Genomic DNA, 96858 nt, shown 5'->3' with positions numbered 1-96858 from the left:
GTGATGTCAGTTACTTCCTGATGAATTATTACAACTGGGAGCGACCGCATCAATTTAATGATGGTCTACCACCGGCAAAAGCCGAGAAATTAGCTAAAAAGGTGTCCGGGTTTTGTTGACCACTACAGCAGGGATATAAAATCAAAGGTTATTGAATGGATAAAAGACAAAAAACAATTGATGTCGTAAATAAACTTCACAGATATCAAGATGGAGAAATTGATTCTCCAGAGATGATACAGTCTGTATGTAGTTACTTTGATCTGATTAAAAGTAGTGATCTTAGTGGCTCAGACTTAAAGTTTCTGAAGAAAATATCCAATGTTGTCGGAATTCCTCATTATTTTGACCATTTAAGTAATTTTCAGAAAGGTAATTTATCTATTGAGGACTACACTCTTTCTGATTTATCTTCACAAATATATGAAAGCACCCTTCATACTTCCGATGAAAGCAAACTACATAGATATCAAAAGGAAATTCTCTCCTTGTTTAATAAGGAGAAGATGAATAGATATTTTGTTTCTGCAAGCACCTCGTTTGGGAAGACATTTCTTGTTTACGAGGTGATAAAAAAAATGAACTATAGAAATATAGTTCTCATTTTTCCAACAATAGCACTACTCTCTGAAAACTTGGAGAGACTAAACTCAAACGACTTCTTCTCAGCATACAAAATCCATACTCTTAGTGATGTAGAATCAGAAGAATTAGGCTCTGATAATATTTTTATATACACGCCAGAAAGATTTCTTTCTTTCCTAGAGAAACATGAAAATAAGCCAGAGTTTGACTTCATATTTATTGATGAGGTTTATAAGATTGATAATGAATACATTATTGATGAAGACGAAAAACGTGAAAATGAGCGGGATGTGTCATATAGAATAGCAGCTTACTATTCCGTCATGGATAGTGCGGACATCTTTTTGGCAGGTCCATACATAGAGAGATATAGCCCATCTTTTGAACGCTTTCTTCAAGACAACAGAATTATTAAATGTGACTTCAACGAATATGAAATTGTAGGAAAGTCATATCACGAAATTAAGTCAGCAAAAAGGATTGCTATTGAAGATGACATGGTCGTTGAGTTTTCTGATGAAGAAAGTGGGAAAGGTGATCGTTTAAAAAAGTTAGTTTATATTTTATCCTCAACAGGTAGGCGTGATGGTTGTATCGTATACTGCTCCACACCTCCATATGCAGAAGACTACGCAAAAAATCTACCTTCATTATTAACTTTTGAAAACAGCACTGAGGACTACAAGATATTTGTTGAGCATGTAGCCAAGGAGTATGGTGAAGACTGGGTTGTAACCCAATGCTTAAAGAAAGGGGTTGGCGTCCATCATGGCTTAATTCCTAAATATATTCAGAAAGAAATTATTTCATTTTTTAACGCTGGAACAATAAGAGCACTCACATCGACAACAACTATTACAGAGGGGGTAAATACCTCAGCCAAGAGCTTAATCATTACAAACAACAAAAAAGGCAATAAGCCCCTTAAAAGATTTGATGCCAAAAATATTGCTGGTAGAGCTGGCCGGTTCGAAAAGCATTATAAAGGCTTCGTGATTGTTCTAAAAAACAAATTTATGGATGATATTAACGCAGAGAAGGAGTCGATACATCATAAGAACTATGACTTGAACTCTCGGAAGGATGAGATAGATCTCTTCTATTCTGATGATGAGTTTCTTTCCACCGAAGACAAATCTAAACGTGAAAACATTAAGTTAAAACAAAAAGAACGGGGTATCCCTGATTCTGTTTTATCTATGTTTAAAGTTGTTAGCAGGTCGGATAAGATTGAAGTCTATGATCGAATTTCTGTGCTTAGTCAATCGGAGCATACTCAGCTTAGAGCCTTAGTCCAAAAGGTTAACAATCCCTCTCATATGGGTATAGACTGGGATGGTTTACAAATTGTTTTAGATTGCATTTCCCCTGTTAAAAATTATCAGCTGAATAGTGCTATAGTGCAAAAAACAAACAGGGGGGACGGAGACCACTCGATACTAGTCCCAATTATCCATAATTATCTTGAACAAGGCTTCAAAGGTTTGGTTGATTTCAGAAAAAACAATAAAAATGAGAACACAGATCAAGCTACTAGAAATACTGCAAGGTTCGTCTACAACACAGCCAAGTATCAACTTGTAAAATATTTTGGAGTTTTTAATGTGATGTATAAATTTTATCGCTCACAGTTTCAAAACTTAGAGATTGATGAAGTCTCAGGCATAGACAGGCTGCTAACAAAGCTTGAATATAATGCGTTAACAGACGTAGGTAGGAAAGTGAGTGATTATGGTGTTCCTTCAAAAGTTCTTCTATATTATGAAAATCAGCAAAGTAAAACTGTGAGAAGCTCTTTCGATGACTTTGAGATGAGGTCCTTTAATAGCGTTGATAGCATATTTAACAAATGAGCTAGCGTAGCCTCGAAAGAACGTATGTGATTTCGAGGTTTTTATGGCCCCCTCGAATACGCTAAAGCTATTCGAGACTACGTAACTCAACATACTTGCACCATATACCCCGTAATATTTAGCCTTCCGGTGCCTAAGGCGTAGCAATTCAAATCGGTGACCAACGGAAATCCCTTTAGGGGGATGATTTGAATAGTGAAATACAGGCAAGTGACTGTAAGGAATCCTTTGAGGAAGATGGGCTGTATTTCACAGTGCTTATAATGGCTTAGGAGCCAGAAGGGGAGCCAAGCTTGCTTGGCCTAAATATTGGGGCAACTTTCTTTGGTTCGTTTCTCTCTTTAGAGGGAAATGAACATCAAACTAGCTAGCGCAGGGTACCCAATAGGCCAGACCCTACGCTATAACTTACTACTAACGACTGTGATTATTCGGAATCAAAATGCCCCATAAATTCCACAGACTCTATCGCGTTCATATAAGGCAAGAACTCTGGAGCGCCTTGTTCAAACGCTTTTGCTGCGGCTTTTGCAGCCTCTAGGTTATCCCACTTAACAATATCGGCGAACATATTATCGGAAACGGGTAAATAACCACAAAACTCCTGTAGCCCCGGATAATTTTCCAGCCCTTTCTTAAGCTGGTTTCTAAGCTCGTTGATATCTTTAACAAACTCGTCTTTAACTTTAAATACCGCAACTTCTAACACATGTTTCTTAGACATAAACACTCTCCTATTAATGATTTTTTAAAAGAGTGCTAAGTTTAATTGGTTCCTCCTGACAACGTGTTGTCAGTATTATCCGGTGCCTGGTGCTGTATATAATTATTTAAATTAATGGAGTCATCCGTCGCTGGCTGTTCCTCAGTGACCGATGCTTTACTGATTCTATCGAGCCGGAAGTCACGATAATCCTGCCGTAATAAACACCAGGAACCTAACGTCCATTTTCCGCCCCAGTAAAATAACCCCAGGGGTAGAACGTCTCTCACTGACTCTGCATCGTCTAAGCTCAAATATTGTATATTGATGACGGTTCGTTGCTTTATGCCCCGCCTAAGCACACTCCAAAAATTTTTCTGCTGTGCGTCCAATAGCTCAACCATGGAAAAAACGGACTTATCATCGGTCTGAAAGCTTATGCCTTCTAATCCAGCTTCGATCTTAGACAGTAGTGACCGTCCTGCCGATCCTTCTGTAAAACCCGTCGTTCTGGCAAGCATATCCATCGCTATATGCAAAGCTTCAACTTCTTCCAGCGTTAGGTTTAGTGGGGGCAGTTCAAACCCTTGCTGCAGTGAATAGCCTTTTCCGGCTTCCCCATAAATCGGGATCCCGCTTAACGAAAGATCATCAATATAACGGTAAATCGAACGCTCAGAGACCTCTAGCCGCTGCGCTAATTCAGCAGCGGTAATCGGCTGCCGCTTTCGTATAATATTGACCAGTTGAAATAATCGATCAGCCTTACGCATCCTCTTTATCCTTTAGTTCGCCTGCAAACATCTGCTCTAGCTCCTGCGCCATTTCCAATTCATTTAATAATCGCTCTCGCTCAAGTTTGGCTACATCCGCCCAATGCCTGTCCTCCAAGGCGCCGACTAATGCATATAATAAGTTCATGCTCGGCTTATACCCTGCTTTTTGTATACGAAGATAGGCTTTTACTGCCCCTACACTCTCTAGTGTCTGCAGGTTATCAATGCCCACGGTTTCCAGCCATGAGACTGATTTAGGTCCCAATCCCTTTAAATCCAATAAGCGCATGCTGTTACCTTTTATTTTATAAGTTATTTAATTTACACCAAAAGCGCTTATCCCCCAACGTTATTGGTCTCAATCGGCCTTTGAGACTTCCCCTCAAATACGCGATAATGGCGCCACGATTGATTCAATCCAAAGATTTAATGTTATGAATAACGCAAGTCTGAAAGAGCGCGATCTGGCCGTTTTATGGCATCCCTGTAGTCAGATGAAGGACTACGAAAAGTACCCGATGACGCCGATTAAGAAAGGCGATGGGGTTTATCTCGAGGACTTTGACGGTAACCGCTATATTGATGCGGTCAGCTCCTGGTGGGTAAATATTTTTGGTCACGCCAACCCAACCATTGCTCAGGCGATGAAAGATCAGGTCGATCAGCTGGAGCACGTTATTTTCTCTGGCTTTACCCATGAACCAGCCATCGAACTGGCGGAAAACCTGGTTAAAATCACACCGGAAGGTTTAGACCGCGTATTCTACGGGGAGAACGGCTCTTCTGCAGTCGAAATTGCTCTTAAGATGAGCATTCATTATTGGCAGCTCAAGGGTAAGCCGCAGAAAACTCAATTTGTAGCCTTGGAAAACGGTTATCATGGCGAAACAACCGGAGCGTTGGCAGTTTCCGATGTCGGTTTGTATAAAGAGCCGTATAAAAACATGATGTTTGATGTCATGACAGTCCCGTCTCCTGACTGCTACTACCGTGAAGAAGGCGAAAGCTGGGAAGCTTACTCGCTGCGTCAATTCCAGCATATGCGTAAGCTGATTGAAGATAAGCATGAAACGGTTGCGGCAGTTATTCTGGAACCATTGGTTCAATGTGCAACCGGTATGCGCATGTATCATCCGGTTTATCTAACTGAGCTGCGCAAACTTTGTGACCAATACGATGTGCACCTGATAGCCGATGAGATTGCTGTTGGGTTTGGTCGTACAGGAACTTTATTTGCCTGTGAGCAAGCCGATATCAGCCCTGACTTTATGTGTATGTCCAAAGGCTTAACCGCAGGCTTCTTACCACTGTCGGTAATGATGACTCGAGAAGAGATCTTCGAAGCTTTCTATGACGATTATGAAACGCTAAAAGCCTTCTTACATTCGCACAGTTACACTGGCTACGCCACTGGTTGCGCCGTTGCTAACGCGACATTAAAGATCTTCCGCGAGCAGCCCATTATCGAGAATAACAAAGTTCTTGCTGATCATATGGCGCAAGCAACCGCTCACTTCGCCGATCATCCAAATGTCGCCGAAGTACGCCAGACTGGCATGATCCTGGCAGCCGAAATGGTTAAAGATAAAAAGACACGAGAAGGTTACGACTGGAAAGAGCGCCGCGGTATGCGCGTCTATGAATATGCTTTATCTCGTGGCGCTCTACTACGCCCACTGGGTAACGTAGTCTACTTTATGCCACCGTACGTCATTACGCCGGAAGAGATCGATAAACTGGCCGATATTGCCTGGAAAGGTATCCAGTTGGCGGTGAAGGACTAACCAATGCGCATTCCTCGTATTTACACGGCCGAGACACAGCTCAATGCCGGGCAGGCAGTTGAGCTTGATAAAGAGCCAAGCAATCACCTCAGCCGTGTATTGCGCTTAAAAACAGGTAATGATGTCATCCTCTTTAATGGGGATGGCAATAACTATCATGCTGAAATCATTGAGATTGAGCGAAATACCGTTAGCGTACACGTTAAACAGGTTGAGATATCCAATCTCGAGTCCCCGCTTCATATTCATCTTTATCAGGGCGTTTCTCGCGGCGATAAGATGGATCTGACGCTGCAGAAAGGAGTCGAGCTCGGGATCAAGGAGTTTACCCCCCTGCTCACAGAGCGCTGCGGCGTTAAGCTCGATGCAAAGCGCTGGCAGAAAAAACTACAGCATTGGCACAAAGTTATCCAGAGTGCCTGCGAGCAATGTGGGCGAACCACGCTGCCGCAACTGAATCCAGTGATGAACTTCCAGGAAGCATTACCGCACTTATCCCAACAGAGCTTTTTTCTACACCCGGAAGCAAAGGCTCATTTTAAAACTGTTCAAACGATAGATACTTCAATGCCCATATCATTATGGGTTGGCCCGGAAGGTGGTTTTAGTGAGGCCGAAATTGAACAGGTCATGGCTAACAACTGTCAGCCGGTGCAGCTGGGGCCACGTATTTTGCGTACCGAAACAGCTGCTCTGGCAGCTGTCTCAGCAATGAATACACTGTGGGGAGATTTCTGATAAAAAAGAGCTGCGTCTGCAACTCTTTTAGTTTGCAATGTAACTTCTAACCTACGTTAGTTTCAATATAGTCCAAATCAGGAACGACAGCTCTTTGACCTTCTATCGACACCCAGGCCTTAATACCATCTTTCATCGCCCGTTCCTCTTCAGAAATAAACTGACTGTTATCTTCATCCACTGGCACCAGACGTGGAATGCCTCGTACCATGAAGGCAACAAATGGGAGCTCATTGTTTCCATTCAGGGTATAAGTAATGGCAATTCGAGAACGCTTTACATCGCCCAAATCCTGTCGGCCCTGTAAGCGTTCCATGGAGACTACAGGTATATCCATGTTGCGCCAGACCACATTGCCAACCTTCCATTCCGTGTTCTCCTCTGCACCTTCATCCAAAGCTACATTCATAAAAGGAACAATTTCGGCAACAACCGTATTGGGTAGTAACAAGCTATCCTCAAGCATTGGAATTAAGAAGCTATATACATCTTTTGCTGTTTCAGTCATGCACACTCTCACGCAAATTGGTCAATGGAGCTACGATTTTCTAAGAAATCGGCCAGCTGCCTGGCGAGCCCCGTTGGGTTATCTTTATAAATGACTTTCCCTGTCCGCATCATACTTAGCGGCATCGACGCCTGAACGCAACTTTCTAAAGTCTGACACCAGATTTCAACTCCTGCGGTATCAAGCAGTTCGGCGCTAGCAGCACCATCATCATCCATTCCGCTGAATATAATCGCCAACTTTTCTAACTTTTCAATATCTAACGCAGACTCAAACATCTGATTAATGTTCGGTGAATAAGGCGTTCGCCAAGCTTCATCTGCCAGGTAGATACGCCCCTCCGGGTTAAAGTTGATTTTTTGCTCTATCGGCGCAATATACAGCTTGCCGGGCATTATCATCTTATTACCATCGATCACTTCCGCATGAATAAACGGGTGCTCATCCAGCATTGTCTGTAGATTCGGTAAAAACTCCTGACTAATATGGTTCGCGAGTACAAAACAGGCTGGCAGTGGTTTTTTCGGCAGAGCATCTATAAACTCCTTAACCGCTGCAGGCCCACCTGTCGATCCTCCGAGAAGAACTAACACTGTACTCATGAGTGGTTTTACCTAGTCCTCAAGGTCCAGCATATCTTTAATGGTAGCCAATAACTTGTCTTCGTTATATGGTTTACCAAGATACTGATTAACCCCGATCTCTTCAGCACGCTCACGGTGTTTTTCTCCAGTGCGTGATGTAATCATAATGATTGGAATATGCTTCAGACGTTCATCATGGCGAATAATCGTTGCCAATTCGAAACCGTCCATACGAGGCATCTCGATATCCAACAACATCACATCCGGCACATCGTCGTGCAGCTGAGTAATCGCATCGACACCATCTTTTGCCGTCATAACCTGATACTGATGACGCTGCAGTAAGCGTGCCGTTACCTTACGTACCGTAATTGAGTCATCCACCACCATAACTGTCGGTATGCGATCTTCTTGCGAAATCTCTTCGACCAATCCAGCTTCATGAGCGAAATCCCACTCGTGGAAACGGTCAACCAGAGTTTGCATATCAAGAATCAGCACCACGGTACCGTCACCAGTAATCGAAGCACCTGAAATTCCCGGCACCGTCGAAATCTGACGACCAACGTTCTTCACAATAATCTCGCGCGAGCCAAGTAACTCATCAACATGTACTGCAATAGGTTTACCTTCGCCGTGAATAATCAGCACCGGCACATAGTCATCAGCTGGCGGTACAATTTCAGAGTTACGTTCCAGAATTTGACCCAGATAACGAAGCTCAAACTCCTCACCCAGATGTTCAAATGTATCCTTCTTACTCTGGTAGATTTCCAGCAACTCATCGGCCTTTACCCGTGCTACCGTCGTAATATTCGACAATGGGATCGCATAAGGCTCGCCCTTAACTTTAACCATCAGTGCCTGGTTAGACGATAAGGTGAACGGTAGACGTACTGTCATCGTCGTACCTTTTCCGTCTTCTGAATTGACATTCAGCGAACCACCGAGCTGTAGGATCTCGCTATGAACCACGTCCATACCGACACCACGACCAGAAATCTGAGTTACTTTATCGGCCGTTGAAAAACCTGGCTGTAAAATTAAACGGAAAAGTTCCCGATCCGATGGCCGGTATGATTCATCGATCATACCTTGCGCTACGGCACGGGCTTTAACTTTATCTTTGCGGATACCAGCACCATCATCTGCAATCTCAATATAAACCTCGTTACCACGACGTGTTAGGCTTAACTGGATCTGACCTTTAACTGGCTTACCGGAACGCTTACGCTCTTCCTTACTTTCAATACCATGGTCAATCGCGTTTCGTAGCATATGATCTAAAGGAGCAACCATACGCTCGATAACAGTACGGTCCATTTCACCTTCAGAAGTTAATATCAAGTCAACGTCTTTATTCAGTTCGCTACAGATTTGTCGGACCATGCGACGTAAACGGCTTTCAATACTATTAAATGGAACCATTCGTGTGCGGATTAAGCGATCCTGAAGTTCAGTATTAACTCGACCCTGGGCAAGAAGCGTCGCTTCTGCATCACCGACCTTGGTATCCAAAGTTTCCTGAATCGACAATAAGTCACTCGCAGCCTCGAGCAGGCTTCGAGTCAACTCCTGTTGACGGGTATATCGGTCCATCTCCAATGGATCAAAGTCGTCAAATTCACCAGAAACCTCTCGGCGATATAAAACCTGTGCTTCGGTTTCGATCTCCAGATTACGTAACTGATCCCGTAGACGATCAACCGTCGATGCCATTTCACCCAGGTTAAAGTTTAAGTCAGCAATTTGCTGCTCCAGGCGTGAGCGGAAGATGGAGCTCTCACCCGACAGATTCACTAAGTTATCCAGAACTTCTGAGCGGACCCGGATAACATCTCGGTTAGCCGCATCTTTGGCTGCTTGCTCTTTTTCTTTCTGACGCTCAGTCAGCGATACAATCTTAACCTCGGCCTGTTCATCCGATTCAGCCAGATCGCGTTTATCCAATTGATCAAGCTGCGCGAGAATAGAGTCATTATCATTGGCTAAACGACGTTCAAACTCATGTGCAACAACCGGCATTTTGCCTGATTTAACCGTGTCAACCATGCCGTTGAGTTGCTCAAGTCCTGCATTCAACAACTCGACCCAGCGCTGCTGACCCGCACGCGCATCTCGAGTCAATAATTTGATGGTTTCTTCCAACGAGTCTGCCAGGTTAGCAATCGGCTTAATCAAAGCCAACTTGGCGCCACCCTTCAAGGTATGCAGGCTTCTTATCGCCTCATCCAGAGGCTCAATTTTAGAGAAATCGTTCGACCATTCCGACACGGCCGACGAATAACTGTTCAACAACTCTGGCGCTTCACCCAAGAACAGATCGACCAGTTCCTGCTCCCAGATATCATCTTTTTCTTCGCTAGCCTCGGTTGTCGCTTCAGGTTCTGGCTCAACCTTCTCTACTGCCTCAGCTGTTTCTTCTGGCTCAACATGTTCAGTTGGTGCCTTGCTGCTTTCTTCGGTTACGGCCTCTTCTGACGGTTCAGCTGGCTTGACGCTTGCTTTGCCACCCGACTTTTCTATTTCGATGAATGACTGAATTTCTTCCAACATGGCCTGTGGCGATGGGATTTTTTCCGGGGTCATTCTAGCGCCGAAAATCGCAATCAGCTTATCTTCTGCCTTAGTCGCCAGTTGAATAGCTTCAGATGATGGCTTAATACGCTTTTCGATGATCGCTGTATATAAATCTTCAAGGCAGTGTGCCAGATCGCCGATCGGAGTAAAGCCTGCCATACGGGCACTACCTTTTAAGGTATGCAAGTTTCGCTGCAACTCACCAATAGGCGACAGATCCGAAGGTTGGGTGCTCCACTGCGCCAGTAGCTGGGCATCGCTATCGAACAGTTCTTCGGCTTCTTCAGTAAAAATTTCCAGCAGCTCGTCGTCCATTTCTAGATCCAGACTGACAGTGTCAGCAGCTACGGGCTCTTCTTTCGCTGCGACTGTTTCTTCCTCAGCTGGCTCTTCTTCGATAACCTCTTTCTCGGCTGTCTCTTCTTGCGCTGGTTCTTCTGCTACCGGCGCTTCTTCAACTAGCTCTGTTTCTGGCTCCTCGAGTTCTTCAACTTCAGGTTCTTCCGTTGTATCGATTTCAGTATCAAATGAAGCGGCATCATCGACAGCGCCATTATCTGATACTTCCTGAGCCTCATCGAGCCGCTCCCTGTCATCCGCACCATCACTGTCACTTTCTGCAACGTCACTATCATCGGACAAATCAATGCCAGCAAGGTCTTCCACTTCCAGCTCATCGTTAAAGGCAGCGATTTCAGCGTCGAGTTCTTCTGAAACATCTTCCTCGACCAGCGCCTCTTCAGAAAGCGTCTCCTCTTGTGGTTGTTCGGTTGGCTGAGCACTAACAGTCTCGCCATCGAATAGCCCCTCAAGATCCAGATCCCATTCCAGTTCACTATCGCTACTCTGCGATTTGTCAGCTTTTGTTTCGTCACCGTCGTCACTGTCACTGGACCAGTCAACTAACTCGAGGCCACCTAATTCTTTTCCCAGTTCGCTGATGTCATCTTCAGGAGAGTCCACCGCTTCTTGCGAATCTGCCGCTTCAGTCTCTTCCGAAGTATCTTCTGTAAACAGAGAGTCGTCCAATAAATCAAACTCATCTTCTGTTTCATCTGACGCCTGTTCTTCGCTGGCGGCTTCAGCAGTTTCCGCAACTTCGTCTGCAGTTTCCATAATCTCGTCAGAAGTTTCTTCCGAATCCGCAGATGCTAAGTCTTCTAGCTCCAGATCGAGGAAATCAAACTCTTCCTCAGCATCACTGACCTCAGGTGTCCAGGTATCTAAGGCCTGAATCAAATCTTTAGCACTTGGAATTGACAAGTTTGCTGCCAGACAATCAAACTGGTTCTCCAATTGAGTATAAGACTCTGTCAATAAGACCCCTAATGAGGTATCAATGTCCTTGGCGGCCAGATTACGTTGTAAGGCGCCATTTAAGCTGTCCACTACCGACTTTATTTCTTCGACATCCAGCTCCGCCAAAATTGACGATAACCGGTCTGCAGATGCCATCATATGAGAAACGGCTTCGGCACGTTTCTCCTTTGGCGTTTCCTGTAAGTTTGTCGCGTCAATATCCGCAAGCACATCGGCAGCAATATTGAATACGTCTTCCAATAACTCAGGATCACGGCCCTGCCCATCACCTTTGTCGTGCAGTTCTTTAGCCTTTTCCAGCTGCTCGACCAGCGCTTTTTCGTGCGCCGCTATCACATCTTCATCGTCTGGCGTATCAATAATGTATTTCAGCAAGTCTTTGGTATGCGCTACCAGCGACATATCTTCTGACTCTGCCATTAAGCCTCGAGCATTTAATTCCTGGAAGTAACTTTCTACGGGGCCGATAACGTTAGCCAATGTTTTCAAATCGGCAATATGTGCGACACCTTTTAAGGTATGCAGTGAACGTAATAAATTATCGCTGATATGACTTTGCGTAATACCTTGATCAGCCTGATTGCTGAATGCTTCCAGATTAGCAATGTGGTCATCAGCCTCTTGCTTGAAGACTTCAAACAATTCTTGCTCAGGACTAATCTCTTCTTCTTTTGCCGGTGTTTCCACTTCACCAGCAGCTGGCTCAACCTCAGGAGCAGCTTTATCGTCCGTGGCAGTATCATAATCCGCCAGCTCACCTTTGCTTATCTTATCCGCCTTTTCAGCAATAGCGTCCGGGAACTCAGTACCTTTCCCAGCAGCAAATTCTTTAACCATCTGCGGCAAGACTTCTGCGGCTGACTCGACCGTTTCCATCAGGGCCGGGCTGAAATCGATGCTGTTATCAATCAAACGATTCAACATATTCTCGATAGCCCAGCTGAGCTCACCAACGTCAGTAGCACCAACCATGCGGCCACTACCCTTCAGGGTATGGAAGTTTCGACGAATGGTGGTTAAGGCATCTGTGTTGGTTTGATCTTGTTTCCAGGCAGGCAGCAAGCTGTGCATTTCTTCAAGCACTTCATCGGCTTCTTCAATAAAGATCTCACGCACTTCGTCATCGATAAGATCATCATCGTCATCAGCCATCTCATCCACAGCTTCAGTAACCGTTTCTTTCTCTTCGTCAACGCTATCGTAATCGTCATGAATGAGCTCTTCTTCCGGTTCCTTCTGGCCAACCATTTCCATATCCGGCATATCCAAAGAATCTTCCAGTACCGGTAATGACTCTTTTTTCAGACTGCCGTAATGAGATTCTAGTTCGTGGATACTGTCGACCGCCCGCTGCAACACGATTGGTAGACCATGCAACCCGGACGACATTAAGCCCTCAAGATAATAATCCACCGAACTTAAGGCATCGGCTAGAGTCGCCACCTCACTTTCACTTAAAACAACCTTCTCGCTGATCAAATATTTGCTGATGAAGCGGTTTGTTTTTTCAACCACATCAAGCAAATTATCCAATTGAGCAAAGTTCAAAGCACCTTCGACTTCTGACAGTAATTCGGGGACTTTCTGTAAACGCTGGATGTTATGACTTTCATCCAGATAATCCGTAATAGCGTCTTTAACCTTATACAAGTTACCGCGACTTTCTTGCACCAGCTGGTAACGTGCATTCACCACCTGTATCGAATCGGCTACGTCTGCACCTTTTGTTTCTCGAACCAATTGGTTGCTGTCCATCGACATCGCCATTTGTATATAATCTTCGAGCTTAAGCACGGTTTCAGCTATTGATACCAGGCCTTGCTGCCGATCTGGCTGGGTTCCATCGATGAGCTCAGATACTGCCTTCATCTTCTGCTCGACAATATCTCGAGACTCCGCTAATCCTAACATGGAAAGCGTATCTGAAATTTTCTGCATCACTGGCAACATTTCTTCCAGCGGCTCATCATCCTGAGACTTAGTGCGTATATACAGATCCAGCGATTCTTTAATATCAGCCAAATCCTGACTAATAACGCCAAGAGCGATACGTAAACTTTCGGTCCCAGGCCCTTCTAGCTGCTCACTTTCCGCTTCTAGATCACCAATCGATTCAAGCAATTGATTCAACTTGAACTTATCCTGGATATCCTTGATCGCACGATCTTCTTTATCCATCTGAGCGATATAGAACAGGAGGTTAGCTAATATTTTTTGCTCTCCTTCCGAGTTCACATTCTGTTCTATCAGCTCTCTTAAACGACGATCCAGTTGACTAAATAAACCTTTTATCGAATCTTTCTGCTCATTGAGCAACGATTCCGCATGGCTTAAAAATACCGTTGCCACCCACCATAGCGTTGTGTAGGGAACCCTTTCGCCAAGCCCCCACAAACTTTGCGTGATGGCTTCCATCTGCTTAAGATTTTTTTCTGGCTCAATTTCACGCATGACACCCAACAAAGACTGTTGGAATTTCATACGCAATTTTTTAACTTCAGCAACGATATCGCCTTGTAACTGAGTTTCTTCAGGTGCTGCTGGAGCCGTGACACCCTCAACATCAATATTAATTAAATCGCCCGCACCTAACGGTTCAACTTTACGGCAAACCCGGATCGAATTAATAGTTGGTAATAATAAAACTGGTAGATCAGCTTTGCCCTCGCTGTAACGCGCGAGGTAGCTACGTAACTTTAATGCGGCTGATAAAAACTCTTCATAAGCAACTTCGTTTGACTCAACGCCACCGTCACCTATAGCTTCAGCAAGTTTTTCCATTTCCTGAGCCAGTAGCGAAGCTCCGGAAAATTCGAGAATTTGCATGGTTCCACTAATCTGGTGCATGCAATTTGCACAGAAGTGGATTTGGGTTTTATCAGACTCATCGTCAGCGTATGCACTGATCGCTTGTTGCGCCTGTTCCAAAGTCGTTTCGACTTCTTCTTTTACCCAGTTAAAAGCTACTTTTGTTTGATTTTCTTTCATGCCTACACCGTTTTTTGTAGCTATAATTGTCGCTGAAATGCCAAACAATTCTTTTCATCAATTCGAACCAACTCAGGGTGTTGCCAGTTGATAATTTCACCGACTCCCAGTATTAGCACACCACCCGGTATCAACCTGTCGACCAACTCGTTTAATATCTCTACACGATCTTCTGGTCGAAAATAGATCAATACATTTTGGCAATAAATCACGTCATAATTGCGCTTCGGTGCCTTTGCTAACTGACTTAAGTTACTCTGCAAAAACAATACACGATTACGGATCTTTTCTTTTATTCGCCAAAGGTTCGAATCATGCCGGTTAAAGTATCGTTCACGTATTTCCGGCGCAATCATATGTATCTTGCGTTCATCATATATGGCTTTTCTTGCCGCAGTTAACGCTGGATAACTAATATCGATCCCCGTAATGCCATAGAAAAAACGTAAACCTTTTTCGTTTAAACTGCTAAGGGCTAACTCTTCCAAAGCAATGGCCAGGCTATACGGCTCTTCTCCTGTCGAACAACCAACACTCCAAATCTGAATATTGCAATCGCTATTCGCATTAGCCGATTGTATTATTTTTTGTTGGCAAACATGTTGAACCAGGTCGAAAGACTCTTTATGCCTGAAAAAACTGGTTTCATGGACGGTTAGCGTATCAATCAGCTGAAACCATTCCAATGACGCCCAGTTTTTGTCCTGTAATTTTTGGTAGTACTCCTCATAATCCGACAAGTCCAAGGCTCTTATTCTGCGTAGCAAACTCGTCTTTAAGAATAGAGCTCGGTTTGTCGGAATCCAGATCCCTGAATACTGCCTGATCAAAGCCTGCCAGCGCTTAAAGCTGCCAGACTTCATGTCAGGGACGTGAGTAAGAGAATTATGCCTCAAGAGCTTATACCTTATTCAGAGCGAGTTTTTTCACTTTCCTTGGTGACATCGTCCTCGTCTAGGTCTTCTAATGTTTCGTCAATTTCTTTTAAGAAATCTTCTTCATCATTGAAATCTTTTAGCTCTTCATCATCCGAACCGGGTGTGTCCAATGAGTCTAATTCACTCTCTGAATCATCAGTTTGTTCTAGAAATTCTTCAAGCGTTGTATCGTCATCCGACTCGGCTAAAGATTCATCAACTTCTGAATACTCAGTCTCAGTGCTGTCCGAATCATCCACAATCGCATCAAACTCACCGAAGTCTGAACTATCACCGCTAAAGATGTCCTCATTGGTTGAGTCCAACTTGAAGCCAGCTACAGAACGACGCAGCTCATCCGACAAGACGGTTAACTGACCAATCGACTTGGCCGTTTCTTGTGTACCTTCCGATGTCTGAGTCGTAATTTCCTGAATAACGGTCATCGTATTCGATACGTGACCTGCCGATGCTGCCTGCTGGCGTGCAGCATTCGAAATCGACTGAATCAAGTCCGCGAGGTTGGTCGATACCGACTCAATCTCTTCCAGTGCAACACCCGCGTCTTGCGCCAGGCGAGCACCACGAACAACTTCAGAAGTGGTATCCTCCATCGAGATTACCGCTTCGTTAGTATCCGTCTGAATCGTTTTAACCAGTGCTTCAATCTGCTTCGTTGCGTTACCGGAACGTTCCGCCAGTCGCTGAACCTCATCCGCTACGACCGCGAAACCACGACCGGCTTCACCCGCTGCCGATGCCTGAATCGCCGCGTTCAATGCCAGAATGTTCGTTTGGTCAGCAATATCGTTAATCAGGGATACGATGTTACCAATCTCCTGTGACGATTCACCCAGACGCTTAATCCGTTTCGATGTTTCCTGAATCTGTTCACGAATCGTGTCCATGCCTCGAATGGTATTACGTACAACCGCACCACCTTTCTTTGCAATTTCCACCGACTTCTCCGCAACCTGAGAGGACTCAGAAGCGTTAGCCGATACCTGCTCAATAGAAACCGCCATTTCGTTAATCGCCGCTGAAGCCCCAGTAATCTCTTGTGCCTGTTGACGAGATGCCTCGGCCAACGCAGTCGATGTTTGCTGGGTTTCTTCGGCCGATTTCGATACCTGATCTACCGCCTCGTTAATGGCGCCAACTACACCACGCAGTTGGTCAATGGTTAAGTTAAAGGAGTCAGCAATCGCACCCGTGAAGTCCTCGGTTACCGTTGCTTTAACCGTCAAGTCACCATCTGCCAGACTGTCAATCTCATCCAGCAGTCGAATAATCGCTTCCTGGTTCTGCGCGTTTTCTTCTTTTTCACGCTCTGCCGAGATTTCAGAATCTTGCAGACGTTGCTTCTCAGCTTTACGCTGCGACAGGTACATCGCAATCAGGATGAGGATAATTAAAATAAACAGAGCAGCCGAGATATACTGGCTGCCTAAGTCAGTGAAGCTGGTAGATACGCCAGCAAATGCCTCTTCTACCGCACTGGTGCTCGTTAGCAATGTTTGTGCATTGGCGTAAACATTGTCCGATGCACCCTGCACACTAAATAATTTATTTGAGCTGAATACGATGTAATCTACTTTTTCCTGTACGGTCTGGAAGTCATCAACGATGGACTCAAGAGCAGCACGAGCTTCCGGGTTGTTAACGCGACGAATCTCTAGCAGCTCATCACCGTTTAACTGGCCTTCCAAATAAACACCAAAAGTATCCACATCCTGCCCGAAGTCCTGAGCTGCAATTTTAGCTTCGCCACCACCTCGCAACACTTTCTGCATGCCTGATGAGATACGCTCGGCCAACCACTTTTGTCGTGTCGCCTGGTGCAGCTCTTCGGCATTGGCTCGGTTATCTAACAGGATATCGATCACGCTATCGTACTTGGACTGCATCTCGGGAATTAATACGGCCAGCTCATCCGCTGCCGTAAACATGCGTTTAACCACTTCTTGGTTCGAGAGAATAACCTTGGTCTGCGGCTCAACTTTATTCCAATTATCCTCGAGCGTTTTTAATTCATTATTTCGGATATCCGCTGGTGCTGGAGGCAAGTTACTGACGGTTTCACCATCAATCAGGCCCCGTAAATTGCCTGCAAACTGCCTTGAAGCGGTTTCCAAATCACCAAAAGCACTTTGTGTACCCTGGGCTGATTCCGAGGCGTTCGTTGCAATCTGTTGCGACAATACCTTCATATCCGACGCCAGCTCAATACGTTTACTTTGGTCCTGACTTTGTAAGAAGCCATAACCAGCGTTAAACGCCAGCGCAATCAAAATTACGACCAATAGAAACGCATAGATACCGATTCCTGAACGGCCTGCTTTTTTCCTGTTATTAGTGGTCTCACTCATAGGTTGCTCCCGAGACTTTTAGACTTCATATTTGTTGTAAAAATAAACTAAATGGCAACTTGGTGGAATTCAGGGCTTTCAAACAGCTCCTTAATCCCAAAAATTCGCCACAATTCCCCATCACGTTCAAATGCCCCAATAATATAGGGCGCAAGTACAGCATCGGCAGTCAATTCTGACTCAACCTGTTCATCCTCATCAAAATGATGCAGGCCACGAATCTCATCGACTACCAAGCCCAGGTAGGATCCTTCTTGGTCAATAACCAAAACCCTTTGCTTTAAAATGCTACGCGAGCTTGAACGCCCGAGATATTCCTGCAAATCAACCAGCGATAATAAAACCCCCCGAAGATTTGCTACCCCTTTGTGCCAGCTTTTAGTTCCAGGCACTTTCGTTGTATGCGGGACCGGTATCAACTCCACGACCTCATCAATCGGAACGATGTAATTAACACCGCTTAGACTGAAGCCAATCCCGCTCCAATAAGCTTCGCCTCGAACATCACGCTGAGGCAATGAGTCCTTGTGTTCCTGTCCGCGTTGACGAATGTCGTCGAGAAGCTGGACAACACTGCTCGTGTGTGTTTCAGGCATAGCTCATTATGATCCTAGTACGTTGTTAATTGATTCGACGAGCGCCGATTCATCTACAGGTTTTGTAATGTAATCGTTGGCACCTTGTCGCATTCCCCAAACACGGTCTGTAGCTTGCGACTTGGTGGATACAATAATAATCGGTATGGCTGAAGTGCTCGAATCTTTCTTCAGCTGGCGAGTAGCCTGGAAGCCGTTTAAACCCGGCATCACAACGTCCATCAAGATCAAGTCTGGTGTGTTCGCCTTGGCAGAAGCGATACCTGACTCACCATCCGGAGCTGTAATCACTTGATGACCATTTTTTTCTAACATCTTGGTTAGGCTATGTGCTTCTGCTGGAGAATCATCGACTATCAGTACACGCGCCATTTTTTCTACCTCTCTAATAATTAAACATCACGCTGGATTTAGACAGCTGTTGCGGTTTTACCATCTAATTGCGTGGAAATAGCATTTAATAGTTCATCTCGGCTGAAAGGTTTTGTTAAATAATTATCCGAGCCTACGACCCGGCCTTTCGCCTTATCAAAAACTCCATCTTTGCTGGATAACATTATTATAGGAGTTTTCTTGAAAGCTGCATTACTTTTAACCAGGGCGCAGGTTTGGTACCCGTCTAACCTTGGCATCATTATATCAATAAATATGATATCAGGTTTGTAGTCTGCAATTTTGGAGAGCGCGTCATAGCCGTCGACCCCCGTAACAACATCACAACCCTGCTTCTTTAAAAGTGTTTCGGCGGTGCGTCGAATGGTTTTACTATCATCCACCACCATCACTTTTAATCCTTTAAATAAATCACTCATCTACTGGTTACCTATGAATAGTGAAAATCCACTATTTAATAATAAGTTAGCGACTTTTCTTCAACTGTTTTTTAAGTTTAAAGATACCTTTTACCACAAAAGTCCTAAAGTCGCAAAGTAGATCACAATTCCAGACTAAAGGGCTTGAGTTTTGCTTGCAAGCTTTTTCTTACCAATATTATGTATTTAGCTTATTACAATAACATGGTACTTTATTAACAAACGACAATATCTAATCGACTATGTCACATTCCGTGCTTATTGTGATGGATCCTATTGAGTCCATCAAAACCCAGAAAGACACTACTTTTGGTCTGATGTTAGAAGCTCAGCAACGAGGCTGGGAACTGCATTACTGCCAACCTCAGGATTTGTTTCTGGAAGAAGGCAAAGTGCATGCAGCCCACCAGCGAGTATCGGTCGAAGATAACCCTGATGACTGGTTCCAGTTCCTTGATACAAAGCAGCTTTTAACTGACTGTGGCCAATTCTCGGCAATCCTGATGCGTAAGGATCCGCCGTTCGATATGAACTATATTTACAGTACCTACCTGCTGGAATTAGCGCAGCAGCAAGGTGCTTTAGTGGTTAATGACCCAGCCAGCTTGCGTGACTGTAATGAAAAGTTGTTTACCGCCTGGTTCCCTGAGTACACACCGAAGACCCTGGTCAGTGCCAATGCATCGAGGCTCAAAGCTTTTGCCCAGCAATATCAGGATATTATCCTCAAGCCGCTCGATGGTATGGGAGGAGCTTCTATCTTCCGCGCCAGGCAAGGTGATCCCAATTTATCAGTCATCATCGAAACCTTGACCGATCACGGCAAAAATCTGGCCATGGCGCAACAGTTTATTCCCGAGATCACCGCTGGGGATAAACGTATTCTGGTGGTTAACGGTGAAGTAATTCCTTACACACTGGCACGGATCCCACAACAGGGAGAGACCCGCGGCAACCTGGCTGCTGGCGGCAGTGGCGTGCCCATGCTAATCACTGAGGATGAAAAACAAATTGCAGAAGCCATTGCTCCTGAACTGCTTAAACGCGGATTACTGTTCGTCGGTTTAGATGTAATTGGCCACTATGTGACGGAAATTAACGTTACCAGTCCAACTTGTATGCGAGAATTGGAAAACGAGTATCATATTAACATTGCTGGAAAATTATTTTCTGCCCTAGAGCAGCAGCTAGGTAACATTTAAAACAACCAAACCAGCAACAAAACTTGTAGTATAATTTTAATAATGAGTAGCCAAGCGATACCCAGTCAGCCTAATTCAGGACCTAACGATAAGTCCAAACTAACACGATCTCAGGTCAAAGCCAGAGATCGCTTAAAGTTCACCATTTTTATGGCGGTCTGTCTGCACCTGATTGTTTTACTCGGGATCCGCTTCACGCTGCCCGATACGGAACCAAGCCAGATTCCATTATCACTGGACGTCACGCTTGCTCACCGTGAAAGTTTGAAGGCGCCAGAAAAGGCTGACTTCATCGGTCAGAAAAACCAGCAAGGGGCAGGAAATGCCGCAGAAGCCAATCGCCCAACCACCAAATTGGAACACTTTAAAAACACCGAAGGTGAAACTACCACACCATCGATGGAAGTGTTACCCAAACCCAACCAAAACCGGCAGGAGCAGGAGCTTATCACCAGCCGTGACGCCGATCGCATCGCGCAGATCAGTACTGACCCTAATGAGTCAAAAACAGAGCAGGAAACACAGACCATTATCAGCCCGGATCCACAGCAGCTGAAAAAGCGCAATCTCGAACAGGATGCAAAAGATCAGCTACAAACACGGGGCTTGCGCAAGCGACAGATTTCGGCTGCGGTAAAACAATCACCAACGGACGCTGCTTATCTTGAATCCTGGCGTCGCAAAGTCGAAGAAGTCGGTAACCTGCACTACCCCGAACAAGCCAGCCGTCTCGGTATTTATGGCAACCTCAAGCTGATGGTTTCCATTGATAAGGGTGGACAGCTGGTTGAAGTGAAAATCTTAGAGTCTTCGGGTCAGGAAATGCTGGATCAGGCAGCGCTGCAGATCGTGCGCCTCGCAGCCCCCTTTGAGCCATTACCCCAATCCATTCGAGAAACTACCGATATTCTCGAAATTGTCCGTAGCTGGAAGTTCGAAAAGTCCCGCTAGTCATTACAACAACCTCGGACAGCTGATATAATTCAAATATGAAACCGATGAATTCATTAGCCAATCATTTATTGATTGCTATGCCCACATTACAGGATACCTTCTTCTCACGCAGCGTTACCTATATCTGCGAACATACAGAAGAAGGTGCGCTTGGTATTATGTTGAACCAACCCCTGGAAGCTACCTATCACGAATTGTTTGATCACCTTAAAATCTCCAGCACAAACCAGGAAGTCCTCGACAATGCACTTCTGGCAGGCGGACCGGTTGATAAAGAGCGAGGCTTTATTCTCCACAGTCCTCTCGGTAACTGGGATTCATCGATGACCATTAGCGACGACATTGCACTGTCCACATCGGAAGACATTTTAGCGGCCATTGCCAACCAGCAAGGCCCGGACGAAACGCTGATTGCTCTAGGCTACTCTGGCTGGGACAAAGGCCAGCTGGAACATGAAATTCAGGAAAACTCCTGGCTCATAGTACCAGCCAATAAAGACATTATTTTTCACACTAAGCCACAGCAACGCTGGCAAAAAGCAACTCAGCTGTTAGGCATCGACTGGACACAACTTTCCGAGCAGAGCGGTCATGCCTGATATCAAGCAGCCATTACGCTTTCTCGGCTTTGACTTTGGTGAAAAACGTATCGGCGTTGCCACAGGACAGAAAACCTTGGGCACAACCCAGGCCCTGTGCGTTCTCAAAGCAGAAAACAACCAACCTGACTGGCAACAGGTCGAAGCGCTTATCAAGGAGTGGCAGGTCGAAGCTTTTGTCGTCGGCCTGCCGTTGAATATGGATGGCACCGAACAGCCAGTGACACAGATGGCCAAGAAATTCGCCAAGCGCCTCCATGGACGCTTTGGCCTCCCCTCTTTCACACATGATGAGCGACTCAGTACCGCCGAAGTCCGCGAGTACCTGTTCGAACTCGGCGGCTATAAGAAAATAAAGGATTCTGATTTCGATGCATATGCTGCCGAATTAATCCTTAAGAGCTATTTTGAATCCTCAACAGATTGAGATGTAATCAAAAAAGCCCAGCAAATGCCGGGCTTTAATAACTCAACCTCTAAACCTTAAAACATATTACTCGGTCTATCGTCGTCCATTTCAACCTCTAAACCCTCAGTGCTATCGGTCAACGAGTCAGCATCTTTTTCATGCAGTTTAATCTTAAGTCTCAGGTCATTCGCCGAGTCAGCATGCAATAGCGCATCGTCGTAGCTAATTTCGCCATTAACGTACAACTCAAACAGGGCCTGATCGAAGGTCTGCATCCCCAGTTCGGTCGAGCGTGCCATCAGTTCCTTGAGCAGGTGCACCTCACCTTTACGGATATGATCGGAAATCAGCGGTGAGTTGATCATAATTTCAATCGCGGCACGACGCCCTTTACCGTCGATAGTTGGTACTAACTGCTGTGCCACAATCGCTCGCAAGTTCATGGATAAATCCATCAGAACCCGGGTATGTTCTTCCTTCGGGAAGAAGTGCAAGATACGATCCAGTGCCTGGTTGGCGTTGTTGGCGTGCAACGTACATAAACACAGGTGGCCGGTTTCGGCGAATGTAATCGCCTGCGACATAGTTTCCTGCGAACGAACCTCACCGATCAGAATAACGTCGGGGGCCTGACGCAGCGTATTTTTCAAAGCGACCTCGAAAGATTCGGTGTCGATCCCGACTTCACGCTGCGTGATAATACATTTATCATGACGGTGCACATATTCGATCGGATCCTCGATACTGATAATGTGACCTTGCGAATTTCGGTTTCGATAACCGATCATCGCTGCCAAGGAAGTTGACTTACCGGTACCGGTTGCACCAACGAAAATGATAATACCACGTTTTTTCATCGCCAGATCGTTCAAAATACTTGGGATCTTAAGGTCATCTGTGGTCGGGATCTTGGTTTCGATACGACGCACGACCAAACCTGGCTGGTTACGCTGATAGAAGGCACTGGCACGGAAACGACCCACATTTTCAACACTGATCGCGTACTGGCATTCTTTCTTTTCTTCGAACTCTTTCTTTTGCTTGTCCGACATTGACGAGTGTATTAACTCTTCCACCTGGGCGGGCGTTAACATACTCTTAGTGACGGGATGAATTTTACCGTGCATTTTAATACATGGGGGCCGATGGACTGTCAGGAATAAGTCAGAACCTTTATTTTCCATCAGTGCTTTTAATAGTGGCGTAATGTCCATACGCTAACCTCTAAAACTCTTCTTTATTAACTGCTTTCAATCGTGCATCCGTACGCGAAACCACTCCTTTACTGACCAGCTGCTTCAAGCTGTGATCGAGAGTTTGCATACCTAGTGACATACCAGTTTGCATCGCTGAGTACATTTGTGCAACTTTCGCTTCACGGATCAGGTTACGAATCGCCGGCGTTCCAATCAGGATCTCATGCGCTGCCACACGACCACCACCATTACGCTTCAACAGCGTTTGCGCGATAACCGCCTGCAGCGACTCTGATAACATCGAACGTACCATGTCTTTTTCACCTTCAGGGAAAACGTCGATCACACGGTCAATGGTTTTCGCTGCGGAGGTCGTATGCAGGGTACCAAATACCAGGTGACCCGTTTCCGCCGCCGTTAGTGCCAGACGAATCGTCTCAAGGTCACGCATCTCACCCACCAGAATAATATCCGGGTCTTCACGAAGTGCAGAACGCAGTGCGTTGGAGAAACTATGAGTATCACGGTGTACCTCACGCTGGTTAACCAGACACTTTTTACTCTCGTGTACGAACTCGATCGGATCCTCAATGGTCAGGATGTGATCGTGCTTGTTGTCGTTAACATAATCGACCATACCAGCCAAGGTTGTCGATTTACCAGAGCCCGTAGGACCTGTCACCAGAACCAGACCACGCGGCTGCATTGAAATGTCCTGGAACACTTTAGGAGCTTTCAGATCGTCCAAGGTTAAGACGCGAGAAGGAATGGTACGAAATACTGCCGCGCGCCCTCGGTTTTGTACAAATGCATTAACACGGAAACGTGCCAGATCCTGTAGCTCAAAAGAAAAATCCGCTTCAAGAAACTCTTCGTAGTCTTTTCGCTGCTTATCGTTCATAATGTCGTAAATCAGCGAGTGGACTTCTTTGTCTTCTAGCGGTGGAACGTTAATTCGGCGAATTTCGCCGTCCACACGAATAAGTGGTGGCATCCCAGCGGAAATGTGTAAATCCGATGCGTTATTCTTTACACTGAACGCTAAAAGTTCTGTAATATCCATAGGTTAGACCCCAATATTGATATTTATTCTTACTAATGACAACTAGCATAGCCTCTCAACTAGAACTTCTGCAACAAGAAATCGCAAAAAGCCGCGAGAAACACCTGAATTTTAAGGATAATGTGCGCCTGGTCGCTGTTAGTAAGCGCCAACCCATTGAAAAAATTGAAGAAGCTTACCTAAATGGTCAGCGTGATTTCGGCGAAAACTTCGTGCAGGAAGGCGTCGAAAAGATCCACAAACTGGATAAAAGTGACCTTCAGTGGCATATGCTGGGCGCTATCCAGAGCCGCAAATGTAAGGATATTGCAGAGCACTTCGACTGGGTGCAAAGTGTCGATCGGGTTAAAGTTATCAATAAGTTAAATCAGGCTCGTCAGGGCAGGTCACCGCTTAACGTCTGTATTCAGGTCAACTTATTTGGTGAAGAGCAAAAAGCAGGCGTCGATGCTGATACCTGTTTTGAATTAGCAGAGCAGATTGAAAACGCTGAGAACTTGACTTTACGCGGCATCATGGCCTTACCGCCGAAACAGACGGAGTACAACAAACAGCTGTCACAGTTTGAGACAATTGCCGAACTTTACCGTCAATTAGCCACCAGATACCCACAGGTTGACACGCTATCCATGGGCATGTCGGGCGATTACGAGGCCGCTATAGCCGCTGGCAGCAACATGATACGTATCGGTACCGCTATTTTTGGTCAACGCGACTGATTCGGCACGGCGACTGAACATTAAGGCATTGAATTTATAACTTTTACCCTCATCATTAGAGAGCTAAGTAAAAGATTCACATTCACCTCGCTTGCCAGATGCAAGTGACGACAATCAAAACAGGCATTTATGACTGATTCAATTGAATTACTAAAAAACGCAAAAGTAGGTTTTATTGGCGCTGGCAATATGGCTGCGAGCATTCTGGGGGGACTGATCCAGTCAGGACTTCCAGCTGAATGCATCTATGTCAGTAACCCGAGTGCAGGTAAGCTGGATGCGTTAAAAGCAAAATATCCAACCTTAAATATCACACACGATAACGCCGAAGTGGCGAACCATGTTGACTATCTCCTGCTGGCGGTTAAGCCACAGAAAATGTCATTAGCGTGTGACGACTTCAAAGATATGGATCTTAGCACCAAATGTGCGATCTCCGTTGCCGCCGGCGTGACTTGCGAGACTCTTACCAACTTATTGGGCGACGATACGCCAGTGGTTCGCAGCATGCCAAATACGCCAAGCCTGATTGGCTACGGCGCTACAGGATTATTTGCTAACGATAAGGTCAGCCAGAAACAAAAAGAAGCGACCAGCGCCATTTTCGAGGCCGTAGGCAAAAGCATCTGGGTCGATGATGAAAACTTGATGGATGTGGTTACCGCCGTTTCTGGTAGCGGTCCAGCACACTATTTCCTATATATGGAGTCAGTGGTTCAAGGCGGTATGGAATTAGGCCTGCCGGAAGAAACGGCAAGAGAGCTGGCAGCCCAAACAGCCCTTGGCGCAGCAGCGATGGTTCAACAAAACGGTGATATGGAAATTGGACAGTTACGCCGCAACGTCACCTCACCGGGTGGTACCACGGCAGCAGCTCTGGACACCTTAAACGATAACGATCTACCGGAAATCGTAAAGAAGGCACTGCAAGCTTCCGTTAAACGTGGCAAGGAATTAGCTGAAATTGCCAATCAATAGGCTGGCTTCACTTTATTAAATGACGAAACGGTTAACCACACATGAATAATGTAACTTTTCTTTTGCTGGAGCACATTTCCAACCTGCTGGCGATGATGTTCTTGATCCGCCTTATGCTGCAACTGGGGCAAGCGGACTTCCATAATCCAATTTCCCAGTTTGTGCATAAATTTACCGCGCCTGTGGTTAATCCGTTACGTCGTCTTCTACCCGACATGGGGCGCTTCAGTACGGCCAGTTTTGCCGTTGCAATCACAATTATTATCATTAAGTTCGTGATTATCTCGACAGTATTTATCACACTTCCCGGAGAGGCCTTAGCGCTTGGCATTATTATCGGGCTGATGATGAAAATCGCACCAGCCATGGGCGGGCTTATCATGATTTTTACCAATATGATGCTATTGCTATTCCTCGGCTTAATGATTGCCAGCTTTATGAGCGGTGGCCGCTACCACCCGGGGGTGGCGTTTCTGTATCAGGTAACGCGCCCAATCCTGAAGCCAGTCCAAAAAATCATTCCGCCGATTGCCGGTAGTATCGACCTTTCACCGATGATCGTACTGTTTGGTCTCTGGTTCCTGCAGGATGCTTTATACAGTCTGGGTGTGAAGTTAATCACTGGCTAGTTGTTCCAAAGAATATCGCTGAAACAATTGCCGCTTTTTGCTATCTTATTAGTAAGGCCTTATAACCAGGCGAAGGGAATAGGAGAACGTCATGAAAAGCATGAAACCACTAATAACGGGCATCATCGGGGCTGCCTTATTGATTACTGGCACAAGCAGTAATGCCGGTGAAAAGCGGGTCGATGACTATATTATCCACTACAATGCCTTTAACAGTTCATTTATTCAGCCCGAAACGGCGGTAGCTTATAAGCTGCCTCGTAGCGCTTACACAGGATTACTCAACGTTTCTGTACATAAAGTGGTAGAAGATGGGCCGGATAAGAACCTGAAAGTTGCTATCCGCGGCAAAGCGACCAACAATCTGTCGCAGTTTAGCGAACTGGCTTTTAAGGAAATCATCGAAGATAACGCGGTCTACTATATGGCCGACTTTCAGTTCCGCAATGAAGAAAGTATGGATTTAGAATTCACCATCAACATTCCTGGGCGTGAACAACCGATCAGCATCCAGTTCGATCAAAAATTCTATGCCGACTAGTTACGCTACAATCACAGCCACCACGTTCGATATCCTTTCGCATGAACTATTATCGAATTAGTGGCTGTTTCCGTTATAATGGCTTATCTGATCGACCTTAAACTACTCCCCCAATGAAGAAAATCGTTCTCGCTTCTGGTAACCGCAAGAAGGTTGCTGAATTAACACAATTATTAGCCCAATTCCAATATCAGGTGATCCCGCAGACCGATCTGAATGTCAGCGACGTGCCGGAAACCGGCACCACCTTTGTCGAAAATGCTATCATTAAAGCACGCCATGCTGCCGAAGTAACCGGTCTACCGGCTATTGCCGATGACTCAGGTATCGAGGTCGACTACCTCGACGGCCAACCGGGTATTTATTCGGCGCGCTTTTGCGGCGAGCACGGTAACGATCAAGGCAATAACGACCTGTTACTGGAGAAATTATCCGGCGTTGCTGCGGAAGAACGAACGGCCCGCTACCAGTGTGTGCTGGTCTTTATGCAGCATGCCAAAGATCCGACACCTTTAATCTGTCAGGGGACTTGGGAAGGCAGAATTATGACTGAAGAAATGGGTGATGGTGGCTTCGGGTACGATCCGCTGTTCTGGTGCGAAGAGCATCATTGCTCGGCAGCCCAACTGACGCCCGAGCAAAAAGCAGCTATCAGCCATCGCGGTAAGGCCCTTAATCAGCTGATGCAGTCGTTGCAGGCCAAGTTTAGCTAGTCATGCTCACCAATCCGCCGCTATCCCTTTATATCCATGTACCCTGGTGCGTGCGTAAGTGCCCCTATTGTGATTTTAATTCTCACGCAGTCAAAAATGTCAGTTCAGATCAGCAAACCGAATTTGATCTCCCCGAGAAGGAATACGTCGATCGCTTACTGTTTGATTTAGAGCAGGAGCTACCAAAAGTGTGGGGGCGTCGTCTGCACAGTATTTTTATCGGCGGTGGCACTCCCAGCCTATTCAGAGCGGAATCCTATGATCGCCTGCTCAGCGGCATTCGAGCCCTTTTACCTTTCGAAGGTGATATCGAAATTACCATGGAAGCTAATCCGGGAACTTTTGAGGCGGAAAGATTCCGAGGCTTCAGACAGGCCGGCATTAACCGACTATCGATCGGCGTGCAAAGTTTTAACATTAAGCATCTAGAAAAGCTGGGACGTATTCATGATCCCGAACAGGCGATCGCAGCAGCCAAGTTTGCTCATGAAGCGGGCTTTGATTCTTTTAATCTGGATTTGATGCACGGTTTGCCTGGACAGACCCTAGAGCAGGCCATGAACGATCTGCAAACAGCAATTCAGCTACAGCCTCACCATATTTCCTGGTACCAGCTAACACTGGAGCCGAACACCCTGTTTTATCAACAGCCTCCTCAGTTACCGCATGACGAAACCCTGTGGGACATCCAGGAAGCGGGACAGGCCCTACTCGCCGAGCATGGCTATGAACAATATGAAACCTCGGCTTACGCCAAAGCGCCATACCTACGCGCCAAGCACAACCTCAATTACTGGCAGTTTGGTGACTATCTCGGGATCGGTGCCGGCGCCCACGGCAAAATTACGCGACTTGATTTAGGCGAAATCCATCGCACCACTAAAAAGCGCCACCCTAAAGATTATCTTCAGGCAGACTGGCAGTCAGTAGCCCAGCAGAGTGTTATTCCCACCCACGAGCTTCCCTTTGAGTTTATGCTCAACGCACTGCGTCTGCTCGACGGCGTACCCAGCCAATACTTTAGCCAAAGAACGGGGATTGCTTTAAGCGCTATCCAACCGCTCATCCAGCAAGCGGTTAATGATAATCTGCTCGACGATTCAAAACAGCGTCTAAAGCCGACAGAGAAAGGCGCTCTATTCTTGAATGAACTGCTGCAACGTTTTATATCCAGCCCGGTAGTGGACAACCATCAAATTGATATAAAGTCTATCTAGTTCACATTATTTGTAATTGCCCCACCACTGTTGTATAAAACGGCTTGCCTTATAAATAATAAAAAAGGAATCCTTTATGAAAAAACTACTGATATTATCATTACTTATTCTTGTTAGCGCATGTGGTGGCAGAAATTCCAATCAACCGGAAATGAAGCCATTGGAGAACGCTGTTAAGGTCTACCTCCCTCAGTCAGTTCCATACTACGACCCCATGGTCATCGCCAGCAACATCAAAGCAGAGTGCTCGAGCCTTGGCAGCCAGCTATCAAGCTTCGTTAAGAGATATTCGACGCATCACAATATTGATATTGTGCGCACAGAAGATATCACGAACATCAATAAAGGTTACGTCTTAGTTCTGAAGATTAGAAATGCGATGAGCGCAGGCAATGCCTGGAGTGGGCACAAGAAACAAGTTCTCATCACTGCAGATTTGCTTAAAAATGGGGAAAAAGTAAAAGACTTCACCGCCACGCGTAATTCCATGGGCGGCGTTTTTGGTGGTTTCAAAGGCTCCTGTGATGTCCTTCAACGAACCGTTAACACCCTTGGTAGCGACACCGCCATCTGGCTAAGCAAGAATCTCTAACCAAATCTTATAGAAGGTGGGGAAACCCTCCTTCTACTTTTTTAACTATTCTTTAATTTCTGTTAACCCTTTATACAGGTTTCTGCCGTTAATATGGCATGATGTTTTTAACGGACAGACACCACGTTTTAATGAATTAACAGGAAAACGCCATGAGATATGTTTTAACCGCTATCCTTAGCATTACGATTCTAGCCGGTCTAAGTGCCTGCAAAAAAGAAATGAGCACAACCGCGCCACAGGCGGAGCAATTGACCGTGACCGCGAAGCTTATGTACCGCGAACGTATGCTGGTCCCCAAGGGCAGCACCTTAACGGTCATGTTGCAGGATGTCTCCATTGCTGACAAAGCAGCCACCGTTATCAGTGAGGAAATCATCGGCTTGGGCGAAGGCATACAATTGCCTCTAAAAGTGGTCTTGAATGCCCACCGAGCAGAACTGGATCCAAGCCATACTTACGCTTTGCATGCGCGGCTCGAAGGCCCCAATGGCAACCTGATGTGGATTACTTCTCAGCGTCATGCCGTTAATATCGAGCAAAGTCATGTCGAGCTGGGCGATCTCATGATGCAACGGGTTCACTCAGGAACGATTGGCGCTGACAGCAATGATCGCCTCTATCCTGTGCCCTATAAGGCCCAGGGCAATGAACCTGGCTGGCTGGTAAAGGTTGAAGAGGAAACCATCGAAGTACAAACCAATTACGGCCAGAATACAGTTAAGACGCCGAGACCCCAGCCGCAACCCTATAAAGGCGGCTACAAGTACCATGCGCAAACCGAAGCTCATATCGCCATTGTCGATATTCGACGCAAGCTATGTTATGACAATATGTCCGGTCGCCCCTACCCCAACAGAGTGACCTTAACACTGGATGGCAAAGTCTTTGAAGGCTGTGGCGGCGATCCGCTCAGCCTGTTGGCGGACCATGAGTGGGTAGTCGAGGACATAGCCGAGCAGGGCATTATTGATAACTCGCGCGTCACCATCACCTTCGATAAAGAAGGCCGCGCCTACGGCTCGGCGTCCTGCAACACCTATAACGCCGCCTACCAACTGACTGGCGAAAACCTCACCTTTAAAGCTCCAATGAGCACTTTAATGGCTTGCGCACCGGCATTAATGGATCAGGAGCAACGATTCTTAAAAATGCTTGCTCAAGTCAACAGGTACGATATTGATGGACAGGGCGCCTTAATTCTTACCACTGAAGGCGGCAAGACCATAACCGCCAGACATTAAGACTCACAGGGTGTGCCCAATCTTAACTGGCACACCCTGAGCATTTTCTATAGCGAAATAATAAAATTATCGGAAAAATAGACCGCAAACTCTTTCAACCGAGAGATTCTTTGAAGTTCAAGGCTTTCATGCTTTGAGTAGCAAAACTCCTTTCAATAATGAGAGTATTTTTTCGAGAATGCGGCATTTCGTTATTGAAAAAGCGGAGTTACCTATTGAGTAATGAGCATTTTTCGAGAATGAAATAACAAAATTATCGGAAAAATAGACCATTATTCGGCTGAAAACATAAGATCCCAAACCCCATGCCCCAACTTCTGCCCCCGCGCTTCGAACTTAGTCAGCGGACGTGAATCAGGACGCGGCACAAAATCACCCGTTTCAGACAGGTTTTTAAACTCTGCCATCGGCGCTAATACTTCCAACATATGTTCTGCGTAGTTTTCCCAATCCGTCGCTAAATGCAGAATGCCACCGGGCTTGAGTTTCTTATGGAGCTTCTGACAGAATTCTGTCTGCACGATTCGGCGCTTATGGTGACGTTTTTTGTGCCATGGATCGGGGAAGAAGATCTGGATCCGCTCAAGGCTATGATCGGGAATACAATGGTCGATGATTTCCACTGCATCGTGATTGATGACCCGGATATTTTCTAGCTCATACTCTTCAGCCAGAACCAGACAGGCGCCGACGCCCGGGTTATGCACCTCAATCCCAATAAAGTCAGTATCGCGATTATCACGAGCCTGCTCTGCCAGCGACTTACCCATCCCAAAACCGATTTCCAACACCACCGGAGCCTGTCGACCGAATATGGCTGCAAAGTCGTACAGTTCCTGCTGGTACTCGAGGCCTAATCGCGGGAAGTGCAGGTCCATGGCGCGCTGCTGCCCCTTGGTTAAACGGCCTTTACGCAGTACGTAACTGCGAATTTTACGTTTCGGTTTTTCTTCAGAATTCAAGGGGATAGCTCTCTAGTTTATTCCACAATCATCTCTTGATGGCGATTTTACCATAATGTAAAAGTTTGATGTAAATTATGTGCGCTGGGACATAAAGACGTTGCGAAAATTGAGGCAAATCAGTAAGGTGGTTCCTTCGGGTTTGTAGAACAAAGAACAAAAAAGACTAGGAGTTAGGAGAGGAATGCCATTTCCGGACTTACCGAATGGGCATGCGCTTTTTGTGCTGTTGCTGACGGTGTTTGCCTTATATTTGTTCCGCCGCGACGACATACCGCTGGAGACCTCTTGCGTCATCGTCTTGCTGGTACTGACCATGGGCTTCACCTTTGCACCATTCCATAACTTTAATGGTCACCTCGAACCGATGAAGTTCTTCAGCGGCTTTGGCCATGAGGCCTTAGTAGCTGTATGCGCCCTGATGATCGCCGGACAGGGGCTGGTTCGCACCGGTGCGCTGGAACCTATTGGCCGCTTTCTGGCACGAATCTGGAAAACTGCACCGCTTTTTTCGCTTCTGCTAACCCTTATCATTGCTGGAGTTTTGAGTGCATTTGTCAACAATACCCCGATCGTTGTCCTACTTTTACCGATCTTAATTAGTGTCGCCGTACGCTCTAATCGAAACCCTTCAGGTCTGTTAATGCCCATGGGCTTTGCTACCATTGCCGGCGGCATGGCCACCACTATCGGCACCTCAACCAACCTGCTGGTGGTCTCGGTTGCAGCCGACTTAGGGCTGGAGCGCTTTGGTATGTTCGATTTTATGTTGCCGGCGGCCATGGCTGGAGCCGTTGCCGTGATTTACCTGTGGCTGGTCGCCCCCAGGATCACCCCAGAGCGTCAGGCCATCATGAAAAATACCTCACCGCGTATTTTTACCGCCCAATTACACATTAACGATAATTCTTTTGCTGACGGCAGAACGCTGGCCGAGGTTATCCGTAAAACCGACGGTATGATGAAGGTAACCCGTATTCACCGTGGCTCCGAAGCGACCATTATGCCGATGCCCGACGCCATTGTTCGCGCCGGTGATAAGCTGCGCGTCACCGATACTCCCAATCGCCTTAAGGAATACGAGCAGGTGCTGGGCGCGAGGCTTTATAAAGCCGGGCAGCAGGTCAACGAAGACCATCCCTTAACCGCCGAGAACCAGCAACTATCCGAGCTGGTCGTAACGCCAGGCTCACCCTTAGCTGGGCGTTCTCTTAAAGACGTCAGTTTTATGAACCAGTATGGTCTCGTTGCGATCGCTCTGCACCGCAGCGACCGTGTTGTCGATATGCATAACAAAGGGCTGGGTAAGGTTACGCTGCACGTCGGTGATGTTTTACTGGTACAGGGCGGGCAAAAAGAAATTTCCGAATTTAAAAAGCGCGGTGATATTTTAGTGCTCGATGCTACAACTGACTTGCCGCGCTCGCATCGCGCGCCGAGAGCCCTCATCATAATGGGGCTAGTGGTATTATTCGCTGCGGTTGGCTTATTACCTATCTCTGTCAGTGCCTTGGCTGGCGCCCTGCTGATGATCCTGACACACTGCATTACCTGGCGCGATGCCATGAATGCACTCAGTGCCCCCGTGGTGCTGATTGTCGCCGCCAGTTTGGCTTTAGGGATGGGTATGACCGAAACCGGAGCCGCTGAATATCTAGCTCAGGCCTTTGTCTCCTTATTGCATGGCGCCCCGCCAACGGTTCTACTCAGCGGCCTGATGCTACTACTGGCAATTCTGACCAATGTTGTCTCGAATAATGCCGCCGCGGTTATCGGTACGCCGATCGCGGTCAGTGTCGCCACGCAACTTAATTTACCGCCAGAACCTTTTGTTATCGCGGTACTGTTCGGTGCCAACATGAGCTTCGCCACCCCGATGGCCTATAAGACCAACCTGCTGGTCATGAATGCTGGTGGCTACAAGTTCTCCGACTTCGTCAAAGTTGGTGTGCCACTGGTTGTATTGATGTGGATCTCATTGTCGATTATCCTGCCCATCCTTTACGACTTCTAAGCCAGAGTACCTCCATGTGGCAGCCTAAAGACTTTCAACAAAAGGTTATCGACTATTATCGACAGCATGGTCGCAAGCACCTGCCATGGCAAGGCACCAAAGATCCGTATCGTATCTGGCTGTCTGAGATCATGCTGCAGCAGACCCAGGTCACGACGGTTATTCCTTACTACGAGAAATTCCTGCAGCAGTTTCCGACTATCGTCGATCTGGCGCAGGCCAGCGAAGATCAGGTGATGCACCTGTGGAGCGGACTGGGTTATTACAGTCGTGCGCGCAATCTGCACAAGGCAGCCAGGCAGGTTGCCGATGAATTCGATGGCCAGTTTCCACAAAGCCAGTCCGAAATCGAAACCCTGCCCGGCGTCGGTCGCTCCACCGCCGGCGCTATCGCGGCTTTCGCTTTTGATCAGCCGAGTGCTATCCTCGATGGAAACGTCAAACGCGTTCTGGCACGCTGTTATGGTATCGAAGGCTGGGCTGGCAAGGCGTCAGTATTAAAAGCACTGTGGCAACGAGCAGAAGACAACACTCCAGGCGAACATACAGCCCAGTACAACCAGGCGATGATGGATTTAGGCGCCGTGGTCTGTACCCGCAGCAAACCGAAATGCGATAGCTGCCCGCTCTCAGCCAAGTGCTACGCGCTGGGACATGACAAAATTGAAGAGTTACCCGGCAAGAAACCGAAAAAAGCCCACCCCAAGCGTTCGGTTTATTGGCTTGTCTGTCTAAAAAACAATCAGGTCATCCTGCACAAGCGACCACCTTCGGGGATCTGGGGCGGCCTCTGGTGTTTTCCCGAAATTGAACAAACACAGAGCGAACCTGAGCATCAACAGAAGCTGGATTCCTTTGTACATAAATTTAGTCACTATGATCTCGAAGTGCAGCCATTACTAATGAAAAATATCGCTGACACGGGTATCATGGAGCCCAATCAAATAGGCACCTTTGCACTCAATGAAATTGCTGAAATTGGCCTACCGACGCCAGTCAGCAAACTACTGCAAACATTAGCGGAGAATTAAATGTCACGTACTGTTTTTTGTCAGAAACTACAAAAAGATGCAGAAGGAATTGGTTTTAAACCCTTCCCCGGCGAACTCGGCGATCGAATCTACGACAACATCTCACAGGAAGCCTGGCAGATGTGGCTTGAGCATCAAACCATGCTGATTAACGAAAAACGTCTAAGTCTGGTAGACTCGGATACGCAGAAATATTTGGCGGATCAGATGGAAAAATTCCTTTTTGGTGGCGACTACGACGAAGCCGAAGGCTACGTTCCTGAAGATAAGAAATAATTTTAAATTTAGGCTTGACTTAAAACCTAAGAATCGGTTTAATACGCGTCCGTTGGCCTGGTAGCTCAGTTGGTAGAGCGGAGGATTGAAAATCCTTGTGTCGGCAGTTCAATTCTGCCCCGGGCCACCATCATACTAAAAGCCTGACTAGAAATAGTCGGGCTTTTTTCGTTCTTGGGTATTTAATTTTATCGAATTGAACTACGTTCAATTACAAACGACTTCCCTGTCCTTTGCCTTACGGTCACTGCACCAGACGGGAATGCAGAAAATGCAGGAGCAGTTTTCTGCCGGACAAATGAGTCTGCCCCAGGCCACCATTATACTGAAAGCCTGGCTAGAAATAGTCGGAGTTTTTTATACCCACAGCAAAACTGTTGAGTTAGATCAACTATCATCTACTCTTTTATAACTCCCCCCCTGTTGCACTTTGTAATCCTTTACTAATCGCGCTACATTAGTAGTAGCTCACTTTGAGCTATGTAGGACTCAGCTTAATAGAGGGATTTTCTATGAAGCAGGTTTTCAGTTTCTATCTTTTCTTTGCGCTGCTACTGTCAGCGTCGCCCTCCCTTTTTGCTGCAGAATCTCCCGATAACGAACCCAGACAGGCGATGTTGTTAGTACTCGATGGTTCGGTTAATCCGGGGACTGCGCATTTTCTGGTTTCTAATATCAAGGCCGCTCCTGAACAGGGCTACGAGCTCATTATTATTCAGATGAATACGCCAGGTGGTTTGGATCTGGCAATGCGCGATATTATTCGCGAGATTTTATCTTCCAAAGTTCCAGTCGTGACCTACGTCTATCCCCCCGGATCACGCGCAGCCAGTGCTGGCACTTATATTCTCTACGCCAGTCATGTTTCAGCCATGGCCCCAGCGACTAATTTAGGCGCCGCTACCCCGGTCTCAATCGGCGGTATGCCGGCTCCAACGGAGCCTGAAAAGGCACCAGATAAAGAGGGCGATGAACAAGATAAAGACCAGGAAAAAGCTCAGCCCGCCGCCGGTAAATCTGCCATGGAAAAGAAGGTGATTAACGATGCCGAAGCTTACTTGCGCAGTTTAGCCGCTTACCATAACCGTAATATTGATTGGGTAAAAAATGCCGTTCGTGAAGGGGAAAGTCTGACCTCGAAGGAAGCGCTTGAGATTGGTGTCATCGATTTAATTGCCAGCGATCCGCAGCGACTACTGGAGCAGATCGATCAACGCTCCGTCCGCCTGCCATCAGGACAGGCAACACTGGACACCGACAAGATGGTTATTACCAAAGTCGAACCCGACTGGCAGACCGAACTCTTGAGTATTATCAGCGACCCCAATATTGCCTATATTTTGTTATTACTTGGCATCTACGGCCTAATTTTTGAAGGCTACAACCCCGGCGGGCTGGTTCCCGGCGTTATCGGTGCCATATGTCTATTACTGGCGATGTACGCTCTGCAAATATTGCCGGTGAATTATGTTGCCGCAGGCCTGTTGCTGCTGGGTATTGCCTTGCTGGTCGTCGAGGCCTTCGCCCCGAGCTTTGGCATTCTGGGGGTTGGCGGCATTATCGCTTTCCTGATTGGCTCCTTCCTGCTCTTTAATGAGCCCGAGACCGGTGTTGCTATCGCTCTCCCCATATTGATCGCCGTGACCGTTATCAGCGTTATTTTATTGAGCTTTATTTTAAGTCTCGCCCTGCGTGCCCGCGGGCGTCCTGTCGTCAGTGGCAAAGAGGAGCTGGTTAATGATGTCGGTACTGTTATTGAAGACTTTGATAATGAGGGCTGGATCTGGCTTCACAGTGAGCGCTGGAAATGCCATAGCACAGTTCCATTAAAAGCGGGTCAGAAAGTCAAAGTTACAGCGGTTGATGACTTGGTGTTATCTGTTACACCGGTTACAGACAATTAATTTCTTAAGCACTTTATAGAGGGATTTATTTATGAACATTTTATATCCGATTATTCTGGCACTGGTGGTTCTCACCTTAGCCAGTATGTTTAAGATTCTTCGTGAATATGAACGCGGTGTCATATTTATGTTGGGTCGCTTCTGGAAAGTCAAAGGTCCGGGTCTGATCATCATCATCCCCTTCATACAACAAATGGTTCGGGTCGATTTACGGACCGTGGTGATGGATGTGCCAACGCAGGATGTTATTTCTCGCGACAACGTTTCGGTCGAGGTTAACGCCGTGGTCTACTTCCGTGTGGTTGATCCACAGAAAGCTATTATTAACGTTGAACGTTATTTTGACGCCACCAGCCAGCTGGCACAAACCACCTTACGGTCAGTATTAGGCCAACACGAGCTGGATGAGATGCTGGCCTCACGCGAGCAACTCAATGCCGACATTCAGGACATTCTCGATAGCCAGACCGATGCTTGGGGCATCAAGGTTTCTAACGTTGAAATCAAGCATGTGGATCTCGATGAAAGTATGATTCGTGCCATCGCCCAACAGGCTGAAGCCGAGCGTGCCCGTCGTGCTAAAGTGATCCATGCACTGGGTGAAATGGAAGCCTCTGAGAAATTGTTAGAAGCAGCAAAAGTGCTTTCTCAACAGGAAGAAGCAATCCAGCTGCGTTATCTACAAACCTTGTCCGGTTTAGCGGGCGAACACAATAGTACTATCGTCTTTCCCCTACCGATAGATTTCCTTAAGAACTTTATGAAAAAATAACGAAAGAAGTCTGGCCCGAGAGCCAGACTTTTCTTAGTGTTTAAGACAGCCTGTCACCAAATTTTCCCGCCTTAAAGTCATTAAACGCCTGAACAATTTCTTCCTCACTGTTCATGACGAAAGGACCGGCTCCTACAATCGGCTCATTTAGCGGTTCACCATTCAGTATCAGCAGCGTCGTTTCTTCTTCTGCCTTGATACTGATTTCGGTATCAGCGCTATCGAAGATCACAGTATCTTCCAGCGCAGCTTTCTGTCCGTTAATGTCTACCGCGCCTTTTAACACGACTACAATGGTATTCCAGCCTTCAGGTACTGTCAGCGACTGTTCGCTGCCTTCGGCCATCACCAGATCCCACACATTAATCGGTGAAAAAGTATTGGCAGGCCCTTTCGTTGACTGGTATTCACCGGCGATAACTCGCAGTAAACCACCCTCCAATTTTAACTTTGGAATATCATCGGCTTTAATCGCCTGGTAGCCCGGCTCAGTCATTTTGTGCTCTTTCGGTAAATTCACCCACAGCTGTGCCATCTCCATCATACCGCCACGTTCACTGAACGCCTTTGAATGAAATTCATCGTGCAAAATGCCACTACCCGCTGTCATCCACTGCACATCGCCCGGATAAATAGTACCACCCTTACCAGTCGAATCCCGGTGTGACACTTCACCCTGGTAAACGATAGTCACGGTCTCAAAACCACGATGCGGGTGCTCGCCCACACCTCGCGGCGTCTTACTGGCATCGAAGTTCGATGGCCCGGCATGATCCAGTAACAGGAATGGACTGATCTGCTGCCCCTTATTGTTGTAAGCGAACAACGAGCGGACTGGAAAACCATCACCGACCCAGTGTCCAGCAGGTGCACGATAAATGCCTGTAATTCTCTTCATGCTCATAATGTTATCTCCTGCCTAAACGGCTGTTGCTTTGATGATTTCATTATATTGACATGACAATTTATGTACTAGACGTTAAAATTGGCACATAGTGTTCTATAAATAGGACAATAAATGCAGGATCTGAACGATCTCTATTATTTTGCTCTGGTCGTCGAACATGCAGGCTTCGCTGCGGCTGAGCGAGCCAGCGGTATACCGAAATCCAAACTGAGTCGCCGCGTGGCCGAACTCGAAGAACGGCTCGGTGTTCGCTTACTGCAACGTACTACACGGCATACTTCGGTCACCGATATTGGCAAGCTTTACTATCAGCACTGCCAGGCCATTCTTATCGAAGCACAGGCTGCGGAGGATGCTATCGAACAAACCCGTAGCGAACCCTGTGGTCTGCTCAGGATCAGCTGTCCGGTGGCTCTGCTGCAGGTCAATATCAGTCAGATAATCGTTAACTTCATGCAACAGAACCCCAGTGTCGAAATAGAGCTGCATGCCACCAACCGCGCCGTCGATCTGGTTGAGGAAGGGATTGATGTGGCGATTCGAGTTCGCCCGCCACCCTTGGCTGACAGTGATCTAGTGCTTAAGGTTCTGGGTCAACGTGCACAATGCCTGGTCGCCAGCCCGGAATTATTAAAGCAATTTACTCGTCCGCAAAGACCTGCAGAATTAAACCAATTACCCAGCCTCGGTCTGGGTGTGGAGCAGCAGTCCCACCAATGGCGCCTGTTCGATGACAATGGTGAAGAAGTGGCTATCCAACATCAGCCACGCTTGCAGTGTGGTGATATGGTGTCGCTGAGAGACGCAGCGGTGGCAGGGATAGGCATGGTGCAGTTGCCAAAGCTAATGGTCGAAGAGCAGCTTAAAGAAGGTTCTTTAATTCATTTCCTGCCACAGTGGGCGCCCAAACCCGAAATTGTGCATGCAGTCTTCCCTTCGCGGCGCGGTCTTATGCCATCAATTCGTAGTTTCCTCGACTATTTAGCCGAGGAATATGGAAAGATGGAACAGGATTAAGAAAATATTCATTTTTTTAAATGAGAATCGTTTGCATTTGAAAAGTATTATCGGTATGATGCTTTCCATGGTTAGGTAATCAAACATTAAACATAAGATTGCCTACGAGTATTCGCTGCCATTAACTGAGAGTTGGGTTTATCGGAAAGTCTCACACCTTAACTATCAAGGTTAACGCAGCGAAACCAGATTCCAATAACAACAAAACTGCTATCATAGGTCTCTTCACGCTATACCGCCCATTGGGCGGTTTTTTTTGGCTTTTATATTGGCTGTCATTCACTGCAGGCATTCTTTTGGTTACTTGTCTTGTCCACTCAAGAAAAGCGACTCGCCGTAGGGCGAAACACAAAATTAAATAGTGAAATACTGCATCTTCGATTTGATTAAGATTCCAGCTCAAGGGCTGGAATGACAATACCCTTACCCTATATGAAAAACCTTCTTCCGCGACATGGCGAAGGCTTTTTTCTCGTCGTAATAGGCCGCCTCATTAACAAAGCTGATATAGCAGTCTTCACCCTCATGTTCGACGTTGTCACCGTTGAGTAATTTAAAAATCGGCTCACCGTTTCTCAGTAGCGTAAAGTCACGATCCTGAATGTTTTTATGCACCATACCAGCGATATCGCCAGTCTCGTCCAGTGGCAGGTAAGCAAAATCAAAGTACTTAAAAATATCAATAGATTCAGATGGTTGTGGTAGTTTGTGCTGATTGTACTGTTCGATAAAATCCAGGATCAATCGGACCGCCATATCGGTTTTATCAAACACATCCTGACGCAACTGTCCCTGTGCCACAGCCCCAACTTCGACCAGCACATGGCGCGGCGCAATACTCATCAGAAAATGATGATCCGGCATTTCTTCCAACGTCACGTTAACGTTATCCATCCGTTGCTGCACATAATCCACCAGCATCAGATGAAAAGTGTCGGTTTTAGTCAAAACAAGATTAACCCCCATCGGTGCTGTGGAGGTATGCAGATCGATGATCATGTCCGTTTTGCTGTCGCCTTTCGGTCCCAGCGCCTGATTAATTTCTCTGGCACGGCGATTTTCATACCCCTCAAGCTGCTCATTATCCAGATCTGCTAATTTGAAGCTTCTATTCAAGTCGCGATCAAGATAACGGCGATTGGCTTCAAACGCTCTCAGGTTAGCTTCGTACAAGTCCACATCAAAGTTGTAATTGCCCAGACCACCCGACTGCTTACGGTATTTGTCCAGTAAGTAGATTCCGGTGTATTCATTACCGTGTGTGCCACCAACCAGAGTCACATGACCCACTTTCTCTTGTCTCATACCTATACCCTTACTCTCCGTTTACTCAGCGCTGATGCTGCTGTCGCCATAACCAGGGATCCTGCCGCTGTGCTTGTGGTAAGGCCCACAGGCCGCGCTCATCATCACGGGCTTCTTCCTGCAGTTCTCTCATTTGGCGGTTTTTACTGTAACGCCAGACCCAGGCCGCCCCAGTTTCCACCATCTTATCATTAACATTGACGCCGTCGGCTTTAATGACCGCCAACCGTCGCCCGTATTTATCGTACTTAGCGCCGAAAAGGCTCAAAGACTCTCCTTCTAACAGTTCGCGAAGCTGCTGTTTGGACGTTTCGGCATAAGGCTGATAACGTTCGGGCGCATCTATGTCCAATAACCTGACCGTAAATTTTTCACCCTTATCACAGCATAACACGACACTGTCGCCATCCTGTACATAGACCAACGAATATCCCTCCACGAAATCAGAGCCAGCATCGCAAGCAGTTAAAACCAGTGAAAAAGCCATCAATTGGATTATTCGAATCATGAGCTTACTCCTCACCACCACTCTCATTTAAAGTTTCAGTCTTAATTTTAGGTTTCGGCAGAGTCGCTATCGACGACACCAATAAACCGGTAATTAGCGAGACACCAACAATCATCATATTAAATGCCGTTTCCAGCCCGCCAATAATATTGTGATCCAACAACTCCGTCAGACTCTTAAAGCCGACACTGCCGGGAACCAGAATAATAAAGCCCGGCATCATGATCGCTGCCGTCGGCACCTGCTTAATACGGTAGGCCAGATTAGCCAGAATACCCACGGTCAGGGCCCCGAAAAACGCCCCGGTGGCGACGCCCATAGAGCTGCCAACCCAGCGCGAAATAAAGAAAGACAGGCAGGTTGTTGCCACAATCCAAGGTAAGTGCTTACTACGGCTCTGGAATAACATCATCAAAGCCCAGGAACTGATGGTAATCGCAATCCAGATAGTCCACTCCGGTAGCTGATGATCGATGCTGGTGGTAATACTGGCCTGGCCAAAGATTAACGACGCCACTTGTGTACCAATCGCCACGCCCAGGGTCATCTGAATAAAAATTACGCCGGCGCCCAACAGGCGTGCCGTACCCGACACCAGGTTCTGTGTTGCCAGTTCGGCCATGGCGATGGTCAGCATCATCCCTGGGATCAGCACCATAATCCCCGACACCACCGGAATATAGGTCGAACTCAGCCCCAGCCAGAAATTAAAGCCAAAGGAAATCATGGTGGCAAAAAAAGCGGATAACGCCGGCATCAGATTGGATACGGTCTCTGAACGCAACCCTCCAATATTGACAAAAGTGCCTACCACCAGCCCAGTCACCGAAGCAGTGATAATTTCTTCAACCCCACCGCCAAAAATCCTCGAAATCGAGATCGAGACCAGCATAAAGCAGAAAATCATCCAGAACTTATTATGCAGCGGTGCCGAATTGCTGATTTCGGTCAACTCCTGCGCCCCTTCTTCAGTCGTCATGTCCCCCTGAATCACCGCGTGTGCCACGTCGATGGTGCGACTGAGCTTATCCACATTGACCTCACCGGCATTGGAGCGGATAACATAAGTTCGCGGCTTGTCCTCTTCCTCAATGAAGGTCATGGTAATGCTGGTAGGTACGGCAGTGGTTTGCAAACCATAACCGAGCTGATCGGCGACGTTGGTTATCAGCCGCTCCAGTTCATAGCTCGGCACACCATAAGTGTGTAGCGCTTTAACGAGGCGCAACATAAAACCCACGGGCTCATGTCGATCAGGGTAATGAGGCACGTTATCGAGACGGCGCTCCGCAATGGAAACTGGCAATTCTTCGGCCATGGTACGTATTTCCTTGGATTATTATCAATATTCGGCTTGAGATATTCAGTTACAAATATCTGCTGTGATCTGATTGCATATTACTTTCTAATGGAATAGCATTGCAAACTTGAAGTAGTAACTTCTGATTATGAATCAACTGCGTGAACCCACTATGAATAAGATGTTACGTCACATTATTATTTTGAGCGCCCTGCTGAGCATGGCGTTGCTCGGCGTGGCGCACGCAAACTCACCGATTCACGAACAGGCGAAAGACTTCCAGGAATGTACCTTCTGTGTACACCATGCGGGAGCCCAGCTACACACAACGCCCCACCAGATAGCCGTCCCACAGCCTGTCGAAGTCAGCGTACAAACCGTCACCCTCTCTGACAGTGCGGTGTTTGTCCGCATTATTCGACCTTTCTACGGCCGCGCCCCTCCTCAATTCGCATAACACACGACTAACAATTTATTTAACATCCCCTGTTCTTCTATAAAGAGCTCATGGGGGAGTAACTGTGTATTTGTACAATTGAGGAATTAACACATGAAACTTACTAAAGTAAGTCTTTTAGTGCTGGGCATTTTAGCCTCGCACAGCGCATTGGCAGCTGAAAAAAATCTTTCTGGCGTGATTACCGATGATAACGATCAGCCATTGGCAGGCGTCGAAGTTCATCTACGCACACTGAACCTGTCCACCACCACCAATGAACTCGGTCAGTTCCAGTTTGAAGAGCTGGAAGAAGGCCGCTACGTGCTGGATATCGAGGCGGGCCCGGAAGGTCATATTAACCGCTCGATTCGCCATGATGGTAACGAGCACACGATCGAAATCACACCGGACAATACCGAAGTATTGGTCATTACCGGTAATCCGCTGGAGCACTCCAGTCTGGAAATGGCGTCGCCATCGGTTATCATCAGCGGTGAAGAGCTGGTTAAAAATCGCGGTGCCAATATTGGTGAAACACTGGCACAAACGCCAGGCATTAATCTCTCCAGCTTTGGCTCCGGTGCCGGTCGTCCAGTGATTCGAGGTCAACAGGGTAACCGCGTTACCGTATTAAGTAATAACAGTTCAACGCAGGACGCCTCCAACTCCAGTCCGGATCACTGGATTGCCGCCGAGCCGCTATTAGCCGATCGCGTGGAAGTACTTAAAGGCCCGGCAACACTACTTTATGGTGGCGGCGCCGTCGGTGGCGCGGTCAATGTGGTCGATCACCGTATCCCGACGCATTTAGCACAAGGTATCGAAGGTGGTATCGAAGCTCGCGCCGCTGACTCGACCACCGGCGAGCGCAGCACAGTCGGCACCGTCACCACGTCAGCCGGCAACTTTGCTTTTAATCTGGATGCCTTTAAATCAGAAACTGATGACTACGAAATTCCGGGATTTGCCGAGTCGTCGTTCCTACGCGCCGAGGAAGCTCACGAACACGAAGGTGAAACCGAAGAAGAACATGCCGAGCACGCCGAAGAATTTGGCGGTACGCTGGATAACACCAGTACCGATACCAAAGGCGGCAGTTTCGGCCTTTCTTACATAGGTGAGCGCGGCTATATCGGCGCATCTTATACCGAGTTTGATCGCTCTTACGGCCTACCGGGACACGCCCATGGACATGAGGAAGAAGGTCACGAAGGTGAAACCGAAGAAGAGCATGCCGAGCACGCCGAAGATGAAAGCATATTACTAGATCTCAAACAAAAACGTTATGACGTCAAAGGTCAGCTCAACGATCCTTTCGCTGGCTTCCAGGAGCTGAAGTTCAGTTACGCCAAAACCGACTATGAACATATGGAACTGGAAGGCGATGAAATCAGCACCCAGTTCACCAATGATGCACAGGAACTTCGCATTGAAGCGGTACATAACGCCTGGAGCGGCTGGCAGGGTGCACTCGGTTTACAGCTCAGCGACAGCGACTTTGCAGCCATCGGTGCTGAAACCTTTATCCCCGGCTCCAACACCAAAAACTACGGTGTTTTCTGGCTGGAAGAAATGGACAAAGGCGACTGGCATACCGAGCTGGGCCTGCGTGTCGATCACCAGGAAATTGATGTTCGCAGTAGCGGCGCATTCACTGGTGCACAACGTGACGATAACGCCTATAGCTTTGCCGCCGGTACCGTCTGGCATATCGATGACAAGTGGTCTTTACCGATTAATCTGGCACATGCCCAGCGCCTGCCTGCGGTGGAAGAACTCTACTCGAACGCCGGCAACGACGAAGAGCACTATGTACCACATCTGGCAACGCTGACCATCGAGGTCGGCAACCCGAATCTGGACAAAGAAACAGCCAACAACATCGATATCGGCCTGCGCTATCACACCGATGACGTCCACGCTTCGGTTTCCCTGTTCCATAATCAGGTATCCGATTACATCTATCTGGCGCATCATGAAGGCGAAGCGCACGAAGAGCAGCATGGCGACGAACACGAAGAACATGGTGAAGAATTCCCGATCTTCGAATATACGCAGGACGACGCGACCTTCACTGGACTCGAAGCAGAGATCGACTGGACCTTTGGCTACGAAGGTGACAGGTACTGGAAAGCCGGACTGTTCGCAGACTACACCCGCGCCACACTGGATAAAGGCGGTTACCTGCCACGAACTCCGGCCAAGCGCTTAGGTGGTAATATTGGTTTCGTCGAAGGTGATTTCAGCGCCGACTTCACAGCCATCAAAGTTGATGATCAAAACCAACTGGCTGAAGACGAATTACCAACCGAAGGCTACACGCTGATCAACATGAATTTCGGCTATAACATCTATTTTGATAACGCCGACTTAATGTTGTTCCTGAAAGGAGAGAACATGGCTAATACGGAAATTCGTGATCATGCCTCTTTCCTGAAAGATCGCACGACCCGCGCCGGCAGAACCCTTTCCGCCGGATTCCGCCTGACGTTCTAGTTCCTTTAGATAAGGTTGGTTAAATTTTCTTTTAGGCTGGCTTAGTTCTCCCTTCTCGCTAGGCCGGCCACCTTGAGTCTGTACACCGCCCTAAGCCACAAAGGGTGAACTCACAAAGGGAAAAACAACGGTATCACCACCGTTGCGACAAAAGCAAAGATCAGATTAAGTGGCATCCCTACCTTTAAGAAATCATTAAATTTATAGCCTCCGGCAACGTAAATAAATGTATTGGTCTGATAGCCTATAGGCGTTGCAAAGCTGGCACTGGCTGCAAACATCACAGCCATTATAAATGGTCTTGGATCCAGCCCAAGCTGCTGCGCCAATGCAATCACGATAGGGCCGATTAAAACAGTAACGGCATTATTACTTACCATTTGCGTCAGCAACGCCGTCAGCAGGTAAACCCCGAACAAAATTCCCTTAGCCCCTACTTCTTCCGTCAAAACCAGAATAGCATTCACCAGCCACTGAGCAGCGCCTGTTTTCTCCAAACCAAGGCTTAATCCTAACATGCCGAAAATTAGAAACAGAATCCGCCAGTCAATAGCGTCAAAAGCTTCGTCAGGATCCACGCACCTCGTCAACAGCACCACTGAGGCCCCGATAATTGCCAAACCTGCAATTGGTAAAACTTCCGTCGCTGCTAATGTCATCACAGTTAAGATAGTCAGAAAAGCAATCGGTGCCTTTGCCCGTCGTATCGGCCTGTCCTGTGGCTCAGTCAGGTTGATGACATCTCCATCATCCATAAGACGTTTGATTCCTTCCGCGGAGCCTTCAAGTAAGAGAGTATCGCCAAATTTTAATTTTATTTTATCGAAATTTTCATTAGCCTTTTCATCTTCTCTGTGTAGCGCAATAACGTACACACCATACTTACGCGCCAGCCCTAACTCCATCACCCGTCGCCCTGCTAAGCGTGATTTCATGCTGATACTGGCTTCCATCACCAGTGACTCACTCGCAGTTACCGGCTCAACACCCTGTGGCAAAGAAGCCGTAAATTCAACCTCACCATCCTCTTTCAAGCTTAGCAGTTCACTGGCGGCTGTCTTTAATATCAATCTGTCCCCGGCCTTGATAGTTAACTGATTCATCCCCCTTCTCACGGAAATATTGTGTCGCACCATATCAATCAGGTGCGCACCGTCCATCGCTGCGGCGAACTCTGTGGCAGGCTTGCCGATATGCGTCGAACCAGTCGGGATAAATACCTCGGCAATAAACTTTCGCTGAGATTTTTGTTTCATAACCTCTATTAACGAGAGCCTGTCTGGCAATAGCCATCGACCAACGGTCAGCATATAAACGAATCCAACGGCAACAAAACATAATCCCGGCAGCGTCATTTCAAACATTCCAATAGGCTGCTGACCGGCATCAGAAGCAATACTGCTCATCAAAATATTTGAAGAAGTACCGACAAGAGTTAATGTCCCACCAAAAATAGAGGCGAAAGATAAAGGGATCAGTAGCTTTGAAGGTGCCATATTGACACTGGCGGCGAGAGAGATCACGACCGGGGTCAGCATCAACACAATGGGCGTATTGTTCATAAATGCTGAAGTCATCATGCTGAAGAGCATGATGATAAACAACGAACGTAAGTAAGATCCCTTGGCCCTACGCTTGAGGGTGTTGCTGATTATCTGTAACACACCCGTGCGCTCCAAAGCAGCACTCAGGATTAACATCATAGCGATGGTGACCGGAGCGCTGTTACTGAATACGGATAAGAATTCTTCAGTGTTTAAGACGCCTGCCACAAGCAGAGCAGCACAGGAAGTAAGAGCAACGACCTCAGGAGGGTACTTTTCCCAAACAAAAGCAATAAATACAGCCAATACCAAGGCTAATACAAAAATTGCTTCAAGGGCCATAGACACTCCTTTTACCGACTGTATCGACTCCAATTTATCATATATTTATGTAGCCATGACAAGCGCAAAGTAAGTAGTACAAGCCGTGCTGAAAGCTTTCTCTCTTAAGCAGGCTTTCGTCTACGCTGAGAATTTTTTACCACACCAACGGTGTACACCACCAGACCCAACCAGATGCAGACGAAGGTAATCAACAAATCAAGGTTAAATGGCTCTTTAAACACGAACACAGCCAGAATGAAGGTCAGACTGGGTGCCAGATACTGGAAAAACCCAATGGTGTTCAGTGGCAACAGTCGAGCGCCAGCTGAAAACAGAGCCAGCGGCACAGTCGTGATCACACCACCGGCGATTAATAACCAGTCAATCTGCGACGACGAATGTAAGAAGCTGCCAGTTCCTGTGTACCACAGGTAATAGATATAACCCGCCGTAAACGGTAGCACGATTAAGGTTTCGACCAGCAGTCCCTGTAGTGGCCCAATATTCACCTGCTTACGCAATAAGCCATAAAAGCCAAAAGAAAATGCCAGATATAATGAAACCCAGGGCAGACCGCCCAGTACCACCACCCGATAGCTGACCCCCGCAATCGCCAACCCCAGCGCCCACTTGCTCCAGATGGAGAGCTTTTCCTTTAAGAATAAGATCCCCAGAGCGACGCTAATCAGAGGATTAATAAAATAGCCAAGGCTGGTTTCCAATACCCTGTCATTAGTCACCGCCCAGGTAAACACCAGCCAGTTCCCTGAAATCAGAACCGAGGTCAGTACCAGCAACCCCAGCGTCTTTTTATCTTTCAGAATACCTTTAGGAAATGGGCGCTTGATTGCCCACATAATCAATAACACTACCGGAACCGACCAGGCCACACGGTGCGCCAGAATTTCCAGAGGAGAAACTTCCTGCACCGCTTTAAAGTAAATCGGCGCCAGTCCCCAAATCATAAAAGCACCCAGCGCAAAAATATAACCTGCCTTGGGGTTTTGTTGTCCTTCAGCGGAACCGGAGCCCTGCTGAGTCGATGTGTTCTCAGGCTTCATGGCGCTAACCTATTGAATATATTTAGAAAAGATGCTGGTTCTCTTAACCAACCATAAAAGTACCGGTAGCCACAGCAATCTGCACGTCGTCTTCGTTTACTAACTCAGTACGCACTACCGCAACCCGCTTACCGGCTCGTAACAACTCAGCTTTAGCAAAAAAAGTATTACCGCGCCCGGGACGCAAGAAATCGACACGCAAATCGATCGTACTCAGCTTGGCGATTTTCTTTTTCAGCTCATCGAGATGAGTGGCAGGATTACTGTGCAAAATACCCACCGCAGCCATAATGCCGCCGACCATATCCATGGCCGAAGAAATCACACCACCGTGCAAAATACCCTGAATATAGTTACCCACCAATTCGGGTTTCATGTCGAAGGTGATGATACATTGTTCTTCACTAACCGTCTGATACTTAAGGCCAATATGTCGGTTGAAAGGAATATTATTAACCAGAGCCTCGCCCAACATCTGTAAGGCTTCTTGCGGTAATGAACTCATAAGGAATCAGCGCTGAGTATTTGTGCTTATTGTGCCTGATCACAAAACAAAAAAGTATGCCTAAATCAGAATTATTCATATAACCACAGCTTATTTTGTCTTGGCTATTTGATCGCGTCCGGTTTACGGTTATAATTTGCCCACTAAATTTTCCACCTCCGGGTGCTTAGGGATCGCTTTAAGCCGCTAAGCGATGACTCTAATTTGTCTATTTTGATGAGAGAGACCATGACTAAAGTAAAATCAATGTTCGTTTTAGCTGTGACTATCACAGCAGCAGTATTTGCCGGAGCAGCGGCAGCGAAACACTTAAGCGACAAGAGCGTAAAAGAGCGCTTGGAGCCAGTACATAAAGTTTATGTAGAAGGTGACGAGGTACCACAGGTATCTAACACCGCTCCTAGCACAGGCGCAGCATCTGGTCCTCGTGCTCCTGAAGACATCTACAACACATACTGTACAGCGTGTCACGCAGCGGGCGTTGCTGGTGCCCCTAAACTGGGTGACGTGGCTGCCTGGGAACCTCGTGTAGCTCAGGGCGAAGAAACCGTTTACAGCAACGCGATCAACGGCCTTAACGCTATGCCACCGAAAGGTACTTGTGCCGACTGTTCAGATGACGAAATCAAAGCTGTTGTTGACTACATGGTCGAACAAAGCAAGTAATCGTTTCTTAAGAAGCCGATCCAAGCGATCGGCTTTTTTGTGTCTGAAATATATGCAGATGAAACTCGTCAAAGCCACCGAAGAACACCTGCTTAGCGTCATGGAGTGGGTAAAGGACCCCGATGTTTTTTCTATATGGGCAGGTCCAAACTTCCGCTACCCGTTCGATCAGCAAAGCTTCATCGAAGACATTAAGCTCTATAACGATAAATTAGTTAACCGTGTTCTTGTTAAGGACAACACCCCACTGGCTTTTGGACAAATCTACGATCGTGTCGGTCGTACTCAATTGAGTCGCCTCATAGTCAACCCAGATTATCAAGGCCAAGGCATTGGCACCGAACTTATCAGCCGACTGCTAGAGCTGGGACATGAATGTTTAGATACTGCTGACTATTCATTGTTTGTCATGAAAGATAATCCCAGAGCTAAGAAGCTTTATGAAAGTCTAGGGTTTGTTGAAACAGAATATCCAGAAGCTATGCCCATGGAAAACTGTGACTATATGGTTAAAAAGCAGGATACAAACGATGCGTAACGCACTCAAAACCTCTCTCATAATATTGATCCCGATGGGCTTAATCTCCTGTACCCCTGAACCACAAAAACGGGACGGTGAAAGTATTTATTACCGTTCATGCTTTAGCTGTCACGAGCGCGGTCATGGCGGCGCTCCTATGAGAGGCAATATCGAGCAATGGCAATCGCGTCTGGATAAAGGCGAAGAGATTCTATTAGAAAGCATGGTCAACGGTTATAAAGGCATGCCACCCAAAGGCGGTTGTTTTGACTGTAGCGACAAAGATTTACAGATGGCGCTAGAGTTTATGCTAAAACCAAAGGATCAGTAATAAATAAGTTAGTTCACGACAAAGTCTAACCCAGCCTATTGAATAACTATGGAAAGTAACATCGTAAAGAATTGGTTTGGTAATAGATTTAACGACCTCCACCCATTGCTACAACAACTGCATATTCGTGGTGGCCAGCTACGCGGGGACGTCAATATCACTTATGGCAAAGGACTGGCTGGAGTTATCGGTCGTCGATTAGCCAAGAAGATGAATCTACCCTCTATGGGAACTCAGCAGCTGACCGTTACTATTTCTCATGACGAACGGGGATTACGCTGGTCACGTCAATTTAACCAGAGCGACACGGTCACCTCACTTTTTATACCCGTTGGCACCATAGAACAAGGCTATTGGATTGAAAAAACAGGGCCTGTTTCCATGAAGCTCACCGTAGATATTCGCAATGGAGGCTGGTTCTGGCGATGCCTGGAAGTCAAAGCCGGTCGGCTCTCGTTGCCTCTGTGGCTCATCCCTGGCAGTACCGCTTATAAAGTCATAGAAAATGATCGATACCGCTTTCATGTCGAATTTTCTTTGCCAGTTCTCGGCACCTTAATTTGTTACCAGGGCTTATTACAGGCAGACTAATGCCTAGACTGGGGATACCCCTCACGCAGCTGGATAATGACATATTAACTCAAAGGATTATAGCGTTTGGAACTTATACACTACCTGAACAGTCACTTCTTCACATTGCAGGAGCTGCTTGATAACACGAAAATCACAGAACAGGACTTTCGCGATTATCAAGACAATGAAGTCATGCCTAAAGCTTCTTATAAACTCGATGTGGATGTAAGAAGTGATTCATTTTTTGGTCTTCACGAAGAAACCCATTGTATTGAATATTACGCAAAAGGATATGCTTCCTGGCTCGGAATAGTTCATTCATTAAATGATAGCGAATTGATCTATGACGTATTTTCTACTCGCTATGAAAAAGCGATAGCAGAACTAAAATCTGCCCATCACTTATCTTCTGATCCTAAAATTAATGCCAACCTAGCAAAGCATATCAGGGAAGAATGGCAGCACTTTATACAAGGCATCTACGGTCTTTGCACGGTATCGGGACTACCTGAGGACATTGCGGCAAAAGAGTTTGCCATTCTTCAGATCAATGAACTGTCCTCACAAGATAAGCTAACCGATGATGAAATGAGTCAGCTTGAGCGTGCGGTTAACCTCTTAGATAAGGCTAGCTCAGCCTTTGCTCCGCATGAAAGACAACGAAGTTCCAGATATCGTCTGGTCGACGAAACTCGCCGTAAATTTAAACTGAAAAGCTGATCAATCCGGAGATTTCGGCGAGCGGCCAATCAACGTCCTGATCTGCTCTCTGCCAACACAGGTTCGGTAGAGGGCCGTTACGAGAATGGCCGTTGCCACGATTAACATCAACCACTCTCCGTGCATCAGATGAGTGGCTACGGCTCCCACCATCAGCCCTGCCAGCACCAGGCTCGCCACAGCCGAAACTCTTGGAATCAGTAAAGCGGCGGCACCGATAATTTCGATAAAACCGGTAAGATACATAAACCACAGAGGATACCCCCAGCGCTCGAAGGCCTCCACTTCGAAAGGCAAGCTCGTTAGCTTAGCGATCCCAGACAAAAAGAATACCAAGAATAAAACTAACACAACAACTTTTGTTTTCATTTTGTCTCCTTAAGGAATTCATACCTAACAATGACTAATACTTCGGTTCGATAAACCCTGCATATTGCACCCCGGATAACAGGGCCATATCCCGATTCCAGGTCGCTAAATCATCAATATTAAATTGATTAAGATGATCATGACCACAGGCTCTGGCCATCACCTGCATCAGCTCGGCCGATGCCTCAAAAAAATTCTTCAGCTGGTTTGCTGATTTGTCGATATTCAGTCGCTGGCGTAATTCTTTCTTCTGAGTCGCGACGCCAGATGGACAGTTATTGGTATGGCACATTCGTGCAGCAACACAACCAATCGCCTGTATGGCGCTATTGGCAACCGCCACACCATCCGCGCCCAACGCCATGGCTTTGACAAAATCGATGGGTAAACGAAGTCCGCCGGTAACAATCAGAGTCACCTTGCCGCTGGCACCCTGCTCATCCAGAAACCGTCGAGCCCGAGCTAACGCCGGAATAGTCGGTACGCTGATATGATCTCTAAATATTTCAGGTGCAGCACCAGTGCCACCACCGCGCCCATCGAGAATAATGTAATCGGCACTGGCTTCTATGGCGAATTCAATATCACGCTCAATATGATTGGCACTGAGTTTAAACCCCACCGGAATGCCGCCCGTAATCTCGCGAAGCCGATCGGCAAACCGCTTAAAATCCCTAACCGTTCTTAGATCGTCAAACGTCGGTGGCGATACCGCTGGCTGCCCTTCAGGGATACCACGCATCTGTGAAATTTTACCGACATTTTTATTCCCCGGTAGGTGGCCACCAGTTCCAGTCTTAGCGCCTTGCCCGCCTTTAAAATGAAAGCTTTGTACACGAGTTAACAGCTCTTCTTTATAGCCAAACTTGGCGCTGGCCAGCTCATAAAAATATCGTGAATTTTCAGCCTGCTCTTCGGCTAACATCCCGCCCTCTCCTGAGCAAATTCCTGTTCCAGCTAACTCTGCACCGCGGGCCAGAGCAATTTTAGCTTCTTCCGATAAAGCACCGAAACTCATATCCGAGACAAACAGTGGAATATCCAGCTTGAGCGGCTTTCTGGCTTCCGGCCCAATGATCAATTCGGTACTGACTACCGCATCATCCATCAACGGTTTGGTCGCCATCTGCGCCACCATAATCTGGATATCATCCCACTGCGGCAACTTATAACGCGGCACGCCCATTGCCGTTATCGGTCCATGATGCCCCAACTTGCTTAACCCTTCACGAGCCAACTGGTGAATAAACTCTACCGTTGGCTCTTCTTCGGTTGCTTTAGCAGCTGGGGCTTCACCCTTTTTTCCTTTAACACCAGGCCCTTCTTTGCCCACATCATCGCCAGAAAACTGTTTATGGGTACCGTCACAATAGGGTGCGTTATTGGTATGCTTACAACGACAGAGATAGGCATCGCTATCCTCCTCGACCACAAAGCCTAACGGCGTAAACTCCGTGCCCTTATGCGAGCCATCGCAAAACGGCTGGTCGCTTGAACGACCACAGCGACAAAAGAAATACTTTTCACCTTTCTTAAGCGCAACCTTCTTTGGTTTATTATCCGCAACGATCGGATTGCTCATATATCCCTCCAGCTCAAAGAAAATACAACATCACAGGTATTTCCACTTTAATCGCTGGTTATTTTTTATACAAGCCTGATTTCTATAACGAAAGGGATGACAATAACGACGGCTCAGTTCTGTAAAGAGTCCAGGAACTGGGTACTGACACCCTGAACTTTCTCCTTGGTCTCTTTATCGAAAGATGCTTCGCTCTGATCAAAATGTTCGAAAAAGCTTGGTATGCTGAGCGAGAACCTTATATCCGCTCCCCACCAGGGCATAATGGTTTCAAGATGCTTCAGGTTTGTACTGCCTCCTCGACCACCGGGAGAAGTGCTCAGCAATAACACTGGCTTATTCCTGAATATCTTCTCACCATTCAAATTAGGCGATCGAGAACACCAGTCGACGATATTCTTGAAAGCAGCTGGAATGGAACTGTTGTGCTCAGGTGTCGCAATAACGATAGCATCATTATCAGCCGTTAAATCTAAAAACGTTTGTGCCGCTTGTGGGTAGGTGTGATTATCTCTCTCAAGATCCTGACTGAAAATAGGCAAATCAAAGTCATTCATCACCTTGAACTTAACCTCATGGTTCTGGAAATTTCGACAACTTTCTTCCAATAATTTTTTATTTATAGATTCACTGTTATTACTCGCACAAAACGCAAAAATTTTCACTTAGACCACCTTAAAAAATACGATGTTATACTTATTAAATCTTACCTTCTTTCCGTGTAAACTCTCTTGGTGATAGCCCAACGATTGAAGAGAAAGCTTTACTGAAATGCGACTGACTCGAGTACCCAAGTACGTAAGCAATCTCAACGATAGGTATCCCCTGCAACAACATTTCTTTAGCCTTGGTTACCTTCTGTAAACCAAAAAACCTTGCTGGAGGCATGCCAACCATCTCTTTGAAAACTCTAATGAAATGATACTGACTCATACCAACATAATCAGCCATGTCTTGAACGGTCAAATTTTTATTCAAGTTTAAATCGATATAAGCAATTAACGATCGGATTTCGGAGTTGGGAATCGACTCGATACTGTCCAATTTATTTTTTGCCTTAGTCACTGTATCGCCAATAACATAAGTATCGAAATAGTAGTTCACCAAAACATAGAGCCAGCTTTTAATGTATTGCTCATCGACATCGTCATGACTTTCTATGTACTTACGGCAGACTTGTGCCGTACTAAACATAAAATTGTCATGGAAGCCTATGTTAGGATTTATAAAATGCCGTAAAGTGTCAACCGATACGTCCGCTGCATCAGCGACAAAGTCAAACTTAATCGAAAGTTTCAAAAAGTGGGCATTACACCATTCAATACTATAGAAGGAGTTCATGGGAATAAAGCAAATGTCTCCCGCAGCTAACCGCTTCCCCTCCGAAGTACCATCAGTCTGCTCCCAGCGTAATTCGAAACCCGCATGCTCCAACGGGATTAGGAAAGTCATATCTTTCGACTTAAAGTCCTTACTCTCAACTCGCCCGCCATTGAAATAATGAATACTTGCGATGTTAATCAGGTTGAAACTGGTATTGTCTCTAAACTCTCTATAATACTTTCCCATAAGGTTCAACCTCGAAAGGTACGTTACACCCTACTTTAGCATATATACTGTCCCCCTCAACGCGATTAGCAATAAAGTATAAAAAACAGCAATTTCGTATAATCATATCCATCTACAGAGGTATATATTTATTACTTAACCGCTAGCTCATAAGAGTGAGCTGCTTACTTAATGATGAGGAATACAACTATGGGTAATAAATATCGTAGATTAAATAAAGATGATGCCGCTGTCCTATTAGTGGATCATCAGACTGGATTACTGTCGCTGGTTCGAGACATTGATCCCGATAAATTTAAAAATAACGTGCTGGCACTTGCAGAAGCAGCCAAATACTTTGGCTTACCGACCATTTTAACCACCAGTTTCGAAGATGGTCCTAACGGCCCTCTGGTCCAAGAGTTAAAAGGTATATTCCCTGATGCTCCATATATCGCGCGCCCTGGGCAAATTAACGCTTGGGACAATGAAGATTTTGTTAAAGCCGTTAAAGCAACGGGCAAAAAACAGCTGATTATTGCCGGCGTCGTGACCGAGGTGTGCGTTGCATTCCCAACCTTATCGGCTTTAGAAGAAGACTTTGAGGTGTTTGTCATCACCGATGCATCGGGCACATTTAACCCGCTTACCAGAGATTCAGCCTGGGATAGAATGAGCAAGTCAGGTGCTCAGCTGATGACCTGGTTTGGGGCGGCCTGTGAACTACACAGAGACTGGAGAAACGATATCGAGGGGTTAGGTACTTTATTCTCTAACCACATTCCTGATTATCGCAACTTGATCGCCAGTTATAATCAAAACGCCGAATCATAGCAGCGTATCATGTCGTGTTTTGCAGGGATTAATCTTCATTAATTTCTGCAAAACACCCTGTCATTTCTTCCCACATCATTACGGCTTCTCAGGTTGTTTTACTCAACAACCTACCAGCCAAGAGGTATTTAAGGCTGATTTTCGACATATCTGGCGAAATTATTCAGAATACTTTGCCAGCCTTTGCGCTGCATTTCTGGCTCATTCTCCTTTTCAGCTTCAAAGGTTTCACTCACCTTAACCCCATCACCATTTTGCTCAAACTGAACCAACACTTTGCGCTTGTCATCCATTTCATACTCTAACAGCTCTTTATCAGCGATCTTGGTATAAGTTCCTTCAAAGTCAAAGCCCATGCTGCCATCCTTCGCTTCCATACGTGAACTGAAGCGACCTCCGACGCGCAGATCCACGTCACTCTGCGTGGTGTGCCAGTCCTCAGAAGCGGTATTCCACTGCTTAATATCTTCCGGGTTATTCCAGCATTTCCATACTGAGTCCAAATCTGCATTAATGGTTGTTTCCACCGTGATATCCATAATGGTTCCTTATTCTTTGATGAGTATTTAAGCATACTAGTTTAGCTATTAAAGACGATGACCTAATTAACATTTCTTGCTTCAGTTGCTCACTATTTAACCAGAACATGCTAGTCTTTGGAAAACAGACGTAGCAAACATGAAAAGGAGCCTGTCATGCCCACGGAAAAGAAGCCATTACCAGAAGTTGTGTCGCCAGAAGAATGGCAAAGCGCCGTTGATACTTTTGTCGAGAAAGAAAAAGAACTCACCCGCGCTCGTGACGCCCTTAACGCCCAACGACGACGCCTGCCGATGCGCAAAGTGGATAAAGATTACCGCTTTCAATCCGACAAAGGGGAACTCAGCTTGCTCGACCTGTTCGAGGGGCGCAAACAACTGATTGTTTACCACTTTATGTTCGGGCCCGACTGGGATGCAGGATGCCCGGGATACTCATGGGTCACAGACGCCATGACTCACCCAGCACATTTTCACGCCCGCGACACCAGCTTCGTCCTGATCTCGCGCGCACCGCTGGAAAAACTGCAGCAATATCGCAAACGCATGGAATGGAATACCCCCATCCCCTGGTATTCGTCGCTGGACAGCGACTTTAATTATGACTTCGGCGCCACCGTTAACGATCAGGAAATCCATGGTGTCAGCATATTCCTACGAGATGGTGACGATATTTATCAAACCTACCACACCGGCGCTCGTGGTGTAGAATACCTCGGTAGCCACTGGACTTATCTGGACTTAACTCCCTATGGCCGACAGGAAGCATGGGAAGACTCTCCCGAAGGCTGGCCACAAACCCCAACTTACGAATGGCAAAAACGCCATGACGAATACGAATAAAACCCGAGCCAATATTGAAACTGTAGCCAGATAAGCTGATTTGCTATGCTGGGAGGATGAACGAAAGTAACCTGTTCCAGTGGCTGGCCGATATCGTGCTAATTCTGCACATGTCATTAGTTTTATTTGTTGTCGGCGGTCTGGTTCTGATCGTTATAGGTAATCTCCGGCATTGGGATTGGGTTAATCGATTATGGTTTCGCCTGGTCCATCTTGCCATTGTTGTGGTTGTGATAGCCGAAGTCTGGCTGGGTCTGGTTTGCCCGTTGACGACGCTGGAAATATGGTTACGGCAACAGGCCGGAGGCGATACCTATCAGGTCGGTTTTGTCGAACACTGGGTACAACAGATACTGTATTGGGATCTGCCCACCTGGGTCTTTACTGTGGCTTACTCAACGTTTGGTTTGCTCGTGCTGTTGGTCTGGATTATTTACCCGCCGCACTTCCGAAAATCAAACTCAAAGAAAAAGTAAAATTGCTCGACAAGTTCGCTGCTGCTTACGGTAACCATTGATCGGGTCTTGTCGCGCGATAGGCATCCAAGCTTTCGACCCCGCTGTACATGGTTTCAATATAGATATTGCGCTCGGCCCACATGACTTCCATATCCCACAGGCAAAACGAGTAGGCTTCAGGATCTTCGAACCAATGCTCCGACTTTCTGACCGATACGGTAGTGAATAGCTCGTTATCGTTGCCCCATGCCACCAACACCAGATACTTTGCGGAAGCGCCGTCATGAAAGATAGCAAAGGCTGCGGTTCTCGCCCAGTCAAAATCCTTTTTTAGTTTTAAAACCTTTAACTGCCCCAGATAATCGCTTCGATTCACCGGAAGGTTAGCCGCCGATATGGTGTATAGCTTGATACCATCGGCATCAAGCCAGTCCTTATCCGTCTGAATCAATCGGGGTTTAAACACGCTTATTCCTACATCTGCATCAAGCCCTAACACTAGCTTAACATGTATTAGGCCAGCTCAACCGACTTATCTTGCCTTAATCATCACCGTCTTTTGTGTACTCTCGCTGACGTCAATCGTCAGCATCACAACCGGGGATGTTGCAGTCACTAATTGCAACAACCTTATCGCCCGCCCTCAAACCCGTAGCTTCAGCTGCGAAGCCCCTCTCCTTTCAATTTGCGAAATGCATCACACTTGTTTATATTACGTACAGATAACTAAATATCAACACAAATAAAGCAAAAAGATAAAATCAGAAACAACAAGGATTCAGGATGAAAAAGATAGGACTATTCTTATTTCTAACCACCGCCTTTACACAAGCCAGCTTAGCCTGCGATCCACAAACTGGCGAGCGCATACAGCGTGTTTACGCCGAATGGAATGGTAAACGACTTGGCTTTTGGGACGTTACTTCCGACGAGCCAAAAACCTTCGAACTCTCTAATGGCTTAAAACTCGGTATCCAGATCGAAGAAGCCTCCGCTGAGAAATACAAAGAACTTAAAGACGCCTGGCCTCATACACCAGAAATGGTGTCCATTCGCCTGTTCGATATGAGTAGTAATCCAAACAAACAACTCGCCATGACCTGGGGCGGAGCAAACTCCATCCAAGGGTATAGCGACAAAGGTGGCGCCACTAGCGTTAAAGAACTCGGCTCACCGGGGTTAACACTGCATTTGATGAAGTCAGTTTGTGTTTAAAATACAATTTATAACAATTAATTAACTTTATATATTGTGAACATTCTCTGTCTATTAAATTAAGCTTAAGCTGAAGGAGATAAAATGCCCAATAAAGACTTGGTAGAATCTATACTTAAAAATGTTGAAAATTTAGAAAGTGAAGATTTCGATGTTCTTTTAGTATCTGGAGGCAGGGCTCAGGCTTGGCAAAACCAAAAAGTAGATGAAATAGAGACCTTAATACATGACACCTTAAATGTATTGAGAACCGCACTAAAGGAGGAGCTTTTAGAAAACATTCCATTTAATCTTTTGAATGGTATTAGCACAAATTTAAACAATTTCTTCACACAGTATAGCAATTTAAAAGGCACGGCTCCTGATCAAATACAAAATCAACATCACCAACCTTTGGCGCAACTTCAGTCCACCAATACTCATATCCGCCAATCAGGTGTGTACGCATTGGCTATATTAGGGCCTGATATTGAAGCTAAAAGAACATCAATTGACGATCAGTTATCAAAAGTCAGCCAAGCAAATGCTGATATAGTAAAACTTAAAGATCAAATCAAATCTTTAATTAATCCAGCAGCAGCTGACTCATTAAGCTCTGCCTTCGATAATCGACGAAGCAAAATATCAACTCAAAAATGGATTTGGGCTATAATTGTGGCTATTAGTGTAGGCATAGCTATGTATGTAACTTATGATGTAACTAATTCAATTACTAATTTAGTAAATCATATAGAAAGCGAAGTGCCCGCTAAAGATGAAAACAGCTCCCCTTCCACTCAGTATGATTTTCCTTTAGTTTGGTTCATGAGAATTCTTTTATTGGCTCCTTCATATCTGTTGGTTTTTTTCTCATTTAGACAATATGTAAAGGAAAGAATGTTAGAAGAAAATTATGCACATAAATCAGCAATTGCTCAGACCCTTCCTTCTTACTCAGAATTAGTTACCGACAATCAAGTTAAAGATGAAATTACTTCTTCTGCTACGCGAGTTGCATTTCAACTACCTAAAACTAATGAAGATAGTAATAAGAATTCCAACCCTAGCACATCACTACTAAATGAGTTATCGGAAAAAGTTGAGAGGCTGCTAAAACTAAATGTTGTAGATAAACCCTAATTCACAAACTAAATAAATAAGGGGTTAAGCAACTACAGAGTTTCATATATAAGAAACTCTTAAACCTTTTAGAGACTTCATTAAAATTATGGGTTAGAACAATGAATATTAAAGACGAAAATGATTTGCAAAAAGCAGTTTCGATGGCAGGGCAATTAATCCAGGAAATTAATGACTATTGCGTGGCAAAGGGGAAGACTATAGCTGACCTTCCAGAAGCACAAATAAGATTTCCAAGAGGTTTTATTCGCACAGCGCAATATCAACGTAATAGATTCCCTTTTATTGACTGCCCCGAGTTAAAATCAAATCTAGCTTATACATTAATTCTATCAGACACTATAATCTGGCTTATTGTTCGAACGGATTTGTCTGGAACAGCCAGAGACATGCTGCATAAGCTATTCATTTTCCTAGTTGCAAGCGTTACAGAAAGCACGACCAAAGAATATCTAAAAACCATCTGCGGCCAGAATTATAAAAGACGAACGACATACCTGCTTGAGAATTCTATTATAAATGATGATCTTAAAGTTGAACTTGATTGGCTTTGGGACACCAGAAATAGAATGCACCTTTTCCAACTTGAGAGGCGCGAGTATGAAAATGAGTATCATCCAGAAAACCATCTTAGGTGCATAAGAGCTTTTCGTGCCCTATTAACAGCCTTAACAAAACAAGGAAAAATCAGAAGTGACTAAGTAAACTATTTTATGCTAGTTACAAATTTTTATTGGTACAAAGCGGCTTCTGGTGCCTATTTACACTAGATTACTTGCATTTGCTCGGCTTTGACCGTTTGTGTGGTTTCACACGAACAGTTTTTGGGCCGGGCTTTTTACTAGTACGCACAGTGCGTTTAGTAGTTTTGCAACCCATAGCTACGTCCTCCAAAATTATAACAGGTTAAAGCCTGTTTCTCGTCAGAGTCCTGCACACTAGACATTTAGTGACAAAAACAACGAGTAAAAGAGGGGCCGCCAGAAGCCTGATATTTATTTTATGGTTTATTTAACTATATGCAACACATATTTATTGAGTTCTAATTAATGCACCAAAGAAAGCGCGTGCCTAAAAGGAACATAGTTCATTCAAGGTTTAACTCCTTTTATTACGACCTTTACTCATACTCTTATTGACCGACTTCTTCTTACCCTGTTTTCTTTTATTAGCTTCTTTTCCTTTATTCGCTGACTTGCCTTTATAGCCGTTTTTTCCTCTTTTCGGTTGGCTTCCTTTATCTTGATTACCGCCTGATTTTTTGCCTGATTCTTTCAGCTTTGCTTTGGCTAGTTTCTTTTTGTGGGGCTTCTTTTTCTTTGCGGCTTTTAGATCCGTTTCTGGAACGGAATGAATCGGTTCGAAGTCGTCGACAATTCGTCGCTCTAATTGTTTTTGGATCAGGTTCTGGATCGCTTTTAGATCATCTACTTCATCGGCGCTGACTAATGATATTGCGGTGCCTTTTTCTCCCGCTCGACCGGTACGGCCAATTCGATGGACATAATCTTCGGCTACATTCGGCAGGTCATAGTTCACTACCACTGGCATCTGGTCGATATCGAGTCCGCGTGCGGCGACGTCGGTCGCGACTAAGGCATGTACCTTGCCCGATTTAAATTCCTGTAACGCACGGTTACGCGCGTTTTGGCTTTTACCGCCATGAATCGAGGTCGCTTTTATTCCACGCTTTTCGAGAGCAAGGCTTAATCTGTTTGCGCCTCGGCGCGTTCTGACGAATACCAGCAGCTGATGCCAGCGGTGATCTTCGATGAGGTAACTCAGTAACGCCGCTTTCTGTTTTTTATCGACCGGGTGAATCCACTGTTTTACCGTTGACGCGGTGGTATTGGTCGTTTCCGTTTCAATCAGTTTTGGATTGTTTAGGAACTGCTGACTTAATTTTTTAATCGACTCTGAGAAGGTTGCAGAAAAAAGCAGCGTTTGGCGCTGTTTAGGTAGTTTTCCGACAATACGTTTAATGCTCGGTAAAAAGCCCATATCGAGCATTCGATCCGCTTCGTCCAGGACTAGAAGCTCCAGATCATCAAAACGCACGGCATTCTTTTCCATCAGATCCAGTAATCGCCCCGGCGTCGCCACCAGTACGTCCGTACCTTTTCGTAGTTTCAGCATCTGTGGATTGATTTTCACGCCACCGTACACCACCACGGATTTCAGCGATAAGTTAGCGGCATATTTCTGTACGCTCTGATGAACCTGCTCCGCCAGTTCTCGCGTCGGCGCTAGAATCAAGCTCCGCGCTGCATTCCCCGCAGGCCTTTTCCCTTCGGACAGTCTCTGCAACATCGGAAGCGCAAAGCCCGCGGTTTTACCCGTCCCCGTCTGCGCAGCCGCCATAATATCCTCACCTTTTAGGATTAACGGAATAGCTTTCTGCTGGATTGGGGAAGGTTTTTCGTAGCCGCTCTTGTGCAAGGCATCGAGAAGAGGTTGGATCAAATTAAGGTTAGAAAAGGTCATCAAAGGCTTTATCAGTGCAATAGGCCACTAGTTTAACGGTTATGCCGACAAACTACGAGTTATTCAGTATTAGCTAATCACTGGTAGCGCTGTAGGGTGCGTCAAGACGCACCTTACTCCCTACTTTTAATTCCCTAACGCGCTATTAAAACCGCATCCTTCCCCGGGCCGCGTTCTCTTTCATCAGCTGGGATAAGGGTTACGCCGCTATCTTCGCAAGACACCACCCATTGGCCACCACCGCCGACGTAGGACGAATGCTTATTATCGCCACCAAAGTTTTGCGGTCCGTCTGAAACGGGGCCTTCAACTGTGCCTTTATAGGTAAAATGTTGCAGGTCGATTTTTAGTACACCATCTTCAATCACCCAGTCGCCCGAATGGATATAGGTATTGTAATTAACGGTACTTTTACCGTCAGTTAGCGTATGAGGGTCTTCGATGATGAACGAACCGCCAGGTTTAAAAGTGACTATCGGGCCATCGTTATCGTAAGTGACTTCTCCTTCGCCTCCCATCTCGAAAATCTGCTCTGCAGCTCCTCTAAATCGGAATCGATCCTTGGTGTCCGACGACTGGATCATTTGTTTGGCCTTATCTAACTCTGCCAACTGTTCTGGAGGTACCATACTTCTATACTTTTCTAGAGCCTCAAGCGCTCCATCAAAGGTGTCCTCCGCTTCGTCATCCGCCGTGGCCTGCTCCATCCAAGTGCCAATATGGCAGGCGCAGTTTAAGCCCCCGCTATTATCCAGCGAAAGCGTCGCGTTAAGATCATCGCCAGAAGGCATGATAGCAACAATCTGCATCGGGCCGCTTGGCGGTTCCAGCTCAGTCGTTTCTATAACAGGCGCCCATTTACTAGGCTCGCCACTTCCGTTGGGATCTATCACATAGCGATAAGCCAATTGAGCGCCATTAGGATTAATGGTTAATGGTGATGCAGCACCTTCTGGAAAGGTGACTTCACGCAACTGAACCGACAGCGGCGGGCCTTCAATATTACCCTCACATGAGCCGACTATGTCCATCGGCTCAAATTCCGCCTGGTGCGGTAATGGTCGACCATCGGGCATGGTGATGCTTTGGTTGCCCTGAGCTATTGCCCATTCCAGCCATTGCGCTGGCGGTAGAATCTCCGCGGCTCGACGTGGGTATTTCAGGTATTCTGGCCCGCCCATGCCCAACGAAATTCCCCAGTCGGTTCCGTACTCCTGTTCACCCCAGAAAAAGAACGGCTGGGCGTCATAGCTGTGTTGAGTCAGCGAACATTCCGGCTGGCGGTTATAGAATTGCTCAATCTTATGGTCACGAATATCAGAACCTTCAATCACCTTATGCGCGCCCCATTCCGCAGAGCCCTCCTGCCACCATAATGGCTTCGCAGTAAAATCATAAGAACCGTTCTGCATCGTATGTACCCACTCGTGAGCCAACACAAAACGCATCTCCTCGGCACTGTCGATGGTATGCGATCGTACGGCAACGATACACAGGCTCTCTGGCAGTGGGACTGACCGTCGAATCTCTTCGCCATCCTCATCCACTTCGACGAAGCTGTTTAAGTCATGCATCTCCCCTTTTTCGGCGCAGGTTGTAAACGCCAGAGTACTGCCCAGAAGATCCAGGTCGCTTTCCACCAGTAAAACAGGACGATCCGGAGGAGTCGGTACATACTTTAATTCTTCTTCATCTCCGCTCTCGACTCGTTCCAGAGCTTCCTCTCGTTCCGCCGCAGTCGGGAAATAACGTTGAAACTCTTCAATGCGCGGCGCAATCGCTCGCAGATGTCCCAGCACACTATCTCTGGTGCGTCTATCGCTACGCTTACGCACTCGATAAATCTCCTGATCCCCGATCTGAAAATCCACCGGCTCGATTTCACCCATGCTCGCTATTTCATTCATGTGGGCATCCCAGATAGCCGTCGACGTATCACCGCCAGGAGGTGTCGTGCAAACAGCGTTAGCCATTGGTATCGAAATCGCCGCTCCAATAAGCACAAACGTCATCAACACACAGAGTCGTTTCCAACCCTTTCGGGCGACATTAAAAGAGTGTTTTCCAAGCGAATCTTGCTGAGTTGTATTCATATCCATAGCCCCGCCTTATTCCTGTAACCAATCTAGACTGTTACTCAAGCGATCTAGATAACTATTTACTTCATCTTTAACTTAAGTGAAAGTAGAGTACCCATAGGTCAGACTCAACACTTGCTATTCAAAGCTATATTCTTTCTAACTAATTAAATTTTCAAGTTCAGTTCTAAAACGACTTTTATTATCAATTTTCTCAAAGAACCCTTCATTAGCTTGAGTCTTTATTGCAATAGCCTTTTGTAAAATTTCTATTCCTTCATCCGTTATCTCAACGATTTTCGCCCTAGTATCTTTTTCATGCTCTCTACGTATCACTAACCCATCTGCTTGTAGTTTTCTCAGAATTTTTGAGACCATCATTCTATCGGTATTACTATGTTCGGCGATATCTTTTTGGGTCACATAATCATTCTGCTTTAGCAGCCACCCTAAAGCAGCCAAAATTACAAACTGCGTATGAGTTAAACCAATGTCTTCCAAAGCTCGGTTCATCAGTCTTTGCCAGCGCATCGTTGTTTGCCACAGTAAGTACCCCAAATTTTCCTCAGGCTTATTAAAATCAAACGTAACGCTTTTTGTCATCGAGCATACACTCCGAAATTATTTGAAAATCATGCGCACTGATTTCCAGTATACCCCATCTAAATGGATAGCCCCATCTCGTTTTATTTGGAATAAAATCAAGACGACTAATCAGCGGACGTATGGGAATATCTCTCGAATTAAAAAACTCAACACCAATCCTAAACGGATGGAAACTTTCTGACATTGCATATTGATAAACATCACCGGTCTTGATCTGCCCTACGGCTGTAAATTTCTGGCATAGTTGTTTTTCTGCAAAGAACTCTTTACTTGAATAATAAATCACGTAATCACCTTGATTCATTTTATTTAAGGGTGTCGCCTTACCATGACATGCCTGAGCAAATCCCCCTTCAACGCCGTTCTTCACGTGCTCTCTACAAGCAGTAATTATCCAGTATCTCGGCACACTAATGCTCCCTATCAAATTTGCCAATTATTTTTTGCGATACCAGCGCGGCAATCATTGCTGTTGGTATCGCGACAACAAAGCCAATAATATAACTTTTTGCCCAGAGCAATAAGAAGGTTTTTGATAACCCAGAATTAATCAAAACCATAACAAAGGACATCACCATTGACATAAAAAAGGCCATCAAGAGCCCAAAAGCTATTTTCTGTGATTTATTACTCACCTGTCTCTCTCCAGTAAATATTGTTGTCGCAACAATAGTATTCTCGACAACAATTTTCAAGCCTAATCTTATTAATACGCAAAATGTTACAGAGGTACCGTAAATGGGACTTAGTCAATAGACGCGCAATCTGCCGCTTAGGAACAAATTACTACTTGATCAAACTTTCTTACAATTTTCGTAATACTTCCTGTAGTGAGCCTTTGCCCTTTCCGTTTCAAGTCTTTATATTGCTAGGTTCGGACCATTTTATAAGAATGTGACAATGCATAAATATTCCATGATAAGCGGCCTTTTGGTGGCTTCTTTGGGCTTCGCGGCGCAGGCTGAGGAGAAGAAAGAAGAGGCTAAGTGGGACGTAAACAACCCTCCCGGCGAAGCGATCTTTGCCGAATTGAACGTTACTGAAGGTACTTGGATGAACCTTGATGTCAGCCCGGACGGCGAAACCATTGCCTTCGATTTATTGGGCGATATCTACACCATGCCAATCTCTGGCGGTAAGGCGACGAATATTACCAACAGTATGGCATGGGATATGCAGCCTGATTTTTCTCCGGATGGTTCGCAGTTGGCTTTCACTTCGGATCAAGGTGGCGGCGATAATATCTGGACCATGAATCTGGATGGTAGCGACCAATTTCAGGTCACGAAAGAAAACTTCCGCCTGTTAAACAATCCTAAATGGAGCCCAGACGGCGACTACATTGCGGCACGTAAGCACTTTACGGGTACGCGCTCGCTGGGTGCTGGTGAGATCTGGTTGTATCACAAGTCTGGCGGTAGTGGCGTTCAGTTAAACAAGCGCCCGAACGAACAGAAAGATCTGGGCGAGCCAGCTTTCACACCAGACGGTCAATACGTCCTTTATTCGCGCGACTCAACTCCGGGCGGATATTTCGAGTACAGCAAAGATTCGACCAAACAGATTTATGAAGTATATGCGATTAATCGCGATACCGGCGAGATCGAAACTTGGATCGATGGGCCGGGCGGCGCAGTGCGTCCAGAGCCTTCGCCAGACGGTAAATATATCGCCTTCGTACGTCGTATTAGTGGCAAGTCAGCGTTATTCCTGAAAGATCGTAAGTCGGGCGCTGAGTTCCCTATTTATAAAGATTTAGAACGCGACATGCAGGAAACCTGGGCGATCCATGGCGTTTACCCGAATTTTTCATGGACTCCAGACAGCGATGAAATCGTATTCTGGGCTGCGGGTAAGTTGCACAAGATCGATATTGAGTCGAAAGATGTCGTGGAGATTCCTTTCGAAGTAAAGGATCGTCGTGAAATACGTGCGGCAATTAAGCAAACCAATCCTGCATTTGAAGAGCGTTTTAATGCCAAGATGTTGCGCTGGTTACAGGTTTCTCCAGAAGGTGATCAAGCCGTGTTCCAGAGTCTTGGTAAAATTTATACGGTGGATTTACCAAACGGTAAGCCAGAACGCTTAACGCGTCAGGACGATCATTTCGAGCTTTACCCAAGCTACTCACCGGATGGTGACGACATTATCTACACCACCTGGGACGACAAGAAACTGGGCACGGTTCGTATCGTTTCTTCCAGCGGTGGTCGCGGTGATGTCATTTCGGAACAACCGGGGCACTACACCAACCCAAGCATCAGCCCGAATGGCGACTTCGCTGTTTATCAGGCGATTAGCGGTGGCTACATTACGAGCCCTCTCTACTCCGAAGATACGGGAATTTTCAGCGTTGACCTGGACGAAGAGGAAGTGACAAAAGTCAGCGATTCAGGCTCCAATCCTTTCTTCGCTGGTGAATCGGATCGCGTTTTCTTCAGCAAAACAGTGCCACACGGTCAAACCTACGAAAGTAAGTTAATCAGCACTGACCTGGCTGGTCACGAAGAGCGTGAACATTATGCGGGTAACTGGATTTCAGATTTCGCAGTATCGCCCGATCAGAAATGGCTGGCGTTCACTCAACGTTATCAAGTTTACGTTACGCCGTTTGTCAAAAGCGGTAAAGCCATTACTACAGGCCCGGACGCGCGTAACCTGCCAGTTAAAAAATTCTCGACCTTCTCTGGCGCAAACCTTGCCTGGTCTGAAGATGGTTCTGAACTTTCTTGGTCACTTGGCCCAACGCTTTATCAACAAAAACTGTCTGAGAAATTCGACTTCTTAGCTGATGACGGTCAAGCCAGTGACGACGAAGCGGAAGCGCCTCAACCAAAAGAAACCAAAATCGCCATGCCGGTTAAGGCTGCCAAGCCTGAAGGTCTAACCGCACTGGTCGGCGCGAAGGTGGTTACCATGGAAGGCGAACAGGTCATCGAAGACGGCGTGATTGTGATAGAAGATAACCGCATTAAAGCTGTCGGTAAGCGCGGTGATGTTTCGATTCCGTCGGACGCAGAAACCATCGATGTCAGCGGTAAGACGATTATCCCGGGTCTGGTCGACGTTCACTGGCACGGTTCTTACGCTAACGATCAAATTCAGCCGCAAACCAACTGGAGCGCGTTAGCTTCATTGGCCTTTGGTGTGACGACGACGCATAACCCGTCGGCGGATACCGAAGCAGTATTCTCGGCCAGCGAAATGCAGAAAGCCGGCTTAATCACAGCGCCACGTATTTTCTCAACGGGTACAATTTTGTACGGTGCGAATCATTACATTACGGCGGAGGTTGATGATATGAACGACGCCACCAATCACCTCGAGCGTATGAAAGCGGCCGGTGCATTTTCGGTTAAGAGTTATAACCAGCCGCGTCGTGATCAGCGTCAGCAGGTGTTACAAGCCGCTCGCGAGACTGGCTTGCTGGTAGTGCCTGAAGGTGGCTCTTTATTCATGCACAACATGAGCATGATTATCGACGGTCATACCACCATCGAGCACTCGATTCCGGTCGCTAACATCTATGACGACGTTAAGCAGCTGTGGAGTCAGGCCGATACCGATTACGTACCAACGCTTGGCGTAGCTTATGGCGGTATCTGGGGTGAGCGTTACTGGTATGACAAAACTGACGTCTGGAAGCACCCGCTTCTGAGCAAGTTTGTACCACGTAATATTCTTGAACCAGCCTCACGTCGTCGCTTTAAAGCGCCAGACGAGGACTACAACCACATCAATAACGCGACCGTTGCCGCTGAGCTACAAGAACTGGGCGTTGGTGTTTTGTTAGGTGCCCATGGTCAACGTGAAGGTTTAGCTTCGCATTGGGAAATGTGGATGTTTGGTCAAGGTGGCATGACACCAATGGAAGCCCTTCGTGCTGGTACGATTGATGGTGCCAAAATGCTGGGCATGGATTCTGAAATCGGTTCGATCAAAGCCGGCAAACTGGCGGATCTGGTTATCCTTGATGCTGACCCTCTGGAAAACCTGCGTGACTCGGACAAGGTCAATATGGTGATGCTGAACGGTAAGCTTTATGATGCTGCCAGCATGAACCAGATTGCACCACAGGAAAAAGAGCGTAAGCCATTCTTTTTTGAGTAAACTTTGCTCTTCGAGCATGTATCAGTTTGTAGTAATATGCTTCAAGTCTGATCGTGTTCAAATTTTTGACTGGGCAATGCAACTTTGCATTGCCCAGTTATTCATTTTTAATTCTCTTTAGTGTACAGTGCCTCTTATAACTATCTAACAAGTATAAGGAAACACGTGTACATGCTCAGGAAATGCTTATCTATTTTCTTAGTCTTATGTAGCTGTAACGTGTTTGCCTACGCCTTTAATAATGTTGAAGGCCCGCTTTTTACCACTTCCAACCCAAATCTGTCCCAGAATCAGGCCTTACAGCAGCAGCTGTATAATATGTCCAATCTCTCGGTACCCGAGCGTAAACAGGAAGCTTTTTTCCTTAAAATCAGCAACCTGCTAAATAAGCCCGATCTAGATAACCACTCCGAAGCGCTCGCCAATATCTTGATGGCGAATTACCAGATCCTTAATGGCGAAGCCATTCGGGCTCGTGAATATATGTCAGTCGCTGAACCGCTGGTTAAAACGGTCGATCAGCCGATGCTGCAAAACCAGTACGATTACGTCAATATTTTCGTTCTACGCAGCGAGGGCGATCTGGTTACAGCGCTGGAAGAATCCGAACGTCTGTATAACGAAGTCAAAGATAAATGGGGGTTGAATAAACTCGGCGACCTGGTATTGGAGCAGGCCTACATCAGTGCCATCCTGTCGCGTTATCAGGAAAGTATTCCATTACTCGAGTTAGCACTGGACTACTCGCTGGAGGCCAACGACCCTTACCTGATTTCCGAGACGTATAATGTCTTCGGCATTCTTTATAGCTTTTTAAACGATAACCAGTCCGCCATCATGTATTTCAAAAAAGCGGTTGAGGTTATGGAGCGTCACCCAGCCTTAGTCAGCAATATCTATTTCTACGCCAATCTGGCTGACTCCTATCGCATGAACAAAGAATACGAGAAATCGCTGGAGTTGATTGAAAAAGCGAGGAAGCTGGCGATCAAAGAAGGTGATATTCCGCTTCGAGCTTTTGCGCATCAGGTTAAGGCGCGTGTTTATACCAACACCAAAGAGTATGAGTCGGCGATAGAAGAACTTGAGTTGGCTAAACGACTGCAGGAACAAGTTGGCGAGCAGCTCTTTGGCTATGAATTACAAACCGACTTTGCCTACGCCTATCTAAAGCTGGGCCAGATTGATCAGGCTGAAAAACATCTGGATGAGGCTATCGACAGCGCTGCAAAAGTCGCTGCGTTGGATGATTTCTATCTAAAACGCCTACGCTCGGAAATTAGCGCCGCACGCGATGATTTTGAAGATGCCTATAAGCTGCTACAAGAGTCTTATGAAACCTACCGTAAGACGTTCAACGATAACTTAACTTATGTATCCAACCTGTCACGCGAGCAGCTGGATCAAGAGCGTCTGTCGTTTGAAAATAAGTTGCTGGAAAAAGAAAACCAGATCAATACTAAGTACGTTAAGAAGTACAAGAAATACAGCGTTATTCTGGTGGTTTTAATCGCTCTGATGCTGATTTTATTGGTTATCAGCTTATGGTTGCTGATGAAATACCGCAAGGCAGCACGCAAAAATGAGGAAATGGCGTTAACCGATAACCTCACCGATCTGCCTAACCGTCGCCAGATGTTCCGACAGCTGGAACAGGAACACGAGAAGAGTGAAGATGGCAGGTCAGTATACAGCCTTATCATTTTTGACATCGACCACTTTAAAACCATCAACGATCGTTTTGGTCATCGTATGGGCGACAAGGTTATTAACCGCCTGGCGTCGATTACCCGACATACCTTGCGTCAAAAAGACACCATTGGCCGGATCAGCGGCGAAGAGTTCTTAATTATTCTACCGGATACGAATGTAAAAGAAGCTAAGCAGATTGCCGAACGCTTAAATCATCAATTTGCCAATGCGGACTTTAGCGATCTGGATGACGGCATCCACCTAACTGCCAGCTTTGGCGTTACCGAGTATATGCTGGAAGACGAGAGTCTGGATATGGTGATTAATCGTGCTGACAGATTACTTTACAAGGCTAAAAGCCAAGGCCGAAACCGTGTGGTTTCGACCTTTAATGATACTCAACAGGAATCTTGAACTTTAACTCTGTAGGTGGGAGCGCAACATCCACGCCGTTTTCTCATGAACCACCAGACGATCACCGACCAGGCTAGCAGAAGATTCATCGTCGGCGTCTTGAGCAATCGTTAGAACTTCACGTGCCGTTCTCACCACCGTTTCATGACTATCGACCAGACGACCAATCATTTCTTCTGCGCTGATATTTCCAGTCACTTCTTCAATACTGGAGAGTTTGGCAAACTCCTGGTAAGTTCCGGGAGCTAAAATGCCCAGCGCTCGAATGCGCTCCGCAATCTCGTCGACCGCTGTCGCTAACTCGGTGTAATGCTCCTCGAACAGCACATGCAGCTGCTGGAAGAAAGGACCAGTTACGTTCCAGTGGAAGTTGTGAGTCTGTAGGTACAGTGTATAGGTATCCGCTAATAGACGCGAAAGGCCCTGACCAATCTCTTCACGTGATTTTTCATTAATTCCAATGTTGATTGCTTTATTCATCTATCAATCTCCTTTCATCAATTTATGGTGCTATCATAACGAGAAGCGCTAAATTAATAAAATTAATCTTATTAAACGCATTGATACAATATAGCTATAATTAGTCAATTTACTTTCGATAAGATGCTAAAAAGACTAAAATTCGCACAATTTTTAATGTTATAACATATATATTGATCCATCATGACAGATATCAACTTTGACAGCTTTGACCGTAAATTAGATGCACTGGGGCTACGCTGCCCTGAGCCCGTAATGATGGTTCGTCTCAACGTCCGTAAAATGGCGGAAGGTGAGACGTTGCTGGTCATCGCGGACGATCCCTCAACCACGCGGGATATTCCAAAATTCTGTACTTTCATGGATCACCAACTGTTGGCCAGTATTACCGACGAAATGCCTTACAAATATTTAATCAGGAAAGGATTAGCCTAATTGAGTAACGAGCAAGACAACAACGCTGACTTTAGCCACATCTTGAGTCAAATCAGTCAATCTCAGGATGACAATAAACTGCCGCCTGTCGAACAGTGGGATCCCGACTTCTGCGGTGATATGGAGCTCATTATTAAGCGCGACGGCAGCTGGCTCTATCAAAACTCGCCTATCGGCCGTCAGCGTCTGGTCAAGTTGTTCTCCACCGTAATCAAAAAAGAAGACGATAAATACTATCTGGTCACCCCGGTCGAGAAGCTCGGCATACGCGTCGAGGACGCGCCTTTTCTCGTCACCACTATGGAGGTTAAAGAGACAGAGCAAGGCCCGGTTATTATCTTTAAAGATAATTGCGATAATACGATTTTACTCGGGCCGGATCACCCACTATGGGTCGAGCAGGACAGTAAAACCGGCGAGCCTTCGCCTTATGTCATGGTTCGCCGCAATCTACATGCCTTAATTCACCGTAACGTTTTCTATCAGCTGGTGGAGATGGCCGAAGAGCGTGTAGTCGATGATCAAAAACACCTCGGTGTGATCTCAGCCGGTGAGTTTTTCAGCCTGGGTACGATTTAAACTTATGCCAAAATTTCAAGCCTTATCCAAGTTTACTCTGAGCTGCTACGCCGTAGCGGTGCTCTTAATCAGCGCGATTCTAGCTAACGATTACTGGCAGTGGCTGGAGCTGCCAGTCAAACTCCGAGTCGGTATACTGGTACTTGCTGTCATTGTTGGCATTTCCGGCTCTTTATTTAGTATATTAAAACAGCTAAAAGCGATTTTTCGCGGCCAATAAGTCATCGCTCCGGCCTAATAGAGCAAGATTGAACAGGAGTTTTTTCGTCATGTTCTGCATACTGCGCCTAACACTTAACGAAATATGTTGTTATGAGCGCTAAAACATTACAGCAAAGACTCAATAAGGTCTGCCGTTATATTGACGACAATCTTGAGTATCCACTACGCCTTGAACAGTTGGCGCGGATCGCACACTGTTCGCCCTACCATTTCCAACGGCAATTCAAGGCGCATATCGGCTTAAATCCGGCGCAATATGTTCAAAACAAGCGATTACGCCGCGCCATGTTGCAGCTGGCCAACCGGCCAAGTCTCAAGGTCACCGATATTGCCTTTGAAGCGGGTTTTGATTTTGTGGAGTCTTTCAGTCATAGCTTTAAAAGGCGTTTTGGCGTCACGCCCACCGAATTCCGTCATCAACCCAACTGGGATTTATGGAATGACTTTATTGAACAAGGAGCACCAAAACGCATGGCTATACCTGATACAACCCAACATGACGTCAGTGTTGTCGACTTTCCTGAAACCCAAGTCGCCGCACTCGAACACCATGGCTCACCCAGTAAAATCATGGAGTCCGTCGAAACGTTTATCGAATGGCGACGGGCTAATGGTGTCCTCCCTCCTGAGAGTAAGACCTACAATATTTTTTATAATGATCCGGAGGCGACGGCACCCGACGAGTTTCATATGGATATCTGCTGTACGACGGATAAACCGATTAAGAGTAACCCCCAAGGCGTAATCCACAAAACCATTGCCGCCAGTAGTTGTGCCAAAATTCGCTTTCAAGGTACGGAAGATCAGTTACGCGGCGTCATGGACTATCTTTACGGCGAATGGTTAGAGCAGTCCGACTATGAACTGGTTGATAAGCCTCCTTTCTTCGAACGTGTCGAGTTCTTCCCTGATCGCAAAGAACACGAAGCGGTTACCGATGTTTATCTCCCGGTTCGTTTGCGTACTTAGCCCTTGAATCTTGAGCCTGAAGCCGTCATCTTAGTAAGACAGTTGTATCAACAGGAGTTTTTTATGAAAGTGCTCATGGTCTTAACGTCCCATGATCAACTCGGGGATACCGGTGAAAAAACCGGATTCTGGCTCGAAGAGTTTGCTTCTCCCTACTACATTTTTAAGGATGCAGGAGCTGAAGTCACTCTAGCCTCGCCGAAAGGCGGACAACCGCCACTCGATCCAAGTAGCGACGCTGCCGATGCTCAGACCGATTCGACCAAGCGCTTTAAAGAAGACGAGAAGGCGCAAAAGCAGATGGCTTCTACCGTCAAGCTGGCCGACGTCGATATTGAAGCGTTTGATGCCGTGTTTTATCCAGGCGGTCATGGCCCATTGTGGGATCTGGCTGAGAATCCACATTCAATTGCCATTATCGAGCAAGCCTATAAAATGCAAAAGCCAATTGGCGCCGTTTGTCATGCTCCAGCGGTGTTTAAGCAAACAAAAGCTCCCGATGGTAGTCCGCTGGTTAAGGGAAAGCGTGTCACTGGCTTTAGCAACAGCGAAGAAGCCGCGGTACAGTTAACCGAAGTCGTTCCCTTTTTAGTCGAAGACATGTTGCAGGAGAACGGCGGCTTATATTATAAGGGCGACGACTGGCAGGACTTTATACAGATCGATGGCGATCTGATCACCGGTCAAAATCCAGCATCATCGGAAGAAACGGCCAAGGCAATGATTGCCCAACTGCAGTCATAACGGCATAAAAGCTACTAACCGCCGTTAGTAGCTTTTACTTCAGCCACAAGACAAGACTTTAGTTTTGGGCAATTCCTTTGCCCAGCATCTTCCCTAAAGTCCTTTATTAAAATCCTTTAATGCCAATCCTTCGGCCCCACTCCCTGGAACACATCCCCCGTGCTATCCCAACCCTTCCTAGTTCATTAGGTTATTGGTAGTAACTTACCCGCTCCTTCAGTCAGGGTCAGTATGTCGGATCAATATGACGATATAGTGACGGAAACGTTTCTCTTAGATGAAGCCTGTGCAACGAATAGACTCGACAAACCATTGTCATCAACACTGTATTAAGCTAAGTTATTTTTTATTTATCGGTCATTGGCCATGCAAAGAGTAATTACGGGCACCGTTCTCGTCGCCCTTCTTCTGGGGTTTTACTTGTTTTACATCTATGGTCGAGCCTACTGGCATCCGTTAGTGGTAAAGGTCGCAGGCGCACGATCAATACCAGATGTGATTGCTCGCTATGGTGACGATGCTAGACAAAGGATGAAGCCCTATTTTAAGACGGCGAAAATAACCTACCCACCCAAATCAGTCACCTTTTTAGCGGTCAAAGATGAGGCCAGTCTGGAACTCTGGGATACCTCCGGTTCGGAGCCAGTGTTTGTTCATCAGTATCCGATTGAGGCCTTAAGCGGCGTTTCAGGTCCTAAGCTGCGAGAAGGTGATCGGCAAGTACCGGAAGGGGTTTACTCTATCGAGTATTTAAACCCCAACAGCTCGTATCATCTGTCGATGAAGCTCAACTACCCAAATGCATTTGACTTAAAACATGCCAAAGCCGAAGGCAGGGATCAGCCGGGGACCAATATCTTTATTCACGGCAAAGCGGTCTCGATCGGCTGCCTGGCGATGGGTGATGAAGCCGTTGAAGAATTGTTTACACTAGCCAACGACATTGGCCACCAGAATATCGAAGTGGCCATTGCTCCAAGCGATCCACGGAAAGCGGCTCTGCAGCCTATAAAACATTTGGCTTGGAGCAAAATTCTGTACAGCGATTTAATGGATTACTTCTTACCTTTTAGTCATTAACCCAAAAAGCAGTCTTCAATATGATCGTCGACCATGCCGGTGGCCTGCATAAAGGCATAACAGATGGTGCTACCGACGAATTTAAATCCATCTTTTTTTAATTGTTTTGACATGGCATCGGATTCGGCGGTTGTTGCTGGCACTTCCTTTAATGAGGTTCTTCGATTATTCACCGGCGCACCACCGACAAACTGCCACACATAATCCTTAAAGCTTTGTTCTTGTGTAACCTCTAAATACCGTTGGGCGTTAACGATAAAAGCATTCACTTTCAGTTTATTGCGAATGATTCCTGGATCACTCAGTAGAGCTTCACGTTTGGCCTCATCGTATTGAGCTATTTTATGGGGATTAAAGTTATCGAATACTTTGCGGTAATGCTCGCGCTTTTTCAGTACCGTTATCCAGCTCAGACCGGCCTGAGCCCCTTCGAGACAAAGCATCTCGAATAGCTTTTTATCGTCGTATTCGGGCTTGCCCCATTCGTTATCATGATAGTCAATGTATAAGGGATCATCGCTCACCCAGCCACAACGTTTTGTCATTTATTCTCCTTTCATTAATCCTTTGTAGTCGCTGAATAACTGCTGTTCCACTTTGAACCGAAGTAACCCGCGATCAATAATAAAATTAAAGCAAAGAAGGCCGATACGTAGACCAGTAAATTGGGATTGCCGGCGCCATTTTTTATCAGAATTGCGATATAGGCCCAGACACCCACTAGCGGATACACAAACACCGCAGGCTCCAGACCGTGACGAATGGATTTAAAACTCATCACCAGCGCAAAGACCACCAACGTTAAGGCGCTCTGCATCACGCTAAAACTGGGGTCATGTAGAAAGCCTTCTTCTTTATTCTCACCGACCAAATCCAGGCTGACTAGCCATGCGGCCTCATTCGCAACCAGGGCAACGCTGATCCAGCCTAAATACAGCGCTAGTGTAATATTGGCGCTGACAGGACGCTCTTTACCGGATAACACTGCCCAAATCAGCGACACAAAAATGGCTGTCATCACCACCAACGACCAGCCAATCTGTAAGTATGACCAGACAAACACCCAAATGAAGGTCAGCACCAGCGCAAGACTTAAGCCAGCATTAAAACTCAGCGTGGTTTGTGTGCCATTAAGGAAGACTCCACGCAGATCTTTAACCGCCACAATAATCAGCATGATAAAAATCGCGCCCCAAATCGAGAAAGCATATGCCGCAGGAGTAAATGCCGAGGAAAAAGCGGCGCTGACCGAGTCCTGTGTCTGCTCGTTTATGCCAACGATACTACTGTAGTAGCTGATAAAGATAACCGCAGCGACTAATATGAGGTTCACAACCGCTCGAATCTGTAACATTTTCACTATCTCCTGCATTTAGTTATGCTTTCCAGGTTAGAAAATAACCCAAATTCCCGTATAATCCCACCATTAATTAAGGTCCGTTGACCTTTGTGATTCAATTTTTGCTTAAAATCGATCACAATGGTCAATAGAGCTTGGAATTCTTAGTAACACCTTAGCGAAAGGCGATCCCGTGACTCAAGGTAACGAAAGTACAAAAACATTTCAGGGACTTATCCTAACCCTACAAAATTACTGGGCCGAACAAGGCTGCGTCATTCAGCAACCGCTCGATCTCGAAGTCGGAGCTGGTACCTTCCACCCGGCAACATTCCTGCGCGCCATTGGCCCCGAGCCATGGAGTGCAGCCTATGTTCAACCGTGCCGCCGTCCGACTGATGGTCGCTATGGGGAAAACCCGAACCGCTTACAACATTATTACCAATATCAGGTAGTTATCAAGCCTTCACCGCTCGATATCCAGGAAATGTACCTCGGCTCACTGAAAGCTATCGGTATCGATCCGCTGGAGCATGATATCCGCTTCGTCGAAGATAACTGGGAATCACCGACACTTGGCGCCTGGGGTCTTGGCTGGGAAGTCTGGCTGAACGGTATGGAAGTCACTCAGTTTACCTACTTCCAGCAGGCCGGCGGCCTCGAGTGTAAGCCGGTAATGGGTGAGATTACTTATGGTCTCGAGCGTATCGCCATGTACCTCCAGGGCGTGGACAGTATCTACGATCTGGTCTGGACCGATGGCCCACTCGGCACGGTCTACTACCGCGACGTTTTCCATCAGAACGAGGTGGAACAATCAAAGTATAATTTTGAGCACGCCAACGTTGATAAACTGTTCGAGCTGTTCGATTACTTTGAGTCGGAATCGAACAACCTGATCGAAAACAACCTGCCGCTGCCCGCTTATGAAATGGTGCTGAAGGCCTCTCATACCTTTAATTTATTAGATGCGCGAGGTGCTATCTCAGTGACGGAGCGCCAACGCTTTATCCTCCGCGTTCGCACGATTGCCCGCGCCGTTGCCGAAGCTTACTACCATGCCCGTGAGGAACTGGGTTTTCCTATGCTGCAAGATACGCCTGAGGAGGAAAAATAATGCACCATTCAGATCTATTATTTGAACTGGGCACGGAAGAGCTTCCTCCAGTCAGTTTAAAAACATTACGCGACGCCCTGAAGAATAACGTCAGCGATGCTCTGAAAGCCAAAGATTTTGAGTTTGGCACGGTAGAAGCGTATGCCACACCACGCCGACTGGCTCTGATCGTTCGCGACTTAAGCGACGCCCAACCGGATAAAGAAGTCGAACGTCTGGGGCCAGCAGTGGCCGCGGCATTTGATGATGATGGCAACCCAAAGCCTGCTGCAGCCGGTTTCGCCAAATCCTGTGGTGTTGAAGTGGACCAGCTCGAGCGCATCCAGACTGATAAAGGCGAGCGTTTGGGGTATACCATCTCGCAAAAGGGCCAGACGCTGAGCGCGTTGATTGAAGATATCCTGGTTGGGGCACTGAAGAAGCTTCCGATCCCGAAAGCGATGCGCTGGGGTGATAGCTCGGCGCAATTTATCCGCCCAGTTCACTGGAGCGTGCTGTTATACGGTTCGTCCGTACTGGAAGCTACCATTCTGGATACTCATACCGACAATATCAGTCATGGTCATCGCTTTATGGCCGAAGGTCCGATATCGCTACACGATGCCGATGATTATGTCAGCAAACTCAAAGCCGAGCACGTTATCGTCGATTATGACGAGCGTCAGCGCATGATTACCGAGCAGGTCAAAGCCGAGGCTGAAAAGCTGGGTGGCTTTGCACAAATTGACCCTGATTTGTTGGATGAAGTGACTGGACTGGTCGAGTGGCCCGTTGCTTTAACAGGCGAATTCGGAACCCGCTTCCTTAAAGTACCGTCGGAGTGTTTGATTTCGTCCATGGCCGAACACCAGAAGTATTTCCACGTACTGGATAAAGGCGGCAACCTGTTACCGAACTTTATTACCGTCAGTAACATCGAAAGCTCGAACCCACGCAGCGTCATTGAAGGCAACGAAAAAGTCATTCGTCCGCGTTTGGCCGATGCCATGTTCTTCTATGAAAAAGATCAGCAGGCGCCCCTGGAAAGCCAACAGGAGCGCCTTAAGAAAGTCGTTTTTCAAAAGCAACTGGGTACCGTGCAGGAAAAAGCAGAGCGCGTTGCCGAGCTGGCGAAAACGATTGCACCAGGTATTGGTGCCGAGCCTGAACTGGCTCATCGTGCCGGTTTATTATCGAAGTGCGATCTGACCACACAGATGGTCGGTGAATTCGATAAGTTACAAGGTATTATGGGAACTTATTATGCGCGCCATGATGGTGAGGACGACAGTGTCGCTATTGCCATGACCGAGCAGTACCTGCCCAAGTTCTCTGGCGATAAGCTTGCGGCCAACCCAGTCGGCCAATGTCTGGCCATTGCCGATCGTGTGGATACGCTGGTCGGTATCTTTGGGATCGGTCAGGCTCCCAAAGGCGCCAAGGATCCTTTCGCCCTGCGTCGAGCTGCGATAGGCCTGTTACGCACCCTTATTGAAAACCAGCTGGAACTGGACTTAGTCGATCTGATCGAAGCCGCTGCGAAACAGTTTGATGGCAAGCTGAGCAATGATTCGGTCAAAACCGATCTCTTGTCCTTTATTTTCGATCGTTTCAAATCTTGGTATGCCGATCAGGGCATCAGTGCTAACAGTATTAATGCGGTCATGGCATTAAAGCCAACTAAACCACTGGATTTTGATCAGCGTTTGAAAGCCGTGCAGCACTTCCAGACGCTAACAGAAGCGGAAAGCCTGTCTGCGGCTAACAAGCGTGTGAAAAATATTCTGGCAAAAGCTGACGTTGAAGTTCCCGACACGATAAACAGTAAGTTACTGCAAGAAAGCGAAGAGCAGTCACTGGCAAAAACCATTGCTTCCGTTGAAGCTGAGCTGGTATCAATCGATAACTATCAGGAACGCTTAACGCGTCTGGCAGCACTGCGCCACGACGTTGATGCATTCTTCGACCATGTCATGGTGAATGCCGACGATCCGGCGATTAAAGCCAACCGTCTGGCTTTGCTTAAAAAACTACAGGATATGTTTGGCTCAGTTGCTGACATTTCACAGCTACAAAACTAAGACTGCAAGATTTATATGATCAATTGGTCAGTAAAAAAAGTGGTTGTACTGGATCGTGATGGCGTGATTAATCACGATTCAGATGCTTATATCAAATCGCCAGAAGAGTGGATTCCCATCGCAGGAAGTTTGCCGGCTGTAGCGGCTTTAAATAAACATTTTAAAGTCGCCATCGCCACAAACCAGTCGGGTATTGGCCGTGGTTTTTATGATGAGTCTGTTTTAGATGCTATGCATCAAAAAATGGCGAAGCTGTTGGATGAGCATGACGGACATATCGATCAGGTTGAGTTCTGCCCACACCACCCGGACGACGGCTGTGACTGTCGCAAACCCAAACCAACCATGTTACAGCGTATTGCGAAAAAATTTGGTGCACAACCCGAAGAAGTGGTCTTTATCGGCGATTCCAGCTCAGATTATCACTGTGCGCAGGAATTTGGCTGCGATTTTGTGCTGCTACTCACAGGCAAAGGGTTAAAAACGTTGGATAAACTGGCGGGCGAAAATATCACCGTCGAAAAAAGCCTGGCGAAACTTGTAGAAGCTATCAACTCAGAGAAATAAACAATGAATACTTTAATCGTAGGCACTGGCAAACTTGGTCAGCGCTTCTATCATCACCTTAAGAATGAAGGTGAAAATCCTATTACTTTGTCACGCTCTGAGAAGGAATGGTCAGATAATCATATCCAGTTTAACCTGCTAAAAGCAGGCGTTGAACTGCCAGAGCTTCCCAAACTGGACCAGGTTTTTATTATCGTCGCGCCTGATGAACGAACCGAAGTAGCTTACCGTCAGACCTATATCCATGCGGTGGCGCGCCTGATTGACGAACTTCATAAGCAGCAAGACAGTTTTCATTGCACCTTCGTCTCTTCAACCTCGGTCTACGGCGGTAATCTTGAATCCGTTATTGATGAGTCTACCGATCCTAAGCCTGCCAGTTTTTCTGGCAAAGTGCTGCTGGATGCCGAAAAGGCGCTTCTCAAGCTACACGCTCATACCAGCATCATTCGAGCCTCAGGATTGTATTCCAAACAACGCCAGAAACTGATTGATAACCTGCTCGACGAAGAAAAATATCTCGATCCAAAATGCTTCAATCTGATCCACGAAGACGATCTCTGTCGTTGGCTGAGTTATGCCAGTGAACGCGAAGTCGATATGGCTATCGCTTCCGATGGCCACCCTTTTACCCGAAAGCAGCTGCAGGACTTTGTGAAGACTGGTCGTTATGACGCGCTATCGCTCGATAAAAAATATCAATCGGCGCTCTTAAAACGCATGCGCCTGAGCTATCCTTCGATATTTGACTGGGCCCGCGAAAAGCTTGACGTTTCTTGACGTTTTAGTTGCTGACGAAGGCCTGATTAATGTTACAATTTGGCCCGCTAGACTCCCCCTTTTTAATTGTAAAAATTTAGTTTGCGAGATTTGATTATGACAATGAAAAAAACTGTTACAGCCCTGGCTGTCATTTTCGCGGCTCCAACAGCTTTTGCCGACGGTCTGCTATCCAATGCCCCAGACGAAGGCTATCTGGGTAACATTGATGTGGGCTATATCAAGACCTCAGGTAACACAGAAACTGAAAGTTTAAATGGCGAATTCGACTGGGTGGCTCGCGCTACAGAAAACTGGTCGACAGGTATTCAGATTACCGGTGTCACGAACTCCAGCGACGGTGATCGCGAGGCAGAAAATTATACCTTTGCCTGGAACAACCGTTACGACTTGTCCGAAAAGAGCTTCTTGTACGGTATCGTTGATTACAATAACGATTATTTCGGTGCTTATGATTATCAGGCAGGTGCTTACGTTGGTTACGGTCACCAATTCTACAAAAGTGATAACGGCCATTTCTCACTCGGCTTCGGTTTAGGTTATCGTATTAATGCCGTCTTTATTGGTGAGCATGAGAAAGAAAGCGTATTGCGTGGTGACCTCGATTTTGCTCACCAGCTTACGGATACTGCCCGTTTTACTCAAATAGTTAGTGCTGTCTGGGGCCAGGACGTTGATACCTACGTCTCAAAATCGGCCGTCACCACCAAGATTTCAGACAATCTGGCGATGAAGCTCTCTTACCTGATCAACTACAACTCGGTGGTTCCAGAAGGTGCAGAGAAAACTGACCGTACCACCACTATCGGTATCAGCTACAGCTTCTAATCCGCATTGGGCAGAAGAAAAAACCGGCTATTAGCCGGTTTTTTTATGTCTCTGTGAGTGACTGTGCTCAATCAGCCATATGTTCATTCTTAAGTTTAACGTAATTATCTGCCGAGTATTTGAAGAACTTAACTTCCTCATCCGTTAACTTGCGAATCTTACGTGCCGGCGAGCCCACCCATAAGTAACCACCGGTCAGCTCTCGTCCCGGAGGCACCAGACTGTTAGCACCAATAATTGCATTTTGTCGCACAATGGCACCATCCATCACCACGGCCCCCATACCGATTAAGCAGTTATCCTCAATGGTACAACCGTGCAGGATCGCTTTATGACCGACCGTCACATTGTCACCAATAATCAGATCGTGCCCTTCCGGATCGTACGGGCCTGCGTGGGTTACATGGCACACGGTACCATCCTGGATGCTGGTTCTCTTACCAACCCGTATCGCATGAACATCCCCTCTTAACACCGCCATCGGCCAAATGGAGCTATCCTCCCCAATAACCACGTCCCCCAAGACCAAAGCCGATTCATCAACAAAAGCTTTATTACCAATTTTCGGTGTTTTTTTCTGAAAAGTTCGAATTGTCATAAGATATCTTTGCTATAAGCTTGCCTTATTTTAGCGATAAACTTCGTAATCGCAAAATAAAACCCACATTGAATCATTTGACAAAACTCTAGCTCAGGCTATTCTAAACATAGATTATTATCTTAAATAATAGCTTTACGCATGGGGTTCAATTGGAGCAAAGGATTAAGCCACTGGATAAGCAGCTACTAAACCGCTTATTCTCTAACGATTATTCAGCACTACTGGTATGCAGTAAAACGCATGTCATTAAAGTGATTTCGATTGATCCGGTGGTTTCACCGACACTGCTTCAAGGCACTTCCATCGAATCCCTGCTCCCCCGTTCGCTCCATAATGGTTCAGAAAGTCGCGCTATCATCACCCTGCCGCAACTTGGCGTCGATCGCGAATTTATTGTCTCATCCTTAAAACTCAAAAAGGGCGAATCTCACGTCGACCAGATCCTGTCTCTGCAGACGCTACCCAGCTTGAACCTCGCCTCTCCCGATATTCAGGATGTGGTCAAAGATTATAAAGAAACCGTCATCCAGAACTCACCGATATTTATTTATGTTCTTGATTGTAAAGAAAAAATATTTTCAGAGGGGTTGCAAAACTATTCCAAGCTATTAGGTTATACCGAACAGGAAATCATGGCCATGAACGATGGCGTATACAGCTTTATTCACCCTGATGATTTCGAGGCAGTGCAACAACAGGAAGAGATTCTGCGGCAAAGCAGTGATCGCACCGTGGTGCCGGTAGAGTTCCGCTTGCAGCATAAAAACGGCGACTGGTTGTGGGTACAGGTGCATAGCACTATCTATTCCAGGACCGATGATGGCGATCCCCTCATCGAGATTGGCACGATTCATAAGATGAATAAAGGTCAGGAAGCTGAGAACGCCCTCCGTCAAAAGGACAAGTACTACCGGACGCTGGTCGAAAACAGTTACGACTGCATTTTGATGTACAACAAGGATGGCAAGGTTACTTACATTTCTCCCTCTGTGACGCGTGTTACGGGGTATTCCGAGGATGATTTACTAGGCAAAACCCTGGACAGCTTTATTTATGAAGATGATCGGGACGATGCAACTCTGAACCTGCGTTATGTAGCGGAAAATCCCGGGGCCTCCTCGGTTGTTGAGCGCCGTATCCGGCATAAGAATGGCGATATTATCTGGATCGAGAGTCGCCTGGCAAATCATCTGAACGATCCTGATATCCAGGGTGTGACAATCAACTTCCATGCAATTAATGATCGTAAAGAGGCAGAGCAGGAAATCCACCGTTTAGCCAATTACGACTCACTGACCGGTTTAGCCAATCGGCACCTATTGCGTAACTGTCTACTGAGGGATATTGAAAGCTGCCAGGCCAAACGATCAAAGCTGGCCTTTATGTACGTCGATCTGGATCGCTTTAAACAAATTAACGATACCCTCGGACACTCTATCGGCGACGAGCTACTCATTTCTGTTACTGAGTTTATGAAAAAGTGCTTACGCAACGGTGACACCTTGGCTCGAGTAGGCGGTGACGAATTTGCCATCGTGTTGCCTAACACAGAGATTCACGAAGCACAGGCCGTCGCGGAGCGCTTACTGCGTCACCTGAAAAACCCGATACAGGCCGGTCCACACCGAGTTCAGTCCGGTGCCAGTATTGGGATCAGTATGTATCCAGATCACAGTGATAATGCGGAAGACTTGTTCCGTTTTGCCGATATGGCGATGTACTCGGCGAAGTCTGCACGTAATCGATTCAAGTTCTATCAGCGCAAATACAGCCAACAGGAAAATAAGCGCCGCATGATAGAAAAGAAACTCAAGATTGCTATCGCCGACCAGCAACTACACCTCTTCTTCCAGCCTCGAGTCGATATTATCTCTGGTAAAATCACCAGCGTCGAGGCGCTTTGCCGTTGGGACGATAGTGAAAGCGGCAGCATTCCTCCCAATATTTTTATCCCAATCGCCGAAGAAACGGGGCTGATTCATGATTTAAGTCAGTTGGTTACCAAAATGGTTTGCCGGCAATCGGTCGAGTGGCATGGCATGGGCATCGATATACCAATTGCTTTTAATCTTTCTGTAAAGGACTTAAAGTATTTCGACCTGGTTCATAACCTAAACGATACCATCTCTCAGTTTGGCGTATCGGGTAAAATGCTGGAGGTTGAAATCACCGAAAGCGCAGCCATGACCGATGTCATTAACACCGTGAAAGTCCTCAATCAGTTGCAGGAAAAGGGCATAAAGCTATCCATCGATGATTTCGGCAAAGGCTATTCCTCACTGGCCTACCTCAGTCAGCTACCGGTTGATAATCTGAAGATCGATAAATACTTTGTCTCCCGTTTAAGCCCCAACTGTAATGACCATAAGGTCAACCTTAATATTATCCAAACCATTATTTCTCTGGCACAGAGCCTGAATCTGAAAACTGTCGCCGAAGGGATCGAAACCCCGAACCAATACAATACTTTGAAGTCATTAGGCTGCCACATGGGACAGGGTATTTTCTTTTATCACCCGATGCCAGCCAGTCAGCTGTCGAAATTACTGAGCCGAGAAGCTCGTCTGGCGCGTAACACCATCAATTATTAGTCACAAAGGTTGTTTGATGGATCACATTTTTTCCTTTCAGATCGAGGATATTTTACGGTTGCTAGTGTAAGCTATAAAGATTCACTGGCGCTATTTGTTAAATAGCGAAATGACATTGACTGCATGAACTTAGCCATAGCCAGCTGCCGAGACCTCCCTGACTGGGAAAAAGACGATCTTCCTTTTTTCAGCGAACTGGATGCACTCGACATCAACTACCAAATACTGCCGTGGGACACCGACTGTGACTGGTCACAGTTCGATGCCTGCCTGCTTCGCACGACCTGGGACTATCAGGAACGGATTGATGAGTTTATGCAGTGGATTGATCGGGTCAGCAGACAGACGCAACTGCTCAATCCGAAGCCCATTATCGAGTGGAACAGTCACAAGCGATACCTTCGAGAACTGGAGCAAGCTGGTATAGCCATTACTCCTTCCGAATGGTTAATTCGGGGTCAAACATACGATGTTGCAGCGCTAATGGGTAAACATGGCTGGCAAAGAGGCTTCCTTAAGCCTCTGATCGGTGCCAATGCCCGCGAATGCCTTCGCTTCTCGTTGTCTTCTGAAGAAGAACTGTCAGCCGCTCAACAGCATGTCGACCGTTTATGCACCAAAGAAGACTTGGTGTTACAACCTTACTTAGCCAATGTCGAAACCTTTGGCGAGACGTCAGGTATTTTCTTTAATGGTAAATACAGTCATGGTACCCGTAAGGTTCCCGTTAAGGGTGACTTTCGGGTACAGGATGACTATGGTGCTAGCGACTTTGTATACCACCTGAGCGAAGCTGAACAGGAGTTGGCAGAAAAAGCCATACAGCACGTAACGGCCCAAGTCGGTGCGCCGCTTTATGCCCGAGTCGACTTCCTTCATCATAAAGACGGAGCGGCATTTGTTAATGAATTAGAGTTAATCGAACCGTCGCTTTTTTTCCGTCATGGCGGCAAGGAAAGTTGTAAAATGTTCGCCCAGGCACTTGTAAATGCCATCAAGCATACCCATCAAAGCTAATACATAATATTGAAGTTGGAGCAAATAAATGAAGAAGTATTTAGGGATAATTTTTGCGAGTTTAATCGGCCTCTCCGCCTGTGGTGATGATCAGAAACCAGACAAGGCAGTAAAAGACAGCAACTCTAAGCAAAAAGTTGAGTCGACTCAGTCTGAACAGCAACCAGCAACCGACCAGACAGAAACCGCGCCACAAGAACAAATGGCCGATGCCCAAACCGCCGATCCCGCTTATAAACCCGCATTATGGAAGATCGAGCATAACGGCACCGCCTCCTATTTGTTTGGTTCCATTCATATGGGCGAGGCCACTATGTATCCCCTGCCTCAGCCAGTCACACAAGCTTATGAAGCCTCTGATGCCATTGCGGTCGAAATTGATCTATCCAGCATTAACCAGGCCGAAATGGCACAAACTGTGCAGGAAATAGCGATGGATCCAGATAACACGCTAGTGTCGGTTCTGAGTGAAGAGACATTAAGCGAATACCAGGAGTACTGCACCGAGACGAAAAGCCCTTGCCAGATGTTTAACTCGTTCGAACCCTGGTTTGCAGCCATGACGCTGGAAGCATTAAGCATGCAGCAATCGGGGTATAGCGAAAAGTATGGCGTCGACATGCATTTTTTAAGTGAAGCCAAAAAGCACCAGAAAGACATCATTGAACTGGAAACCTTTGATTTCCAGCTCAGTGTCTTCGATACATTACCTTTAGAGTTGCAGGATATGTTCCTGTACAGCGTGGTCACTAAAGAAGAAGATGAAACTTCTGAGCTGGTCGCGGCATGGAAGCAAGGCAAAGTTGAAGAGTTTGTCGCCAGCAGTCTCTTAGAAGCTGAAGAAAAGGGGCTAGACCAAGCTTCCTATGAGCAGTTTATGGATGCCCTATTGTACAAACGCAACCGTGGCATGGCCGACGGCATTGCAGAGCAGATTGAGCAAGGTAAAGCTCTCTTTGCTGTGGTTGGAGCTGCTCATTATGGTGGGGATAAAAGCATTAACCACTACCTTGAAGAAAAAGGGTTTACGGTAGAACGCGTTCGTTACTAGAACCATTGACCGGCCTATAAAGCCCAGCAACGCTGGGCTTTATTGATCCCCGCGTCTCTAACGCATGGTTACAAATTCTTCAGCCGAAGTCGGGTGAATCGCCACCGTATTATCAAAGTCAGCCTTGGTCGCTCCCATTTTGACGGCCACTGCAAAACCCTGCAGCATTTCATCCACTCCAAAGCCAATACCGTGCAGCCCAATGACGCGCTCTTCCGGGCCTGCACACACCAACTTCATTTTAGCCGGTTCACGGTGTTGAGTTAACGCCGAATACATGGCGGTAAAAGATGAGTTATAAACCTTAATATTGTCCTCACCATAGGTTTCTTTAGCCTGCTCTTCAGTCATGCCGACAGTACCGATCGGCGGGTGACTGAAGATCACCGTCGGTACATTGGTGTAGTCCAGGTGCTCTTTGTCCTTGCCATTAAACAGGCGTTCGGCCAAACGACGACCCGCCTGAATGGCCACAGGAGTTAAAGCCAGACGCCCCGTATTATCTCCAATGGCATAAATACCTTTAGCCGTGGTGTTTTGGTATTTGTCCGTTTTAATGAACCCCTGCGGGTCTTTGGCAACGCCCGTCTTCTCTAAACTCAGATTACCCGTCGCCGGTGCTCGTCCAACCGCCCAGATTAAGGTATCCACCGGACCAATCGTTTCACCATTTTCGAGCTTTAACTCCAAACGGCCATCATCCAATTTATTTACCGAGCGAGGAATACTGTGTGTATGCAGATTAAGCCCCGTATCCCTCATCACTTCAACCAAAGTATCCGACAGGAGATCATCAAAGTCACGCAATGGTTTATGTTTACGGACCGCCAGATGAGTCTCGGTTCCCAGCGCATGCAGCAAGCCAGCAATTTCCACGGCGATATACCCCGCACCGACAACTACCGCAGTCTTAGGTTGCTCCTGTAGCTCAAAAAAACCATCCGAGTCGATACCATGCTCAGCACCAGGAATATCAGGAATGATCGGGTAGCCGCCAGTGGCAATAACAATATGCTCGGCACTGTAGCGTTCACCATCGACCTCAACTTCATGCTTGCCGACAAATTTGGCATGCCCGCTGATAACGTCGACTTTGTTGTTGCCCAAGTTGCGCTCGTAGCTTTGATGAATGCGAGAAATATAGGCTTCGCGGCTTTCCACCAATTTACCCCAGTCAAAGTCGACATTGGATATTTTAAATCCATAATCTGGCGCATACTTAAATGCCTCAGCGACTTGGGCGCCGTACCACATGGCTTTTTTGGGCACACAACCAACATTGACGCAGGTGCCGCCCAGCGCTTTACCTTCAATTATGGCACTCTTTGCACCATGCATTGAAGCCCGGTTTGCCGAAGCAATGCCGCCGCTACCGCCACCAATAGTAATAAAATCATAGTGTTTAACAGTCATCGTTATTTCATGGCCTTTCTGGTTATAATGAACGGATTATAAACACATCAAGCACTTATTTATAATAAGTCACTCGAGAATTTGAAGTAATCTGTCGTGAAGTTATTTTTTGATGCCGCTTATTTGTATTATCTGCCTCATTTTGAGCCGGTTATAGAGGCTTTGCTTAAGCACCCGAATATCAGTATTTCTGTGGTGTTCACCACTGAACCACCCAGTGCTATATTAGAATCACTGAAGCGTAAAAACGTTACAACCCAAGTCGTAAAACCGGAAGAACGATTAAACTTCTACCAACAACAAAGTCCCGACTGGGTTATATTTGGGCATGCTGCTGAAATCGCCAGAGAGCTCAATGATATCTGCCAAACGGCTTTAATTCTGCACGGACTAGGCCCAAAATCTACCTATTACAATGCGTCCAGTGCACCAATCCAATACCGCTTCGTCGAGTCGGAGTCGCGTAAAAACCGGTTGCAGCAACTGTACCCGGATAAAAACTTTGTGTTAACCGGCTATACCAAGCTGGATCCCATTATTAATGATCCTTCGATCAAACTGGATTTGAGCTCGCTCAGTCTCGATCCGGACAAACCGACCCTACTTTATTCACCAACTTTTTACCCCAGTACCATCGAGAACTTTCCGAAAAACTGGCCACAGGAATTTGCTGAATATAATATTTTGCTCAAACCCCACTATTTATCGCTGATTAAACCAGCTTATGAGAAGCAGCGCGATCTGCTGCAACACTGGGCAACCTTTGACAATGTTTATCTGGCCCAGGAGAGTGAGCAAAATCTAGTCCCTTTTATGGCCACGGCCGATCTGATGATTAGTGAAACCTCTTCGGCGCTATTTGAGTTTATCGCCCTCGACAAGCCCGTCATCATCTGCCACTTCCTCAAACTCCGTTGGGGGTATCGCGGCTTTTTAAAATTCCGCCTGAAGAAGCGTTTGTCTGACGATTATCAACTATTCCAGTCAATGGGGGCCAATATTGATCATTATCGTAAGCTGAAATCTGCGGTAGAATCAAACCTTAACGATCACTCGCTTTATCAGGCTACTCGCCGGGAGATTACACAACAGGTTGTCGGCCAGGTAGATGGCCTATGTTCTCAGCGAGTGGCACAGTTTATTATCAATCAAGGCTAATCATGCGAGTCATAACCTTTGGTACTTTTGATGTTTTTCATGTGGGTCACGTCAATATTCTGGAACGTGCCCGGGCTTTAGGCGACGAACTATATGTCGGTGTTTCTTCCGATAAACTCAACTACTCAAAGAAAGGTCGTCCTCCCATTTATTCGGAGCATGATCGCATACGTATCATCGACGCTTTGTCTTGTGTCGATTTTGTTTTTCTTGAAGAATCACTCGAGCAGAAGCCCGACTATATTCAACAATATCACGCTGACATTCTTGTCATGGGTGATGACTGGCAAGGTCAGTTCGACGAACTGTCAGACTTGTGCCAGATAAAGTACCTGCCTCGTACCCCTTCGATTTCGACCACAGAAATTATCGAAGTTGTACGCCATATAGAACCTGAAGAAGAATAATTACTATGAACAAAATATCCGTCAGTGTTTTTATTATTGTCCAGAATGAAGAGCGGCACATTGGCCGGGTGCTGGACAGCTGCCAGGACTTTGCTGAAATTATCGTGGTCGATAGTGGCAGTACTGACAACACGATATCGATCGCCAAAAGCAAGGGCGCCAAAGTCATTCATAACGACTGGCCCGGCTACGCCAGGCAAAAACATTATGCCATGGGGCTCTGCCAGCACGAGTGGGTACTGAATCTCGATGCCGATGAGGAACTGACCAAAGCCTTTATTGAGGAAATAAAACGATTTACCAGTGAACAGCACCATTACGTTGCCCTCAAATGTCGTCGTAATGATCTTTTTATTGGAAAGTTCTTTTCGAAACTTACCCGGTTACCAACCAATACAAGGTTGTTTAAAAAACAATTTGTTCAGTATCATATTGATAACCTTGTTCACGAAGGGCCAAGAATTAATGGTAAGCTGAAAAATACCAGTAAATATTTTAATCATTATGGTTACGCTGATATCACGCAACTAACCGACAAATATAATAAATATTCATCGCTTAAAGCTGCCGAAAAGTATCAAAAAGGGAAACAGCCGTCGATTCTCAAACTGCTACTCATCTATCCCCTAGAGTTTATTCGCAATTACCTCATCTACCGCTACTGCTTTTCTGGATTGCGAGGCTTTATTTTTTCACATTTATCCGCATATTATGCTTTATTGAAAGAAGCCAAACTCTTTGAATTGAGTAAAACATCTTAGAAGGTATTTATGTCGAATCCTCTTTTGAACCTCACTACACTGCCCCCTTTTTCTAAAATTGAGCCTACGCATATGGCTCAAGCGGTTGAAACTATCATCAATGATAGTCGTACCGCCATTAACGAGCTGACCGAACAATTAGACGCATCGTCAATCAGCTGGGACAACTTCGTAAAACCGCTCGAAGCAATCAATGATCGTCTGGATAGAGCCTGGTCGCCTATCAGCCATCTTAATTCGGTAGCTAACTCGGAAGAAGTTCGAGAAGCCTACAACGCCTGCTTGCCTTTATTGTCCGACTATGGCACAGAAATGGGTCAACACAAAGGGCTCTACCAGTCGGTGAAAGCCCTTAACGATAGAGCCGATGTGCTCAACCTGGATAAAGTCCAGCGCAAAATTCTGCACGACGACTTAAGAGACTTTAAACTGTCTGGCGTCGCTTTGGAAAAAGACAAGCAAAAACGCTATGGTGACATTCAAAAGCGTTTGTCAGAGTTAACATCCAAATTTGAACAGAACCTGCTGGATGCCACCATGGCCTGGCACAAAGACTTCGATACCGCAGACTCGCTGGATGGCCTACCAGAATCTGCCATTGCAGCGGCCAGACAGACTGCCGAAGCTAGTGGGGTAGAAGGTTACCGCATCACCTTAGATTTTCCTTCCTATCTGCCGATCATGATGCACGCCAATAACCGTGAACTGCGTCAGGAAGTGTATACTGCTTTTTCAACCAGAGCCTCCGATCAGGGCCCTCAAGCCGGAAAATTTGATAATAGCGACATTATGCCGGAAATTTTGAGTCTACGTCACGAGCTGGCCCAGCTTCTCGATTACCCTCATTACGGTGAGTTATCTCTGGCCACGAAGATGGCCAGGTCTACCGATGAAGTGCTGGCTTTTCTCAATGACCTTGCCATTAAATCCAAACCGCAGGCAGAACGAGATCTCGAAGAACTGACCCAGTATGCCAAAGAAAAACATGGCATCTCCCAGCTCGAAGCCTGGGATCTGGCTTATTACAGTGAAAAGCTGAAAAACGAAAAGTACAACATTTCACAAGAAGAGTTACGTCCCTGGTTTCCAGAAAATCAGGTGATTCAAGGCATGTTCGACATCACCGGAACCTTATTTAATATTAAGTTCCAGGAGCGAGATGACGTTGAGACCTGGCATTCTGATGTTCGTTTCTTTGATATCTATAGCCAGGACGATGACTATATTGCCAGCTTTTATCTCGATCTCTATGCACGCCGTCATAAACGGGGTGGAGCATGGATGGCTGATTGTGTTGGGCGCCGCCAAACTTCTACCGGTATCCAAAAACCTGTTGCCTTCTTAACCTGTAACTTTAATGGTCCAGTTGGCGATAAACCGGCCCTGTTCACGCATGATGAAGTGACTACTCTATTCCATGAATTCGGCCATGGTCTACATCACATGCTGACGCAAATCAATCATGCGTCTGTTGCCGGTATTTCCGGCGTGCCATGGGATGCCGTCGAACTCCCAAGTCAGTTTTTAGAAAATTTCTGTTGGGAAGAAGAAGGACTGGCAAAAATTGCCAAACATCATGACACGGGCGAACCGCTTCCTGCGGAGAAACTGGAACGGCTACTGGCCGCCAAAAACTTTCAGTCGGCCATGCAGATGGTACGCCAGCTAGAGTTTTCCATCTTTGACTTCAAGATCCACAGTGAGTTTGATCCGGAAACCCCAGATCAAATACAGCAAACGCTAGATAAGGTTCGTCAGCAAGTAGCCGTTATCCAGCCACCAGGGTTTAATCGCTTCCAGCACAGTTTCGGGCATATTTTTGCCGGTGGCTATGCCGCAGGATATTACAGCTACAAATGGGCAGAAGTCCTATCGGCTGACGCATTCTCACGCTTCGAGGAAGAAGGTATTTTCAACCCACAAACGGGGCTTGACTTCCTGATCAACATTCTGCAGAAAGGGGGCTCCGAGGAACCCGACGATCTTTTCAAAGCTTTCCGCGGAAGAGAACCTTCCACCGATGCACTGTTGCGTCATTCAGGCATAGGACAATAGGTGTCGGAGGAAGTCATCCTCGCCATTGATAATGGTACGCAGAGTTTGCGTGCCATTATTTTTGACTTAGCGGGCAATATCCTTGCTAAAAGCCAAATCCCAATTGACAACTACCTCTCCGAACATCCCGGCTGGTATGAGCAACATCCTCAATTCTTTTGGGATACTTTATGCCTCGCTTGCCAGCGCTTAAAGCAGAGTTCTCCCGAAGCTTTTAGTAAAATCTCAGCCGTCGCCGTCACAACCCTGCGCAATACGGTGGTCAATCTGGACTCTCACGGGGAACCATTACGCCCAGCCATTATCTGGACAGATCAGCGTAAGCTAAGGCACATTAAACCACTTAAAGGTTCTTGGAAATATATTTTTAAACTTGCGGGGTTAACCTCAACTCTGCACAACTTCCAATCTAGCTGCCAAGCAGCTTGGATAGCCCACCATCAACCAGAACTATGGACCAAAACTGATAAGTACCTACTCTTGTCCGGCTATTTGAACTACAAACTAACCTCCGAATTTAAAGACTCTACTGCAAGTCAGGTCAGTTACATTCCTTTCGATTACAAGCGACACCAGTGGGCTCGTTCTTCAGACTGGAAGTGGCAAGTTGCCCCTCTAAATAAAGAACAGCTTCCGGAGCTGGTAAAGCCGGGTGAAATCATTGGAAATATTACTGAACGAGCAGCACAGATGACTGGGTTAGCAACGGGGCTACCCGTTGTAGCAGCTGGCTCAGACAAAGCTTCTGAAGTATTAGGTTCGGGCTGTATTAATGATAACCAGGCTTGTCTAAGCTTTGGCACCACAGCAACAATAAATGTTACCAGTAAGAAGTACCTTGAACCCATTCGCTTTATTCCACCTTACCCATCATCCATCACCGACGCCTATACGCTCGAATTTCAAATTCATCGCGGTTTCTGGATGGTCAGCTGGTTTAAAGAAGAGTTTGCCCAAAGAGAACAACAGCTATCCTCCCAATTAGGCGTCGCTGCAGAGCAACTTTTAGAAGAGTCGGTTGCTAATATCCCCCCAGGCTCAGACGGGCTAGTGTTACAGCCTTACTGGTCACCCGGCGTCAAAGTCCCAGGACCAGAAGCCAGAGGGGCCATTATCGGCTTTAAAGATACCCATACCAAAGCTCACGTCTACCATGCCATCCTGGAAGGGATCGCATACAGTTTACGAGAGGGAATGGAGACAATCGAGAAAAAGACCAAACGACCAGTTCAGCATTTATACGTTTCCGGCGGCGGTTCACAAAGCAACGTCTGTATGCAGCTTACGGCTGATATCTTTAACCTTCCGGCTACCAGACCTCATACTTACGAAACTTCTGCGCTAGGGGCAGCGATCAATGCAGCCGTTGGAATAGGCACATACCCCGACTACGCTACCGCAGTTAATGCCATGTGCCGAGAAAGTACAACCTTCTACCCTAAGCCGGAGAATGTAAAAGCCTATCAAAAGCTCTACACCGAAGTTTATCAACACATGTACAAGCGTCTTAAACCTTTATACAAAAGCCTACACCGCTTATCCTAATCCAGACTTGCTAAATTCTCTGTATTAATCTCCGCGCCATTGGCATTTGGATTATCGTTAGCATCTGGCACTACCGCAAAGGTTGAATCATTAGGAAATACTCTACGAGTATGATTCTCATCTGGCTCATGTGCTAACTCAGAAAGTGCCCCAGCACGATACCCTCATCTTTCAACATGGTAACCAGGGTACGGGTGCCCGCTGAGTTGCGCGACTTGATGAACAGCCGCTTTACCCGGGCACGCAGCAGCCGTCGTTTCGTGTCTATTTGCTGACGCCGCTTCCGACGCTCGTAAAAACTGCTCACACCAACACCTAACGCTGAGCAGACCAACTCAGTCGCTTCATGCTCCCTCAACCGATCTATCAGCGCGTAGAGTTCAGGTCGTCGGACATCAAGAGAGCGGTAGCCTTTTTTAGAATCGATTTTTCCCGCTCTAACCGATTCACGCGAGCCTCAAGCTCTTGTATTCTCTGCTGCTCTGGGGTCATCGCCTTACCTTTAGGCGTTTGACCGCTTTGCTCACTGTTTAACTGCTGAACCCATTTTCGGAGGGTATTGTCATGGACATCTACGGCTCGGCTTGCTTCCGCATAACTGTAGCCTTGTTCAAGCACCAAACTCGCAGCATCTCGTTTAAACTCCGGACTGAATGACCGACGTTGTCTTCTTCTTACCATTGAACACCTCTTTGTTTGAATCGCCCCGATATTCCTAGACACTTTTTAGCTATACAATGAAGCTAAAGAGGAGAATGAAATGTCATCCAAGCGATATACCGAAGAATTTAAAATTCAGGCCGTCAAGCACATTACAGAAAGCG

General features: G+C 46.5%; 94 protein-coding genes and 1 tRNA gene. 56 read left to right on the top strand and 39 right to left on the bottom strand.

Annotation, left to right across the window (positions count from 1 at the left end):
- Positions 1–155: 155 nt before the first annotated feature.
- Complete coding sequence (locus H7708_RS12150) at positions 156–2438, top strand: DEAD/DEAH box helicase (protein ID WP_223671132.1); 2283 nt, start codon at positions 156–158, stop codon at positions 2436–2438.
- Positions 2439–2865: 427 nt separating this feature from the next.
- Here the strand turns inward: H7708_RS12150 and H7708_RS12145 are convergent, their stop codons facing one another.
- The 3 genes from H7708_RS12145 to H7708_RS12135 are packed head-to-tail and all read right to left on the bottom strand — an operon-like array spanning position 2866 to position 4206.
- Entirely contained in the window at positions 2866–3162 is a 297-nt protein-coding gene (locus H7708_RS12145; protein WP_223671131.1) for a hypothetical protein, read from the bottom strand.
- 41 nt (positions 3163–3203) lie between these two features.
- Positions 3204–3914 (bottom strand): helix-turn-helix transcriptional regulator, encoded by a 711-nt coding sequence (locus H7708_RS12140; RefSeq protein WP_223671130.1) that lies wholly within the window; start codon positions 3912–3914, stop codon positions 3204–3206.
- Positions 3907–4206, bottom strand: coding sequence for a TfoX/Sxy family protein (locus tag H7708_RS12135; RefSeq protein WP_223671129.1), 300 nt, complete (start codon positions 4204–4206; stop codon positions 3907–3909). The genes H7708_RS12140 and H7708_RS12135 overlap by 8 nt, the downstream gene beginning before the upstream one ends.
- A 145-nt stretch (positions 4207–4351) precedes the next feature.
- Between H7708_RS12135 and H7708_RS12130 the strand changes: the two genes are divergently transcribed.
- Together H7708_RS12130 and H7708_RS12125 are read left to right on the top strand one after the other, a co-directional pair.
- On the top strand, positions 4352–5701 hold the full coding sequence (locus tag H7708_RS12130; RefSeq protein ID WP_223671128.1) for an adenosylmethionine--8-amino-7-oxononanoate transaminase: 1350 nt from the start codon (positions 4352–4354) through the stop codon (positions 5699–5701).
- A gap of 3 nt (positions 5702–5704) precedes the next feature.
- Positions 5705–6439, top strand: a complete 735-nt coding sequence (locus H7708_RS12125; RefSeq protein ID WP_223671127.1) for a 16S rRNA (uracil(1498)-N(3))-methyltransferase — start codon at positions 5705–5707, stop codon at positions 6437–6439.
- A 46-nt stretch (positions 6440–6485) separates the two neighbouring features.
- On the opposite strand, the gene H7708_RS12120 is transcribed toward H7708_RS12125, so the two are convergent.
- From H7708_RS12120 to H7708_RS12085, 8 genes are read right to left on the bottom strand one after another with little or no spacing between them, the layout of a single operon-like run.
- Positions 6486–6947, bottom strand: a complete 462-nt coding sequence (locus H7708_RS12120; RefSeq protein ID WP_223671126.1) for a chemotaxis protein CheW — start codon at positions 6945–6947, stop codon at positions 6486–6488.
- Positions 6948–6955: 8 nt separating this feature from the next.
- Positions 6956–7549: a chemotaxis protein CheB gene (locus H7708_RS12115; RefSeq protein WP_223671125.1), complete on the bottom strand. Its 594-nt coding sequence runs from the start codon at positions 7547–7549 to the stop codon at positions 6956–6958.
- Positions 7550–7561: 12 nt separating this feature from the next.
- On the bottom strand, positions 7562–14419 hold the full coding sequence (locus tag H7708_RS12110) for an Hpt domain-containing protein (protein ID WP_223671124.1): 6858 nt from the start codon (positions 14417–14419) through the stop codon (positions 7562–7564).
- 20 nt (positions 14420–14439) lie between these two features.
- Positions 14440–15315 carry a CheR family methyltransferase gene (locus H7708_RS12105; RefSeq protein WP_223671123.1) on the bottom strand — a complete coding sequence of 292 codons (876 nt, stop codon included), beginning with the start codon at positions 15313–15315 and terminating at the stop codon, positions 14440–14442.
- Between the two features lie 11 nt (positions 15316–15326).
- On the bottom strand, positions 15327–17705 hold the full coding sequence (locus tag H7708_RS12100; RefSeq protein WP_223671122.1) for a methyl-accepting chemotaxis protein: 2379 nt from the start codon (positions 17703–17705) through the stop codon (positions 15327–15329).
- 47 nt (positions 17706–17752) lie between these two features.
- Positions 17753–18301 (bottom strand): chemotaxis protein CheW, encoded by a 549-nt coding sequence (locus tag H7708_RS12095; RefSeq protein WP_223671121.1) that lies wholly within the window; start codon positions 18299–18301, stop codon positions 17753–17755.
- 6 nt (positions 18302–18307) lie between these two features.
- Positions 18308–18673: a response regulator transcription factor gene (locus tag H7708_RS12090; RefSeq protein WP_068993785.1), complete on the bottom strand. Its 366-nt coding sequence runs from the start codon at positions 18671–18673 to the stop codon at positions 18308–18310.
- A 38-nt stretch (positions 18674–18711) separates the two neighbouring features.
- Complete coding sequence (locus H7708_RS12085; protein ID WP_223671120.1) at positions 18712–19113, bottom strand: response regulator; 402 nt, start codon at positions 19111–19113, stop codon at positions 18712–18714.
- Positions 19114–19355: 242 nt separating this feature from the next.
- On the opposite strand from H7708_RS12085, the gene gshB reads away from it, so the two are divergent.
- From gshB to ruvX, 4 genes are read left to right on the top strand one after another with little or no spacing between them, the layout of a single operon-like run.
- The gene (gene gshB / locus H7708_RS12080) at positions 19356–20315 is read left to right on the top strand and encodes a glutathione synthase (RefSeq protein ID WP_223671119.1); all 960 of its coding nucleotides are present in this window, start codon (positions 19356–19358) and stop codon (positions 20313–20315) included.
- Between the two features lie 42 nt (positions 20316–20357).
- Positions 20358–21266, top strand: coding sequence for an energy transducer TonB (locus H7708_RS12075; protein ID WP_223671118.1), 909 nt, complete (start codon positions 20358–20360; stop codon positions 21264–21266).
- 38 nt (positions 21267–21304) lie between these two features.
- Positions 21305–21868 (top strand): YqgE/AlgH family protein, encoded by a 564-nt coding sequence (locus H7708_RS12070; RefSeq protein ID WP_223671117.1) that lies wholly within the window; start codon positions 21305–21307, stop codon positions 21866–21868.
- Positions 21861–22295, top strand: coding sequence for a Holliday junction resolvase RuvX (gene ruvX / locus H7708_RS12065; protein ID WP_223671116.1), 435 nt, complete (start codon positions 21861–21863; stop codon positions 22293–22295). The genes H7708_RS12070 and ruvX overlap by 8 nt, the downstream gene beginning before the upstream one ends.
- A 56-nt stretch (positions 22296–22351) precedes the next feature.
- On the opposite strand, the gene H7708_RS12060 is transcribed toward ruvX, so the two are convergent.
- On the bottom strand, positions 22352–23491 hold the full coding sequence (locus H7708_RS12060; RefSeq protein ID WP_223671115.1) for a PilT/PilU family type 4a pilus ATPase: 1140 nt from the start codon (positions 23489–23491) through the stop codon (positions 22352–22354).
- A gap of 10 nt (positions 23492–23501) precedes the next feature.
- Entirely contained in the window at positions 23502–24536 is a 1035-nt protein-coding gene (locus H7708_RS12055; RefSeq protein WP_223671114.1) for a type IV pilus twitching motility protein PilT, read from the bottom strand.
- Positions 24537–24571: 35 nt separating this feature from the next.
- Here H7708_RS12055 and H7708_RS12050 point away from each other — a divergent pair, with 35 nt between their 5' ends.
- The 8 genes from H7708_RS12050 (at position 24572) to H7708_RS12015 (ending at position 31169) form a co-directional block, all read left to right on the top strand.
- A complete protein-coding gene (locus H7708_RS12050) occupies positions 24572–25255 on the top strand; it encodes a YggS family pyridoxal phosphate-dependent enzyme (RefSeq protein ID WP_223671112.1) in 684 nt (227 codons plus the stop codon).
- Positions 25256–25384: 129 nt separating this feature from the next.
- Positions 25385–26233, top strand: a complete 849-nt coding sequence (gene proC, locus H7708_RS12045) for a pyrroline-5-carboxylate reductase (protein ID WP_223671110.1) — start codon at positions 25385–25387, stop codon at positions 26231–26233.
- Between the two features lie 41 nt (positions 26234–26274).
- Positions 26275–26862 carry a YggT family protein gene (locus H7708_RS12040; RefSeq protein WP_223671108.1) on the top strand — a complete coding sequence of 196 codons (588 nt, stop codon included), beginning with the start codon at positions 26275–26277 and terminating at the stop codon, positions 26860–26862.
- Between the two features lie 91 nt (positions 26863–26953).
- Positions 26954–27403 (top strand): DUF4426 domain-containing protein, encoded by a 450-nt coding sequence (locus tag H7708_RS12035; protein ID WP_223671106.1) that lies wholly within the window; start codon positions 26954–26956, stop codon positions 27401–27403.
- A 113-nt stretch (positions 27404–27516) separates the two neighbouring features.
- Complete coding sequence (gene rdgB, locus H7708_RS12030; protein ID WP_223671104.1) at positions 27517–28116, top strand: RdgB/HAM1 family non-canonical purine NTP pyrophosphatase; 600 nt, start codon at positions 27517–27519, stop codon at positions 28114–28116.
- A 2-nt stretch (positions 28117–28118) separates the two neighbouring features.
- The gene (gene hemW / locus H7708_RS12025) at positions 28119–29333 is read left to right on the top strand and encodes a radical SAM family heme chaperone HemW (RefSeq protein ID WP_223671096.1); all 1215 of its coding nucleotides are present in this window, start codon (positions 28119–28121) and stop codon (positions 29331–29333) included.
- Between the two features lie 76 nt (positions 29334–29409).
- A complete protein-coding gene (locus H7708_RS12020; RefSeq protein WP_223671094.1) occupies positions 29410–29925 on the top strand; it encodes a hypothetical protein in 516 nt (171 codons plus the stop codon).
- A gap of 152 nt (positions 29926–30077) precedes the next feature.
- Entirely contained in the window at positions 30078–31169 is a 1092-nt protein-coding gene (locus H7708_RS12015) for an META domain-containing protein (protein WP_223671092.1), read from the top strand.
- 272 nt (positions 31170–31441) lie between these two features.
- Here the strand turns inward: H7708_RS12015 and trmB are convergent, their stop codons facing one another.
- Positions 31442–32131 carry a tRNA (guanosine(46)-N7)-methyltransferase TrmB gene (gene trmB, locus H7708_RS12010; protein WP_223671090.1) on the bottom strand — a complete coding sequence of 230 codons (690 nt, stop codon included), beginning with the start codon at positions 32129–32131 and terminating at the stop codon, positions 31442–31444.
- 184 nt (positions 32132–32315) lie between these two features.
- On the opposite strand from trmB, the gene H7708_RS12005 reads away from it, so the two are divergent.
- The 6 genes from H7708_RS12005 to H7708_RS11980 all read left to right on the top strand — a co-directional run bounded on the left by H7708_RS12005 (position 32316) and on the right by H7708_RS11980 (position 38128).
- Positions 32316–34145, top strand: coding sequence for an SLC13 family permease (locus H7708_RS12005; RefSeq protein WP_223671089.1), 1830 nt, complete (start codon positions 32316–32318; stop codon positions 34143–34145).
- Between the two features lie 14 nt (positions 34146–34159).
- Positions 34160–35176, top strand: coding sequence for an A/G-specific adenine glycosylase (mutY, locus tag H7708_RS12000; protein ID WP_223671087.1), 1017 nt, complete (start codon positions 34160–34162; stop codon positions 35174–35176).
- Positions 35177–35452, top strand: a complete 276-nt coding sequence (locus H7708_RS11995) for an oxidative damage protection protein (RefSeq protein ID WP_223671085.1) — start codon at positions 35177–35179, stop codon at positions 35450–35452. It begins immediately after the preceding gene.
- A gap of 54 nt (positions 35453–35506) precedes the next feature.
- A tRNA-Phe gene (locus H7708_RS11990) sits at positions 35507–35582 on the top strand.
- 382 nt (positions 35583–35964) lie between these two features.
- On the top strand, positions 35965–37356 hold the full coding sequence (locus tag H7708_RS11985) for an NfeD family protein (RefSeq protein WP_223671083.1): 1392 nt from the start codon (positions 35965–35967) through the stop codon (positions 37354–37356).
- Between the two features lie 31 nt (positions 37357–37387).
- A complete protein-coding gene (locus H7708_RS11980) occupies positions 37388–38128 on the top strand; it encodes a slipin family protein (RefSeq protein ID WP_223671081.1) in 741 nt (246 codons plus the stop codon).
- Between the two features lie 40 nt (positions 38129–38168).
- On the opposite strand, the gene H7708_RS11975 is transcribed toward H7708_RS11980, so the two are convergent.
- The gene (locus H7708_RS11975) at positions 38169–39026 is read right to left on the bottom strand and encodes a pirin family protein (protein WP_407929744.1); all 858 of its coding nucleotides are present in this window, start codon (positions 39024–39026) and stop codon (positions 38169–38171) included.
- A gap of 120 nt (positions 39027–39146) precedes the next feature.
- Between H7708_RS11975 and H7708_RS11970 the strand changes: the two genes are divergently transcribed.
- The gene (locus H7708_RS11970; protein ID WP_223671077.1) at positions 39147–40052 is read left to right on the top strand and encodes a LysR family transcriptional regulator; all 906 of its coding nucleotides are present in this window, start codon (positions 39147–39149) and stop codon (positions 40050–40052) included.
- Positions 40053–40475: 423 nt separating this feature from the next.
- On the opposite strand, the gene H7708_RS11965 is transcribed toward H7708_RS11970, so the two are convergent.
- The 3 genes from H7708_RS11965 to H7708_RS11955 are packed head-to-tail and all read right to left on the bottom strand — an operon-like array spanning position 40476 to position 43183.
- Positions 40476–41357, bottom strand: coding sequence for an aspartoacylase (locus H7708_RS11965; protein WP_223671075.1), 882 nt, complete (start codon positions 41355–41357; stop codon positions 40476–40478).
- Between the two features lie 25 nt (positions 41358–41382).
- Positions 41383–41865, bottom strand: a complete 483-nt coding sequence (locus H7708_RS11960) for a thermonuclease family protein (protein ID WP_223671073.1) — start codon at positions 41863–41865, stop codon at positions 41383–41385.
- Between the two features lie 4 nt (positions 41866–41869).
- A complete protein-coding gene (locus tag H7708_RS11955; protein ID WP_223671071.1) occupies positions 41870–43183 on the bottom strand; it encodes a threonine/serine exporter family protein in 1314 nt (437 codons plus the stop codon).
- A gap of 154 nt (positions 43184–43337) precedes the next feature.
- Here H7708_RS11955 and H7708_RS11950 point away from each other — a divergent pair, with 154 nt between their 5' ends.
- Both H7708_RS11950 and H7708_RS11945 read left to right on the top strand, forming a co-directional pair.
- Positions 43338–43622, top strand: coding sequence for a DUF2946 family protein (locus H7708_RS11950; protein WP_223671069.1), 285 nt, complete (start codon positions 43338–43340; stop codon positions 43620–43622).
- A gap of 93 nt (positions 43623–43715) precedes the next feature.
- Complete coding sequence (locus H7708_RS11945; protein ID WP_223671068.1) at positions 43716–46100, top strand: TonB-dependent receptor; 2385 nt, start codon at positions 43716–43718, stop codon at positions 46098–46100.
- 110 nt (positions 46101–46210) lie between these two features.
- On the opposite strand, the gene H7708_RS11940 is transcribed toward H7708_RS11945, so the two are convergent.
- The 3 genes from H7708_RS11940 to H7708_RS11930 form a co-directional block, all read right to left on the bottom strand.
- Positions 46211–47986, bottom strand: a complete 1776-nt coding sequence (locus H7708_RS11940) for an SLC13 family permease (RefSeq protein ID WP_223671066.1) — start codon at positions 47984–47986, stop codon at positions 46211–46213.
- Positions 47987–48090: 104 nt separating this feature from the next.
- Entirely contained in the window at positions 48091–49029 is a 939-nt protein-coding gene (gene rarD / locus H7708_RS11935) for an EamA family transporter RarD (RefSeq protein ID WP_223671064.1), read from the bottom strand.
- A gap of 43 nt (positions 49030–49072) precedes the next feature.
- On the bottom strand, positions 49073–49534 hold the full coding sequence (locus H7708_RS11930) for a thioesterase family protein (RefSeq protein WP_223671063.1): 462 nt from the start codon (positions 49532–49534) through the stop codon (positions 49073–49075).
- Between the two features lie 228 nt (positions 49535–49762).
- Here H7708_RS11930 and H7708_RS11925 point away from each other — a divergent pair, with 228 nt between their 5' ends.
- The 5 genes from H7708_RS11925 (at position 49763) to H7708_RS11905 (ending at position 52344) form a co-directional block, all read left to right on the top strand.
- Entirely contained in the window at positions 49763–50200 is a 438-nt protein-coding gene (locus H7708_RS11925) for a c-type cytochrome (protein WP_223671061.1), read from the top strand.
- Between the two features lie 58 nt (positions 50201–50258).
- Positions 50259–50738 (top strand): GNAT family N-acetyltransferase, encoded by a 480-nt coding sequence (locus H7708_RS11920; RefSeq protein WP_223671059.1) that lies wholly within the window; start codon positions 50259–50261, stop codon positions 50736–50738.
- Positions 50731–51051, top strand: a complete 321-nt coding sequence (locus H7708_RS11915) for a c-type cytochrome (RefSeq protein ID WP_223671058.1) — start codon at positions 50731–50733, stop codon at positions 51049–51051. Before H7708_RS11920 ends, H7708_RS11915 begins: the two co-directional genes overlap by 8 nt.
- Positions 51052–51099: 48 nt before the next feature.
- Complete coding sequence (locus H7708_RS11910) at positions 51100–51642, top strand: DUF4166 domain-containing protein (RefSeq protein WP_223671057.1); 543 nt, start codon at positions 51100–51102, stop codon at positions 51640–51642.
- 66 nt (positions 51643–51708) lie between these two features.
- Positions 51709–52344 (top strand): DUF6058 family natural product biosynthesis protein, encoded by a 636-nt coding sequence (locus H7708_RS11905; protein ID WP_223671055.1) that lies wholly within the window; start codon positions 51709–51711, stop codon positions 52342–52344.
- On the opposite strand, the gene H7708_RS11900 is transcribed toward H7708_RS11905, so the two are convergent.
- The 4 genes from H7708_RS11900 to H7708_RS11885 form a co-directional block, all read right to left on the bottom strand.
- On the bottom strand, positions 52345–52713 hold the full coding sequence (locus tag H7708_RS11900; protein ID WP_223671053.1) for a DoxX family protein: 369 nt from the start codon (positions 52711–52713) through the stop codon (positions 52345–52347). It lies immediately after the preceding gene.
- Between the two features lie 34 nt (positions 52714–52747).
- Positions 52748–54295: a glutamate synthase-related protein gene (locus H7708_RS11895; RefSeq protein WP_223671051.1), complete on the bottom strand. Its 1548-nt coding sequence runs from the start codon at positions 54293–54295 to the stop codon at positions 52748–52750.
- A gap of 113 nt (positions 54296–54408) precedes the next feature.
- Positions 54409–54960 carry an NADPH-dependent FMN reductase gene (locus H7708_RS11890; RefSeq protein ID WP_223671050.1) on the bottom strand — a complete coding sequence of 184 codons (552 nt, stop codon included), beginning with the start codon at positions 54958–54960 and terminating at the stop codon, positions 54409–54411.
- A gap of 34 nt (positions 54961–54994) precedes the next feature.
- The gene (locus H7708_RS11885) at positions 54995–55864 is read right to left on the bottom strand and encodes a helix-turn-helix domain-containing protein (protein WP_223671048.1); all 870 of its coding nucleotides are present in this window, start codon (positions 55862–55864) and stop codon (positions 54995–54997) included.
- A 189-nt stretch (positions 55865–56053) separates the two neighbouring features.
- On the opposite strand from H7708_RS11885, the gene ycaC reads away from it, so the two are divergent.
- A complete protein-coding gene (gene ycaC / locus H7708_RS11880; RefSeq protein ID WP_223671046.1) occupies positions 56054–56677 on the top strand; it encodes an isochorismate family cysteine hydrolase YcaC in 624 nt (207 codons plus the stop codon).
- A gap of 128 nt (positions 56678–56805) precedes the next feature.
- On the opposite strand, the gene H7708_RS11875 is transcribed toward ycaC, so the two are convergent.
- The gene (locus H7708_RS11875) at positions 56806–57216 is read right to left on the bottom strand and encodes an SRPBCC family protein (protein WP_223671044.1); all 411 of its coding nucleotides are present in this window, start codon (positions 57214–57216) and stop codon (positions 56806–56808) included.
- A 156-nt stretch (positions 57217–57372) separates the two neighbouring features.
- On the opposite strand from H7708_RS11875, the gene H7708_RS11870 reads away from it, so the two are divergent.
- A complete protein-coding gene (locus H7708_RS11870; RefSeq protein WP_223671042.1) occupies positions 57373–58059 on the top strand; it encodes a DUF899 domain-containing protein in 687 nt (228 codons plus the stop codon).
- A 56-nt stretch (positions 58060–58115) separates the two neighbouring features.
- Entirely contained in the window at positions 58116–58535 is a 420-nt protein-coding gene (locus tag H7708_RS11865; protein WP_223671040.1) for a DUF2784 domain-containing protein, read from the top strand.
- Between the two features lie 25 nt (positions 58536–58560).
- On the opposite strand, the gene H7708_RS11860 is transcribed toward H7708_RS11865, so the two are convergent.
- The gene (locus H7708_RS11860; RefSeq protein WP_223671038.1) at positions 58561–58983 is read right to left on the bottom strand and encodes a hypothetical protein; all 423 of its coding nucleotides are present in this window, start codon (positions 58981–58983) and stop codon (positions 58561–58563) included.
- 317 nt (positions 58984–59300) lie between these two features.
- On the opposite strand from H7708_RS11860, the gene H7708_RS11855 reads away from it, so the two are divergent.
- The 3 genes from H7708_RS11855 (at position 59301) to H7708_RS11845 (ending at position 61552) form a co-directional block, all read left to right on the top strand.
- Positions 59301–59732, top strand: coding sequence for a hypothetical protein (locus H7708_RS11855; protein ID WP_223671036.1), 432 nt, complete (start codon positions 59301–59303; stop codon positions 59730–59732).
- 84 nt (positions 59733–59816) lie between these two features.
- Complete coding sequence (locus H7708_RS11850; RefSeq protein ID WP_223671034.1) at positions 59817–60851, top strand: hypothetical protein; 1035 nt, start codon at positions 59817–59819, stop codon at positions 60849–60851.
- Between the two features lie 101 nt (positions 60852–60952).
- Positions 60953–61552 (top strand): hypothetical protein, encoded by a 600-nt coding sequence (locus H7708_RS11845; RefSeq protein WP_223671032.1) that lies wholly within the window; start codon positions 60953–60955, stop codon positions 61550–61552.
- 397 nt (positions 61553–61949) lie between these two features.
- Here H7708_RS11845 and H7708_RS11840 read toward each other — a convergent pair whose 3' ends face one another.
- From H7708_RS11840 to H7708_RS11820, 5 genes are all read right to left on the bottom strand, one after another.
- Entirely contained in the window at positions 61950–63335 is a 1386-nt protein-coding gene (locus tag H7708_RS11840; protein ID WP_223671030.1) for a DEAD/DEAH box helicase, read from the bottom strand.
- Positions 63336–63469: 134 nt separating this feature from the next.
- Positions 63470–65434 (bottom strand): hypothetical protein, encoded by a 1965-nt coding sequence (locus tag H7708_RS11835; RefSeq protein ID WP_223671028.1) that lies wholly within the window; start codon positions 65432–65434, stop codon positions 63470–63472.
- A 138-nt stretch (positions 65435–65572) separates the two neighbouring features.
- Positions 65573–66016 (bottom strand): MarR family winged helix-turn-helix transcriptional regulator, encoded by a 444-nt coding sequence (locus H7708_RS11830; RefSeq protein WP_223671026.1) that lies wholly within the window; start codon positions 66014–66016, stop codon positions 65573–65575.
- On the bottom strand, positions 65994–66428 hold the full coding sequence (locus H7708_RS11825) for an EVE domain-containing protein (protein ID WP_223671024.1): 435 nt from the start codon (positions 66426–66428) through the stop codon (positions 65994–65996). Before H7708_RS11825 ends, H7708_RS11830 begins: the two co-directional genes overlap by 23 nt.
- Before the next feature lies 1 nt (position 66429).
- Complete coding sequence (locus H7708_RS11820; RefSeq protein ID WP_223671022.1) at positions 66430–66714, bottom strand: DUF2798 domain-containing protein; 285 nt, start codon at positions 66712–66714, stop codon at positions 66430–66432.
- Positions 66715–66919: 205 nt separating this feature from the next.
- On the opposite strand from H7708_RS11820, the gene H7708_RS11815 reads away from it, so the two are divergent.
- Positions 66920–70129: an amidohydrolase family protein gene (locus H7708_RS11815; RefSeq protein ID WP_407929743.1), complete on the top strand. Its 3210-nt coding sequence runs from the start codon at positions 66920–66922 to the stop codon at positions 70127–70129.
- 318 nt (positions 70130–70447) lie between these two features.
- Positions 70448–72235 carry a tetratricopeptide repeat-containing diguanylate cyclase gene (locus tag H7708_RS11810; RefSeq protein WP_223671019.1) on the top strand — a complete coding sequence of 596 codons (1788 nt, stop codon included), beginning with the start codon at positions 70448–70450 and terminating at the stop codon, positions 72233–72235.
- Positions 72236–72238: 3 nt separating this feature from the next.
- Here H7708_RS11810 and H7708_RS11805 read toward each other — a convergent pair whose 3' ends face one another.
- Positions 72239–72715: a Dps family protein gene (locus H7708_RS11805; protein ID WP_223671018.1), complete on the bottom strand. Its 477-nt coding sequence runs from the start codon at positions 72713–72715 to the stop codon at positions 72239–72241.
- Positions 72716–72898: 183 nt separating this feature from the next.
- Here H7708_RS11805 and tusA point away from each other — a divergent pair, with 183 nt between their 5' ends.
- From tusA to H7708_RS11775, 6 genes are all read left to right on the top strand, one after another.
- Positions 72899–73150: a sulfurtransferase TusA gene (gene tusA / locus H7708_RS11800; RefSeq protein ID WP_223671016.1), complete on the top strand. Its 252-nt coding sequence runs from the start codon at positions 72899–72901 to the stop codon at positions 73148–73150.
- Complete coding sequence (locus H7708_RS11795) at positions 73151–73729, top strand: DUF1285 domain-containing protein (RefSeq protein WP_223671014.1); 579 nt, start codon at positions 73151–73153, stop codon at positions 73727–73729.
- Positions 73730–73733: 4 nt separating this feature from the next.
- Entirely contained in the window at positions 73734–73949 is a 216-nt protein-coding gene (locus H7708_RS11790; protein WP_223671013.1) for a hypothetical protein, read from the top strand.
- Between the two features lie 92 nt (positions 73950–74041).
- Positions 74042–74920 carry an AraC family transcriptional regulator gene (locus H7708_RS11785; RefSeq protein ID WP_223671011.1) on the top strand — a complete coding sequence of 293 codons (879 nt, stop codon included), beginning with the start codon at positions 74042–74044 and terminating at the stop codon, positions 74918–74920.
- A 63-nt stretch (positions 74921–74983) separates the two neighbouring features.
- Positions 74984–75664: a type 1 glutamine amidotransferase domain-containing protein gene (locus H7708_RS11780; protein WP_223671004.1), complete on the top strand. Its 681-nt coding sequence runs from the start codon at positions 74984–74986 to the stop codon at positions 75662–75664.
- Between the two features lie 366 nt (positions 75665–76030).
- Entirely contained in the window at positions 76031–76744 is a 714-nt protein-coding gene (locus tag H7708_RS11775) for a L,D-transpeptidase family protein (RefSeq protein ID WP_223671002.1), read from the top strand.
- Here H7708_RS11775 and H7708_RS11770 read toward each other — a convergent pair.
- Both H7708_RS11770 and H7708_RS11765 read right to left on the bottom strand, forming a co-directional pair.
- Entirely contained in the window at positions 76741–77289 is a 549-nt protein-coding gene (locus H7708_RS11770; RefSeq protein WP_223671000.1) for a DNA-3-methyladenine glycosylase I, read from the bottom strand. The genes H7708_RS11775 and H7708_RS11770 overlap by 4 nt on opposite strands.
- Positions 77290–77303: 14 nt before the next feature.
- A complete protein-coding gene (locus H7708_RS11765) occupies positions 77304–78098 on the bottom strand; it encodes a TspO/MBR family protein (RefSeq protein ID WP_223670998.1) in 795 nt (264 codons plus the stop codon).
- Positions 78099–78276: 178 nt separating this feature from the next.
- Between H7708_RS11765 and glyQ the strand changes: the two genes are divergently transcribed.
- The 5 genes from glyQ (at position 78277) to H7708_RS11740 (ending at position 83435) form a co-directional block, all read left to right on the top strand.
- Positions 78277–79200, top strand: a complete 924-nt coding sequence (glyQ, locus tag H7708_RS11760; RefSeq protein WP_223670997.1) for a glycine--tRNA ligase subunit alpha — start codon at positions 78277–78279, stop codon at positions 79198–79200.
- Entirely contained in the window at positions 79200–81260 is a 2061-nt protein-coding gene (gene glyS, locus H7708_RS11755) for a glycine--tRNA ligase subunit beta (protein ID WP_223670995.1), read from the top strand. Before glyQ ends, glyS begins: the two co-directional genes overlap by 1 nt.
- Positions 81261–81275: 15 nt before the next feature.
- Complete coding sequence (gene gmhB / locus H7708_RS11750) at positions 81276–81827, top strand: D-glycero-beta-D-manno-heptose 1,7-bisphosphate 7-phosphatase (RefSeq protein WP_223670993.1); 552 nt, start codon at positions 81276–81278, stop codon at positions 81825–81827.
- Positions 81828–81830: 3 nt separating this feature from the next.
- Positions 81831–82607: a sugar nucleotide-binding protein gene (locus H7708_RS11745; RefSeq protein ID WP_223670990.1), complete on the top strand. Its 777-nt coding sequence runs from the start codon at positions 81831–81833 to the stop codon at positions 82605–82607.
- Positions 82608–82703: 96 nt separating this feature from the next.
- Positions 82704–83435, top strand: a complete 732-nt coding sequence (locus H7708_RS11740) for a DUF481 domain-containing protein (protein WP_223670984.1) — start codon at positions 82704–82706, stop codon at positions 83433–83435.
- Between the two features lie 67 nt (positions 83436–83502).
- Here H7708_RS11740 and H7708_RS11735 read toward each other — a convergent pair whose 3' ends face one another.
- On the bottom strand, positions 83503–84033 hold the full coding sequence (locus tag H7708_RS11735) for a gamma carbonic anhydrase family protein (RefSeq protein ID WP_223670983.1): 531 nt from the start codon (positions 84031–84033) through the stop codon (positions 83503–83505).
- 152 nt (positions 84034–84185) lie between these two features.
- On the opposite strand from H7708_RS11735, the gene H7708_RS11730 reads away from it, so the two are divergent.
- The 3 genes from H7708_RS11730 to H7708_RS11720 all read left to right on the top strand — a co-directional run bounded on the left by H7708_RS11730 (position 84186) and on the right by H7708_RS11720 (position 88695).
- Entirely contained in the window at positions 84186–86627 is a 2442-nt protein-coding gene (locus tag H7708_RS11730; RefSeq protein WP_223670982.1) for a sensor domain-containing protein, read from the top strand.
- Positions 86628–86750: 123 nt separating this feature from the next.
- Positions 86751–87644 (top strand): ATP-grasp domain-containing protein, encoded by an 894-nt coding sequence (locus tag H7708_RS11725; protein WP_223670980.1) that lies wholly within the window; start codon positions 86751–86753, stop codon positions 87642–87644.
- Between the two features lie 28 nt (positions 87645–87672).
- Positions 87673–88695 carry a TraB/GumN family protein gene (locus tag H7708_RS11720; protein ID WP_223670979.1) on the top strand — a complete coding sequence of 341 codons (1023 nt, stop codon included), beginning with the start codon at positions 87673–87675 and terminating at the stop codon, positions 88693–88695.
- A 57-nt stretch (positions 88696–88752) separates the two neighbouring features.
- Here H7708_RS11720 and gorA read toward each other — a convergent pair whose 3' ends face one another.
- Positions 88753–90108 carry a glutathione-disulfide reductase gene (gene gorA / locus H7708_RS11715; protein WP_223670977.1) on the bottom strand — a complete coding sequence of 452 codons (1356 nt, stop codon included), beginning with the start codon at positions 90106–90108 and terminating at the stop codon, positions 88753–88755.
- Positions 90109–90204: 96 nt separating this feature from the next.
- Between gorA and H7708_RS11710 the strand changes: the two genes are divergently transcribed.
- Genes H7708_RS11710 through H7708_RS11690 form a run of 5 tightly spaced genes read left to right on the top strand, consistent with a single transcriptional unit; the run spans position 90205 to position 96034 of the window.
- Complete coding sequence (locus H7708_RS11710; RefSeq protein ID WP_223670976.1) at positions 90205–91266, top strand: CDP-glycerol glycerophosphotransferase family protein; 1062 nt, start codon at positions 90205–90207, stop codon at positions 91264–91266.
- A 2-nt stretch (positions 91267–91268) separates the two neighbouring features.
- The gene (locus H7708_RS11705; RefSeq protein WP_223670975.1) at positions 91269–91673 is read left to right on the top strand and encodes an adenylyltransferase/cytidyltransferase family protein; all 405 of its coding nucleotides are present in this window, start codon (positions 91269–91271) and stop codon (positions 91671–91673) included.
- 5 nt (positions 91674–91678) lie between these two features.
- Positions 91679–92434, top strand: a complete 756-nt coding sequence (locus tag H7708_RS11700) for a glycosyltransferase family 2 protein (RefSeq protein ID WP_223670974.1) — start codon at positions 91679–91681, stop codon at positions 92432–92434.
- A 9-nt stretch (positions 92435–92443) separates the two neighbouring features.
- Entirely contained in the window at positions 92444–94489 is a 2046-nt protein-coding gene (gene prlC / locus H7708_RS11695) for an oligopeptidase A (RefSeq protein ID WP_223670973.1), read from the top strand.
- Positions 94490–96034, top strand: a complete 1545-nt coding sequence (locus H7708_RS11690; protein WP_223670972.1) for an FGGY-family carbohydrate kinase — start codon at positions 94490–94492, stop codon at positions 96032–96034.
- A 133-nt stretch (positions 96035–96167) separates the two neighbouring features.
- Here the strand turns inward: H7708_RS11690 and H7708_RS11685 are convergent, their stop codons facing one another.
- A complete protein-coding gene (locus H7708_RS11685; protein ID WP_223670971.1) occupies positions 96168–96392 on the bottom strand; it encodes a hypothetical protein in 225 nt (74 codons plus the stop codon).
- Between the two features lie 8 nt (positions 96393–96400).
- Positions 96401–96715, bottom strand: a complete 315-nt coding sequence (locus H7708_RS11680; RefSeq protein WP_223670970.1) for a transposase — start codon at positions 96713–96715, stop codon at positions 96401–96403.
- Positions 96716–96858 lie beyond the last annotated feature (143 nt).

Source organism: Kangiella shandongensis, assembly GCF_020005365.1.
Lineage (GTDB): Bacteria > Pseudomonadota > Gammaproteobacteria > Enterobacterales > Kangiellaceae > Kangiella > Kangiella shandongensis.
This window is presented reverse-complemented; position numbering and strand designations above follow the sequence as displayed.

Coding starts and splice junctions, on each gene's coding strand:
- H7708_RS11930 (WP_223671063.1), bottom strand. CDS start 49,534: ATGAGTTCATTACCGCAAGAAGCCTTACAGATGTTGGGCGAGGCTCTG.
- H7708_RS12055 (WP_223671114.1), bottom strand. CDS start 24,536: ATGGATATTACAGAACTTTTAGCGTTCAGTGTAAAGAATAACGCATCG.
- H7708_RS11855 (WP_223671036.1), top strand. CDS start 59,301: ATGAAAAAGATAGGACTATTCTTATTTCTAACCACCGCCTTTACACAA.
- H7708_RS12130 (WP_223671128.1), top strand. CDS start 4,352: ATGAATAACGCAAGTCTGAAAGAGCGCGATCTGGCCGTTTTATGGCAT.
- H7708_RS11845 (WP_223671032.1), top strand. CDS start 60,953: ATGAATATTAAAGACGAAAATGATTTGCAAAAAGCAGTTTCGATGGCA.
- glyS (WP_223670995.1), top strand. CDS start 79,200: ATGCACCATTCAGATCTATTATTTGAACTGGGCACGGAAGAGCTTCCT.
- H7708_RS11720 (WP_223670979.1), top strand. CDS start 87,673: ATGAAGAAGTATTTAGGGATAATTTTTGCGAGTTTAATCGGCCTCTCC.
- H7708_RS11735 (WP_223670983.1), bottom strand. CDS start 84,033: ATGACAATTCGAACTTTTCAGAAAAAAACACCGAAAATTGGTAATAAA.
- H7708_RS11995 (WP_223671085.1), top strand. CDS start 35,177: ATGTCACGTACTGTTTTTTGTCAGAAACTACAAAAAGATGCAGAAGGA.
- H7708_RS11945 (WP_223671068.1), top strand. CDS start 43,716: ATGAAACTTACTAAAGTAAGTCTTTTAGTGCTGGGCATTTTAGCCTCG.
- H7708_RS12090 (WP_068993785.1), bottom strand. CDS start 18,673: ATGGCGCGTGTACTGATAGTCGATGATTCTCCAGCAGAAGCACATAGC.
- H7708_RS11745 (WP_223670990.1), top strand. CDS start 81,831: ATGAATACTTTAATCGTAGGCACTGGCAAACTTGGTCAGCGCTTCTAT.
- H7708_RS12115 (WP_223671125.1), bottom strand. CDS start 7,549: ATGAGTACAGTGTTAGTTCTTCTCGGAGGATCGACAGGTGGGCCTGCA.
- H7708_RS11725 (WP_223670980.1), top strand. CDS start 86,751: ATGAACTTAGCCATAGCCAGCTGCCGAGACCTCCCTGACTGGGAAAAA.
- H7708_RS12110 (WP_223671124.1), bottom strand. CDS start 14,419: ATGAAAGAAAATCAAACAAAAGTAGCTTTTAACTGGGTAAAAGAAGAA.
- H7708_RS12100 (WP_223671122.1), bottom strand. CDS start 17,705: ATGAGTGAGACCACTAATAACAGGAAAAAAGCAGGCCGTTCAGGAATC.
- H7708_RS11900 (WP_223671053.1), bottom strand. CDS start 52,713: ATGAAAACAAAAGTTGTTGTGTTAGTTTTATTCTTGGTATTCTTTTTG.
- H7708_RS12120 (WP_223671126.1), bottom strand. CDS start 6,947: ATGACTGAAACAGCAAAAGATGTATATAGCTTCTTAATTCCAATGCTT.
- prlC (WP_223670973.1), top strand. CDS start 92,444: ATGTCGAATCCTCTTTTGAACCTCACTACACTGCCCCCTTTTTCTAAA.
- H7708_RS11865 (WP_223671040.1), top strand. CDS start 58,116: ATGAACGAAAGTAACCTGTTCCAGTGGCTGGCCGATATCGTGCTAATT.
- H7708_RS11975 (WP_407929744.1), bottom strand. CDS start 39,026: ATGAAGAGAATTACAGGCATTTATCGTGCACCTGCTGGACACTGGGTC.
- gshB (WP_223671119.1), top strand. CDS start 19,356: ATGTCACATTCCGTGCTTATTGTGATGGATCCTATTGAGTCCATCAAA.
- H7708_RS11805 (WP_223671018.1), bottom strand. CDS start 72,715: ATGAATAAAGCAATCAACATTGGAATTAATGAAAAATCACGTGAAGAG.
- H7708_RS11960 (WP_223671073.1), bottom strand. CDS start 41,865: ATGATTCGAATAATCCAATTGATGGCTTTTTCACTGGTTTTAACTGCT.
- H7708_RS12040 (WP_223671108.1), top strand. CDS start 26,275: ATGAATAATGTAACTTTTCTTTTGCTGGAGCACATTTCCAACCTGCTG.
- H7708_RS11785 (WP_223671011.1), top strand. CDS start 74,042: ATGAGCGCTAAAACATTACAGCAAAGACTCAATAAGGTCTGCCGTTAT.
- rarD (WP_223671064.1), bottom strand. CDS start 49,029: ATGAAGCCTGAGAACACATCGACTCAGCAGGGCTCCGGTTCCGCTGAA.
- H7708_RS12020 (WP_223671094.1), top strand. CDS start 29,410: ATGAAAAAACTACTGATATTATCATTACTTATTCTTGTTAGCGCATGT.
- H7708_RS11985 (WP_223671083.1), top strand. CDS start 35,965: ATGAAGCAGGTTTTCAGTTTCTATCTTTTCTTTGCGCTGCTACTGTCA.
- H7708_RS12095 (WP_223671121.1), bottom strand. CDS start 18,301: ATGCCTGAAACACACACGAGCAGTGTTGTCCAGCTTCTCGACGACATT.
- H7708_RS11780 (WP_223671004.1), top strand. CDS start 74,984: ATGAAAGTGCTCATGGTCTTAACGTCCCATGATCAACTCGGGGATACC.
- H7708_RS11925 (WP_223671061.1), top strand. CDS start 49,763: ATGACTAAAGTAAAATCAATGTTCGTTTTAGCTGTGACTATCACAGCA.
- H7708_RS11765 (WP_223670998.1), bottom strand. CDS start 78,098: ATGTTACAGATTCGAGCGGTTGTGAACCTCATATTAGTCGCTGCGGTT.
- H7708_RS12075 (WP_223671118.1), top strand. CDS start 20,358: ATGAGTAGCCAAGCGATACCCAGTCAGCCTAATTCAGGACCTAACGAT.
- H7708_RS12035 (WP_223671106.1), top strand. CDS start 26,954: ATGAAAAGCATGAAACCACTAATAACGGGCATCATCGGGGCTGCCTTA.
- H7708_RS11910 (WP_223671057.1), top strand. CDS start 51,100: ATGGAAAGTAACATCGTAAAGAATTGGTTTGGTAATAGATTTAACGAC.
- H7708_RS11700 (WP_223670974.1), top strand. CDS start 91,679: ATGAACAAAATATCCGTCAGTGTTTTTATTATTGTCCAGAATGAAGAG.
- H7708_RS11955 (WP_223671071.1), bottom strand. CDS start 43,183: ATGGCCGAAGAATTGCCAGTTTCCATTGCGGAGCGCCGTCTCGATAAC.
- H7708_RS11965 (WP_223671075.1), bottom strand. CDS start 41,357: ATGAGACAAGAGAAAGTGGGTCATGTGACTCTGGTTGGTGGCACACAC.
- mutY (WP_223671087.1), top strand. CDS start 34,160: ATGTGGCAGCCTAAAGACTTTCAACAAAAGGTTATCGACTATTATCGA.
- ycaC (WP_223671046.1), top strand. CDS start 56,054: ATGGGTAATAAATATCGTAGATTAAATAAAGATGATGCCGCTGTCCTA.
- H7708_RS12050 (WP_223671112.1), top strand. CDS start 24,572: ATGACAACTAGCATAGCCTCTCAACTAGAACTTCTGCAACAAGAAATC.
- gorA (WP_223670977.1), bottom strand. CDS start 90,108: ATGACTGTTAAACACTATGATTTTATTACTATTGGTGGCGGTAGCGGC.
- H7708_RS11740 (WP_223670984.1), top strand. CDS start 82,704: ATGACAATGAAAAAAACTGTTACAGCCCTGGCTGTCATTTTCGCGGCT.
- H7708_RS11850 (WP_223671034.1), top strand. CDS start 59,817: ATGCCCAATAAAGACTTGGTAGAATCTATACTTAAAAATGTTGAAAAT.
- tusA (WP_223671016.1), top strand. CDS start 72,899: ATGACAGATATCAACTTTGACAGCTTTGACCGTAAATTAGATGCACTG.
- H7708_RS12015 (WP_223671092.1), top strand. CDS start 30,078: ATGAGATATGTTTTAACCGCTATCCTTAGCATTACGATTCTAGCCGGT.
- rdgB (WP_223671104.1), top strand. CDS start 27,517: ATGAAGAAAATCGTTCTCGCTTCTGGTAACCGCAAGAAGGTTGCTGAA.
- H7708_RS11895 (WP_223671051.1), bottom strand. CDS start 54,295: ATGAGCAATCCGATCGTTGCGGATAATAAACCAAAGAAGGTTGCGCTT.
- H7708_RS11970 (WP_223671077.1), top strand. CDS start 39,147: ATGCAGGATCTGAACGATCTCTATTATTTTGCTCTGGTCGTCGAACAT.
- H7708_RS11940 (WP_223671066.1), bottom strand. CDS start 47,986: ATGGCCCTTGAAGCAATTTTTGTATTAGCCTTGGTATTGGCTGTATTT.
- H7708_RS11790 (WP_223671013.1), top strand. CDS start 73,734: ATGCCAAAATTTCAAGCCTTATCCAAGTTTACTCTGAGCTGCTACGCC.
- H7708_RS11920 (WP_223671059.1), top strand. CDS start 50,259: ATGAAACTCGTCAAAGCCACCGAAGAACACCTGCTTAGCGTCATGGAG.
- H7708_RS11705 (WP_223670975.1), top strand. CDS start 91,269: ATGCGAGTCATAACCTTTGGTACTTTTGATGTTTTTCATGTGGGTCAC.
- H7708_RS12145 (WP_223671131.1), bottom strand. CDS start 3,162: ATGTCTAAGAAACATGTGTTAGAAGTTGCGGTATTTAAAGTTAAAGAC.
- H7708_RS12070 (WP_223671117.1), top strand. CDS start 21,305: ATGAAACCGATGAATTCATTAGCCAATCATTTATTGATTGCTATGCCC.
- H7708_RS11775 (WP_223671002.1), top strand. CDS start 76,031: ATGCAAAGAGTAATTACGGGCACCGTTCTCGTCGCCCTTCTTCTGGGG.
- H7708_RS12150 (WP_223671132.1), top strand. CDS start 156: ATGGATAAAAGACAAAAAACAATTGATGTCGTAAATAAACTTCACAGA.
- H7708_RS11950 (WP_223671069.1), top strand. CDS start 43,338: ATGAATAAGATGTTACGTCACATTATTATTTTGAGCGCCCTGCTGAGC.
- H7708_RS11840 (WP_223671030.1), bottom strand. CDS start 63,335: ATGACCTTTTCTAACCTTAATTTGATCCAACCTCTTCTCGATGCCTTG.
- H7708_RS11885 (WP_223671048.1), bottom strand. CDS start 55,864: ATGGGAAAGTATTATAGAGAGTTTAGAGACAATACCAGTTTCAACCTG.
- H7708_RS11875 (WP_223671044.1), bottom strand. CDS start 57,216: ATGGATATCACGGTGGAAACAACCATTAATGCAGATTTGGACTCAGTA.
- H7708_RS11680 (WP_223670970.1), bottom strand. CDS start 96,715: ATGGTAAGAAGAAGACAACGTCGGTCATTCAGTCCGGAGTTTAAACGA.
- proC (WP_223671110.1), top strand. CDS start 25,385: ATGACTGATTCAATTGAATTACTAAAAAACGCAAAAGTAGGTTTTATT.
- H7708_RS11980 (WP_223671081.1), top strand. CDS start 37,388: ATGAACATTTTATATCCGATTATTCTGGCACTGGTGGTTCTCACCTTA.
- H7708_RS12125 (WP_223671127.1), top strand. CDS start 5,705: ATGCGCATTCCTCGTATTTACACGGCCGAGACACAGCTCAATGCCGGG.
- H7708_RS12005 (WP_223671089.1), top strand. CDS start 32,316: ATGCCATTTCCGGACTTACCGAATGGGCATGCGCTTTTTGTGCTGTTG.
- H7708_RS11815 (WP_407929743.1), top strand. CDS start 66,920: ATGCATAAATATTCCATGATAAGCGGCCTTTTGGTGGCTTCTTTGGGC.
- H7708_RS11810 (WP_223671019.1), top strand. CDS start 70,448: ATGTCCAATCTCTCGGTACCCGAGCGTAAACAGGAAGCTTTTTTCCTT.
- H7708_RS11870 (WP_223671042.1), top strand. CDS start 57,373: ATGCCCACGGAAAAGAAGCCATTACCAGAAGTTGTGTCGCCAGAAGAA.
- H7708_RS12060 (WP_223671115.1), bottom strand. CDS start 23,491: ATGGACATTACGCCACTATTAAAAGCACTGATGGAAAATAAAGGTTCT.
- H7708_RS12085 (WP_223671120.1), bottom strand. CDS start 19,113: ATGAGTGATTTATTTAAAGGATTAAAAGTGATGGTGGTGGATGATAGT.
- ruvX (WP_223671116.1), top strand. CDS start 21,861: ATGCCTGATATCAAGCAGCCATTACGCTTTCTCGGCTTTGACTTTGGT.
- H7708_RS11915 (WP_223671058.1), top strand. CDS start 50,731: ATGCGTAACGCACTCAAAACCTCTCTCATAATATTGATCCCGATGGGC.
- H7708_RS11770 (WP_223671000.1), bottom strand. CDS start 77,289: ATGACAAAACGTTGTGGCTGGGTGAGCGATGATCCCTTATACATTGAC.
- gmhB (WP_223670993.1), top strand. CDS start 81,276: ATGATCAATTGGTCAGTAAAAAAAGTGGTTGTACTGGATCGTGATGGC.
- H7708_RS12140 (WP_223671130.1), bottom strand. CDS start 3,914: ATGCGTAAGGCTGATCGATTATTTCAACTGGTCAATATTATACGAAAG.
- H7708_RS12135 (WP_223671129.1), bottom strand. CDS start 4,206: ATGCGCTTATTGGATTTAAAGGGATTGGGACCTAAATCAGTCTCATGG.
- H7708_RS11835 (WP_223671028.1), bottom strand. CDS start 65,434: ATGGATATGAATACAACTCAGCAAGATTCGCTTGGAAAACACTCTTTT.
- H7708_RS11830 (WP_223671026.1), bottom strand. CDS start 66,016: ATGACAAAAAGCGTTACGTTTGATTTTAATAAGCCTGAGGAAAATTTG.
- hemW (WP_223671096.1), top strand. CDS start 28,119: ATGCTCACCAATCCGCCGCTATCCCTTTATATCCATGTACCCTGGTGC.